Here is a 115343-nt window from a genome sequence, read left to right as displayed (position 1 = left end):
GGGGTGGGCGTGAAGTCGGTGCCCGCCGGGGCGATGTCGTACGCGCCGGGCAACGCCCCCAGCGCGTGGTCGAACTTCTCCGGGGTGTCGGTGTGCAGGGTCAGCAGCGGCTGCCCCTCCGTGACCGTGTCACCGGGCCTGGCGTGCAGTTCGACGCCGGCGCCCGCCTGCACCGCGTCCTCCTTGCGGGCCCGGCCCGCGCCGAGGCGCCAGGCGGCGACGCCGATGTCGTAGGCGTCCATCCGGGTCAGCACGCCGGTGGACGGCGCCGTGACCACGTGCTGCTCGCGGGCGACCGGGAGCGGGGCGTCCGGGTCGCCGCCCTGGGCGGAGATCATCCGGCGCCAGACGTCCATCGCGGAGCCGTCGGCGAGGGCCTTCTCCGGGTCGGCGTCCTTGAGCCCGGCGGCGTCCAGCATTTCGCGCGCCAGGGCCAGGGTCAGATCGACGACGTCCCTCGGACCGCCGCCCGCCAGCACCTCGACGGACTCGCGCACTTCCAGGGCATTGCCCGCGGTCAGCCCCAGCGGGGTCGCCATGTCGGTGAGCAGCGCGACCGTCCGCACCCCGCTGTCGGTGCCGAGCGCGACCATGGTGGAGGCCAGTTCGCGGGCGTCCTCGATGGTCTTCATGAAGGCGCCGGAGCCGACCTTGACGTCCAGCACGAGCGCGCCGGTGCCCTCGGCGATCTTCTTGGACATGATCGAGCTGGCGATCAGCGGGATGGCCTCGACGGTACCGGTGACGTCGCGCAGCGCGTACAGCTTCTTGTCGGCGGGGGCGAGCCCGTCACCGGCGGCGCAGATCACCGCGCCGGTGGTGTCCAGGACGTGTCGCATCTCCTCGTTGGAGAGGGTCGCGCGCCAGCCGGGGATGGACTCCAGCTTGTCGAGCGTGCCGCCGGTGTGGCCGAGGCCCCGGCCGCTGAGCTGCGGCACGGCGGCGCCGCACGCGGCGACCAGCGGGGCGAGCGGCAGGGTAATCTTGTCGCCGACGCCACCGGTGGAGTGCTTGTCGGTGGTGGGACGGGAGAGCGACGCGAAGTCCATGCGCTCGCCGGAGGCGATCATCGCGGCGGTCCAGCGGGCGATCTCGGCGCGGTTCATGCCGTTCAGCAGGATCGCCATGGCCAGCGCGGACATCTGCTCGTCGGCGACCTCGCCGCGGGTGTACGCGTCGATGACCCAGTCGATCTGCTCGGGGGTCAGCTCGCCTCGGTCCCGCTTGGTGCGGATGACGGAGATGGCGTCCATGTCCAGGGAGTCCTTCCGGCCGGTACGTATGTACACGCGTGCGTCACGCGAGAGTCCCCCATGACTCTACGCGCATAGAGGGTGGAGATGGGGGTGGCCCTCCCGACATGCGGGAGGGCCACGGTGGACGAGGTCCCGGAGAGTCCGGAGCCCCTACTTCAGATGGTCCGGGCCGAATGCCTGCGGCAGCATCTGGTCGAGCGTGCGCAGCCCGTCCGGGGTCTCCATGATCAGTTCCGGTCCGCCGAACTCGTACAGCAACTGCCTGCACCTGCCGCACGGCACCAGGATCTCGCCCGACCCGTCCACGCAGGTGAAGTGGGTGAGGCGGCCTCCCCCGGTGGCGTGGAGCTGGGAGACCAGGCCGCACTCGGCGCACAGGCCGATGCCGTACGAGGCGTTCTCGACGTTGCAGCCGGACACCGTGCGCCCGTCGTCGACCCGGGCCGCGGCGCCGACCGGGTAGTGCGAGTACGGGACGTACGCACGCGTCATGGCGCACCGTGCGGCGCTCCGCAGCGCCGCCCAGTCGACCTCCGCGGCGGCCGTCACTTGCCCTGGCCCTTCCGGTAGCGCATGCCGTCCGCCTTGGGCATCCGCAGCCGTTGGGCGGAGAGCGAGAGGACCAGCAGCGTGACGATGTACGGGGTGGCGCTCACGAACTCGGTGGGCACGCTGTCCGTGGCGAGGTACCAGACCAGCACCGCGGCCGCGATCACCGCGCTCACCGTGCCCTGGACGAAGCTCTTGCGGTAGAGCTTCCAGCCGGCGAGGAGGGCGAGGACGACCACCAGCAGCAGGAGCAGTGCGTGCACCGACTCGCCGCCGTTGCGCAGCTGGAGCGCGTCGGCGAAGCCGAACAGGCCGGCGCCCATGGCGAGCCCGCCGGGCCGCCAGTTGCCGAAGATCATCGCGGCGAGACCGATGTATCCGCGCCCGCCGGTCTGGCCCTCGTTGTAGATGTGCGAGGTGACCAGCGACAGGAAGGCGCCGCCGAGTCCGGCCATGCCGCCGGAGACGATCACCGCGATGTACTTGTACGTGTAGACGTTCACGCCGAGCGACTCGGCGGCGACCGGGTTCTCGCCGCAGGAGCGCAGCCGCAGCCCGAACGAGGTCTTCCACAGCACGAAGAACGTGAGGGCGAAGAGGATCACCGCGAGAATCGTCAGCAGCGACACATTGGTGACCAGTCCGCCGAGGATGCCGGCCACGTCGGAGACGAAGAACCAGTGGTGCTTCTCGATGGAGTGCAGCCCGTCGGAGAGGCCGGGGATCGTCACCGAGGTGATGTCGTCGGCCGGCGGGGACTGCTTCGGGCTGCCGCCCTTGGCCGCCGCCTCGCCGCTGTTGAACCAGAGCTTGGCGAAGTAGGTGGTGAAGCCGAGCGCCAGGATGTTGATCGCGATGCCGGAGATGATGTGGTCGACGCCGAAGGTGACGGTCGCGACGGCGTGCAGCAGTCCGCCGAGCATGCCGCCGACGACACCGGCCAGGACGCCGAGCCACGGGTTGGTCTGCCAGCCGGCCCAGGCGCCGAAGAAGGTGCCCAGGATCATCATGCCTTCGAGGCCGATGTTGACCACACCGGCCCGCTCGGCCCACAGGCCGCCGAGACCGGCGAGCCCGATCGGCACGGCCATCGCCAGCGCCGCGCCGATCTGTCCGGCCGAGGTGACGTCCTCGGCTCCGGTGATGGCACGTACGGCGGACAGCGCGAGCAGGGCGCCCGCGATGATCAGCAGTACGACGGGGAAGGAGAGGCGGGTGCGGCCGCCCTTGCCGCCGGAGACCTTGGGGGCCGGTGGGGTGGAAGTCGCCGTGGCGCTCACGCCGACACCTCCTGCTGGTCGTTGTTGCGGGCGGCGGCCTGGGCGGCGAGTTCCGCGCCGACCTTGCTCTGCTGGCGCTTGAGTCCGTAGCGGCGGACGACTTCGTAGGCGATGACGACGCACAGGACGATGACGCCCTGGATCACGCCGACGATCTCCTTGTCGTAGCCCTCGAATTCGAGCTTGCCGGTGCCGCGCTCCAGGAAGCCCCAGAGGAGCGCGCCGAGTGCGATGCCGACGGGGTGGTTGCGGCCGAGGAGGGCGATGGCGATGCCGGTGAAGCCGATGCCGACCGGGAAGTCGCCGCTGTACTCGTAGCTGTCGTTCAGGAGGGTCGGCATGCCGATCAGACCGGCGACGGCGCCGGAGATCAGCATCGAGGTGACGACCATCTTCTTGACGTCGACACCGCTGGCCTCGGCCGCGGAGCCGGACTGGCCGACGGTGCGCAGGTCGAAGCCGAACCGGGTGCGCGAGAGCGTGAACCAGTACAGGACGCCCGCGATCACGGCGACCACGAGGAAGCCCCACACGGGCGACGGGGTGGTCGGGAAGTCGAAGAAGTGCGCGGACTCCGGGAGCGGCTTGGTGGAGATCTTCGTGCCTGCCGCGTCGAGGTGACCGAGGCGGCCCTGCTGGAGCAGGTAGCCGATGATCGCCGTCGCGATGGAGTTCAGCATGATCGTCGCAACGACCTCGCTGACGCCCCGGGTGACCTTGAGGACACCGGCGATGCCGGCCCACATCGCACCGACGAGCATCGCGGTGACGATGATCAGCGGGATCTGGAGGATGCCCGGCAGGGTCAGCGCGCCACCGACCGCGGCGGCGAAGAAGGCGGCGAGGCGGTACTGGCCGTCGACGCCGATGTTGAAGAGGTTCATCCGGAAGCCGACGGCCACCGCGAGACCCGCGAGGTAGTACGTCGTCGCCTTGTTCAGGATGTAGACCTGGCTGTCCGACTTCAGGCCGTAGTCGAACATGATGCCGAAGGCGCTGAACGGCTCCTTGCCGGTGGCGGCCAGCACCAGCGCGGTCACCAGGAAGGCGACCACGATCGCGAGTACGGGGGCCGCGATCCCCAGGAGCAGCCGCTCCTTGTCGATCTTCTTCATCGGTCCTCTCCCCCGTCCCGGGGGTCGGTGTCGGTGCGTGCGCCGCCGTCCTCGGCAGCGGCTTCCTCGGACGCCGCCTCTCCGGACGCCGATCCCTCTCCGGCTGCGTCCTCGGACGCTTCGAGGTGGCCGGAGGCCGCGCCCGTCATCGCCGAGCCGAGTTCCTCCGGGGTGATGGCCGCCGGATCGGCGTCCGCGACCAGCCGGCCGCGGTACATCACCCGCAGGGTGTCGGAGAGTCCGATCAGCTCGTCGAGGTCGGCGGAGATCAGCAGCACCGCCAGCCCGTCGCGGCGCGCCTCGCGGATCTGGTCCCAGATCTGCGCCTGGGCGCCGACGTCCACGCCCCGGGTGGGGTGCGCGGCGATCAGCAGCTTCGGGTGGTGGCTCATCTCACGGCCGATGATCAGCTTCTGCTGGTTGCCGCCGGAGAGGGAGGCCGCGGTGACCTCGATGCCGGGGGTGCGGACGTCGTACTCGCGCACGATCCGCTCGGTGTCGGCACGGGCACCCTTGAGGTCGAGGAACACGCCCTTGCTGTTGGGGCTCTCGGTGACGTGGCCGAGGATGCGGTTCTCCCAGAGCGGGGCCTCCAGCAGCAGCCCGTGCCGGTGGCGGTCCTCGGGGATGACGCCCATGCCGTCCTCGCGGCGCTTGCGCGTCGGGGTGCGGGTGATGTCGACGCCGTCCAGGGTGAGGACGCCGTCGTCCGGGCTCCGCATGCCCATGATGGCGTCGACGAGTTCGGACTGGCCGTTGCCCTCGACGCCCGCGATGCCGAGGACCTCGCCCTTGTGGATGGTGAAGTCGATGCCGTCGAGCACCGAGCGCACCACACCGTCCGGGTCGGTCGCGCTCAGCCGCAGCCCCTCGACGGTCAGCATCGGGACGTCGGTGACCGTCGACTCACGCGTCTGGGGGGACGGCAGCTCGCTGCCGACCATCAGCTCGGCGAGCTGCTTCGTCGTGGTGTTCTTCGGGTCGGCGGTGCCCACCGTGGTGCCGCGCCGGATGACGGTGATCTCGTCGGCGACCGACAGCACCTCGCCCAGCTTGTGGGAGATGAAGATGACGGTCAGGCCCTCCGCCTTGAGCTCGCGCAGGTTGTCGAAGAGCGCGTCGACCTCCTGCGGCACCAGGACGGCGGTGGGCTCGTCGAGGATCAGGGTGCGGGCGCCGCGGTAGAGGACCTTGAGGATCTCCACGCGCTGTTGGTCGGCGACCCCGAGGTCCTCGACCATGGCGTCCGGGCGGACGCCGAGCCCGTAGGCGTCGGAGATCTCCTTGATCCGGGCGCGGGCCCGGTCGCCGATCCCGTACAGCTTCTCGGAGCCGAGGACGACGTTCTCCAGGACGGTCAGGTAGTCGGCGAGCATGAAGTGCTGGTGCACCATGCCGATACCGCGGTCGATGGCGTCGCCGGGGTTGTGGAACGAGACCGGCTCGCCGTCCACCGCGATGGTGCCCTCGTCCGGCTTCTGCATGCCGTACAGGATCTTCATCAGTGTGGACTTGCCGGCGCCGTTCTCGCCGACGAGGGCGTGGACGGTGCCGCGGCGCACGGTGATGTCGATGTCGTGGTTGGCCACGACTCCGGGGAACCGCTTGGTAATGCCGCGAAGCTCCACGGCATGAGGGCTGCTTGACGCGTTGATGGCGCACTCTCCTTGGCAGGAACGGAGGGCGGAGACGGTGGGGGGTGGGTTTCGTCTGACGGAGGCGGCGGGGGCGTGAAAAGGTACCGCGTCCGACGGGTGCTACGCGCGTAGCGCGATCGAATCGTTGGCCACCTGACAACAGGTGGCGGACCGTGTGCGCACGGCTACCCGATCCCGACCGGAAGCCCTACGCGCGCGGGGCCCGCGCGAACCGCCGAAGCGGCTCGCGCGGGCCCCGGTCCACGAAAGGATCAGAGCGTGGACTTGACGGTGATGCCGCCGTCGACGATCTTCTTCTTCGCCTCGTCGAGCTTGGCCTGGATGTCCTTGAGGTGGTCACCCGTGGTGGTCAGGCTCACGCCGTCCTTGGCCAGGGTGTACGTCTGGGTACCGGCCAGCGGCTTGTCGTCCTTGACCGACTTGATCAGGTCGTACACACCGCCGTCGACGTTCTTGACGACCGAGGTGAGGATGGTGTCCTTGTACTTCGCCAGGGACGGGTCGAGGGCCTGGTCGGAGTCGACGCCGATGGACCAGGCGCCCTTCTTGCCCGCGACGGCCTCGATCGAACCGGCACCCGAGCCGCCCGCGGCGGCGAAGATGACGTCCGCGCCCTTGTCGAGCATGCCCTTGGCGGCGGCGGAGCCCTTGTCGGGGCTGCCGAAGCCGGAGAGGTCCGAGCCGGTGGACAGGTACTGGATCTGCACCTTGGCCTTCGGGTTCGTCTCCATGACGCCCTGCTGGAAGCCCGCGGCGAACTTCTTGATCAGCGGAAGGTCCACACCGCCGATGAAGCCGACCTGGCCGTCCTTCGACTTCAGTGCGGCGGCGACACCGGCGAGGTAGGAGCCCTGCTCCTCGGTGAAGACGATGCTGTCGACGTTCTTCGCCTCGGCGACCGAGTCGACGAGGCCGAAGCTGACCTTCGGGTACTTGGCCGCGATCTTGGCGACCGCGTTCTGGTAGGCGAAGCCGACCGCGATGACCGGGTTGTAACCGCCCTCGGCGAGCGATTCGAGGCGCTGCTCGCGGTCCGCCGGGGTCTCACCGCTCTTGGCGGTGAGCTCCTTCGTCTCCGCGCCGAACTCCGACTTGGCCTTGTCCAGACCGCGCGCGGCGGAGTCGTTGAACGAGTTGTCGCCGCGGCCGCCCACGTCGTAGGCCATGCCGATCTTCATCTTGCCCTTGTCGGAGCCGGAGCTCTCGGTGGACGACTCACCGCACGCGGAGGCGGTGAGCGCGAGGGTCGCGGTGACAGCACACGCAGCGGCGATCTTGGATACCCGGCGCAAGGGAAGGCTCCTTCAAACCTGACCGAAGCGCCTCTTCCGGCGCTGGTTTCGCGGCGATCGTAACGCGCGTAGATGTCAGATAAAGCCCCGTACGGAAGCCGTTATCGGATCGTCGCGAACGGGGGGTGACGCATTCGGTCACGGATGGTTGCGATGCAGCAACGCGGAGGCAGTGAACAGCTCCACCGCCACCGAGATCGCCCGCTCGTCGACATCGAAATCACCGCGATGCAGGTCGAGTCGGGCGGTGTCCCCGGGCGTGCGGACGCCGAGCCGCGCCATGGACCCGGGGACGTGCTCCAGGTACCAGGAGAAGTCCTCGCCGCCGAGGCTCTGCTCGGTGCTCTCGATCGCGTCCGCGCCGCGGCGCGCGGTCATCGCCCCGGCGAGCAGATCGGTCACACCGGCGTCGTTCACGACCGGGGGGACGCCCCGGACGTAGTTGATCACCGTCTTGGCCCCGTACATCCCGGCGACCTCGTCGACCGCCGCGTGCACCAGGTCGGGCGCCTCGCGCCAGGCGGCCAGGTCCAGGCAGCGGACGGTGCCGGAGAGCTCGGCGTGCTGCGGGATCACGTTGCAGGCGTGCCCGACGTCCAGCCGCCCCCACGTGACGGCGAGCCCGGCCCGCGCGTCGACCCGGCGGGACAGCAGGGCGGGGACCTCGGTGGCGACCTTGGCGGCGGCGGTCACCAGGTCGGTGGTCAGGTGCGGGCGGGCGGTGTGCCCGCCGGGGCCGTCGAGACCGACCTCCAGCCGGTCGCAGGCGGAGGTGATCGCGCCGACCCGCAGCCCGATCCGGCCCACGTCCACCCTCGGGTCGCAGTGCACGCCGATGATCCGGCCGACGCCCTCCAGGGCCCCGGAGGTGATGGCGTCGGGCGCCCCGCCCGGCAGCACCTCCTCGGCCGGCTGGAAGATCAGGCGCACGGGGTTCGGCAGCAGCCCCTGCCGGTCCAGCTCGGCGAGCACGAGCCCGGCGCCGAGGACCGAGGTCGTGTGGACGTCGTGTCCGCAGGCGTGCGCCCGGTCGGCGACGGTGGAGCGGTACGCGACGCCCGCCTTGGTGTCCGGGATCGGCAGTGCGTCGATGTCCGCGCGCAGGGCGAGCATGGGAACGGTGGAGTCGTCCCGCGTGCCCACGTCACAGATGAGTCCGGTCCCGGTGGCGAGGACCTGCGGGCGCAGCCCGGCCCTCTCCAGCCGGGCTTTGATGGCCGCGGTGGTACGGAACTCCTGGTTGCCCAGCTCGGGATGCATGTGCAGATCGCGCCGGAAGGCGATCAGCTCGGCACGCAGGGCTTCGGGGAGGGTGCCGGGAAGGGCTTCGCCCTGGGTCGTCGGCTGGGCATCGGACGCGCGGGACATCAAGTGGCTCACCTGGCGAAGCGTACGTCTCTTCCCCCTTCAACTGCCCATGAAACAAGAAAACTTCAGCCACATAGACGAATAAATGACTGCGTCGCCGCGTGTGAGGCGACGGCGAGATGGGTAAACTCGCCCATTTCGATCTTCAGGGGTGCATGAGGTGCTGGACACGGAATCCTCGGTCTTCGTCAGCGCGGTCACTCCGTGGGAGATCGCGATCAAGCAGTCCCCCGGAAAGCTCGAAGGTCCCGAGGACCTGGCGGAACGCGTACGGGACAGCCAGTTCACCTCGCTCCCGATCACCGCGGGCCACTGCGTCCGGGCGGGCAGGCTGCCCGCTCATCACCGCGACCCGTTCGACCGGATACTGATCGCCCAGGCCCGGACCGAGGGCATGACCGTCCTCACCCGCGACAAGTGGATCCCCTGCCACGACGTTCGGGTCATGCCGGTCTGACGACCTGGGAGGCGGCAGGGGCGGGGGCGGGACGTCCACCGCCCGGCTGCCGCTGTCCGGGCTTCAGGCCTCCGTGACCGCCGTCGCGCGCCAGGGCGCGAGGCGCTGTACGTCGCGGGCGGTCTCGGTGACCCCGGAGAGGAAGCCCTGGGCGCGGGGGGAGGCCGTGTCGCGGAGCCATTCCGGAGCTATGTCGCAGACGGCGACCCTGACCTCCGTGCCGGTCAGGGCCAGCGGCAGGGTGTGGACGACCGTGGAGGGGAAGCTCAGCACGGTACGGCCGATGGGGCCGCGGCGGGCGATGAGTTCGAGCGGGAGGTCGGGGCGGACGATCTCCAGCCCGGTGGCGGCCTCCAGGGCGTGGAGCTTGGCGGTGGCCTCGCGACGGTGGGCGAAGTAGCGGGTGGCGTGGTGGGTGCGGGCGAGGGCGGCGACGGCCTCCAGGTAGCGGTCGTGGTCGACCACGCCGGTCTCGACGAGGGAGGTGCCGACCAGGTCCGCGCCCTTGGTGAGCCGCGGCGGCCCGAAGCGGGCGCGGGTCCAGGCGAAGGCGTTGAAGGTGACGGCGACACCGGGCGGGGCCTCGACCGGCATGGCCGTGAAGACCTCGACCGCGCGGTTCGCGGAGGGGGTGAAGCGGCTGCGGGCGCGGGCCGTGACCGGGGCCAGGACCAGTTCGCGCGGGCCCGTGCGGCCCCTGCGGTGCCAGCGCACCAGGCGTTCCCCGCGCGCCAGTTGGGCGACGAACTCCATGGTGGCGGTGCCGTCGTCGACCACGGTGAGGTGGCGGGCGCGGACCAGGGTCAGCAGGAGCTGGACGTAGCGGGAGAACGGATCGCCGATGACGATCCGGTCCGCGCCGCGCAGCAGTCCGGCCAGGGAACGCAGGGTCTTCAGGGGCGCGCTCGCGCCGCCGCGCGCCTCCTGCCAGCGGACGTGGATGCCCTCGTCGCGGGCCAGCTCCGCCATCCGGCGCAGCTGGCCGCGCGACATCGGGTCGACCGGGGGGAGGACGACGACCGTGACGTCGGTGAGGACGTGGTCGTCGCCTCCCTCTGCGTAGGCCCACTCCAGGACGTTCAGGAGCTGGACCGGGCTCTCGACGAAGGCGAGGTTCACCGGTCGGCCCGTCAGACCGCGACCGGCTCGGCGGCGGTCACCAGGTCGGCGGCCGGGGCGGCCTCGCTCTCGGCGACGACGCCCGCGACGCGGCGGAGCTTCTTCATGGGGCCGAGCTCGGACTCGTAGACCTTCTTGATGCCGTCGCCGAGCGATGCCTCGATGGTGCGGATGTCGCGGACGAGGCGGGTGAGGCCCTGCGGCTCGACGGAGGCCGCCTGGTCGGAGCCCCACATGGCGCGGTCCAGCGTGATGTGGCGCTCGACGAACGCGGCGCCGAGGGCGACGGCGGCGAGGGTGGTCTGGAGGCCGGTCTCGTGGCCGCTGTAGCCGATCGGGACGTTGGGGTACTCCTGCTGGAGGGTGTTGATGACCCGCAGGTTCAGCTCCTCCGCCTTGGCCGGGTACGTCGAAGTGGCGTGGCAGAGCAGGATGTTGTCCGAGCCGAGGACCTCGACCGCGTGGCGGATCTGCTTCGGGGTCGACATGCCGGTGGAGAGGATGACCGTGCGGCCGGTGGCCCGCAGGGCGCGCAGCAGTTCGTCGTCGGTGAGGGAGGCGGAGGCCACCTTGTGGGCGGGTACGTCGAACTTCTCCAGGAACGCGACGGCCTCGGTGTCCCACGGGGAGGCGAACCAGTCGATGCCGCGCCGGGCGCAGTGCTCGGAGACGGCCCGGTACTCGTCCTCGCCGAACTCGACGCGGTGGCGGTAGTCGATGTACGTCATCCGGCCCCAGGGGGTGTCGCGCTCGATGTCCCACGGGTCGCGCGGGGTGCAGATCTCCGGGGTGCGCTTCTGGAACTTGACGGCGTCGCAGCCGGCCTCGGCGGCCACGTCGATCAGGGCGAGGGCCTTGTCGAGGTCGCCGTTGTGGTTGATGCCGATCTCGCCGGTGATGTAGACGGGGCGGCCGGGGCCGGCGGTGCGGGTGCCGAGGGTGCGCAGGCGGGAGGTGCTCATGGGGTGTGTTCCTTCGCTTCGGGGGACGTCGCGTGGTGGATCGGGGTGGGGTGGGGTGTTCGGGGTGGGGTGGGGTGTTCGGGGTGGGGTGGGGTGTGACGGGACGGGTCGGGGGACCCGGGATCACTCGGTGGACTCGCTGGACTCGCTGGATTCAGGGGAATCGGTGGAGCCGGGGGAATCGGAGGAGTTGGTGGAACGGGTGGGGTGTGCGGGGGTGGTGAGGGTGGGGCCGAGCAGCCAGGCGGCGATCTCGCGGATCGCGCCGAAGCCGCCCGGCGTGGTCGTGACGGCACGCGCCGCGGCACGTACCGAGTCGTGGGCGCTCGCGACCGCGACCGGCCAGCCGGCGAGCGCGAAGCACGGCAGGTCGTTGACGTCGTTGCCCACGTAGAGGACACGGTCGGGAGCCACGGACCGTTCGTCGCACCACTGCTTGAGCGCGAGGTCCTTGCGGTCGATGCCGTGCAGGACCGGGATGCGGAGCTTGTGCGCGCGGGCGGCGACGACCGGGTTCTGTTCCGTGGACAGGATCAGCAGGGGCACTCCGGCCCTGCGCAGGGCGGCGATGCCGAGGCCGTCGCCGCGGTGGACGGCGACGATCTCGCGGCCGTCGGCGTCGATGAGGACCCGGTCGTCGGTCTGGGTGCCGTCGAAGTCGAGGACGACCGCGTCGATGTCGGCGAGCGTGGGCAGCGGCGACGGGTCGAGCAGCGGGGCGAGCGCGCGGGCGCGGGCCAGGTCGTGCGGGTCGTCGATCTCCAGGACGCGGGCGGCGTCGACGCGCACCAGGGCGGTGTTCCCGAAGAAACGGTGGCGGTGGGTGCGGAAGCCCTCGGCGGCCATGGCGTACGCGGTGCCGGTCTCCAGCAGGTCCTCGGGACGGTCCTGCCGCATCTGCCGGACGGACTTGTCGTGGTTGACGCCGTAGTTGTCCTCCTCGATCGCGCCGCCGTCGCGCCAGAGGAAGCCGTGGAAGGGGGCGACCGTGACGGCGGTGTCGGCACCGTCCCGGGCGACCGCGGCGGCCACGCCGTCGATGTCCTCCCGGGCGACGAACGGGCTGGTGCACTGGACCAGCAGGACCACGTCGACCGTCCGGTCGTGCATCGCCTCGTACGCGTCGAGGGCGTGCAGCACGGCGTCCTCGCTGCTGGACCGGTCGCCGGAGATGGCGGCGGGGCGCTGGACGAGGTGCAGCCGCTCCGGGCTGCCGGAGGTGTCGCCGGCCGCGCGGGCGGCGTCCGCGATGGCCGCGTCGTCGGTCGTCACCACGACGTCCGTGACCTCGCGGGAGGCCAGGCAGGCGCGCACCGCGCGGGCGATCAGGGGCACGCCGCCGACCTGGGCGAGGTTCTTGGCCGGGACGCCCTTGGAACCAACGCGGGCGGGGATCACGGCGAGCACGGTCGGGGTCGAGGTCATCTCTGCTCCTGAGGGGGTGGACACGGTGGGCTGCTCGACGGCCCCGGACCCGGCGGGCCCGGGGGCGGTGGTGCCGGGGGTCGCGCGCATCACAGCTCGCCCATCCGCCGGATGACGGGGGCGACCCGCTGGACGCCCTGCCGGTACGCGCCGCGCGCCGCCTCCCGTACCGCGTCGCGGACCGCGCCGCGCACCCGGCCGGTCTCGCGCGGGCGGTCGGCGCCCGGCAGCGGGTGGCCGTCGGGGGCCAGGTGGTGGCGGGCCAGGATGCCGGGGAGGTAGCCGGGTGCGGTGGCGGGTGTGTAGTACGGAACGAGGTCGGGCAGCCGGGAGGCGGCGAGCAGGGTCGCCACGCGGGCGCGGGCGGCGTCGTAGGCGGTGGCGTACGTGCCGTCGGCGGCGACGCCCTGGCCGGCCAGCCACGCGGCGGCGGGCTCCGGGCGGTGGCCGCCGTCCAGGTGGTCCCAGGAGGTGAGCAGGCCGGATCCGATGAAGTGGTGGTTGCCGAGGGCCTCGCGGACGCCGAGGTCGGTGAGGACCGCGGTCGGGACGCGCCGGTGCAGCGACTCCAGCGCGGCCGTCGAGGAGACCGTGACGAGCAGGTCGGCGCGGTCCAGGACCTCGCCCATGTGCCCGTACACCAGGCGGAAGTTGGGCGGCGGGCCGCCGGGGACGCGTTCCACGAGCCGCTGGTAGGGAAGTTCCTCGATGTGTGTGGTGTGCTCGCCGGGCTTGGAGCGCAGCTTCAGCAGCACCTCGCGGCCCGGGTGCAGCCGGGCGTGCTCGACGAGCCTGCGCAGCAGGTACGTGCGCTCGGCGCGGGTGGCCGGCACCGAGGGCTGGGCGGCGAAGACGACGGTGTCGCGGCCGTCCTGCGGCCGGTACGGCTCGCCGCCGAGGAACGGCAGGGCGGCCTCCGTGACGGCCGAGTCGTCGGCACCGACCCCCGCGTACACGGCACGGAACCGCTCGGCGTCGTGGCGGGAGTTGGCGAGGACGACGTCCGCGCCGTGCCGCAGCAGCAGCCCGTCGGCGAGCTTCTCGTAGACGACGCCGACGTATCCGGTGACGACGACCGGCCGGGCCGGCAGCCGGAGCGCGGCGAGGCCGTGCAGCATCGCCTGGACGCCTCCTCCGACGAGGGCCAGGACGACGACGTCGTACCGCTCCTCCCGCACCGTGCGCAGGAATTCGACGGCCGTCACCTCGCGCACCCGGTCGGGCCCGATGCCGACGTCGCCGACCTCGGCGAGCTGGCGCGGGGTCGGGGTGGCCCGGCCGCGCAGCAGCAGTCCGCTGATCTCGACGCGCTGCGCCGGACCGCCGGAGCCCTCGGTGAGGCGGCGCGCGGTGAGCGCGCCCCACTTCCACCGGGTGTCGGAGTCGGCGAGCACGGCTACCCGGAGGGCGGTCGTCTTATCGGTACGTGGGGGCACGCCCCAGAACTTAGGAAGGCATTTCGATTCGCGGCCCAACGCGATGGCAACAGCTGGTTAACAGCCCGACGACGATCGGCGAATCACCTGCACAAACACTCCGCACGGAACAGGCAATCGATCCGGTTCATCACTTCGACGCCCTTCGTTCACCTGCCGTCCTTTCCGGGGCCAAGGCAAATGACAGGCCCCCGCCTAACGTGTGACGCGTGGTTAAGCTCTCCGTCATCGTGCCGTTCTACAACGTGCGGGCATATGCCCCCGACACCCTGCGAAGTCTGCGGGCCAATGCCCGAAATGATTTCGAATTCATTCTCGTCGACGATTGCTCGACCGACGGGACCCTGGAGATCCTGCTGCGTGCCGAGCGCGAGATCCCGGGGGCCGTCGTGGTCGGACACGAGAAGAACGGGGGCCTGGCCACCGCACGCAATACCGGGATCGACGCGGCGCGCGGCGAGTACCTCACCTTCCTCGACGGCGACGACTGGGTGGTTCCCGGCCACTACGAACGGCTTCTGGCCGCCATCACGGAACTGGGCTGCGATTTCGTCCGTACGGACCATGTGCAGTTCACGGACCGGGTGCGCACCGTCCACCAGGTCCCGCACGGTCTGCGCGGCACGGTGCTGCGACCGCGCGACGTGATCCTGCCGTCGGACCGGTCGACGCCGGTGGACTACGCGTACGCCTGGGCCGGGGCCTACCACCGCCGGCTCGTCGAGTCGGGGCTGCTCCGCTTCCGGGACGGGCTGCGCACGGCCGAGGACCGGCCCTGGATCTGGCGGCTGCACCGCGAGGCGGAATCCTTCGCGGCGGTCGGCCTGCCGGGCGTCTTCTACCGGCGCGGGGTGGCGTCCTCGCTCACCCAGATCGGCGACATGCGGCAGCTCGATTTCATCCGGGCCTTCGACCAGGTCCTCGAAGAAACGGCACGGGATCCGGAGGCGGACCGGCTGCTGCCGAAGGCCGTACGCACCTATTGCGCGGTCATGGCGCACCACCTGGAATCCATCGAAAGGTTCGAACCAGCAGTGGCAAGGAAATTGCGCTCCATGAGTGCGGCTGCTCTCCGGCGCATGCCCCAGGACATTCTCGCCGACACGCTGAATTCCCTGGGCGACCGCCGCGCGGACCGGCTGCGCCGGGTGCGCCGCCGCCCCGTCTCCCGGGAGGTCGCGGCCTGATGTCCGGCACATACACCGCGCCGTCCGGCCGGTCGACCACGCAAATCTTCTCCGCGTGCACGCAGTACGCCGCCGCCACACTCGTCGCCGCCCTGCGCGCGGGACAATTCGGCCCGCGCGCCGAGCACCGGCGCATTCTCGTCGTCAGCGACACGTCTCCCGCGCCCGAACTGGGAACACCGCTGCATCACCGGCCCGGATTCGAGAAACTGGCGTCCGAATTCGACACGGTGCATTCCTGGAACGCGTTCATCCGGCCATTCCACCCGGCGGGTTGGTCGCCCCGCGAACAGGACGCCTCGCTGTGGGAACGGGCCGTGCGACGCGAGTGGAATCTCCGCGAGGACGAGCCGGTCGAGATCGCCTGCGAGTCCATCCAGGCCAACCCGGCCCAGGCCCTCGCGGTGATCTTCGGCGACAGCCCGGTGCACGTCTACGCCGACGGGTTGATGAGTTACGGCCCGACCCGCAACAAGCTCGACCAGGTGCTCGGCACCCGCATCCGGCGGCTGCTCCACCTCGACCTGGTGCCGGGCCTGCGCCCGCTGCTGCTCACCGAGTTCGGGGTCGAGTCCGAGGTCGTCCCGACGGATGTCTTCCTGAAGGTGCTGGGCGAGCTCACCGATGCGGCGGACGTCGACGTCCCGCGTCTTGCCGACGGCACCGACGGGCCTGCTCCGGCGCTGCTGCTCGGGCAGTACCTCTCCACGCTGGGCATCCTCACCGCCCAACAGGAGGAGGAGCTGCACGCCCGGATGCTGTGCGGCACCGTCGCCCTCGGCCACACCCGGATCGTCTTCAAGCCGCACCCCAGCGCACCCGCCCGGTGGGCGCGGTCGCTGGAGCAGGAGGCGGAGCGGCTCGGCGCCGAACTCACCGTCCTGGACACCCCGGCGCTCGCCGAGACGCTGTTCGCCACCCTGCGCCCGGCCCTGGTCGTCGGCTGCTTCTCCACCGCGCTGCTGACCGCCGCCTCGTTCTACGGCCTCCCGGTCGCCCGCGTCGGCACCGGCCCCCTGCTGGAACGGCTCGCCCCGTACCAGAACAGCAACCGCATCCCGCTGACGATCGTCGACGCGCTCCTACCCGACCTGGAGGACCGGTCCGCGGTCGCCGACTGGTCGATGCCGGACGCGGAAGAGGTCCGGGGCGAGCCGACCGGCCTGGTCGGCGCCGTCGGGTACGCGATGCAGCCGCAGATCCGGGCCGACCTGCGCCCGGTCGCCGAGCGCCATCTCGCCCGGCACCGGGACGACGTCCGGCGCTACTTCAAGCGGCGTCGGCTGACCGTGCTGGGGCTGCCCGGCGCCGTCCCCACGCAGCTCGCGTTCATCCCGCGCAACGCGACGGTCCGCCGGATCGCCCGCAGGGCCCGCACCCTGAAGCGCGCGGCGGCGGGCTGAGGACCACGCCGACGACGCCCCTCCCCCGCCCACGCGGCGTGGCGGTCCCATGACGGCGCCGGTACGGGAGAGGCGCAGCCGGACCCTCACCACCCGCAGTCGCCCTCCCGGGCGGGGGCGGCACCGAGACGTCCACGCGGACGGTGTGCCGGATTCCGCCCCGGCACGCCCCCGGCGAAGACCGCCGACCTGCACACGTCCCGCACCCGCGCCCCGGCCGCACCGCTCGGTGCACCTCGTCCCCGCGCCCGGCCGCACCACCCGGCGCGCCCCGGTCACCCCACTCGGCACGCCCCGCACCCGCGCCCCGGCCGCACCGCTCGGTGCACCTCGTCCCCGCGCCCGGCCGCACCACCCGGCGCGCCCCGGTCACCCCACTCGGCACGTCCCGCACCCGCGCCCCGGCCGCACCGCTCGGTGCGCCTTTGCCGGGGCCTGAGTGGTGGCAGGCCGGCACCACTGCACACACCCGGATTGGTCAGCCAGGGCGGCAAAGGGGCTCTCCAGGCTATGCGTAGGCCCTCACCAGGAGGGTTCCGACGCCCTGTCCTTCTGGCGGAGAGATGACCTCGACTTCGGTGTTCGAGTACCCCGAAGACGCCAGAAGGGCTGACCAATCCTCTGGACTGTAGTCCCACCTGGTTACCGCCCTTGCCTCTCTCAGAGTGCCTACCGGCTGAGTGCCGGCCGTTGGGGGCTTGTGGGAGAAGGCCAGTACGCCACCATGCGCAAGCCTCTTGCGGATCAGCGGGAGAAGCTGTTCAGGGTCCGCGAACCACACGGGTCCGAAGATGGACAGAACCACGTCGAAGAGGCTGTCTGTGCGGCTCAGGTACTCGGCCACCTCTGCCGTGTGGAAGGTGAGGCCGGGAAGGTGGCCCCATCGGGCTACTGCCTTCTTGTGCTGACTGGGGGCGATGTCCACTCCGGTGCAGATGGCCCCGAGCGTGGAGAGGTGCGCGAGATTGCAGCCCGTGCCGCAGCCCAGTTCCAGAACGGTCCGGCCCTGAAGCTCGCCGAGGATCGATTCATCGGGGCCGTGGTCGGGGTACTGCGTCCAGTTCAACCAGGTGTCGGCCCCGCAAGCGTTGGTCTCCCTCCGTGGTGTCCGTCCCTGGGCGTACCGCTCCCAGGCGTCAACGACCTCCATGCAGAGCCTCCCCTCATGACGGTAACTCCCCCCGGCCCCGAGGGGAGTTGCCGCAGTCAGTGCGGTGTCACTTCCCGCTGTTGGGGCTGTCCGTGCACCCGGCGTGGCACTGGGAGCACTCGGCCGCGTCCTTCATGGTCCACAGCTCCGGGTCGATCTCGAAGCCGGAGGTCTGGATGGCCTTGACCGTGTCCCGCAGGGCGAGGGGCTCCTGCGTGTCCTGTCCGGGCAGATGCGGAATGTGGTGGATGTAGTGTCCCGCGTACTGGTCGCAGAACTCTGTGTAGACGACCGAGTCGAGCACGAACGAGTGGACGCCCAAGTCCACGGCCTGAGAGGGCCCCATGCGGGTCTCGGGGCACTCGGCGGAGGTCACCAGGTAGGCGACGGCCTGACCGAAGATGCGTTCAGCCAGGTCACGCTCCATGGCGTGGTCCCGCATGATGAGTCGGACTTCCCGGTCCCACACCTGGGTGGGGACGCAGGTTCGGGGGTCTCGGACTTGTACGGCTGTTGCCATCAGTGGTTCCCTTCGCGTTGACGTGCTCGGGTGATGGAGCCCGCCCCGGCCACTCGAACGTGCCTGGGTGCTCGGGGCGGGGGTCTCAGAGGGCTGCGCGCCGACGCAGCGGCTCGGCCAGGGTCTGTGCCTGCTGGTGGCGGTGTCGGGCCGGGGCGACGAGTTGGATGCGTTCCCTGACGCCGACGGGACGTACGCAAACGGCGCAGGTCTGCCGGCTCAGGCCGGAATGGCGAACCAGGGTGAGCATGGGCCCGCGTTGCTCCTGGACGACACCGACCATGTGACTGGCGTTGTCGAAACACAGCCTTGCCAGGTTCCCACGATGCGTCCTGCTTCGATCCCGTTGCCATGCCGTCGCGCCTCCCGCAGCTCGTAACGGGAAAGATGATCCCCGAGTCACGAAGCGATACAGCAAGTTATTCACGTTGTTGAATAAATATCATCTACGGCAGTGATCGGCCCAGCCGGCCAGGCGCTCCCTGGCCGGCTCGCCAAAGAGCGCGTATTCCTCGTAGGTGGCGAAGCGGCCAATCAGGTCTTGTACGTCTCGACTGTCACGGAACACGATTGCACCCAGGTCCAGTTCAGCGGTTGCCAGGGTCTCGTCATAGACCGTGAATGTATTGAGGGCCCCGGAGGTGAAGTGAACCCCCATGGGGATGATCCCGAGCCTGATGTTCGGCTGGCGAGTGAAGGATGCTAGTCGGTCAATCTGCATGGCTAGCTCGTGAGGTGGAACGAGCGGATACCTGACGGCCTGTTCGGTCAGAATGAATGTGAACCGTTTGGAGCGGTCGAACAGAACCCTTTGCCGGTCGAGTTTCATGGCTACAGCCTTGGCCTGTTGCTCCGGTGGTGCCTGGGTTAGGCTGGCACGGACATATTCGGGAGTGGCCAGGAGCCCGGTAACCATGGAGAGAAGAAAATACCGGAACGTTGTGGACGACGCTTCCAGGCCGGCTAGCTGCAACTGCTTTTTGTCGAGCCCTTTCCTGCGAAGGGTCCTGCCGTCCTGCCATTCCGTCTGGGCAATCCTGGCCAGGGCCATGACCTCAGCCGCTATGGCGGGGGAAGCTTCAAGGCCCCGAAGGAGCTGTTCAACGTCCAGGAGTGACGGGCGAGACTTGTTGCCCTCAATCCGACTGATCTTGGATTGGGACATGTTGCAACGCGCAGCAAGCCGGACCCCTGAGAGTCCGGCTTGCTTGCGAAGGTGCTTGAGCATGGCCGCGAGTTCACGCCCCGACTGGTCCAGCTCGTCAGGCTCGATGGCCACCGTTGATGTACTCCCTGAACGCTACGGATTCTGCGAGGGCAATCCGCTGGTATTCGATGTACGGCGCCGGGTCGCCGTCGTACAGTTCCCGGCTGGTCTGGGTGCCGTCCTCCGCATAGTTCATGAGCACGACTTCCGACCGGTCGAAAAGCCAGAAGTCTTGAACCCCTTCAAGGGGGTTGGGTCTTTCGGTCACATCCAGGATGCGGATATCGTCTCCGACCCGTGAATGTACGTCGTAGTACATGAACTCAAACCGGAGATAGTCGGTCAGGGGTCGCGTGACGATGTGAACGCGTCCTTTGGACCTTCCTTCGACTCTGATCCGTTTCAGACCCTCTGTATAGCCGGAGGAGTAGTTCTCAGGGTCCAGCCGTTGCCCGTCCAGGAAGTCCCGGATATCTCCGTCCTCACTCGGCACCCTGTAGACGGGAAGGGTTTCGAGTCGCCACGCTTCCTGTTTGAAGCCCTGGACCTTGGCAGTCCAGTCCTCACCATCCAAGAGCACGGAATGCCTCCCTCAAAGTCTCTTCGGGGATCTCAACGATCCCTTCTCCATCCGGTGCGGTGAAAGCTTTGGAAATGTCCCCCTGGACCACGAACGAGCCGGACGCGGTGCGGTAGACGTTCGGGCAGTCGTCGTTGTTGCAGTTGCCGTTCCCGTTGCCGGTCAGTCGGGTCAGTTCCTCACGAGCCATGGCCACGAACCCCCTGCTGCGGGCCCCTTGAGGGCCGGTCGCCACGACAGTACGAGCGGGGCGGGTGTGCCGTCCATGCAGGAACGCGAATATGCGCGTCATTGCATAAAGACCGGTCCGGGAGTGCGAGTTGGACTGGTTGAGGTCATGCGCCGCAGGGGCGCCCCAGGGCTACCGAGGCTGTTCGCCATCCCCATGTGAAGAATCCGAACTTACTGAACCAACCGTCACGGTGATTGGCTGACGCTTCCGCCTGCTAAGGGCTGTCCCGTAATCCGTGGTGGACCGGTGCGCGGCGTCAGATCCGGTGCATCGCAAGGCGGAGGGGCGTCCGCATACTGGATGTATGCGGACGTTCCGACAACGCGGCGAGGTGCCGCAACTGTCGTCGTGCACCCGCCAGGGATTGCGGGACGGTCCTTAAAGGTGCCGACCAGGGCAGCGAACGGCGTGACCGATGCACCGGATCTGACGCCGCGCGCTGACCCACCAGGGATTACGGGACACCGCTCAGGCACTGGCCAGCGACAGCTTGACCGCGAAGCCGAGGAACAGCAGCCCCGCCGCCGAGGTGGCCCCCGCCGACAGCCGCCTGCGACGGCGGAACGCGGCGGACAGCCGGGTGCCGCCGAAAATCAGCATCGACAGGTAGAGGAAGCTGGCGATCTGCAACAGGGTGCCCAGCACCAGGAACGACAGCGCCGGATAGGCGTAGCCGGGGTCGACGAACTGCACGAAGAACGAGATCAGGAACAGGATCGCCTTCGGGTTGAAGAGACTGACCACCAACGCCCGCCGATAGGGCCGTTCCATCGCCCCGGCGGCCTCCGTACCGGCGCTCTCCTCGGCCAGCTCGGCCACCCGCCGGTGCCGCTCGCGCCACATGACCACCGCGGCCCGCAGCATGCCGATGGCCATCCAGGTCAGATAGCCCGCACCGGCGAACTTGACGACGCCGAACAGCACCGGCGTGGTCCGCAGCAACGACGAGGCACCGAGAGCGGACAGCGTCATCAGCACGGTGTCCCCGGTCCACACCCCGGCCGCGGCCACATACCCCGACCGCACCCCGCGCCGGGCGGCGACGGAGAGCACGTACAGCGAGTTCGGCCCCGGCAGCAGAACGATCAGCGCCAGACCGGCGAGGTAGGTCGGCAGGTCGGTGACACCCAGCATGGGACGGAGTGTCGCACGCGCGTAGGGCAGTTCGTCCAACGAGTCCACGGATCGGAAGCGGCGGACGGGGGTACCGGCACGCGGGTACCCGGCACGCGGTCCGAGGCGGGACGGCCTGTTGCGGTCGAAGGCGGCGTGGCCCGCGACGTGGACCGGTCCGACCGGCCCGACCGGCCCGCCTCAGAACGCGTCCGTCGGCACGTGCTTCCCCCACACCTGGCGCAGCGCGTCGCAGACCTCGCCGACCGTCGCCCGCGCCCCGAGCGCCTCCTTCATCGGGTACAGGACGTTGTCCGTGCCCTCGGCCGTCTTCCGCAGCGCGGCCAGGGCCGCGTCCACCGCGTCGTTGTCGCGTTCGGAACGGAGCCGCGCCAGGCGGGCCGCCTGCTCGGCCTCGATCGCCGGGTCGACGCGGAGCGGCTCGTACGGCTCCTCCTCGTCGAGCCGGAAGCGGTTGACGCCGACCACGACCCGCTCCGCGCTGTCCGTCTCCTGCGCGATCCGGTACGCGTTGCGCTCGATCTCGCTCTTCTGGAAGCCGCGCTCGATCGCGTGCACCGCACCGCCCAGGTCCTCGACCTTGGCCATCAGTTCCAGGGCGGCGGCCTCCACGTCGTCCGTCATCCGCTCCACGACGTACGAGCCCGCGAAGGGGTCGACGGTCGCGGTGACGTCCGTCTCGTGGGCCAGGACCTGCTGGGTGCGCAGCGCGAGGCGGGCGGACTTGTCGGTCGGCAGGGCGATCGCCTCGTCGAAGGAGTTGGTGTGCAGCGACTGCGTTCCGCCGAGCACCGCGGCCAGGCCCTGGACGGCCACCCGCACCAGGTTCACCTCGGGCTGCTGGGCGGTGAGCTGGACGCCCGCGGTCTGGGTGTGGAAGCGCAGCATCAGCGACTTGGGGTTCTCCGCGCCGAACTCCTCCTTCATCACCCGTGCCCAGATCCGGCGGGCGGCGCGGAACTTGGCGACCTCCTCCAGGAGCGTCGTGCGGGCGACGAAGAAGAAGGAGAGACGGGGCGCGAAGTCGTCCACGTCCATGCCGGCCGCGACGGCGGTGCGGACGTACTCGATGCCGTCGGCGAGGGTGAACGCGATCTCCTGCGCGGGCGAGGCGCCGGCCTCCGCCATGTGGTAGCCGGAGATCGAGATGGTGTTCCACTTCGGGATCTCGGCCCGGCAGTACTTGAAGATGTCGGCGATCAGCCGCAGCGACGGTCCCGGCGGGAAGATGTAGGTGCCGCGCGCGATGTACTCCTTGAGCACGTCGTTCTGGATCGTGCCGGTCAGCCGGTCCGCGGCGACGCCCTGCTCCTCCGCGACGAGCTGGTAGAGGAGCAGCAGCAGGGCGGCCGGGGCGTTGATGGTCATCGACGTGGAGACCGTGTCCAGCGCGATGCCGTCGAACAGGACCCGCATGTCGTCGACGGAGTCGATCGCCACCCCGACCTTGCCGACCTCGCCGGAGGCGATGGGTGCGTCGGAGTCGTGGCCCATCTGGGTGGGCAGGTCGAAGGCGACCGAGAGCCCCGTGGTCCCGTTGGCGATCAGCTGCTTGTACCGGGCGTTGGACTCGGTGGCCGTGCCGAAGCCCGCGTACTGCCGCATCGTCCACGGCCGACCGGTGTACATCGTCGGGTAGACACCGCGCGTGAACGGGTACGAGCCCGGCTCCCCCAGTTTCTCGGCGGGGTTCCATCCCTCAAGTGTGTCCGGCCCGTACACCGGCTCGATGGGCAGTCCCGACTCCGACTCGCGCGTCATCCGCTGTTCCTCCCGCTGTAGCTGCCTCACGAAGCCACCCGCGTGTGACGAGGGTGTCCGCGACGGACTGTGGCGGCGGCCACGGGACCCGGGGAAGGGGCGGGTGCTGGGACCTTGCTCACAGCACCCGTCGGCCCCCTGTCGCCGCACCCCCTGGGAGGAGTCCAATGACGGGGGCCGGTTCCCGCGGCCGTTCCTCCATCATGCGCGGGCTTTGGCAACCGGGCAGAGCGGGAGACCGTCCCAGGGGACACCGGAGCAACCCGGACAGGCAGGGGGCCGAGATGATACGCAGCACCACCACGGGCGCGTCTCCGGGCGGGACGCCGCCCGGCGCACGGGGCGGTCCGCGCGGCGGCAGGACGCGGGCCAGGAACCGGGGCAGGACCCGGAGCTGGGCGGGAACCACGGCCGCGGCGACGCTCGCCGTCGTCGCCGTGACCGCCGCGACCACCGGCTGCGAGCCGCGGACCACCGCGGGCGCGCCGACCCCACCGCCGCCACCGCGGGCCACGGCGAGCGGCGACGCCGAGCCCGTCACCCGGCAGTCGCCGTCACCGACCCACGCGCCGCCGTCGCCCTCCCCGACGGACACCGCGACGTCCACGCCGGAACCGGAACCGCCGAAGCCGGAGCCCGACCCGCAGGGCACGGTGCTCATGGCCGACGGCTCGGAGGGGAAGCAGGTCCGCGAACTCCAGGCCCGGCTGCGCCAGATCGGCCACTTCGACCGCTCCCCCACCGGCTACTACGGAAGCGTCACGGCCGCCGCCGTCCGGTCCTTCCAGGGCAAGCGCGGGCTGGTCACCACGGGCCGGACGGACACGGTCACCTGGCAGCGGCTGCTCGGCATGACGCACGCGCCGACCGCCGCCGAACTGCGCCCGCCGACCACACTGCCCGTCGCCAAGCCGGACAAGCGCTGCATGACGGGGCGGGTGCTCTGCATCAGCAAGAACAGCCGGTCGCTGTCCTGGATGGTCGACGGACGGGTCGTCTCGACGATGGACGTCCGCTTCGGCTCCCAGTACACGCCGACCCGCGAGGGCACCTTCTCGGTGTTCTGGAAGTCCCGGCACCACGTGTCGACGATCTACCACACGGCCATGCCGTACGCGATGTTCTTCAGCGGCGGCCAGGCGGTGCACTACTCGGCGGACTTCGCGGCCCGCGGCTACGACGGCGCCTCGCACGGCTGCGTCAACGTCCGGGACGAGGGGAAGATCGCCTCGCTGTTCGCCCAGGTGAAGACCGGCGACAAGGTCGTCGTCCACTGACCGCCGACCCCGGTCGGCCGACCGGCGAAGCCGGCCGGGAAAGAGATGGCGCGGGCGGGACAGGGGGAACGTGTCCCGCCCGCGCCGATGCGCTGAGCCGTAGGTACGGGGGGAACCCCGGCTCGGAGCGCAGCCGATGACCAGTCGGCTCATTCCGTACTGCGTCACGGGGTCGAAAAACGTCACACCGCCTCGCACCGGACGTTCTCGAAGCCTGCCGGACGGTGCTCACCTCGAGAGCCGACACGACCCCCGCGCGCCGGTTCCGGCGCACCGGATGGTGCGGAGGCGGAGCTGCCGCCCCCTCTCGGCAACGCCGGAAACACGCACGCTCGGCAACGCCGGAAACACGCACGCCGGACCCGCTCAACGACGCCGGAAACACGCATGCCGGAACCTCTCGGCGACACCGGAAGCGTGCACACCGAGACCTTTCGGCAACGCCGAGAACGCGCATGCCGGCCCTCTCGGCAACGCCGGAAACGCACGTGCCGGGGCGCGGCCGTCCGATCGGACGCCATCCGCCGGACTCTCAGCCGAAGGAGCGTGCGACGGCCGCCTCGTCCGCTGCGGGCGACACGGTAGGAACCACCGCGGCCGGGGTGGCGGCGACCCGGATCGTCCTGCCCGCACCGGTCCGCCGGTCGCCGCCCTCGTCCGTGTCGTCGTCCTGCTCGGCACCGCTGCCACCGTTGCCGTTGTTCCCGGCGGCACTTCTGCCGTCGCCGATGTTCCCGGCGAGGCTGTTGCCGTTGCCCTTGCCCTTGCCCTTGTTGCCGTTGCCGTTGCTCCCGGCGGCGCCGTCGCTTTCGTCCGAGCCGTTCTGGCCACCCTGCCCGTTCTGCCCGCCCTGAGCGTTCTGCCCACCCTGCCCGTTCTGGCCGTTCTCACCGCTCTCGCCCCGGCCGATCAGACGGTCGCAGAACCGCTGCAGATTGCGGGCCCCCTTCGCGAGCCCTTCGAGGTAGCGCCTGCGGTCGTCGTCCAGGTCGCCGTTGCGGTAGTCGCGGCACGCCTTGAGCGCCTGGGCGTACCAGTCGCCGGACATGCCGCTCCCGGGAATGGTCGGGTGAACGGACGAGGGGCCGTGCTCGGTGCCGTTCGTGGAACCGTTCGGTGCGTCGCCGGGGTTCCGTCCGGTGGCGCGCCCGTGGTTCTCCCCCTTGCCGCTCCGGCCGGGGGCCCGGCCGTCGGCGGGGTCGGGCGGACCGGTCGGGCCCGCGGGAGGCGTCGAACCGGGCGAGCCGGACGGCCCCACCGCAGGGGTCTCGCCGGTGACCCCCTCCGCGCCGAGCTCCTCGGGGGACGCGTGGGCCGAGACGGAACTCGCCGGTGCGGGTCCGCCCCCGCCGAACGCCCCGGGGAACATGCCGGTGCCCGCGGCCACCGCCACCCCGCCGAACGCGCAGCCCGCGAGGGAGGCGGCCAGACCGAACCGGACGGGACGGCTCCAGCGCGGGGGCCGGATACCGACGCGACCCGTGCCGGCGGCGCCGCCGACGGGGCGGATGCGCACGGGGTCGAGCACCTCGGCCGGTATCGGCCCGCCCTCCTCACCGGCGGGCCCGTCTGCCTCCCCGGCCGTCGTGGGGACGCCCGCGCGGGCGGCGGCGCGGAACGCGGCCACGGCCGCGGTCTCGCCGGGCAGCGCGTCGGTGACCGGGCGGGCGTCACGGGCGAGCGCGTCCAGCGCCGCCGCGAGGGCCTCCGCCTCCGTACAGGGGTGACCACCGAGGGGAGCGACCGGCTCGCCGCGGAGCAGTTTCTCCGCCGCGTCCTTGTCAAGCCATTCGTACCGCTCGTCGGCCATCACATGTCCTTCTGCGTCCATGGACGCGAATGCGTCACACCGGCCGGCGCCGCCAGACCGTGGTGCGCGGAGCGCTGTGCGGGAAGGGCGTCGAGCTCCGCCGGCCGGCCCGCCGCGCCCGGTTCTGCCGGTTCGCCCGCCGTGTCACGGGCCGCCGCCTCGCTTCCGGCCGCCCCCTCCGACCGCTGCCGACCTTCCTGTCCCGCTGTGTCGTCCTCCCCTGCCGGACCGTTCGCACCGTTCGCGTGCAGCAGCTCGGCGAGCCGCTTCAGCCCCCGGTGCGCCGCGGTGCGCACCGCGCCCGGCCGCTTGCCCAGTGTCTGCGCCGCGCTCTTGGCGTCCAGGCCGACGACCACGCGCAGCACCACGGCCTCGGCCTGGTCCTGCGGCAGTTGCGCGATGAGCGACATGGTGTCGCCGGTGGCCAGGGCCTCCATCGCCTCGTCGGCGGTGTCGGAAGCGGCCGGCCGCTCCGAGAGCTCCGACTCGTCGCCGCCGGTCGCGGGGCGCCTGCCGCGCATCCGCAGATGGTCCAGGGCACGGTTGCGGGCTATGCGCGCCGTCCAGCCGCGAAACCGGTCGGCGTCGCCGCTGAACCGGTCCAGGTCGCGCGCTATCTGCAGCCACGCCTCCGACGTCACGTCCTCGGAGTCCGGTTCCCCCACGAGTGTCCGTACGTAACCGAGCAGCCGCGGCTGCACAGCGCGGTACACAGTGCGGAAGGCATCCTCGTCCCCGCGCTGCGCCGCGAGCACCGCGGCAGTGAGCTCCGCGTCGTCCCCCAGCACTCCCTCAACCTGCCCTGCTGTCTTGAATAGCAGCTGGTCATCACTGCCGCGCCACCCTGCGCGACTCAGCACGCTACGTCCTCACGCATGGGTACGTCCACGACTTGTACAACCCGCAACATTCTTCGGACACGGTGCGGTGTGACAGATATCGCGACGGTGGCGCTGAAAGGAGTACGGGGTCGTCCTACGTCCCCGTGGAAGACGACCGGGGCCTCTCCTGTGGGGGGTGGCGGCCCCGGTCGTCCTCATTCCCCCTGCGCCTTTGACCAGGCAGTACCCCCAGGCGCGGGAGCCTGTCACAACCACTCCGCAGCCAACGCGCCCAAGCCTTCGTCCGGTCTCCCCGGGCCAATGGCCGCGCCGTACCGTGCGCGGTCACGGAGAGCCGGGGCACCGCGTCGCGCACATCCGGCGCATCGGCGCGCACCACGCGGAAAGGCCGGAGCGCTTCCGCCTTCGCTCCGGTGACGTCGTCCTGGCACGACGCGGAGAGCCGGCACGCCCCGACCCCGTCGGCCCCGGCGGCAGGCGCGCCCGGCGGACGCGCCGCCCGGATCAGAACTGGGCGGGGAACGGGTGCGCGCCGAGTGCGGCCCGTTCCCGCTGCATCCGGGTCAGAGAGGATCGCGAACACCGCCGCCACGATGTCGAGCGCGTCGTTGATCATCACCAGACCTGCCGTGCCGTGCCGCGCGGACCGGCCGGGGTGCGGGCAACCGGCCGCACGGATCCGCCCGGCCGCGCCGACCGCCCGTCGCGGGTGCTCCTCGCCCCTCCGCGCCCCTCCCTGTCAGACCGTCGCGTCGATCCGCGCGGCCAGCGCCCGGAACTGGTCCCAGCTCAGTGCCGGACGGCCCGGATTCCACAGCTTCTGGGCCGTCGCCCGCAGCGGCATCCGGATGCCCGCGGCCACCTGCTCCGGGGTCTGCGCCTGCGGGAGGTCTCCCCAGACGGCGAACCGGCCGCCGAGGATCTGGCCGGAATAGCGCGCCGGGACCTCCCGCGTGCCGCGCAGCACGAGCGGGTTCCACTGCTCGTAGATCCGCTTGCCCGTGGGGTAGACGAAATTATTGGGCTGGCCGAGCACGTAGTAGAGGAACTCGTCGTTGAGGTTCACGACCTTGCGTCCCTCGTCCAGGTACTCCTCCGGCGGCCGGGCGCCGTACTCCTTGCCTGTCCAGTACTCGACCTCGATGTCCTTGTCGGCGTGGACGACCCCGCCGCGGAAGAAGCCGTCGTTCCACGCCTTGGGCTGCTTGCCGTGCGGGCGCACCACCGCCGCGCGGTCGTTCAGCCAGCCGGTGGCGAGGTCCTTGATGCCCGCCCGCGGCCCGTACTTCCGCTGGGCGGCGCTCTGCAGCTGTGGGTACGAGGCGGCCGGGTCCCGCGCCATCAGCGCGAGGTACTCGTCGGCACCGAGGTGCCAGTACCGGCCGCCGAACAGTTCGGTGAACTCGCCGAGGAGTTCGTCGACGAGCTTCGCCGCGCCCGGGTCGGAGATGTCGAGGGAGCCGGGCGAGCGCACCCCGGACGCGTTGCGCAGCTGGAGGTCGGGGTGGGCCTTCAGGACCGCGCCGAGGTGGCCGGGCGAGTCGATCTCGGGGACGACCTCGATGTGCAGCCGGTTCGCGAGCGCGAGGATGCGCCGCACCTCGGCCTTGGTCAGATGCTGCGGCGACACCACCTCGGGGTGGGTGTCGGACTCGATGCGGAACGCCTGGTCGTCGGAGAAGTGCAGGCCGAGCTGGTTGAGCTTGAGGTCGGCCATCTCACGCAGCCGGTCCTCGATCCAGGCGACGGAGTAGTACTTGCGCGCGATGTCGAGGTTGAGCCCGCGCTGCGGCCGGTCGGGGCGGTCGCGCACCTCGCCCTCGGGCATCGTGCCGTCGGCGCGCACCGACTGCTTCAGGGTGCGGGTCCCGTAGAAGACACCGGCCCGGTCGGGTGCGCTGATCGTGACCCGCCCGTCGTGGACCGCGAGGGTGTACGACTCGCGCGTGCCCTTGCCCGGGGTGAGGGCCAGTTCCACGTCGCCCGGCCGGGCCGGGACGTCGCCCCGGTAGTGGATCTTCAGTTCCTGGGCGAGCAGCCGGCCCTCGTCCGCCGGTGCCCCGCCGCCCCCGGCGACGACGACCCCGGCGTCCGGGCCGGGCCGCCAGCCGGGGCCACGTGCGGCGGTGTGCTCGCGCACGGCGGGGATGGTGCGGGGCGGGACGGAGAGCGGGTAGCTCCGGGTCGGCGAGGGCGGGACGGGGGAGCCGGTGGGGGTGCGCGCCCCCGTCTGTCCCGCGAGTCCACCGCCGGAACCTTCCGGCCAGACGACGACGGCGATCGTCGTGGCGGCCGCCGCGGTGAGGACCGCGCCGGTCACGAGGGCGCCGCGTGAGGGCGACATCGGTAAGAAACCTCCGGAATGTGAGGGAAAGATGTGGGGGAAGAGGGACGAAGCGGGGGAACGGTACGGGGCGAACGGCCGGGGTGCGTATCGGCGACGCCGTGGGGGCGGCCCGACGACGGGCGGAAGTCGACGGGGGAAACGCCCGGCGATCTCCTTGGAATACGGCGCATGAGGCGTTTGGATACACCCCAACGGTCCATCAGGCGTTTCGAAACTCTCCCCTCCGGGTGAAGTTCGCACATCCGACGTACGACTGTTGCCCGGCCTCGCTAGCTTTGAGGCCCATTCGTCTCGCCCTTCACCCTGTTTCCGCCTGGTCTCATCCTTCCCACCGACTCCAGGTTCACAGAATCCGTTGATCCGAGGAGCACCACGCTGTCCAGGTCCAGCGAGTCCCCCGCCGGCCTCCCGAAGCGACCGCGGCAACCGGCCACCCGGACGGCCCTGCCCGTCCAGCACACGGAATCGGCACCGAGCCGCTCCCCGGGTCTCGACCGCTTCAACGCCGCACCGTCCACCCGGGTCGAGACCGCCCTGCTGACGTGCTGCGGGAGCCGCCGCTGGGCGCAGCGGCTGACCGCCCACCGCCCGTATCCGAATCTCGACGCCCTGCTGGCCGCCGCCGACGAGGCGGGGTACGACCTGCCCCCGGCGGATCTCGCCGAGGCGCTCGCCGCCGAGGTCTCCCCCGGTCTCCACGACGGCGCGCCGCACTCCGCCCATCTGGCGCTGCGGGCCGCCCATGCCGCGTACGAGAGCCGCTTCGGTCATGTCTTCGTCATGTGCCTGGACACGTTCGAACCCGCCGAGCGGCCGGACCAGGTGCTGGCCGGGATCCGGGCGAGGCTGGGTCACGATCCCGATCAGGAGCGGGTGGTCACGGCGGACGAGATGCGGCGACTCGCCCGCGGTCGCATCATCGGGCTGATATCGGCTTCGTAACGGAACGCCCCGTCGCCCCGGCCACCATGCGGCCGGGGCGGACCGTGGTGGTATGGAGCGCGGGCGACCATCCGGCAGACGGCTCCGAGAGGGCCCGTTCTAGCCCGTCCGTGGCTGTTTGATTGCCACTTTGATCACACCAGAGGCCCCCACGCGAACAAACCGACAATGCGTCGCTACGATGGCCGGGGCCGGTGGACCGTACCCGGCCGGGTCAGACCGACAGTCAAGCCGGCCGACCCCAATCCCCGCTCCCGGAGGGTTCTTCCGTGCCGGCTGGAACGCTGTACCGCGGCCGGGAAGGCATGTGGTCCTGGGTGGCTCATCGAGTCACCGGTGTCCTCATCTTCTTCTTCCTGTTCGTACACGTCCTGGACACCGCTCTCGTCCGTGTGTCCCCCGAGGCGTACGACGATGTCGTGGCCACGTACAAGACGCCGATCGTCGCGCTGCTCGAATACGGCCTGGTGGCCGCCATTCTCTTCCACGCGCTCAACGGTCTGCGCATCGTCGCCGTGGACTTCTGGGCCAAGGGCCCGCGCTACCAGAAGCAGATGCTCTGGTCCGTCGTGGGCATCTGGATCGTGCTGATGGTCGGGGCGCTGTACCCCGTCCTCGGTCACGCCGTACGCGACGTCTTCGGGAGCTGAGGCCCATGTCCACCGAGTCCTCCGCCGCGATCGGCTCCGTCGAGGGCGTTCAGCCTGTGCGCCTGTACGACGCAGACAACCCGGCCCCGGTCATCGAGCCGCCGCGCAAGCGCACCGGCAAGACCCCCAAGGGTTCGCGCACCAATTTCGAGATGTACGCCTGGCTCTTCATGCGCCTGTCGGGCATCGTCCTGGTCGTCCTGGTCCTGGGCCACCTGCTGATCCAGCTGGTGCTGGACGGCGGCGTCTCCAAGATCGGCTTCGCCTTCGTGGCGGGCCGCTGGGCCTCGCCGTTCTGGCAGCTCTGGGACCTCGGGATGCTGTGGCTGGCCATGCTGCACGGCGCCAACGGCCTCCGTACGGTCATCAACGACTACGCCGAGCGGGAGAACACCCGCTTCTGGCTGAAGATGCTGCTGTACACCGCCACGGTGTTCACCGTCCTGCTGGGCACGCTGGTGATCTTCACCTTCGACCCGAACATCCGCTAGGCGCCGGGCCAGAGGGACCAGAGGAAATCATGCAGATCCACAAGTACGACACCGTCATCGTCGGCGCCGGCGGCGCCGGTATGCGCGCGGCCATCGAGTCCACCAAGCGCAGCCGTACCGCCGTGCTCACGAAGCTCTACCCGACCCGCTCCCACACGGGCGCCGCGCAGGGCGGCATGGCCGCCGCGCTCGCCAACGTGGAGGAGGACAACTGGGAGTGGCACACCTTCGACACGATCAAGGGCGGCGACTACCTGGTCGACCAGGACGCCGCCGAGATCCTGGCGAAGGAGGCCATCGACGCCGTCCTCGACCTGGAGAAGATGGGCCTGCCGTTCAACCGGACGCCCGAGGGCCGCATCGACCAGCGCCGTTTCGGCGGTCACACCCGCAGCCACGGCGAGGCCCCGGTCCGCCGGTCCTGCTACGCCTCGGACCGCACCGGCCACATGATCCTCCAGACGCTGTACCAGAACTGCGTCAAGGAGGGTGTGGAGTTCTTCAACGAGTTCTACGTCCTGGACCTGCTGCTCCAGGACGTCGACGGCGTCAAGAAGTCCGCGGGCGTCGTCGCGTACGAGCTGGCGACCGGCGAGATCCACGTCTTCCAGGCGAAGGCGATCATCTTCGCGTCCGGCGGCACCGGCAAGTTCTTCAAGGTGACGTCGAACGCGCACACCCTGACCGGTGACGGCCAGGCCGCCGCCTGGCGCCGCGGGCTGCCGCTGGAGGACATGGAGTTCTTCCAGTTCCACCCGACGGGCATCTGGCGCATGGGCATCCTGCTGACGGAGGGCGCCCGCGGTGAGGGCGGCATTCTCCGCAACAAGGACGGCGAGCGCTTCATGGAGAAGTACGCGCCGGTCATGAAGGACCTCGCGTCCCGTGACGTCGTGTCCCGCTCCATCTACACGGAGATCCGTGAGGGCCGCGGCTGCGGTCCCGAGGGCGACCACGTCTACCTCGACCTCACCCACCTGCCGCCGGAGCAGCTGGACGCCAAGCTCCCGGACATCACCGAGTTCGCGCGCACGTACCTCGGCATCGAGCCCTACACGGACCCGATCCCGATCCAGCCGACCGCGCACTACGCCATGGGCGGCATCCCGACCAACGTCGAGGGCGAGGTGCTGGCCGACAACACCACCGTCGTCCCGGGCCTGTACGCCGCCGGCGAGGTCGCCTGTGTCTCCGTGCACGGCGCCAACCGCCTGGGCACCAACTCGCTGCTCGACATCAACGTCTTCGGACGCCGCGCCGGCATCGGCGCCGCCGAGTACTCCGCGAAGAGCGACTTCGTCGAGCTTCCGGAGAACCCGGCGCAGATGGTCGAGGAGCAGATCGAGCGGCTGCGCAACTCGACGGGCACCGAGCGGGTCGCGACGATCCGCCAGGAGCTCCAGGAGTGCATGGACGCCAACGTGATGGTGTTCCGCACCGAGCAGACCATCAAGACGGCCGTCGACAAGATCGCCGAGCTGCGCAGGCGCTACCTCGACGTGTCGATCCAGGACAAGGGCAAGCGGTTCAACACCGACCTCCTGGAGGCCGTCGAGCTGGGCAACCTGCTCGACCTGGCCGAGGTGATGGCGACCTCCGCGCTGGCCCGCAAGGAGTCGCGCGGCGGTCACTACCGCGAGGACTACCCGAACCGCGACGACGTCAACTTCATGCGCCACACCATGGCGTACCGCGAGGTCGCCGACGACGGCACCGAGTCGATCCGGCTCGACTACAAGCCGGTCGTCCAGACCCGCTACCAGCCGATGGAGCGTAAGTACTGATGGCAACCCCGACTCTGGACAAGGTCGAGGCGCAGTCCGCCGCCTCGCCGTACATCACGGCGACCTTCCGGATCCGCCGCTTCAACCCCGAGGTCTCCGACGAGGTCCAGTGGCAGGACTTCCAGATCTCGATCGACCCGAAGGAGCGTGTGCTCGACGCGCTCCACAAGATCAAGTGGGACATCGACGGAACCCTGACGTTCCGCCGCTCCTGCGCGCACGGCATCTGCGGCTCCGACGCGATGCGGATCAACGGCAAGAACAGGCTCGCCTGCAAGACGCTGATCAAGGACATCAACCCGGAGAAGCCGATCACGATCGAGGCCATCAAGGGCCTCACGGTCCTCAAGGACCTCGTGGTCGACATGGAGCCGTTCTTCCAGGCGTACCGCGATGTCATGCCCTTCCTCATCACCAAGGGGAACGAGCCGACCCGCGAGCGCCTGCAGTCCGCCGAGGACCGCGAGCGCTTCGACGACACCACCAAGTGCATCCTGTGCGCCGCGTGCACGTCCTCGTGCCCGGTGTTCTGGAACGACGGCCAGTACTTCGGCCCGGCGGCGATCGTCAACGCGCACCGCTTCATCTTCGACTCGCGCGACGAGGGCGGCGAGCAGCGCCTGGAGATCCTCAACGACCGTGACGGCGTGTGGCGTTGCCGCACCACGTTCAACTGCACGGACGCCTGCCCGCGTGGCATCGAGGTCACCAAGGCGATCCAGGAGGTCAAGCGGGCGCTGATCACGCGCCGCTTCTGACCGCCGCCGAAGGCCCGGTGACATCCGACGGCCCCGTTCCCGCGCACACGCGCCGGGAACGGGGCCGTTCGCCGTTCCGGACCGCCCGTGAGATTCCGGCGCCGCTCCGGGATTCCCGGTCGCCGAGGTCGTCGAGCAGGCGGCGCTGCCACGAACGCGCCCTTTGGACGAGGCGGCGCGACCGCGGCCGGTCCGGGAGGCAACCGGGCAGCCAGGCGACCGGGCAACCGAGCCATCGAGCGACCGGGCAACCGGGCAACCGGGCAACCGGGCAACCGGGCAACCGGGCAACCGGGCAACCGGGCAACCGGGAGTGTCGTACCCGCCTGCCACCATGCGTCCGTGGACGACAACACTTTCTGGGCCCTGATCGAGGACTCCCGGCAGCAGAGCGGCAATCCCGACGAGCGTCTGGAGGCGCTGCGCGAGCAACTGGCCCGGCGGGCGCCGACGGAAATCGTCGCGTTCCAGGCGTGCCTGCACAGGGTGCGACAGCCGGTCGACACCTGGGACATGTGGTGCGCGGCCGAGCTGATCCTCGATGGGCGCTGCTCCGACGACGGCTTCTGGTACTTCCAGTTCTGGGTGATCGGCCTCGGCCGCGCGGCGTTCGACAGGGCCGCGGCGGAACCCGATTCCCTGGCGGACGTGCCGGAGATCCGCCGACTGGCCGGGCGGCGGATGGACGACTGGCGGGATGACGAATGGCCCGATGCGGAGTCCCTGGACTACGTCGCGGGCGAGGCCTTCGACCTGGCGACCGGGGAGGAGGACGGTTTCGAGGGCGCGTTGGAGGCCGCGGGTCTCGATCTGCCCTGCAGCCCCGAGCCGGACGACGCGGAGTGGGACGTGACGGACGCGGGTGAAGTGGCCCGTCGGCTCCCCCGTCTGAGCCGTATGTTTCCGCCCGCCCCTCGATCCGGCGGGGTGTCCGGACGCCCGTGACGGTACCGCTTGCTGCACGGGTCCGGTCCGGACGGTACGGTCGTGCGGGACTGACACCGGTTTGCCGCTTCCGGCGCGACAGGGCCCGGGGCACAGGCTTGATCGAGAGCGGGGAACGTTGAGCGATTCGCATCCGCACGGGGACGACGCGTACAAGTGGGGTCCTCCCCAGCAGCCCGGCGGGCCGACGGCCGGTCCTGGCACCCCGGGGCAGGGAGCGGCCGGTGCGGGCGCTCCCGGCTACGGCTACCCGCAGCCCGGCCCCGCCCACGACTACCCGCCGGGGGCCATGGCCCCGTCCTCCGCGCCGGGCCACGGCCACCCGCAGCAGCCGGGTATGCCGCCCATCGGTGCCCCGATGCTGACGCTCGGCGACATCACGGTCATGAACGACCAGATCGTGACGCCCGTCGGCCCGATGCCCCTCAAGGGCGCGGTGTGGACGGCGACGGACCTGTCGCACACCGAGGAGCGGATCCCGACGGTCGCCATCGTGCTGGCGATCGTCTTCGCGCTGCTCTGCCTGGTCGGTCTGCTCTTCCTCCTGATGAAGGAGAAGAGGACGACCGGCTTCATCCAGGTTTCGGTGACCAGCGGCGGCAGGCACCACTCGACGATGATCCCGGCGAACGGTCCGGAGACCTTCCCCTGGGTGATGGCCCAGCTCAACTCGGCGCGTGCGATGAGCGCCTGACGGCCCACCGGAGGACATTCCTGCCACACACCACGCCTCCGACTCCGGCTCCGGCTCCGGCCGAAGGACGCGGGGCCGGGCCGGTGGCACGTCGATGTCGAACTGTCGCTGCGCGGCCGTTGGCTGCTCAGGCCCGTCGCCGTGTTCGCGCTGCTGCTCGCGGCCGTACCGCTGCGGCACGGTTTCCCGACGTCGGTGGAGAAGGCGGCCCGGCAGTGGAACGACATCATTGGCAACCTTCCGGCCCTTGTTCCGGCCGCGTTCCGCGCGGAGTTGGCCGACCATGTCGCCGGGGGCCGCAGGGCCCGAATCCCGTTCCGTCGGCTGCGGCCGAGGAAGCGAAGGGGTGAGGGACACCCGGTCGTCGGCGGGGTCGGTGTCCTGAGCCGCGCTGCCCACCCATAGCGTGCCCCGCCCTCACGCGGGCGGCGGCAGCCGCCCCATACCGGCACACCCCTCACTTGAACATGTTCAAAAATGCCCCTACAGTCGCCACAACAGCTTTTGAACGCGTTCAAAGGAGGGTGGGGCATGGACCTCACTGTGGTCGCGTATGTCATCTATCTGCTGATCAGCGTGGCGCTCACCGTCTGGGTCGCACGCACGCTCAGCCGCAACGGCAGGGTGTTCCTCGCCGGTGTCCTGCACGGGAACGAGAAGCTCGCCGATGCCGTCAACCACCTGCTGGTGGTCGGTTTCTACCTGGTCAATCTGGGCTTCGTCACGCTCTACCTGAGGAACGGCGAGGCGGTGGGCGACACCCGCGGGCTCTTCGAGGCGCTGTCCGTGAAGCTCGGCGTGGTCCTGCTCGTCCTCGGCGTGCTGCACCTCGGAAACGTCTACGTGCTCAACAAGATCCGCCGTCGCGGCCTGATGGAGCGCGAGCAGACCCCGCCGGTGCCGCCGCAGGGCTGGACCGGTCCGGGCGGCGGCCCGTGGGCGGCCCCGGCCGCCCCCAAGGTCTGAGCCGGCGTGGCACCCGGACCGGGCGGGCCGCACCCGCCCGTGCGACACCTCACCGTGCTGTACGACGCGCGCTGCCCGCTCTGCCTCCACCTGCGCCGGTGGCTGGAGCGGCAGCGCCGGCTCGTCCCGCTCTCCTTCGTCCCGGCGGCCTCCGAGGAGGCGCGCAGCCGCTTCCCCGGACTCGACCACGCGGGAACGCTCGACGAGATCACGGTCGTCGGCGACCGGGGCCAGGTCTACCGGGGGACGTCGGCCTGGATCGTCTGCCTCTGGGCGCTGGCCGAGTACCGGCCCACGGCCCATCGGCTGAGCACTCCGGCGGGCCGCCCGCTCGCCCGCGCGACGGTGCTCGCCGCGGCGAAGTACCGCTCGCTGACCGCGAAACCGTGCGGTGCCGGGGACGGTGCCTGCGCGGTCCCCGGACCGGAGGGCTGACCGGGGCGGATACGCTCGGGGCTGTGGCGAAGGAAGCGAAGGACGTGAAGGAAACCAGGGCACCCGGGGACAGGGAGACCAAGGCCCCCAAGAGCGAACAGACCCGCACGCTCATCCTCGAAACCGCTCTCCGCCTCTTCCAGGAGCGCGGCTACGACAAGACGACGATGCGGGCCATCGCCCAGGAAGCCGGTGTCTCCGTCGGGAACGCCTACTACTACTTCACGAACAAGGAACACCTCGTCCAGGGCTTCTACGACCGGCTCGCCGCCGAACACGAAGCCGCGGTGCGGCCGGTCCTGGACGGCGACAAGGACCTCGCGGCACGCGTCCGCGGGGTCCTGCTCACCTGGCTGGACGTGGCGGAGCCGTACCACCGCTTCGCTTCCCAGTTCTTCAAGAACGCCGCCGACCCGGAGAGCCCGCTGAGTCCCTTCTCGGAGGATTCGGTCGCGGCCCGCGAGGCGGCGATCTCCATCCACCGGCGCTGCCTCGCCGGGTCCGACACCAAGTCCGACCCCGAACTCGCCGAGCTGCTCCCGCAGTTGATGTGGTTGATGCAGATGGGCCTGGTGCTGTACTGGGTGTACGACCGGACGGAGCACACCGAGCGGAGCCGCCGCCTCGTCGAGCGCGCGGCCCCGATCTGCGCCCGCGCGATCGCGCTCTCCCGGTTCCGGGCGCTGCGACCGCTGGTGCGGCAGATCCACGAGGTCCTTGTGGAGTTCCTGCCCGGCGCCGCGCGGCGCTCGGCCTGATCCGCCCCCGGCGTCCGGCGTCCGTACCGCCGGCACAGGTCACGGGGAGGCACACGTCGCGGGCCCCGGCCACACCGTCGCGGGCGCCGCGAACGGCACCCGCACGACGGGTCAGATCCGGCGCAGCTCCCACAGCCGCCAGAGGCCGGAACCGTCCGAGAGGTACTGCGAGCCGGAGACGTCCTCCCTGCTGAGGACGTAGTCCTTCTTCTGCCACAGCGGCACCAGCGGCACGTCCTCGCCGACCAGCGCCTGGAGTTCCTTGTAGTCCGCCGTGGTGCGACTGCGGTCGCTGTACCGCAGCGCGGCCGCGATCAGGGCGTCCATCTTCTTGCTGGAGTAGCCGTTGTGGAGGCTGTTGTCGCTGCCGACGAGCGGCTGGCTGAAGGTGTCGGGGTCCTGGTAGTCGGGGAGCCAGCTGAGGGTGTAGGCGTCGTACTCGCCGGCCGCGAACCCCTTCAGGAACGTCTGCCAGTCGACCTCCTTGGCAGTGACCTTGAACAGCCCGTCCGCCTCCAGCTGGCGCCGCAGCTCCTTGGTCTCCCGGTCGTAGACGTCGTCACCGTCGCCGTAGGCGAAGTTGATCGGCAGCGGGATCTCGACCCCCGCCTCTTCCATCAGCTTCTTGGCACGCTCCGGGTCGGGCGTGGGGTAGGCGTCGAAGAACGGCGTGCTGTGCCCGATGATCCCCTGCGGGATCAGCGAGTAGAGCGGCTCGACGGTGCCGCGGTAGATGCTGGTCGCCAGCGGCCCGCGGTCGATGAGCGACGCGATGGCCTGCCGGACCTTCTTGTTGGCGAGCGGTGCGCCCTGGCGGACGTTGAAGACGAGGCTGCGGATCTCGGCGGTGTCCACCGAGGAGACGTGCAGCTCGGGGTCGCCCGGGTTCAGAGAGGCCAGCGCGTCCGGCGGCAGCTGACGGTGCGACACCTCGATCTCGCCGGCCTTCCAGGCCGCCAGGAGGTCTTCCGACTCCTTGTAGTAGTGCACGGTGACCGGGACGCCGGTCTTCGTCAGCGCACCCTTGTAGTGGGGGTTCGGGACCAATTCGGCGATGCTCTTCGCCCGGTACGTCTTCAGGATGTACGGGCCCGAGCCGTCCACCGTGTTCCCGGTCCGGAGCTTGTTCGCCGGGTACTCCTCGGGGTCGACGATCGCCCCGGCGCCCGTGGCGAGCTTCTGCGGGAAGGTCGCGTCACGCGCGGAGAGGTTGAACGTGATGGTGCGGTCCTCGGTCACCACGTTCTTGAGGCTCGGGAAGAGCACCCACGGACCGACATCCGTCTTGATCCTGATCATGCGCTCGATGGAGTACTTGACATCCTCGGCGGTGATCTTACGGCCGTTGGAGAAGTGCAGGTCGTCCCGGAGCTTGCACTGATACGTCTGGAGCTTCTGGCCGATGAACTCGCAGCTCTCGGCGGCATCGGGGACGGGGACGGTCGCACCGGACTTGAAGGTCAGCAGGGACTGGTAGATGTTGCCGTACATCGCCCAGGAACCGGCGTCGTACGCACCCGCAGGATCGAGCGAGGTCACCTCGTCCGTGGTGCCGACCGTGATCGGGCCGCCCTCCGCCTCATCGGACGGGAGCAGCTGCCAGGCGCCGACTCCCGCGACGATCAGAACAGCAACAATCGCAAGAATCCGTACCCGGATCGACTGCATGGACGTGCTCTCCCTTACCAGCCCCACCTCGGTGCCGCGCTCAGTTCCGCACATCACCGCATGCTCGCGATCAGCCAATCACACGATTTTCACATCGGGAAGACCAAAACTGGGACTCATAGCCTTTTGTTCGGCACTTGAAACCTTGGGTGGTTCCGTAGGGTCTGTAACAGGACAACAACAGAGTGTCAGGCCTGCCGGGAGGCGAGTTCCACGACGGTGATGTCGGAGGGTGCGCCCACTCGTACCGGCGGTCCCCAGGCTCCGGCGCCGCGCGAGACGTACAGCTGGGTGTCGCCGTACCGGTCGAGCCCCGCGACCGTGGGATTGGCGAGTCCGGCGACGAGGCTGCCGGGCCACAGCTGACCGCCGTGGGTGTGGCCGGAGAGCTGGAGGTCCACGCCCCACGCGACGGCGTCGTCGATGACGACGGGCTGGTGGGCGAGGAGGACGGAGGCGCGCCCGGCGTCCCGGTCGCCGAGCGCGGCGGCGAAGTCGGGCCCCTGCCCCTCGGTCTCCCCCGCGATGTCGTTGACTCCGGCCAGGTCGAATCCGTCGATCTCGACCCGGGCGTTCTCCAGTGGGTGGAGCCCGAGTTCCCGCACGTGGTCGATCCAGGGGGCGGCGCCGGAGTAGTACTCGTGGTTTCCGGTGACGAAGAAGCTGCCCCGACGGGCGTCCAGTCGGGCGAGCGGCTCCGCGGCCGGGCCGAGGTCGTCGACGGTGCCGTCCACCAGGTCGCCCACGACGGCGACCAGGTCCGGCCGGGTCCGGTTGATCGTGTCGACGATCCGCTGGGTGTGGGCACGGCCGAGGATCGGCCCGAGGTGGATGTCGCTGACGACCGCGATGCGGAAGCCGTGGGCGGAGCGCGGCAGTTTGGCGAGCGGGACGGTGACGCGCTTGACCCGCGGTCCGCGCAGCACTCCGTACGTGCCGTACCCGACCGTGCCGAGCCCGGCGACGGCGGCGGCGCCCCCGACGGCCCGCGCGACGAACAGCCGCCGGCTGGGCCCGGGGGTGGCGGCCTCCCCGGCCGGGCGCGACGGCGCGGAAGGCTCCGCAGCCTGGGGCCGGACGGCTGAGGGCTCGACGGCCGGGGCGGCGGTGCCGGCCACGAGAGTGGCGGGGAGCCGTGCCTCACTGCCGGTGCCGGTGCCGGTGCCGGTGTTCGTGTTCGTGTTCGTGTTCGTGTTCGTGTTCGTGACACTGTCCGTGACGGTGCCGGTGTCCGTAACGCTGTCCGCCGCGCCGCCCGCCCGGCGCGCGAGCGCCCGCCGCAGCAGCGGCCGCACCAACTCCCCCACCAGCAGGGCGAGCGTCAGATACAGCACCGCGGCCAGCCACAGATAGCCCGGCCAGGCGAGTGCCTGCTGGAGCGGGAACGGCGCCCCGACGCGTCCGGAGACCAGGGCTCCGACGCTCAGCAGCGGCAGCAGGTACGCGGCCACCGTGCCGGCTCTCCGCAGCACACTGCCCTCGGCCGTGGTGTCGCCGACGAGTCGACACCAGAGATATCGGTGCACACCGACCAGCAGCGCCAGTACCAGGACCACCACCAGCACGAGACCGGCCACCGCCATCCGCTTCTCTCCCGCCGCTCGTCTTCTCGCCCGGTCCGCTACCCGCGCTCGCGGCGCAGGGCCCTGACTCCTCGGAACCCGATCACCCCTATGGCCGTCCCCAGGAGAAAGGACGTGATGGCGAGCAGCAGATGCACCCAGAAGTACGCAGTCGGGTCACCCGCGTCGTCGAAGGCGAGTCCGCTGCCGTCCTTCCACAAGTTCTTGACGAAGGTGATCCAGATGAACCAGCTCCACACCCCGAAAGCGAGCAGGAACCAGGAGACGGGACGGCTGAGCTTCATGGACCCAGTATCGTCACCGCGCTCCGGGCCGGTCGTCCGGGGTGGGGCGCCGCGCTCCGACGGAATCGCCCGGGGTGGGCCGTACCGGCGTCGCCGACGGCGGGTCAGGCCGACCACGCCCACTTTCATATCGTCACCCTGTACGTTTCCGCTCGTGCCTGCACTGAAAAAGATCGCGCTCACGATCACCTCAGCCGCTCTGCTGTCCTCCTTCGCTCTCACCCCGGCGATGGCAGCGGACGACAAGGACGGACCCGGCAAGCAGCCGAAGCCGCCCGCGGGCATGTCCCGGATCGGCGGCGAGCTGCTGGGCCGGGAGGGGACGCAGGTCAAGCTGGGGGCCGGTGCCCCGGTTCTGCCCAAGGACCTCACGGGCAGGTCGTGGATCGTCGCCGACGCGGAGAACGGCGAGGTGCTCGCCACGCACAACGCCCACTGGCGGCTGCCGCCCGCCTCCACCCTGAAGATGCTCTTCGCGGACACCGTGCTGCCCAAGCTCCAGCCGAAGACCCGGACGTACACGGTCCGGGAGGAGGACCTCGCCGAGATCGGCGAGGGCAGCAGCCTGGTCGGCGTCAAGGAGAAGCTCACCTACACGGTCCACGACCTGTGGCTCGGGGTGTTCCTGCGCTCGGGCAACGACGCGGTGCACGTGCTGTCCGCGATGTACGGCGGCGTGCCCAAGACGGTCGCCGACATGCAGGCGCACGCCGAGGAGTTGCAGGCGCTCGACACGAGGGTGGTGTCGCCCGACGGGTACGACGCCCCCGAGCAGGTCTCCAGCGCCTACGACCTGACGCTGTTCGCCCGCAGCGGTCTCCAGAAGGCGGACTTCCGGGAGTACTGCTCGACGGCCGAGGCGGATTTCCCCGGCGAGGTGAAGAAGAACGGGGAGCGCGAGAGCTTCGCCATCCAGAACACCAACCGGCTCCTCACGGGTGCGGACGGCGTCGCCCCGTACAAGGGCGTCGCGGGCGTCAAGAACGGCTACACCACCCACGCGGGCAACACCTTCACCGGGGTTGCCGAACGCGACGGCAAGGTGCTGCTCGTCACCGTGATGAACCCCTCGTCCGAGAAGCAGCACGCGGTCTACGACGAGGCCGCCAGGCTGCTCGACTGGGGATTCGCCGCGAGCGGCAAGGTGACCCCGGTCGGCGAGCTGGTGCCCCCGAGGTCCGCCGACACCGGTGCGGAGACCGACGCCGGCAGCGGGTCCGGGAAGGGCCCCGCGGCGAACGGGAAGGGCGCCTCCCATGCCGCCTCGGCCACCGCGTCCGGCGGCGGCAGCGGTGCCGGGGTGGCACTGGGAATCGCCGCGGGCGTCCTGGTGCTGGTGGGCGGCGGGGCGTTCCTGATCAACCGGCGCTGGCCGCTGCCGGACCTGGTGCGCCGTCGTTCCCGTCCCTGACGGCCGGGGCATCGTCGCGCCGGACATCCTTGTTGCTCGGCGTCGCCGTCCAGGCGGCGCAGAACAGCAGCAGCTTCGCCGTGAAGTTGAGCCAGAGCAGCAGGGCCACCGGCACCCCGAAGGCGCCGTACATGCTCTTCGAGGCGACTCCCCTCATGTAGCTGCCGAGCAGCAGCTTGAGCAGTTCGAAGCCGATCGCGCCGATCACGCCGGCGACCAGGAGCCTGCGGCGCGGCGGCTCGACGCCGGGCAGCAGTGTCAACAGGTAGAGCAGCAGCAGGAAGTCGGCGAGGGCCGCCACCATCAGGGCGGCCACCCGGAGCACCACACCGCCCGCGCCCCGGTCCGGGATGTCCAGCAGACCGGCGGTCCAGCCGACGGCGACGGAGCCGGCCGAGGAGACGGCGAGCGTCGCGAGGGCCGCCCCGCCCAGGCCCAGCAGCAGCCCCGCGTCCTTGAGCTTGCGGATGACGGGGTTGCCCGTGTCCACGTCGTCGATGCCCCAGACGGCGCGCAGGCAGCCCCGCAGCGAGCCGATCCAGCCGATGCCGGTGAACAGCAGCACCGCACCGGCGACCCCTCCGACCGTCCCGGCATGGTCCACCAGGTTCTCGATGCCGAGTTGGTCGGAGATGCCCGGCACCTGCTCGGCGAGCGTGGTCTCGATCCGGTGGAGCCGGCTCTCGGAGAGCAGTGAGGCGCCGATCGCCGCGCCGACCGCGATCAGCGGGAACAGCGCGAGGAAGCTGATGAACGTGATCGCGGCGGCGAGCCTGCTCCAGTGCACCCGCTCCAGGGTCTCGTAGGAGCGCCATGTGTGAGTCGTCATCAGCCGCGAGACGATCGGCCCGATGACGGGGAGGTTCTTGAGCCAGTCCATGTCGTACGACTACCCCTCCGGTGCCGGATAACCGGCGCCACACCATCCCCACACCTCCTGAAACATCACCAATCACCCATACTGGTGAGCACAGCAACAAATCCCCCAAATGGGTTTTCTCTGGCGATACGGTCACCAGCATGTCCGTCGACACGGTGTCCCTGACCGGCTGGGGCCGTACCGCCCCGACGACCGCCCTGCGTTTCCGCCCCCGCAGCTACGCGGAGGCGGTGGCGACGGTCCGTGGCTGCGGGCCGCGCGGCTCCATCGCCCGGGGGCTCGGCCGGGCCCCCGGCGACGCGGCGCAGAACGGGGGCGGCTCGGTCATCGACATGACCGCGCTGGACCGGATCCGCACCGTCGACGCCGAGGCCGGCGTGGTGGTCTGCGACGCGGGGGTGAGCCTGCACCGGCTGATGGAGGTCCTGCTGCCGCTCGGCTGGTTCGTCCCCGTCACACCGGCCACCCGCCGGATCACCGTGGGCGGTGCGATCGGCTCCGACGTGCACGGCCCGAACCATCACGTCGCCGGTGCCTTCTCCCGGCACGTGCGGGAGCTGGAACTGCTGACGGCCGACGGGGAGATCCGCGCGGTCCGGCCCGGCACCGATCTCTTCGACGCGACCGCGGGCGGCCTCGGCCTGACCGGGGTGATCCTCTCCGCCGCGCTCCGGCTGCACCCCGTCAGCAGTGCGTGGATGTCGATCGACACCGAACGGGCCGTCGACCTCGACGACCTGCTCGCCAGGCTCGCCTCCGGGGACCACCGCTACCACTACTCGACGGCCTGGATCGACCTGCTGGCCCGGGGCCGGTCGACGGGGCGTGCCGTACTCACCCGGGGGGAGCACGTACCCCGCTACGCGGTCCCGGCGCACGCCCGGTGCACACCGCTCGATTTCCGCCCGGTCCCGCGGTCCGCCGCTCCGGCCCTCGTGCCGTCGGGGCCGCTCGGCCGCGCCTCGGTGGCCCTCCTCAACGAGGTCCGGTACCGCAGGGCCCCCGACTACCGCGTCAACGAACTCCAGCGATTGTCCGCGTTCTTCCATCCCCTGGACGGGCTGCCGCACCGGAACCGGCTGCACGGCCGCGCCGGTTTCGTGCGCTATCAGTTCGTCGTCGGCCACGGCCAGGAGGAAGCACTGCGCCGGATCGTGCGACGGATCTCCCACCGGCGCTGTGCCTCGCCGCTCGCCGCACTGAAGCGGTTCGGGACCGGCGATCCGGGCTGGCTCTCGTTCCCGGTGCCGGGGTGGACGCTCGCCCTCGACCTGCCCGCCGCGCTGCCGGGCCTGGGCCGGTTCCTGGACTCGCTGGACGAGGAGGTGGCGGAGGCGGGCGGCCGGGTGTGCCTGGCGAAGGACTCCCGGCTGCGGCCGGAGATGCTCGCCCACATGTATCCGCGGCTCGACGCGTTCCGGGCGCTGCGCGCCGAGTTGGACCCGTCCGGGGCATTCCGCTCGGATCTGTCGCGCCGCCTGTCGCTCTGACCGCACCCCCGGCCACCACCCCCGCCACGCCTGTCGCCCCATGCCCCATGCCCCATGCCCCATGCCCCATGCCCCACAAGGAGTGTTCCCGTGAAGGACGCGTTCGGTGCCCCGCAGTCCCTGCTCGTGCTCGGCGGTACGTCGAGGATCGCGCTCGCCACCGCGCGTCGGCTGGTCGCCGGACGGACTCGCACGGTCCGGCTGGCCGGGCGCCCCTCGCCGGCCCTCGAATCGGCCGCCGCCGAACTGCGGGCGTGCGGCGCCGATGTCGACACCGTCGACTTCGACGCCCTCGATCCGGCGTCGCACGAGACGGCCCTCGGCAAGGTCTTCGCCGAGGGCGACATCGACGTGGTCCTCCTCGCCTTCGGTGTCACGGGCGACCAGGGGCGGGACGAGGAGGAACCGCTCCGCGCGGTCCGGGTCGCCCAGACCAACTACACGGGGGCCGTTTCCGCCGGTCTTGTGTGCGCCGGAGCACTCCAGGCGCAGGGGCACGGCTCGTTGGTGGTGCTGTCCTCGGTGGCCGGCGAACGCGCCCGCCGCGAGGACTTCATCTACGGGTCCAGCAAGGCGGGCCTGGACACGTTCGCCCAGGGCCTGGGCGAGGCGCTGCACGGCACCGGGGTCCACGTGATGGTCGTGCGGCCCGGCGTCGTACGGCCGGATGCCGTACGGTCCGGTGCCGCAGGGCCGGGAACGGCACCCGCTCCGGCGGCGGCCCTGCCCGTGCGCACCCCGGCCACGGTGTCACGGCTCACGACCGCGCGGCTCACCGCGTCACGGCTCGCCGCGGCACCGCTGGAGGCACCGGCTCTCGTGACGACACCGGACGAGGTGGCCGCGGCGATCGTGGCCGGGCTGCGGCGGCGTTCGGGGACGGTGTGGGTGCCCGGACCGCTCCGGGTGGTGATGTCGGCCCTGCGTCACGTCCCGCGCCCGCTGTTCCGGCGCCTGCCGGTCTGAATAGTCCGGACGGTCCGGACGGTCCGGACGGTCCGGACGGTCCGGACGGCGGCTGTCCGCCCCGCCCGGAGGGACACGACCGGTTTCCGGAGTGCCGGACTCAGGAGTACGGGATTCGGAGGCGCCGGATGCAGGGGTACCGGATTCAGAGGTACCGAATTCGGGAGTGCCGGGTTCAGGGGCGGAGAGAGGGCTCGTCCACGGCGGAACCGCCCTGCGCGGGCACGGCGGGCGCGCCGCCGCCCCCGCCGAACGGGAACTCGTTGATCTTGCGCCAGACACTGTCCGTGCCCTGCTCGTAGAGCGCGAAGGAACCGCAGGTCCAGGCGGCCTCGTAGTCGGCGAGCTCCTCGTACGCCCGGTCCATCGCCTGCTCGGCGATGTCGTGCGCCACGGTCACGTGCGGGTGGTACGGGAACTGGAGCTCGCGCACCAGCGGCCCGGAGGCATCCCTGACCCGCTTCTGGAGCCATGAGCAGGCCGCGGCGCCCTCGACCACCTGCACGAAGACGACCGGGGACAGCGGCCGGAAGGTGCCCGTGCCGGCCAGTCGCATCGGGAAGGGCCGACCGGCCGTCGCGATCCGGGCCAGATGGGCCTCGATCGCGGGCAGGTCGGCCGCCTCCGCCGCGGTCGGCGGGAGAAGGGTGACGTGGGTGGGAATGCCGTACGCGGCAGGATCCCCGAAGCTCGCGCGTCGCTCCTGGAGCAGACTGCCGTAGGGCTCCGGGACCGCGATCGAAACGCCGAGCGTTACGGTCCCCACGTCGTTCTCCTCATTACTCGAAAGTTGATGGTCCTCGATGATGGATGGTCCCTTTTCGGCCACCCACCCCATGGATGTCCCATCGCCAGTGTGACGCCTGGGACAGCCGGACCGCCAGGGTCCTTGGACTCAGTGCTTCGCGGGCAGAAAGCCCATCCGGTCGTATGTCCGAGCCAGCGTCTCGGCCGCGACGGCACGGGCCTTCTCGGCCCCCTTCGCCAGGATCGAGTCCAGTGTCTCCGGGTCGTCCAGGTATTCCTGGGTGCGGGTACGGAAGGGCGTGACGAAATCGACCATGACCTCGGCGAGATCGGTCTTGAGCGCACCGTAGCCCTTGCCGTCGTACTTCTGCTCCAGTTCCGCGATACCGGTGCCGGTCAGCGTGGAGTAGATGGTGAGGAGGTTGCTGACGCCGGGCTTCTCGGCCCGGTCGAAGCGGATGACGGTGTCGGTGTCGGTGACCGCGCTCTTCACCTTCTTGGCGGTGGCCTTCGGCTCGTCCAGGAGGTTGATCAGACCCTTCGGGGTGGCCGCCGACTTGCTCATCTTCGACGACGGGTCCTGGAGGTCGTAGATCTTCGCCGTCTCCTTGAGGATGTACGGGTCCGGCACGGTGAACGTGTGGCCGTAGGTGCCGTTGAACCGCTCGGCGAGGTCACGGGTCAGCTCCAGGTGCTGCCGCTGGTCCTCGCCCACCGGGACCTGGTCGGCCTGGTACAGCAGGATGTCGGCGACCATCAGCATCGGGTACGTGAAGAGGCCGACGGTGGTGCGGTCCGCGCCCTGCTTGGCGGACTTGTCCTTGAACTGCGTCATGCGGGACGCCTCGCCGAAGCCGGCCAGGCAGTTCATGACCCAGCCGAGCTGGGCGTGCTCGGGGACGTGGCTCTGGACGAACAGCGTGCAGCGCTCCGGGTCGAGACCGGCGGCGAGGAGCTGGGCGACGGCGAGCCGGGTGTTCGCGCGCAGCTCCGCGGGGTCCTGCGGGACGGTGATCGCGTGCAGGTCCACGACCATGTAGAAGGCGTCGTGTGATTCCTGCAGCGCCACCCACTGGCGGACCGCGCCGAGGTAGTTGCCGAGGTGGAACGAGCCTGCGGTGGGCTGGATTCCGGAGAGCACGCGGGGGCGTTCAGAGGCCATGGGGCCCATTGTCTCAGGTGCGGAACCGATCTCCGGCAGCCGGTGGCGATGCCATGACACCCCCGTACGCGAACCGTCACGAATGAGACGCGAAACATGACCGGGCCGGGGCCGGGACGGGGGTGGGGGCGGGGGTGGGCCGGGCCGCGGATGTGACGGGGGCGGGGCCGACCGGGGCCGGACCGGCGACGCCCCGAGCCGATCGGACGGCCCGCCGTGAGGACTCGCGCGGGCCGCCCCGCAAGGAATCCGTGCGGGCAACGCCGTGAGGGCCGTGCGGCCCGCCACCAGGGCCCCCGCGGGCACGCCGTGAATCACAGGTTTCCTCGCCGGGGTTGTGACCGACGATACAAAGTGGGCACTACCCTCCGCCCACGCCGCACGACGATCGGAGATCCCGTGTCGACCACGGAAAACGCCATCGCCTCCGCCGAGGCCCACAGCGCGCACAACTACCACCCGCTGCCCGTCGTCGTCGCCTCGGCGGACGGAGCCTGGATGACCGATGTCGAGGGCCGGCGTTACCTCGACATGCTCGCCGGGTACTCGGCACTCAATTTCGGTCACGGCAACCGGCGTCTGCTCGACGCGGCGAGGGCTCAGCTGGAGCGGGTGACCCTGACCTCGCGTGCCTTCTACCACGACCGCTTCGCCGACTTCTGTACGCAGCTCGCGGAGCTGTGCGGCATGGAGACGGTGCTGCCGATGAACACCGGGGCGGAGGCGGTGGAGACGGCGGTGAAGACGGCCCGCAAGTGGGGGTACCGGGTGAAGGGCGTCCCCGACGGCATGGCCAAGATCATCGTCGCCGCGAACAACTTCCATGGCCGGACGACGACGATCGTCAGCTTCTCCACGGACCCGGAGGCCCGGGAGGACTTCGGTCCGTACACCCCCGGCTTCGAGATCGTGCCGTACGGCGACCTCACCGCACTCGCGGAGGCGATGACCGAGAACACCGTGGCGGTGCTGCTGGAGCCGATCCAGGGCGAGGCCGGGGTGCTGGTGCCGCCACCGGGGTACCTGCCCGGGGTGCGCGAGCTGACCCGTGAGCGGAACGTGCTGTTCATCGCGGACGAGATCCAGTCGGGCCTGGGCCGGACCGGGAAGACCTTCGCCTGCGAGCACGAGGGGGTCGTACCGGACATGTACGTGCTCGGCAAAGCGCTGGGCGGGGGCGTGGTGCCGGTGTCGGCGGTGGTCTCCTCGCAGGCCGTGCTCGGTGTGTACCGGCCCGGCGAACACGGCTCGACGTTCGGCGGGAACCCGCTCGCCTGCGCGGTCGCGCTGGAAGTCATGGCGATGCTCCGCACCGGCGAGTTCCAGCAGCGGGCGGCCGAGCTGGGCGACCACCTCCACCAGGAGCTGAACCTGCTGGTGAGCACGGACGCGGTGGAGGAGGTCCGGGGACGCGGGCTGTGGGCGGGCGTCGACATCGCCCCGCGCCACGGCACCGGCCGGGAGATCTCCGAGAAGTTGATGGAACGCGGGGTGCTGGTCAAGGACACCCACGGCTCGACGATCCGGATCGCTCCCCCGCTGATCATCAGCAAGGAGGATCTCGACTGGGGGCTGGAGCAGATCCGCGACGTCCTGCGCGGCTGAGCCACGGCGCGGTCCGGGGGCCGGGGCCCGGGGCACCCCCGGACCCCGGCGCTCCTCGGCATCCCTCGGCACCGGCCCGTCTTATTGCACATATATTGCAACTGCCATCATGATGCAGAGGGGCGAGGAGCGGTGCCGTGAGCGGACCAGTGGTGCTGGGGATCGAGTCGTCGTGCGACGAGACCGGTGCGGGGATCGTGCAGGACGGAAAGCTCCTCGCGCACGTGGTGGCGTCGAGCATGGACGAACACGCACGGTTCGGTGGCGTGGTGCCCGAGATCGCCGCCCGCGCCCACCTGCATGCCTTCATTCCAGTCGTCCGCCAGGCCCTCGACCGGGCAGGACTCCGGGCGAGCCGGCTCGACGCGGTCTCCGTCACCACGGGGCCCGGCCTGTCGGGCGCGCTGCAGGTGGGCCTGGCCGGCGCGAAGAGCCTGGCGTACGCGGCGGGCGTGCCGCTGTACGGGGTGCATCACCTGGCCGGACATGTCGCCGCCGACACCCTGGAGCACGGTCCGCTGCCCGAGCCGTGCGTGGTGCTGATCGTCTCCGGCGGCCACACCTCACTGCTCCTCGTACGCGACCTGGCGCGCGAACCGATCCTGCACCTCGGTGACACCCTCGACGACGCGGCCGGCGAATGCTTCGACAAGGTGGCCCGGATCCTCGGCCTGCCGTACCCGGGCGGGCCCGCCATCGACCGGGCCGCACGCGAGGGGAACCCGCGTGCGGTGGACTTTCCCCGACCGCTGTCACGCCCCGGCGACGCCCCCTACGCCTTCTCCTTCTCCGGTCTCAAGACGGCTGCGGCCCGCTGGGTCGAGCAGCACCGCCTGCGCGGCGAGGAGCCGTCGGTGGCCGACGGGGCCGCGGCATTGCAGGAGGCCGTCGCGGACGTACTGACCCGCAAGGCGCTCGCGGCCTGCCGCGCCCACGAGGTGAGGACGCTGATCGTGGTCGGTGGCGTTGCCGCGAACTCGCGGGTCCGCGGCCTCGCGGAGCAGCGCTGTGCCGCCGCCGGGATCGAACTGCGCGTACCGCCGATGACCCTCTGCACCGACAACGGCGCCATGATCGCGGCCGTCGGCGAACTGCTCGTACGCTCCGGGGCCGAGCCCGCGCCGCTGAACGTGTCCATCGACCCGTCCGCCCCGCTCGAATACGCCTCCCTGACCCCGCTCCCCGCACGCCTGGCGGGAGTCGCCTGACGGCCCCGTCAGAGGGATCCTGACGTCCCCGTCAGAGGGATCCTGACGTCCCCGTCAGAGGATGACGTGGGGCAGGAAGCGGGCGTACTCGTCCGTCACCGGCCCCTCCGACTCGCGGATGCCGAGTCCGGCCGCCTCGTCCTCGACCACCCACGCCCCCAGCACCACCCGGTTGCCGTCGAAGTCCGGCAGCGGGGCAAGTTCCTGGTAGCAGCACGGCTCGTCCCGCAGCACCGCGGGACTCCCCGGTCCGTGGACAGAAACCCCGGCCCCTTCCCTGCCCAGCAGCGGCTTGGAGACGTATCCGGCCGCGGCACCCGCGCCCGTACCCGGCTCGCGCTCCGCGAGTTCGCGCGGACCGTCCAGGTAGGAGGCGAGCAGGTTCGGGTGGCCGGGGTACAGCTCCCAGAGGATCGCCAGCAGAGCCTTGTTGGAGAGCAGCATCTTCCAGGCGGGCTCGATCCAGCAGGTGGTGCCGCTGCCACCGCCGTTGTCGAGGGTGTCCAGCACGTGCGGCCCGAACCGGTCGGTGGCCAGCCATTCCCACGGATAGAGCTTGAAGCAGCTGCGGATGAAGCGGAGCCGGTCGTCCACGAACCGGCCGGTCAGCCGGTCCCAGCCGATCTGCTCGACGGACAGCGCCTCGGTGTCGAGGCCCGCCTGCTCGGCGGTCTCACGCAGGTAGGCGACCGTCATCAGGTCCTCACCGATCTCGTCGCCCTCGGAATGGGCGAAGTGCACCGGCCCGGCCGGCACCAGCGATCCCTGCCGTCGCCACGCCTCCACGAGCCGTTCGTGCAGCGAGTTCCACTGGTCGGCGTCCGGGAAGCAGTCCTCCATCCAGAACCACTGGGCGCTCGCGGCCTCCACCAGTGATGTGGGGGTGTCCGCGTTGTACTCCAGCAGCTTGGCCGGCCCGGTCCCGTCGTAACACAGGTCGAACCTGCCGTAGAGCGAGGGGAGTTCGTCACGACGATGCCAGGACTCGGTGATCAGTCCGGCCAGCCGCGCGTCGGTGACACCGAGTTCGACGAAACGTTCCCGCTCCACGATGTGCGCGGCGGCGGCAAGGCACATCGTGTGCAGTTCCTCCACGACCTCCTCCAGCGCCTCGACTTCGGGCAGCGAGAAGACGTAGTAGGCGCTCTCGTCCCAGTACGGCCGCAGCGACCCGTCGGGGTGGCGGGTCAGCGGGTAGACGACCCCCTGCCCCTCGACGGTCTGCTGCCAGCCGGGACGCGGCTGGATGGTGCGGCGCTCCACGACGGCTCAGCCGCCGCCGGTGCCCGAGCAGCCGAAGCCGCCGCGGTCGACGGCGGACTTGTTGAAGCTGCCGCCCTCCACCTTGCCGTTCTTGCTGCTGCCGCCGTAGTAGTACGAGCCGCTGCCGCCACTCTTCTTGCACTCGTAGCTGGGCAGCTTCTCCCGGGTGAGCGGGTCCACGCACCGCTTGTCCGGTTCCGAACCGCAGGAGGTGATCATCGCCGCGAGCACCCCCATGCCGCCGAGCACCACGGTGCTCGACCTCAACTTGCGTATGGCCATGTTTCCGTCTCCCCCGTCGCATGAATCAAGCCACTACGGCCGTGCGTTCAGGCTAGAACGCGACCGTCCGCGACGGGAAGCGGGGTGCGAGTCGCCCACAGCGAACCCGCGCTCCGGGCGTGCGCGGGAGCATGCGGGAAAGGTTTTCGAGACCGACGGAGCCCATCGGAGCTTTGGGTGCGGCCCGCAAGTCACACCGACCGGCGCGAGGCCACCTCACCCGAAACCAACAAAGACGGGAAGCCCGTTGACCGGCGCCTCTGGAGAGAGGGTGCTTCTCCGGAGGCTCCGACCAACGAGTCCGGGCGTTGAATCCGCCAGATGTACCGCCTCGGTGTCACTGTTCGGCAGTGAGGGCCCAGCGAACTGTCGAAGGGGCAGTTATCCGCACAGTGCCCTCGCTGCGCGCTCTCTTCAGATGGACTTCGTTGTAGGTGCTGCTGACTTCCTCATCGACGCACTCCAACGGAAACGAAAGCCCCACGGGGTCGACGGCAACGTTGAGCGTTCCCTTTCCTTGACAATTGACCTGGATGGCCAGCATTCCGGCACCGATTTTCTTGGTCAGAGGAAGTTCGGCATTTCCGTCCCTGGATGCGACGGACAACAGAACCTGCCCATCATTGACAGGCTCGGGTGCCCTGGAAACCGTCTCACCCTCGATGTGCTCGGCCCGGTCACCGGTCTGCGTGGGGCTGGACTGCGCGGACCGTGAGACGGGCGGCCCGGCCGGCGGGCGCTTCCCCTCTCCACTGCATCCGGTCAGCACCAGCGCAGCCACGACAGCCACGACGAAGCCGGAGGAAACACGGGCAGGAACCGGAACGATCAACTCTCCCACAGATACCAGCCCACCTTCATGGGCGTGTAGCTCGTAATGGTCTTCACCGCCGAGGTCTTGCAGTTGCTGTAGACCTTGTAGCTCGTGCCGGTGTTCTTCAGTCGGTATACGCCGTACTTGGCGTTCGTCGTCTTCTTCGGAGGCGTGTCCACCGAGATGGAGTTACCCATCTTCGCGGTCAACTTGGCACTCAGGTTGACCTCATACTTGGCCTCGATCTTCGCGATCATCGTGTCAATGCTGGTCGACAGACCGGCTGTGACACTGACTCCCACTTCACCAGTGACCTCGGAGGTGAATGTCGAACGCGCAGTACGCGATGTGCCGTTGTAGTTGGCATTGGCCGGTCCCACACCCTTGTGGTATTTGGCGCCTTTGGATTCGGGGGTGTAGATGGCCTGCGTCGGACCGCAGTACTCCCCGTTCGTCGTGTCCCCCGGTTTGGTCGACGGAACAGTCTCCTCCGGATCAGGTCCGGGATCCGCGGCGTCGACCAGGTCGCTCTCTTCCGGCTCTGCCGGTGGAGCCGTGTTCACCGACTCCGGGGCATCGGCCGAAACGCCCGATGTCGGCCGCGCATACGCGGGCGCCGTCGCAATCCCTGCAAGTACAGCGAGCGCAATGACAGAACCCGCTGTTCCCCGTTTGATGATGCCCACGAGGCACCTTCCCCCAGTCGTCCCTCATTGGAACGGTGCGACCTCAGTAAGTCATGCATTTGATCAAAAGCAAAGGGTCACCGGAAGGAACTGATCGCAACTTGAGATTGGAGGCTTTCGCTCCGCATCAAAGACCCGCTCAACTGGGTAAGTTGGTTCGTCGAACCATGTGGCCACCACTCGGTCGCGCTTGAGTCGATCGGCCCCGCGCTCGGCCGCATGGGACCATCCCCGCACGCGCGGGGAGCAGCTTCCGGACAACCTGGCGCATTCCCCAACGCGGGGACCATCCCCGCACGCGCGGGGAGCAGTCGCCGTGCGAAGGTCATCAAGTCCCTGCCGCGGGACCATCCCCGCACGCGCGGGGAGCAGCTTCCGGACAACCTGGCGCATTCCCCAACGCGGGGACCATCCCCGCACGCGCGGGGAGCAGCTCCTTCTCCATCGCGGTGAAGTACTCCTGCAGGGACCATCCCCGCACGCGCGGGGAGCAGACCGCGACCGCCGCTCACGCATCACCTGAAGCGGGACCATCCCCGCACGCGCGGGGAGCAGCGAGGCCCGCCGGCGGCTGGCCCGCTCGGTGTTGGACCATCCCCGCACGCGCGGGGAGCAGGCTACGTGACCTGCGGGTTCAGATGGAGGAGCGGGCGTTTTTACTTACTTCCTCGAACTGCGACATACGCGACACAACCATCCTCATGCGCCATAGCCCCCACCCAGCCCACGCCAGGACGACGAGTCACGCCGCCCCGAACTCTCCGGCCCTGACGCCGGACACGAAGGATGCGAACGCGGCGGCCGATGCGCACAGCACCGGTCCGTGCGGGTCCTTGGAGTCACGGACGGGGACCACGCCGCGCGAGGCGACGAGATTGACGGCGACCTCGACGCAGTCACCGCCGTTGGAGCTGTACGAGGACGTGAACCAGCGGGGGGATTCGGTCGTCACGGGGAGCCCTTTCGTAACTGGTTGATCAAGGCCACGGATTCCGCCTGGGACAGCGCCTCGGCCTGCAACTGATGGTAGGCCGTCAACAAGGGGACCACGGAGGCCATTTCCCGCTCCACATAGCCCTGCGCCTGTGACTCGGCGTACGCGACGACGGACCTGTCGGCGAGCGTGAGCAGGTTGACCGGGAGGTTGAAGGGACGACGTGCCCCTATCCCGAAGGGTGACACCTGAATCAGCCAGTTGGGGAGGGCCGCGACCTCGACCAGCCACTGGAGCTGGGCCGCCATGACCTCCGGGCCGCCGACGGCATGGTGGAGGCAACTCTCGTCCATCACCACCAGCACCATGGGGGGCCGAGAACGCGTCAGTGCCGCCTGCCGCCCGGCCAGGAACGCGACGCGCTCATCGGCCTGTTCGGGCGCGATGGAGCCGCGCCACACATCGCCGTCCGCCAACGCCCGTGCGTACTCGGGTGTCTGAAGCAGCCCTGGAATGATCCCGAGCTGGAACAAGCGGATCTCCACCGCCCGGCTCTCGTACCCGACGTACTCCGGGAAGCCCTCCAGCAGCACGCCGTGCCGCATCTCGCGCCACTCGCGCTCGAACGACTCGGCGGTCCCGGAAACGCCGAAGGCGATATCGATCTTGCGCGAGAAGGGAAGGGTCGGCGGTTTACGAGCAGTTTCCACTGCCGAAATATGCTGACTGGAGTACTCCACCTCCTCGGCCAATTCCTCCTGGCTCCAGCCGCGTTCCTCCCTCAGCCTGCGCACACGGGCCCCATAGGCCGCTTCCGGGCTCGACTCCGGGTTCAACTCCCTGCGGTTGACCATGCGGTGATCCTCCCCTTCCTTCTGTTCCGGCTAGTTGAAGGGAACCGGGCTCCGGGCCACGCTGGGCTGCCACTGGTAGTGAAGCCACTACGGAGAGGAGTGGCCCGTGCGTACGGAGAACGGCCCCCCGAACGGACAGGAACCCCCACACACCCCGGCCCCCGGCACGCTCATGGTGGACTTATCACAGGATCGGGTCGGTGAATTCCGCGGTGAATGGTGCGGCCAGTGGTCCCTGCGCCCGGTCGGCGGTGGCGTCGAATGGACGGTCCGCCCCGAGGACGTACGGGCGGCCGACCCGATACGGCGCCTGCGTGCAGAACTCGCCCGCGCCAACGCGCGCAGCCGGGGTGAGCTGCTGTGACGGGAGTTTCCCCGCCGATATTCACGCGGGCGACGGCCGAATGATCGCCCATGTCGGCCGAGTTCCCGAAGCAGTGCCCCGGCGCACGCCCGGGTGACTACGGGGCCGGGCCGAACGGCTCGGACACGGTCCGGTCCCGCGCGCCGGAGGCCCGTGAATTCCCCCGCACGTGTGACAGCCCAAGTCCCGCCCCGCGCCCGACGCACCCGCCGAGTCGTCCGTCAGAGGCGCCGAGTCGTCCGTCAGAGGCGCCGAGAACGAGCACCGAGAGCGAGCGCCGGGCACCGGGTGCCGACCCCTCGCACAGCACTCCACCGAACCCGCCCACTCATGAACGAGGAACTGCCCCATGCCACTGCTTGCCCCGTACGTCGCGTCGCGCACGCATGAACTCCCGGCACGCCTAGCAGAGTTGACGGTCGAATTCGCACCGGGCGGCCCCCGGCTCGCATACCGCCGACCGCGCCCGACGGACCGGGACCATCACGGAAACCTCTGGCTGCGCATGCACGAGTCCACGGGCGGCCGAATCCAGTACGACTGCATGCACAGCGACCGCCAACGCGCCTGCATGGAGCACATGCTGTGCCAGATCTGTGGCGGCCCAGCCGACCGGAACGCGGACGGCTGGTTGTTCATCGACTGGCGACGACCGGACTCGCCCCCGACCTGGCCCGAACGCTCCATCACCTCCATGCCGCCCCTGTGCGCCGAGCACGCACAGACGTCGGTCCGGCAGTGCCCCTTCCTGCGGCGGAACGAACACGTCGTGCTCCGCGTGCGAAAGCCCCGACTCCACGGGGTGTCGGGGACCCTCTACCAACTTGCCGGCGACGGCTGGCACACGTCCGACAACGACGTGCTCTCGGCCTATGCCAAGCCCCGCCTCCCCGGCATGCTCGCCTCCCGCCTCCACCGCGAGCTACGCGGCGTCACCGTCGTCGAGCTCCCTCAGCCGCCCCGCCCCGCCCTGCCCCATAGCCGCATCACATAGCCGCATCACGCGGTTCCTCAGCGGCCTGGACTGTGGCCGGGTGCCGCTCACGCCCGCTGCGGTCGGTCGATTGGTCCGGCGCGGCCTTACCGAGTTCAGCAGTGTGCTCGCCGGAAGAGCCAGGGCCACCCGGTCTCCGTTCCCGTGGAGACCTCCAACAGGAATTGGCGACATGTCCATCCCTGATGGCCAGATGGCCCGTCTCCACACCACGGGTGTGGCCCGCGAATTCGATATGTCGGGCAGCAGTTCCAACAAGCACTATGATCTGGGCGGCTCGGACTCGAACTACGACCCGTTGCCGGAGCCGAGCGGGCCCGGGCCTGCGGGAGGCCGCACAGACCCCGGCCGCGAGCAGCAGGAAGCGCGGTAGGAAGCCGACCAATGAACAATTCCGGCACCTTCTCCGCCGACGGGCGGCCCAAGCATCGTCGACGGCTGCTGGTCGTCATCACGCTGGCGTTCGTCACCTGCGCCACCGTTCTGGTCGGCACGTTCGCCTGGATCGTTGACGATGTGGATTCGGACCTGCTGGACCGGGAGATGACCTGCTGTTGGGAAGAGGGAGCAACCCCGGTCTGGATGAGTGGGCAGATGGGTGTCCGCATCCCGGAGGCGGCGTCGGATCGGCGTGCGGGCTACAAAGTGGGTGAGCGCCACGACACGGGACTGCTGTCCTTCGTCCTGCCCAGCGAGGAGGCGGAGGCGTACACGGGCCGACTTCTCCCGGAGGGCACCAGGATGATCGGGAACTTCCGTCCGAAGCAGAAGGACTACCGGCCCGCCGCGGCCTTCTCCCATCTCGGGCTGGCGGAACCCGAGACGCTCGTGCGGGGACTGCGGCAGGTCAGCTTGTACCCCGATGACCTCGACTCTCCCGAGGGCAAACACCTCCGGCGTTGCGTCGACCTGTTCGCGCACGAGTTCCGGCCCGGTACCACTCGGATCTACGTCCGGTCGACCATCGAGCCGGCCGTGACGCCACCTCCCGCGAGCCCCGGTCCGTAGAACGAGCCCCGGTCCGTAGGAGTACGGCATGCCCTCCGCCGCCTGCCACCGTTCCTGGAACGAGCTTGTTCGTCGCGCTCACGGCCCGGCCCGGCGGGCCCGACGTCCCCGCACAGGGTGCAGCCGTCCCTCACCGGCCCCGCGCACCCGGCCCGATGCAGCCGTCCCTCACCGGCCCCGGAGCACCCGGCCCCGGCCCCGGCCCCGAGGGCACCCGGCCCGGCCGCCTCACGCGAGAACGCGGACCAGCGCGTCCAGCGCGCCCGCCCAGGCGCTGTCCGTCGGTGTCCCGTAGCCGATGACCAGGGCGTCGCGCCCCGGTTCGGCGTCCGGGTGCCGGAAGCGGGACAGCCCCTCCACCGCGAGCCCCTGCCACGCCGCCGCGCGCAGCGCGGACGCCTCGCCGCCCTCCGGGAGTTCGAGCACGGCGTGCAGGCCGGCCGCGATGCCGCTGACCCGGATGGACGGCGCCCGCTGGGCCAGTACGGCGACGAGTTCGTCTCGGCGTCGGCGGTAGCGCAGCCGCATCGCGCGCACATGGCGGTCGTACGCGCCCGACTCGATGAATTCCGCGAGCGTCAACTGTTCCAGCGCGCTCGACGACCAGTCGCTGAATCCTTTCGCGTCGGTCATCTCCCTCATCAGGCTCTCCGGCAGCACCATCCACCCCAGCCGCAGCCCCGGTGCCAGGGACTTGCTCGTCGTCCCCAGGTGCACGACGCGTTCCGGGTCGAGGCCCTGAAGGGCTCCGACCGGCTGCCTGTCGTACCGGAACTCTCCGTCGTAGTCGTCCTCCAGGATCAGCCCGCCGGTGGCGCGCGCCCAGTCGACCACCGCGGCCCGGCGGTCGGGGTGCAGCGGCGTGCCCGTGGGGAACTGGTGCGCGGGCGTCAGCAGGACGGCTCCGGCGCCGCGCAGTGCGGCCAGTTCCCCGGTCCTGGCCCCGTCCCCGTCCACCGTCAGGCACGGCATGTGCAGCCCGGCGTCCGCGAGCAGCCGCCAGTGGACGTCCAGCCCGTACGACTCGACGGCGACCTCCCGTATTCGGCGCTTCCGCAGCACCGACCCCAACAGTTTCAGGGCCTGGACGAAGCCCGCGCAGACCACGATCCGTTCCGGGTCCGCGTACACGCCACGGGCGCGGGCCAGGTACCCGGCGAGCGCGGTGCGCAGTTCGACGCGTCCACGCGGGTCCCCGTAGCCGAAGGCGTCGTTGGGTGCGACGGTCAGGGCGCGCCGGGTCGCCTTGAGCCATTCGGCGCGTGGGAAGGAGGAGAGGTCTGGCGTTCCGGGCATCAGATTGTGGGCGGACCTGGCACGGACCGGCCGGACCGGGGGCACTCGGGGGGCCGGCCGACGTGGCTCGGCCCGTTGGGCCACTCGGGTACCCGATCCCTGCCGGGCGGTGAGCCAGCCCTCGGCGACCAGTTCCGCGTAGGCGTCGGCGACGGTGTTCCGGGCGATGCCGAGGTCGGCGGCCAGGTTGCGGGAGGACGGCAGCCTGGTGCCGGGGGCCAGCCTGCCCGTCCGCACTGCGTCGCGCAGGGCGTCCATGAGCCCGGCCCGCAGCCCCGCCGCGCCCGTCGTCTCCAGATGAAGGTCGGCCCCGAAAGTGGCCCAGGAATTCGTCATGAAAATGGACCATACCCTTGCGCCAACTTCCCGTAGCGTCGTTCCCATGACGACCAACGCACACAGCCACGCCACTTCCGAACTCAACCCCGAGCACACCCCGCGCATGCAGTGGGCCGAGCTCGCCCCGGACGTCTACAAGGCCATGGTCCGGCTGGACGCGGCCTCCCGCAGGGGGCTCGACCCGGTCATCGGTGAGCTGGTGAAGATCCGCGCCTCGCAGCTCAACCACTGTGCCTTCTGCCTGGACATGCACACCAAGGACGCGCTCGCGGCGGGCGAGTCCGTCCAGCGGATCATCCAGCTGGGCGCGTGGGAGGAGTCGCGGCACTTCTACACGCCGAAGGAGATCGCGGCCATCGAGCTGACCGAGGCGATCACGGTGCTGACCGACGGATTCGTGCCGGACGAGGTGTGGGAGAACGCCGCCAAGCACTTCGACGAGACCGAACTGGCCCACCTCGTCGCCGCGATCACGACGATCAACGCCTGGAACCGGTTCTCCGTGACCACCCGCATGGCCCCGGGGCACTACACGCCGGGCGACCTCAAGCACTGACCGGGCGCCGACGCCGCCCCGCCCGGCCCGCCGCCCCACTCGACCCGCGGCCCCGCTCCGCCCGCGCGCACTCCGCCGCCGCGCCTACTTATCCGCCCCGCCCCCGCGCGCCGACGCTCGCGGCGGATCACCCTGGGAGTTCCACGATGACCGCATCCGTCCTCCGGTCCCTGCACCTCGACCGCCCGCCCGGCGCACCGCTGGTTCTCCCGGGCCCGTGGGACGCGGCGAGTGCCCGCGTCTTCGTCGAGGCGGGCTTCCCGGCGCTCGCCACGCCGAGCGCCGGGATCGCGGCCTCGCTGGGCTATGAGGACGGGGCGACTCCCACGGGCGAGATGTTCGCGGCCGTGGCGAGGATCGTACGGGCCGTCCCGGCCGAGGTGCCCGTCTCGGCGGACGTCGAGGCCGGGTACGGCCTGGCGGCCGGGGAACTGGTGGAACGCCTCCTGGAGGCCGGTGCCGTCGGCTGCAACCTGGAGGACTCGGTCGACGGCGTCCTCGTCGCTGCCGAGCGTCAGGCGGACCGGCTGGCGGAGGTGCGGGCGGTCGCCGGGGACCGGCTCTTCGTCAACGCCCGCGTCGACACGTACGTCCACGGCACCCCCGGGCAGACGGAGGCGGACCGGGAGGCGGAGACGGTGCGCCGGGCCCTGCTGTACGTGGAGGCGGGGGCCGACTGCGTCTATCCGATCATGGCCCCTCCCGAGGCCCTGCCCCGGCTGGCCGCAGCCGTTCCCGGTCCGCTCAACGCCCTGGCCCGGCCCGACGGTCCGTCGCCGCACCGGCTCGGGGAGCTGGGCGCCACCCGGATCACGTTCGGCCCCGGGCTGCAACGCCGCGCCATGGCGGCCGTGCGCGGTTTCGCCGACGAACTCCGGAAGGGCTGACGGGTCCGTCCGGGCCGCGGGAACGGGGGACCTGCGGCCCGGACGGACCGACGCCATGCCCCACACGGACGACCGGAACGACGCGGGTGGGAACGTCACCGCCCCCGGCAGCGCGCACGCGTGCTGCCGGGGGCGGTGAGTGTCTTTCCGCGCACGAGGCCCGTGGTCCGTGGTCGTGGGCCGTGGGCCGTGACCTTGGTCCGTGGGCGGTGGACACGCGTGGACCGAACCGAACCGAACCGAACCGGGCCGCGCCGGGCCGCGCCGGGCCGTACGGAGGAAGGCGTACGGCCCGGGTACGGATTCGGCCGGGAACCGGTCGGAACCGGTCGGAACCTCAGATCAGACCGAGCTCACGAACCGCGTCGCGCTCCTCGGTGAGCTCCTTCACCGAGGCGTCGATGCGCTTGCGGGAGAACTCGTTGATGTCCAGGCCCTGGACGATCTCGTACGTACCGTTCTTCGTGGTGACCGGGAAGGACGAGATGATGCCCTCGGGCACACCGTAGGAGCCGTCCGACGGGATACCCATGGAGGTCCAGTCGCCCTCGGCGGTGCCGTTGACCCAGGTGTGGACGTGGTCGATGGCGGCGTTGGCGGCGGAGGCCGCGGAGGACGCGCCACGGGCCTCGATGATCGCGGCGCCGCGCTTGGCGACGGTCGGGATGAAGGTGTCGGCCAGCCACGCCTCGTCGTTGACGGCCTCGGCGGCGTTCTTGCCGGCGATCTCCGCGTGGAAGATGTCCGGGTACTGGGTCGCCGAGTGGTTGCCCCAGATCGTCAGCTTCTTGATGTCGGAGACCGCGGCACCGGTCTTGGCGGCCAGCTGCGAGATCGCGCGGTTGTGGTCGAGGCGGGTCATCGCGGTGAAGCGCTCGGCCGGTACATCCGGGGCGGCGGCCTGCGCGATGAGCGCGTTGGTGTTGGCCGGGTTGCCGACGACGAGGACCTTGATGTCGTCCGCGGCGTTGTCGTTGATGGCCTTGCCCTGCGGCTTGAAGATGCCGCCGTTGGCGGAGAGCAGGTCGCCGCGCTCCATGCCCTTCGTACGCGGGCGGGCGCCCACCAGCAGAGCGACGTTGGCGCCGTCGAACGCCTTGTTGGCGTCGTCGGTGATCTCGATGCCGCGCAGCAGCGGGAAGGCGCAGTCGTCGAGCTCCATCGCGGTGCCCTCGGCGGCCTTCAGGCCCTGCGGGATCTCCAGGAGACGCAGGTTGACCGGCACGTCCGGGCCGAGCAGGTGGCCGGAGGCGATGCGGAAGAGCAGAGCGTAGCCGATCTGGCCGGCTGCGCCGGTCACGGTGACATTCACGGGAGTGCGGGTCATGGCGATCTCCGTTAGACAGCTGGCGGTTGGGGGTTCCTGGCCCCTGGAGCTGGACATCCCTGAATCTTGATGTGAAGAGATATCCGGCGTTCAGGCTATCCGACCCGGAACGCCCTGGCGGCTCGGCCCCCTGTGGCACCGCGCACAAGGCGTCACACTCTGCTCACCCGGCCGTATCCGCTCACTCGGAGGAGGTACCCGGGCCCGGGGCTGTGGACACGGCGCGCGCACCCGTTCACTCCGCTGGGCACGGGCTCGTTCCACCGATGTTGCTCAGCCATCACACCGTGGCGGAATGGTCACTTCCGTGCCACAGGCGACAGGGCCCTCTTGAACGCGTCCCCACCGTCCGTGAGGCTGAGATCAGGACAGGGGCAAGGATGCTCAAGTCGCCACAATCCGGAACGGCAACATTCCGGTGGCCCCTTCCGTCCGCAGGTGTCCGTCCCGCTCGGGGGAGGGGACGGGCACCGTTGCCGGACGACGTCGTACGGGCGGGCGGGCGGGCGGCCTCAGCGGATCGTGAAGTGGACCGCGTCCTCCAGGAACGGGATGTCCAGCCACGGCTTGGGCTGCGCCACCAGCGCCAGCATCACGATGAGGAAGCCGAGCAGCCCGTACGTCACCAGGTCGGTGAAGCGGGACCGGACCGCGAGCATGCCGACCGACGGGACCACGAGCCGCAGCACCGCACCGCCGAGGAGCGCCGCACCGATCAGGATCGTGCCGACCCGGAACGCCTCGGCGAACGGGTCGGTGGCCACGATCAGCAGCCCGATCCCGGCCGTGCAGAGCACCGCGAGCAACGGCCACTGCCGGGCCGGGGCGGGCGCGTCTCCGGACGCCGCCCGGCCGCCGCCCTCGGGACGCGCGGTGTCCCGGGTGAACGACGGGAACCTCCGCGAGCGGCGTGCCGCGCCGCGCTCGCCGGCCCCCGCGACGTCCGCCGATGCCTCGTCCGCCGCGGCATCGCCCTCCCGGGCAGGGACCTTCGCATCGCCGCTCACGGAATCATCGGACGGGGAACCGCCGGACGTGGAACCGCTCGTTACGGAACCGCCGGACGGGGAAGCGCCGTTCTCCCGGCGCATGCTCGTTCCGTCGGCGGCACCGTCGTCGTTCCCGGCCCCGCTGACAGTCCCGTCGTTCCCGGCCCCGTCAACGGCCCCCCCGTCCGCGGACTCATCGACGGTTCCTTCGTTCGCGGTCCCGTCGTTCGCGGTCCCGTCGGTGGAGCCCGGGCCGGACGCGTCCGCGGTCTGCTTCGCGGTCGTGTCCGGCTGCTTCACGGCGGCGTCGGGCTGCCCGCCCTCCGCGGCGGACGGCGCCGGAGACGTCCGGTCCGCCTCGGTGGCCGGGTCGGCCGGGCTCGTACCAGCACCCATGGGGTTCCTTCCGGATCGGGTCGGCCGGCTCAGGCGGTGGCTGCGGCGCGCTCGGCCGCCTCGACCACGTTGACGAGCAGCTGGGCGCGGGTCATCGGACCGACACCGCCCGGGTTCGGGGAGACCCAGGCGGCGACCTCGGCCACGCCCGGGTGGACGTCCCCGACAATCTTGCCGTTCTCGTCCCGGCTGACGCCGACGTCGAGCACGGCCGCACCCGGCTTCACGTCCTCGGGCTTGACGATGTGCGGCACCCCGGCGGCGGCGACGATGATGTCGGCCTGCTTGAGGTGCGCGGAGAGGTCACGCGTGCCGGTGTGGCACTGGGTCACGGTGGCGTTCTCCGTCCTGCGGGTCAGCAGCAACGGCATCGGACGGCCGATGGTGACACCGCGGCCCACGACCACGACGTGCGCCCCGTTGATCTCCACACCGTGGTGGCGGAGCAGCTGGACGACGCCCTGCGGGGTGCACGGCAACGGACCGGTCTCGTTGAGCACGAGCCTGCCGAGGTTCGTCGGGTGGAGGCCGTCGGCGTCCTTGGCCGGGTCCATCAGTTCCAGCACGCGGTTGGTGTCGATCCCCTTGGGCAGGGGCAGCTGCACGATGTAACCCGTGCACTCGGGGTCGGCGTTGAGCTCCCGTACGACCTCCTCGATCTCCTCCTGGGTGGCGGTGTCGGGGAGTTCGCGCTGGATGGAGCCGATGCCGACCTGCGCGCAGTCACGGTGCTTGCCGTTCACGTACCAACGGCTGCCCGGGTCGTCCCCGACCAGCAGGGTTCCCAGGCCAGGGTTGATGCCCCGTTCCTTGAGGGCCGCCACGCGGACGGTGAGATCGGACTTGATCGCGGCTGCGGTGGCCTTGCCATCGAGAATCTGGGCAGTCATGTCCCCATACTCGCGGATGACCCCGCCCGCATACCAATTCCCGGTGACCGAGAGAGGGCGAGATGTCTCGCTTGGGCAACATCCACCCATCGTGACTGGACAAACTTACATTCTGCTTATAACGATTATGGCCGCAGTGCCGCAGTAGCACCGGGGGGCGGACCGCTGACCTTTCTCTTTCCTCCGTGCGGCCGCTTCGTCCCCAAATGCACGTTGGAGGAACAGCCCAGATGAGTTTCGGCGACCCGAACAACCCGTACGGCCAGCAGCCCGGCCAGCCGCCGCAGGGTGGCCAGCCGCCGCAGGGCGAGCCTGGTTACGGCTACCCGCAGCAGCCGCCGCAGGGGCAGCCCGGTTACGGCTACCCGCAGCAGCCGCCGCAGGGCCAGCCCGGCTACGGCTACCCGCAGCAGGCCCCCGGCACGCTCCAGGCGAACAACGGCTACATCAACGTCCCGGTGCTGGGCACGGTCCAGGTCGCCTCGATGGGCCGACGCCTCGGCGCCCGCTGCATCGACGGGGCAGCCATCTTCGTCGTCTACCTCATCTTCAGCGCGATAGGTGTGGCCGGCGCGATGGGCGTTGCCGACAGCGCCGATGACTGCGGCTCCTCCTTGGACCCGGGCTACCAGTCCTGCATGAACGACGTGGGCAGCGGCTTCTTCGTCACCATGCTCGGCATGATGGCCCTGCTCGGTCTGATCACCCTGCTCTACGAGTGGCTGATGATCTCGCTGGTCGGCGCGACGCTGGGCAAGATGGCGCTCGGCCTGAAGGTCGTCAAGGAGAACACCGGCATGAACCCGGGCCTCGGTGCCGGATTCATCCGCTGGATCATCCCGATCGTCGGCGCGTTCCTCTGCTACATCGGGGCCGTCCTCGTCTACCTGTCGCCGTTCTTCGACAACTCCGGCAAGCTGCAGGGCTGGCACGACCGTGCGGCCGGCACCCTGGTGATCAAGAAGTAGTGACGTGGGGGCGTGCTCGGCACGCCGCCCGCGCGCACCACGCGAAGGGCCGGAACTCAACACGTGAGTTCCGGCCCTTCGCGCTGCGGGGACCCGCCGGGATCAGCTGCGGGGGCGCGCCGGGATCAGTGGAAGAAGTGGCGCGTGCCGGTGAAGTACATCGTCACGCCCGCCTTCTGCGCGGCCTCGACGACCAGCTCGTCACGGACCGAACCGCCCGGCTGGGCCACGGCCCTGATACCGGCCGCGGTCAGGATCTCCAGCCCGTCCGGGAACGGGAAGAACGCGTCGGAGGCGGCGTAGGCGCCCCGCGCCCGCTCCTCGCCCGCCCGCTCGACGGCGAGCTTCGCGGAGTCGACGCGGTTGACCTGGCCCATGCCGACACCGACCGAGGCACCGTCCTTGGCAAGCAGGATCGCGTTGGACTTGACCGCGCGGCACGCCTTCCACGCGAAGGCGAGCTCCTTCAGCTCGTCGTCGGAGAGCGCCTCACCGGTGGCCAGGGTCCAGTTGGCCGGGTCGTCGCCCTCGGCCTGGAGGCGGTCGGTCACCTGGAGCAGCGCACCGCCGTCGATCGGCTTGACCTCGACCGGGGCGGTCGGGGCGTCGGGGCAGCGCAGCACGCGGATGTTCTTCTTGCGGGCCAGCACCTCGACCGCACCGTCCTCGTACGCCGGGGCGACGATGACCTCGGTGAAGATCTCCGCGACCTGCTCGGCCATGGCGACGGTCACCGGGCGGTTGACGGCGATGACTCCGCCGAAGGCCGACAGCGGGTCGCAGGCGTGCGCCTTGCGGTGCGCCTCGGCGACGTCGTCGGCGATCGCGATGCCGCAGGGGTTGGCGTGCTTGATGATCGCGACGCACGGCTCGGCGTGGTCGTACGCGGCCCGGCGCGCGGCGTCGGTGTCCGTGTAGTTGTTGTACGACATCTCCTTGCCGTGCAACTGCTCCGCCTCGGCCAGGCCACCCGTCCCGGAGGTGTACAGGGCGGCGGGCTGGTGCGGGTTCTCGCCGTACCGCAGGACGTTCTCGCGCTCGTACGTCGCACCGAAGAAGTCCGGGAAGCCGGAGTCGTCGGCGGCGGCGTAGTCCTCGGCGAACCAGGACGCCACGGCCACGTCGTAGGCGGCGGTGTGCTGGAACGCCTCGGCGGCGAGCCGCTTGCGGGCCGCCAGGTCGAAGCCGCCGGCCTGCACCGCGGCGAGAACGTCGACGTACCGTTCGGGGCTGGTGACGACGGCCACGGACGGGTGGTTCTTGGCGGCGGCACGGACCATGGACGGGCCACCGATGTCGATCTGCTCCACGCACTCGTCGGCGGACGCGCCGGAGGCGACGGTCTTCTTGAACGGGTAGAGGTTCACGACCACCAGGTCGAACGGCTCCACGCCCAGTTCGGCGAGCTGCTCGCGGTGGGCGTCCAGGCGCAGGTCGGCAAGGATGCCGGCGTGGACGCGCGGGTGCAGGGTCTTGACGCGGCCGTCGAGGCACTCGGGGAAGCCGGTGAGCTCCTCGACCTTGGTGACCGGCACCCCGGCGGCGGCGATCCTCCCGGCGGTGGAGCCGGTGGAGACGAGCTCGACACCCGCCTCGTGCAGACCGCGGGCGAGGTCTTCCAGCCCCGACTTGTCGTAGACACTGACCAGGGCGCGACGGATGGGCTTATTCACCGACATGACCGAGATGAACCTTTCGTCCCTCAATGCGATAGCCGCCGCGGGCGAGCCGCCGCACGGCCTCGACGAGCAGCTTGCGCTCGACTTCCTTGATGCGTTCATGGAGGGCGGCTTCGCCCTCCGGCGTGTCCGCCTCGGTCACCTCGACCACGCCCTGCGCGATGATCGGACCGGTGTCGACCCCATCGTCGACGAAGTGGACGGTGCACCCGGTGACCTTCACGCCGTACGCGAGCGCGTCACGCACCCCGTGAGCACCGGGAAAACTGGGGAGCAGGGCGGGGTGGGTGTTGATGAACCGGCCGCCGAAGCGGGCGAGGAACTCCTTGCCCACGATCTTCATGAAACCCGCCGACACGACGAGGTCCGGGCGGTGCTCGGCCGTCGCGGCGGCCAGCGCCGCGTCCCACTCCTCGCGCGTGGCATGGTCCTTGACCCGGCACACGAAGGTCGGAAGCCCGGCGCGTTCCGCCCGGTCCAGGCCGACGATGCCGTCGCGGTCGGCACCGACCGCGACAACCCGCGCACCGAAGCCCTCGGGATCCTCAGCGATGGCGTCGAGCAGGGCTTGGAGGTTCGTGCCTGAGCCGGAGACCAGCACGACCAGGCGGGCCGGGGCGGCGGAGGGGGGCGGGGAGGCCACGGTTGGGCCCTTTCTCGCGTGATGAAGCAAGCAACGCTGAATTTGTATGGTCGTACGAATGAAATGATTCCCCCGATACGGGGAACTCTACGAACGAGCCGACCGTCAGCAACGATACCGGCACCGTGGCACGCCCCCTCGGGACGGGGGGACGGGGGACGAGGACCGGGGCCGGGGCCGGGGAGCCGAGCCGGACACCGCGGGCCGGGACGCCCCGCTCGCGCCATGGCCCCGAACCCACCCGCCGGGCGCGGGGCCGGTACCGGACGCACGTCGTGCCCGCACCACACCGCGTACCCGCCGCACATCTGCCGCGTACCCGCCGCACATCCAGCGCGCATCACCCCATTCCGACCTGCCGGGTCCATGGCCCGGCAGGTCGGTTCCGGCGGCGGTCCGGTCGCGGTTCGGGGCGTTGTCCGGCTCACTGTCCGGCTCGCTGTCCGGCTCGCTGTCCGGTCGAGGGGAGCAGGGCGGAGCTCGGCAAAGAGGTCCGGCCGCCCGGTGCAGCCGCTCCCCGCTTTCGGCCCCTCCCGGCCGGGAGGTAGCGTCAGGGGACAGGGAACCGTCCGCAGGGCGGAAATGACGAGATGGGGAAGACGTTCACCACATGACGGACCGACGCCGCCGCACCGCCTTCCGCCACCCGCTGCCGCCGCTGCATCCGTTGCCCGAGCCGGCTTCGCCGTTGCTGCGGGAGCACCGGCCCTCGACGGGCTCCTCGCCCTCTTCTTCGTCTTCTTCGTCTCCTTCCCCCTCCTCGGACTCCACGGGATCGTCCACGTCCGGTGCATCGTCCACGTCCGGTGCGTCGGGGGCTTCCGGCCCCACGCAGGACAATCCGTTCGCCGCACCACCCGAGAACCGACCCGACCGGCCGTGGCAGCCCCGCCACCCCTCGAACACCGGCAACGACCGGGGGGACGGGGGCCGGGGCGACAACGACGGTTCCGCCGAGGGCGATTCCTCCGGCGACCGACCGGCCTGGGGCAGCCAGTGGAGCAACCGGCAGCCGGGCCGCCAGAGCGGCGGCTTCGGCGGTCGTCCCGGGAACCAGGGCGGGTCGAACGGCCAGGGCGGCCCCGAGGGGCGCCCCGGCGGGCTGCGCTGGGACCCGACCGACCCGGCCCAGCGCCGCGCGCGTTACGCGCTGCTCTGCGGCATGTGGGCGTTCTTCTTCGCGCTCTTCGACTTTCCGGAGATCGCTCTGCTGCTCGGCGCGCTCGCCGTGTACTGGTCGGTCAGCGCGCTCCGGGCGAAGCCGAAGGATGCGTCCGCGCCGGGTGGTTCCACCGCCGCGGCCGGGACGTCCGGCCCCACGGCTACGACCGGCACGCCGACCACCGGAACGCTTCAGGGCTCCGGTTCCGGTCATGTCCCGGCGCCCGGATCCGCCCCCGGCACCCCCGGCGCCCCCGCCCTGAGATACGGCAGGCAGCAGACCACCGCCGCGGTCAGCGGTCTGGTGACGGCGTTGCTCGCGCTCTCGATCGTCGCGACGACGTTCACGGTGCAACTGGTCTACCGCGACTACTACACCTGCGTGAACGACGCGCTGACCAAGTCCGGCCAACTGGCCTGCAACGATCTGCTGCCGAAGCCGCTGGAGCCCTTCTTCGGCGTCAAGGACTGAGCCGAGGTCCGGATCGAGTACTGAGCCGAGGCCCGGGGCGAGGACCGATCGGCCGGCCTGCACGGTCCGCTTCCTCAGGGCTTCTCCGACGGCCCGGTGTCCCACGTGCGCCGGGCCGTCCGTTCGTGCCAGGGGTCGGTCGGCAGGAAGTCGTACGGTTCGGAGCCGTCCTCCTCGTCCGCGTCCCGTCCGAGGACGAGTACGCGGCCCCGGGGCGCCGGCGGTCCCCCGGGCACCCGCGCGGCCCGCGCCTTCGAGGGTGCCGGGGCCGTCGACGGCACGGCGGCGTCCGGGGACGGCTGATCGGCCGTGGCCGCTGCCGCCGGGTCCGCGCCCTCGGCCTTCCGTGCCGAACCCCGCAGTCGCCAGAACCGCATCAGCAGCGCGCCGGGGACGCCGAGCACCAGCGTCCAGCCCATGGCCGCCGCCCCCGTCAGCCACCACACCGGGCCGAACTCCGCGAGCGCGCGGGTGCCGAGCGGCCCACCGGCGGCTGCGGCCAGTACCGCCGTGCCGAGCCCGCAGCCCAGGGCTCCGAGCCCGGCCGTCAGCGCGGTCGCCCCCGCGCCCCATGCCTGGTCCCGCCCGGCGCGGACGGGAGTCGCCCTCCGTGCCGTGAACCAGGCGATGGTCAGCCCGGCCGTCACCGGAACCGCCATGGACGCCCAGTTCGGCGCCGTGCCCGTACCGTGGTCGGGCACCGCGGCGAGCAGGGGGAAGACCGGCCGCGCCGGATGCCCCGTGAACGCGAGCGGGGTGACCGCGGACGCCGAGCCGAGCGCGAAACCCGGACCGAGTCCGTACGCGGCGCCCCACACCGCCGCGTTCGGCACCAGGATCAGCGCGAGCAGCAGCACCGGAACCCGGCCCGTCCAGTCGCCGGAGAGCTCCACGAACGACTGCTGGACGGACTGCGCATGCCACACCAGTGACACCGCGACCAGGAACGCGCCGCCGCCCAGCAGGGCCGCCACCCCGGCCGCGCCCGCCCCGCACACCGTCGCAGCGCGTTCCCGGAACCGGGAACGCGCCAACGCCTCGTGCACCCGCACCGGCGCCCAGGACGGCGGCGGACCGATCGGGCGACCGCAGGCCGTCCACGTCCCGGCCGCCGCGGCACCCGCCACCAGCACGGCCGAGGGGTAGATCAACGTCAGCACCCGCACGGACGGCGAACCGCTCGACACATACAGCGCGACAACCGACCCGACCACCAGATAGCCGCCCGTGACCAGGGCGAACGCCGCCACCGCCGAAGGCCCCGCGCGTCCCTCGTCGGACTCCAGGGAGTCCCGGGCCGCCCGGTGCACCAGCCATACCGGCACCACGGCGAGCAGCAGCGGGACGAGGCCGACGGGGGCCGGGGCCCCGGAAAGCGTGTCGGTCCTGATCAGCTCGGCCCCATGGGCCAGCAGCCAGATTCCCGCCGCCGCACGGAGGGCTCCGGCGGGTCCGTCATCGGGTGTGGGGGAACTGATCCACACCACCACGACGACCATGGTGAGTGCGCCCAGTCCCAGACCGGCCGCAAGCACCCCACGCAGCAGGGCGAGGGCCAGGACGGCAGGACGTCCGTGCGTCGCGGAGCCGTCCGCCGCCCGCCCCTCACCTCGCCCGGCGGCCGGCTCCGCCACCTGTTCCGCCGACAACGATGGGCTGTCCCCGGTCGCTTGAGTCACGCCATCATGCTGCCAACGACACGCGCTTATTCCGTGTAACGGGCGAACGGCCGCTGTGTCGCTCAATATACGTTTATGTACTTTTTCGCTCGGCGCAGGTCCGCGGAGGCTCTGCCATGACGCAGAGGTCGACTGACCCGGCCGCCATCCCTCCGCTGTTCCGTCCGGCGTTCCTCGCGCCGGTCCCCGTCGAAGCCACCGGGAGCTCCGCCATGGCCCCCACCGACCCCGGTGCCACCCCCGTACCGCCCGGCGCATCCGCCACCCCTGCCGTCTCCCTCACTTCCCCCGCCTCGCCCACTCCCCCCGCCTCGCCCGCCCCATCCGCCTCATCTGCCTCTGCTGTCTCAGCCGACGCGCCCGTCCGCACGGGCCCCGGGACGGACCGGGCGGCAGTGGCGGCAGAGGAGACGGGGGCGGCGGAACGGGGGGCGGCAGCAGATGCCTTCGATGCCCTCTACGCACGCTGCGCACAGGCACTCTTCCGCCAGACTTTCCTGCTCACCGGGCGCCGGAGCCTCTCCCAGGAGGCCGTCGAGCGGGCCTTCGCACTGGCCTGGGAGCGCTGGCCCGAGGTGGCGGTGGACAGGGACCCGGTCGGCTGGGTGCGGGCGGCCGCGTACGAGTACGCGCTGTCGCCGTGGCACCGGCTGCGCCGCGCGCACCGCGGGTTCGACCCACCGCCCGCGGAGCCCGACGCACGGGCGCTGCTCGACGCGCTGCTCGCGCTGCCTCCGTCGTACCGTCGCACGCTGCTGCTCCACGACGGTGTCGGTCTGGATCTGCCGGAGACCGCGGCGGAGACGGAGGCCACCACCCCGGCGACGGCGAGCAGGCTGGCGAACGCACGGACGGCGGTCGCCGAGCGGCTGCCCGAACCGGCGGAACCGCAGTCCCCCGCCGAGCGGTCCGCCCTCCTGCGGCAGCGGATCGGTGCCCTCGTGCGGGAGCGGCCCGAGCCGGCGGACCCGCTACCGGCCCCGGAAGCGGTGCGCAGCGGCAGCGAACGCCGGGCCCGGCAGTGGACCAGGGCCGTCTTCTGTTTCCTGGCGCTGCTGATCGGTCTGACACTGCTCACGCTGGCGACGGCTCCGGTCCGGGACGCCCCCACGGGGTCGCCCGCCCACCCGGTCGAGGGGGTGCCGCCGCACAGCGGTCCGCAGAAGCTGACCCCGCAGGACCTGAGGCTGCAAAGGACACTGGGCGACGCACTCGTCCGAGGGCCGGCCCGGCTGGTTCCCCACGTCGGCTGATCCCGCCCCCGCCCCTCCGGCCGGGACGGCTCTCCCGGGCGGGCGGGCGGCGGGACGGGAAACGGCGCGGGCCCGTACCCCTGATCGGGTACGGGCCCGCGCCGTCTGTGCGGTGACGCGGCCTGCGGTACTGCCGCGCCGCGCCGGGGAGCGAAGATCAGGCGCTGAGGATCTCGCGCGCCAGCTTGGCGGTCTCGGTCGGCGTCTTGCCGACCTTGACGCCGGCGGCCTCAAGGGCCTCCTTCTTCGCCTGGGCGGTGCCGGAGGAGCCGGAGACGATGGCGCCGGCGTGGCCCATGGTCTTGCCCTCGGGGGCGGTGAAGCCCGCGACGTAGCCGACGACCGGCTTGGTGACGTTGGCCTTGATGAAGTCGGCCGCACGCTCCTCGGCGTCGCCGCCGATCTCGCCGATCATCACGATCAGGTCGGTCTCGGGGTCGGCCTCGAACGCCGCAAGGGCGTCGATGTGCGTCGTACCGATGACCGGGTCGCCACCGATGCCGACGGCGGAGGAGAAGCCGATGTCACGGAGCTCGTACATCATCTGGTAGGTCAGGGTGCCGGACTTGGACACCAGACCGATGCGGCCGGGCTTGGTGATGTCGCCCGGGATGATGCCGGCGTTGGACTGACCGGGGGTGATCAGACCGGGGCAGTTCGGGCCGATGATCCGGGTCTTGTTGCCCTTCGAGCTCGCGTACGCCCAGAAGGCGGCGGAGTCGTGGACGGCGATGCCCTCGGTGATCACGACGGCGAGGGGGATCTCGGCGTCGATCGCCTCGACGACGGCGGCCTTGGCGAAGGCCGGCGGCACGAAGAGGACGGATACGTTCGCGCCGGTCTTCTCCATCGCCTCGGCGACGGTCCCGAACACGGGCACCTCGGTGCCGTCGAAGTCGACGGACGTGCCGGCCTTGCGCGGGTTCACGCCACCGACGATGTTGGTGCCGTCACCGAGCATGAGCTTGGTGTGCTTCATGCCGGTGGCACCGGTCATCCCCTGGACGATGACCTTGCTGTCCTTGGTGAGGAAGATAGCCATGGTGTTGGAGTCCCTCGTCCCTTACTTCGCAGCCGCGGCGAGCTCGGCGGCCTTGTCGGCCGCGCCGTCCATGGTGTCCACGCGCTGAACGAGCGGGTGGTTGGCGTCGGAGAGGATCTTGCGACCCAGCTCCGCGTTGTTGCCGTCGAGGCGCACGACCAGCGGCTTGTTGACGTCCTCGCCCTTGGACTTGAGCAGCGCGAGCGCCTGGACGATGCCGTTGGCGACCTCGTCGCAGGCGGTGATGCCACCGAAGACGTTGACGAAGACGGACTTGACGTCCGGGTCGCCGAGGATGATCTCCAGGCCGTTCGCCATGACCTCGGCGGAGGCACCGCCACCGATGTCGAGGAAGTTGGCGGGCTTCACGTTGCCGTGGTTCTCACCGGCGTACGCGACGACGTCCAGGGTCGACATGACCAGACCGGCGCCGTTGCCGATGATGCCGACCTCGCCGTCGAGCTTGACGTAGTTGAGGTTCTTGGCCTTGGCGGCGGCCTCCAGCGGGTTGGCCGCGGCCTTGTCCTCCAGCGCCTCGTGCTCGGGCTGGCGGAAGTCGGCGTTCTCGTCGAGGGAGACCTTGCCGTCGAGCGCCAGGATGTCACCGGAGGCGACCTTGGCGAGCGGGTTGACCTCGACGAGGAGCGCGTCCTCGGCGACGAAGGTCTTCCACAGGGTCACCAGGACCTCGGCGACCTTCTCGGCGACCTCGGCCGGGAACTTCGCCTGGGCGACGATCTCGCGGGCCTTCTCGATGGTGACGCCGGTGTTGGAGTCGACCGGGACCTTCGCGAGGGCCTCGGGGGTCTTCTCCGCGACCTCCTCGATGTCCATGCCGCCCTGCACCGAGGCCATCGCCAGGAAGGTGCGGTTGGTGCGGTCGAGGAGGTACGAGACGTAGTACTCGTCGACGATCTCGGGTGCGGTCTCGGCGATCATCACCTTGTGGACCGTGTGGCCCTTGATGTCCATGCCGAGGATGTCGGTCGCGCGGGCGACCGCCTCGTCGGGGGTGGCAGCCAGCTTGACGCCACCGGCCTTGCCGCGGCCGCCGACCTTCACCTGCGCCTTGACGACCGACTTGCCGCCCAGCCTCTCGGTCGCCTCGCGGGCTGCCTCAGGCGTGTCGATGACTTCACCGGCCAGCACCGGTACACCGTGCTTGGCGAAGAGGTCCCTCGCCTGGTACTCGAACAGGTCCACGCGCGTCCGTCCCTAATCAAATGGTCTCGCGGTTCGATTTCTGCGTGGGCGTGCCGCGAGGGGCAATGGCGACTGCTCGGTCACGAGGGAGGCGCACAGGGTGACCCGATGTACGCGGCATGTCCATCTCGCAGGTTATCCCCGCGCCCGGCATGACCCTAAATCGCAGATCACACCTGAGCGGTGATTACGGTCACAGACCCTGCGGGTGGGCAGGGCCCGACGGACGCGGCGACCGGGCCCGGCGGACGGGCCCGCCGGGGTCGACCGCGACGGTCGCGGCCTCGTCCACGATGCCGTCACCGGGCCGTCTCCCTGTCGGGCACGGGGATCGGTCTCTTCTCGATCGCCGCCGCCATCACCTCCGGGAAGAGGTCCGGGGTGCAGGCGAATGCCGGTGCCCCCAGGGCTCCGAGGGCGGCCGCGTGATCGCGGTCGTAGGCGGGGGCGCCCTCGTCGGAGAGTGCGAGCAGCGCCACGAACTGCACGCCGGCGGCCTTCATGGCGGCGACCCGTTTCAGCATCTCGTCGCGTATCCCGCCCTCGTAGAGGTCGCTGATGAGCACGACGACGGTGTCGGCGGGCCGGGTGATCCTGGACTGGCAATGAGCCAGCGCGCGGTTGATGTCCGTACCGCCGCCGAGCCGGGTGCCGAACAGCACGTCGACCGGGTCGTCGATCTGGTCGGTGAGGTCGACGACGGCCGTGTCGAACACGACGAGCCTGGTCCGCAGGGTGCGCATGGAGGCGAGCACCGCGCCGAAGACGGAGGCGTGGACGACGGAGGCGGCCATCGACCCCGACTGGTCGATGCAGAGGATGACGTCCTTCTTCACGGACCGCGCCGCCCGCCCGTAGCCGATGAGCCGTTCGGGGACGACGGTGCCGTGCTCGGGGAGATAGTTCCCGAGGTTGGCCCGGATGGTGCGGTTCCAGTCGATGTCGTGATGGCGGGGACGCTCGGTCCGCGCCGAGCGGTCCAGTGCACCGGTGAGCGTCGTCCGGGTGCGGGCGGCCAGCCGCTTCTCCAGATCGTCGACGACCTTGCGCACGACGGCCCGGGCGGTCTCCTTCGTCGTCTCGGGCATGGCCTTGTTGAGCGAGAGGAGCGTTCCGACGAGGTGGACGTCCGCCTCGACGGCCTCCAGCATCTCCGGTTCGAGGAGCAAGGTGGACAGACCGAGCCGGTCGATGGCGTCACGCTGCATGACCTGGACGACGGTGCTGGGGAAGTACGTACGGATGTCGCCGAGCCAGCGGGCCACGGAGGGGGCGGAGGCACCGAGCCCTGCCGAGCGCCTGCTCCCGGCCCGGCCGCCCGGCCCGGCTCCGCCGCCGTACAGCGCGGTCAGTGCGGCGTCCATGGCTGCGTCGCGCCCGGCGAGGGTGCGGCCGGTGCCCTCCTCGCCGTCTCCGCCCAGGACCAGCCGCCACCGCCGCAGCCGCTCGTTGTCCAGCGCCCCGGCCGACGGTCCGGACCGCGCCGAGCCACCCGCCGGTGCACTCGTCGAGCCGATCGTCGGGGTGTTCGCCGTGTCGGCCTCTGTGACGTCCGCCGGGCCGATCGCCGGGCCGATCGTCCCGGCGTTCACCGTGTCGTCGGCCGCACTGGCGTACGGATCGTGGGCGGGGCGGGGTGCGGTGCCTGCCGTGTTCGTTGTCATGCCGTCGCCCTCCATGGTTCCTCCGTCGCCTCGACGGCTTCCTTCGCAGTGGCTTCCTTCCCGGCGGCTTCTGTGCTGTCGGCACTCTCGGCGCTCTCGGTGCCTGCGAGGGCCGGACCGAGCAGGAGACGCAGCACCGGCAGCACCGCGTCGGCCCGTGCCGCGTCGAGTCCGGGGCCGAATCCGCGGGCCGTCGCCCCGACGCCGGTGATGTCGGCCGTCGTGCCGCCCGCGGCCGGGCCCCGTCGTGCGAGTTCGCCGAGGGTGCGCCGGACGCCCGCGTCGTACGCCGAGAACGTACGACGCAGCAGGGGGAGTACGTCGGCGAAGGCATCGGCCGGAACGGCGGTGAGCCAGGCGTCGACCAGGCCCAGCAGCCGCTCGTCGTGGACGAGGAGCAGCCCGCCGCCCGCCCCGCCGACGAACCCCTCGATCCAGGCCGCGGCGTCCGCGGTGGGTGTGCCGGGCGAGAGGGCCAGGCCCATCAGGCGTGCCGCTCCGTCCTCCGCGATGCGTCCCTCGTCGAGCAGGAGCCGGGCCGCGCGGCCCCTGATGACGCCCGCGACGGTGTCCCGGGCGGCGAGCCTGTGCAGTACGGCGACCCAGCGCTCGCGCAGGCCGCCGCTCCCGCCGGCGGGTGTGGCGGCGGCCCCGCGGAGCAGCGCGAGCGCGGCATGGACCCCGTCCACCCTTCGGCGCATCTCGGCGGCGCCGTCGGCGTCGAGTCCGGTGCATGCGGGCGGCAGGCCGACGCATACCCGCTCCACGAGCCCGGCGGCCACCTCGCCGAGCGCCGCGGTGTCCGTGGACCGCACGTCGCCGTAGCGCAGGGCGCGGGCCAGCGCGGGCAGGGCATCGGCGAGGCGGCCGACATCGGCGTCGAGCGCGGCGCGGTCGGCGAGGGTCCGCATCACCACGGGCAGCGCGTCGGTGAGTTCCGCGAGCAGGCAGTGCTCGGCGAGGGCCGTGATCTCGGCGAGGGAGTCCGCCGAGGCCGCCTGCGCCTCGGCCTTGGCGCTCGCCGCGGAGAGCACGGTGGTGCCCCAGGTCCCGGCCTCGGCGACGCGCACGTACAGCTCGGGTTCCCAGCACAGCCGCCAGCTCTCGCGGAAGGTGCCGGTGCTCGACCTGCCGGTGGCGGGTTCGCCCCAGCCGACGGCAAGGACCCGCAGCCGGTGGAGCAGGCGGCTGCGCGCGGCGTCGATGTCCTTGCGCAGGTCGAGATCCAGCTCCCGCTCCGCTTCCTCGGGTTTGAGCCGGAGGGTGCGCTGCTGCCGGGCGAGGTCGCGTTGCAGCGGTACGGCGGGGGCGGTGTCGGGTACGTCGCCGAGTGTCTCGCCGATGATCAGCCGGTCCCGTACGAGGGCGAGCGGGACGTCGGAGCCCTCGCACATCACGGCCCGGATCGCGTCCGTCGTCTCGCTCAGCCCGGGGAGCGGGCGGCCGCGCATCGCCGCGAGCGCCCCGGCGAGCCGGACGGCCTCGATGACGTGGGCGGACGACACGAACCGGTCCTCGTCACGAAGGAGTCCGGCGACCGTGGTCATCCACCGCTCGATCGGACGGTCCACGGCATCGAAGAGGTGCCCGTACCAGCCGGGCGAGTCGATGCCCGCCCCGTACCCGCTGCGCCGGGCGAGCCGACGGTACGACCAGGGCACCCAGGTCAGCTCGGTCCGGACCCTGGGCAGCCCCTTGAGCAACGCCCGGTCCGCGGCGAGCGTGGTCCTCGTGGCGAGCGCGGGGACGTGCCAGGCGCCGCAGACGACCGCGACGCCGTCGCCGAACTCCTTGCCCGCCTTGCGCAGTTGCAGGCGCATGTACGCCTCGCGGATGGTGTCACGGGGGTGTTCGCCGTCCCCGTACACCTCGCGCAGGGCCGTCATCGCCTCGGCGAGCGCGGCGAAGGGCGCGCCCGGGTCGACGCCGTCGCCGCCGCGGGCGCGGTGTTCGACGACGTCCTCCCACCAACGTTCGGGGTCGTCGTAGCCCGCCGTCTCGGCGAGGACCGCCACCGGGTCGACCGGGGTGCGCGCGGCTCCGCCGTCCGCGCCCGGCTCGTCCGCCGCCCGGTCCGGCCGTGTGTTCCCGTCGGTGTCCGGTGCGGTGTCCCTTTCCTCCGCGCGTGCCATGGCCAGGGAGTTCGCCGCGGGCAGGTCGATGAAGCGGACCGGTACGCCGTGCGCCAGCGCCCAGCGGATCGCCACCCATTCGGGGGAGAACGCGGCCATGGGCCAGAACGCCGCCCGGCCCGGTTCGTCCACGGCATGGGCGAGCAGCGCGACCGGCGGTCGCATCCGTTCGTCGGCGGCCAGCGGAAGCAGCGCGTCCCCCTCCGGCGGCCCCTCGACGAGCACGGCCGGCGGGCGGGCGGCGTCCAGGGCGGCGCGGACGGCGCGGGCAGAACCCGGGCCGTGGTGGCGCACCCCCAGCAGGAGCGGCCCGCCGGAGCCGACGGTCCCGGCAGTGCCGGTGGCTGCGGTGATACCGGTGGCCCGGGTCATGCGGACACCTCGCGGCAGGCGCGGTAGAAGTCCTTCCACCCGTCCCGCTCCCGCACCACGGTCTCCAGGTACTCCTGCCACGCCACCCGGTCGGCCGCCGGGTCGCGGACGACCGCGCCGAGGATGCCCGCCGCGACGTCGTCGGGGCGCAGCACCCCGTCGCCGAAGTGTGCTGCCAGGGCCAGACCGTTGGTGACGACGGAGATCGCCTCGGCCGTGGACAGCGTCCCGGAGGGGGACTTGAGCTTGGTGCGGCCGTCGGCGGTGGCCCCGTCGCGCAGTTCGCGGAAGACGGTGACGACGCGCCGGATCTCGGCGAGTGCGTCGGGCTCGACCGGCAGGTCGAGGGAGCGCCCGATCTGATCGACTCGGCGGGACACGATGTCGACCTCCGCCTCGGGTGTGGCCGGCAGCGGCAGCACCACCGTGTTGAACCGGCGGCGCAGGGCGCTGGACAGCTCGTTGACGCCGCGGTCGCGGTCGTTGGCCGTGGCGATGACGTTGAAACCGCGGACCGCCTGGACCTCCTGGCCCAGTTCGGGAACGGGAAGAGTCTTCTCCGACAGGATCGTGATGAGCGAGTCCTGCACGTCGGCGGGGATGCGGGTGAGCTCCTCGATGCGCGCGGTCATGCCCTCGGACATGGCGCGCATCAGCGGGCTCGGCACCAGCGCTTCCCTGCTCGGGCCGTGCGCGAGGAGCTGGGCGTAGTTCCATCCGTAGCGGACGGCCTCCTCCGGGGTGCCCGCCGTGCCTTGGACGAGCAGCGTCGAATCACCGCTGACGGCGGCCGCGAGGTGCTCGGACACCCAGGTCTTGGCCGTGCCGGGAACGCCGAGGAGCAGCAGGGCCCGGTCGGTGGCGAGGGTGGTCACGGCGACCTCGACGAGACGACGCGGCCCGACGTACTTGGGCGTGATCACCGTGCCGTCCGGCAGGGTGCCGCCGAGCAGATAGGTGGCGACGGCCCACGGGGACAGCCGCCAACGCGCGGGCCGCGGACGGTCGTCGGCCGCCGCGAGGGCCTTCAGCTCGTGTGCGAAGGCGTCCTCGGCGTGCGGCCGCAGGGCCTGCGTTCCGACGGTGGCGGTGGTTTCGGGCACGGACATGGATCCCCCTCCAGATCGAACGACCTGATGTGGTTTCCACCGTGCACCACGCCACTGACAATCGGTCCCGGGCACGGGCCGCAACCGTTCGGCACGGGGCGCGGGGCGGCCGGCCATCGGGCGGGGACGACGACGCGGGCGCCCTTCGCGGGCCGCCCCTCCCCCTCGGTCGCCCTGCTCACCTCACGCACGGCGCATCGCAGGGGGCAGGCCCGGCTTGTGTCCGTGAGGACGGAACAGCAGGTCGGACGCATTGTCAGTGGGCCGCTCTACCGTCGTTCCCATGCTGCTATCTCACGGGGGAGAGTCCTCGTCCACGGCCGCCGCGGTGGTGCGCTGGACGAGGGATCAGGTGCTTGCGCTGGCTCCTGACGAGGCATCGCGCAGGGCCGGGAGCACGCTCGGTGCGTCCGGTTCGTGGTCGGGTGGCGGGTGTGACGGTTCGGGCGCGGTGTGGGGGCTGTGCGGGGGCGGCGGGAGCACGCCGTACCGGACGGTGGTCGACACCACCGGCCCCGCGTACACGTGCAGTTGTCCCAGTCGGAAGTCTCCGTGCAAGCACGCACTGGGCCTGCTGCTGGTCCGGGCGTCGGACGAGTCCGCCCTGCCTGCGGGCGAGGTCCCGGACTGGGCCGACGAGTGGCTGACGAGCCGTCGCGGCGGGGCGGAGGAAAGGAAGAGGGAGGGCGAGACGAAGGGCGGGAGCGAGAACGAGGGGGGCGCGGCGGGTGGCGTCCCGGCCTCGGGTCCGGCCGATCCGGAGGCTGCTCGTCGGCGGGCCGAACGGCGGGCGGAACGGATCACCGGGGGTGCGCTGGAGCTGGAGCAGCGGCTGGCGGACCTGCTGCGCGGCGGCCTGGCGACGGCCGATCAGCCGGGGTACGGGATGTGGGAGGAGACGGCTGCGCGCATGGTCGATGCCCAGGCTCCCGGGCTGGCGGGCCGGGTGAGGGAGTTGGGTGCCGTACCGGCGTCCGGTCCGGGCTGGCCGGTGCGGCTGCTGGAGGAGTGCGCGCTGCTGCACCTGCTGGACAGCGCGTGGCTGGGGATCGGCCGCCTTCCGGAGCCGCTGGCGGCGACGGTCCGGACCCGGGTGGGGCTGACCACCCCGGCCGAGGGCCCACCGGTCCGCGACCACTGGCTGGTCCTCGCCCAGTACGACACCCCGGACGGCAGGATCGTCACGCGCCGCATCTGGTTGCACGGCAGGAGGTCGGGTCGCACCGCGCTGTTGCTCTCCTTCGGGGCGGCCGGCCGGGCGCCGGGGCAGGCGCTGCCGGTGGGCGCCACGATCGACGCGGAGATCACCCCGTATCCCGGCGCCGGTCGGTTGCGGGCCGAGCTGGGGCAGCGGTTCGGCTCTCCGTCCCCGGCCGGAACGCCGCCTCCGGGCGGCACGACGACGGACGCGGTCAACGCCTACGGCGCCGCCCTGCGGCGCGATCCATGGCTGGACGCCTGGCCGGTGACCCTGTGCGACGTCATACCGGTGCCGTCCGGGGACGGCTGGCAACTTGTCGACGCGGCAGGCGATACCGCCCTGCCGCTGGCCCCGGCGGCGACGGCCCGGCCCGGACTGTGGAGGCTCCTCGCACTCTCCGGCGGCTCCCCGGTGACCGTCTTCGGCGAATGCGGACACCGCGGCTTCGATCCGCTGGCCGCCTGGGCCGCGGACGCGGACACGGTGCCCGAGACCGTGCCACTGATCTGACGCCCGGCTGATCCGACTCCCCGCTGATCCGACTCCCCGCTGATCCGACACCCCACCGAATCCGACGCCCTGCTGATCCGACGCCCTACGCGAAGTCTCGGAGGGACCTCATGCCTCGCAGCACCACGCCGCCGTCCTGGGAGGAGCTCGTCACGACCGCGCTTCTCGGTACCGACCGTCGCCCGCCGGAACAGGGCGGCGGACCGGCCGAGCTGCTCGACGCCGCGGCGCTGCACACCGTGCGGCGGAGAGCGGGGCTGCTGCCCGCGCCCGCCGCAGCCCGCCCCGCGCCCGCGCCGGTCGACCCCCGGCCACCGCTGCCCCCGGCCGCGCGGCGCAGGCTGGCCCAGCTGCTCGCGGACCGGTCGGCACCGGGTGGCTCGGGCGGCCGACGCGGGGCGGCCCCCGATCTCACGGAGCTGATCCCGCAGTGGCTGGCCATCGCCAACCGGTGCGGCTTCCGCGCGCCCGCCACTCTGCTCCCGCAACTGCTGGACGCGGCCAGGTCCCGTACCGATCTGCGCCCGCAGACGCTCGCCTTCGCCGGGCCGCGCGGCTTGTGGCTGGCCGGTCTCAACCCCGAGTGGACGTTCGCGCTGCGCGCTTCGTCCGGTGGCTCGCCGCTGCCCGACGTCACGGACCGGGACGCGGTCGCCCGGCTGTGGGAGGAGGGGCTGTTCGCCGAACGCGTCGCCCTGCTCGCGGGGGTACGGGCGCACGACCCGGCCGGGGCGCTCGCACTGCTGGCCACCACCTGGGCCACCGAGCGGGCCGAGGACCGGCTGATGTTCCTCGACTCCCTGCGCACCGGGCTGTCCGCGGTGGACGAGCCGTTCCTGGAACGGTCGTTGGCCGACCGCAGCCGCAATGTCCGTTCCACTGCCGCCGAGTTGCTGTCCGCCCTGCCCCGGTCGGCGTTCGCCGGGCGGATGGCCGCCCGCGCGATGTCCTGCGTGAGCCCGGACATCACGGGCGACGAGGCCATCATCGCCGTGGAGGCCCCGCACGAGTGCGACGCCGCGATGGAGCGCGACGGCGTCGTGGCGGCAGCACCGCCCGGGCGGGGCGAACGATCCTGGTGGTTGGGGCAGTTGGTGGAGGCCGCCCCGCTGCCCACCTGGCCTGCCCGGTTCGGCGGGCGCTCCGCGCGGGAGATCGTCGACCTGCCGGTGGCCGACGGCTGGGCCGACGAACTGCACACGGCGTGGTGCAGGGCCGCGGTGCGGCAACGGGACCCGGAGTGGGCCCGCGCGTTGCTCGGCGCCCCGTCCGTCCCTCCGTCGAACGGCCCCGGTACGGCGTCGCTCGCCGAGAGATCGAAACTCCTCGCCGTGCTCCCGGCGGCCGAACGAGGCGACTGGGTGGCCGACTTCATCGCCGCACACGGTCTGTCCGAGGCATTCCAGTTGCTCGGTGTCTGCCCGACGCCCTGGGCGGAGCCGCTCGGCCGGTCGGTCGTCGACGCCCTGGACATCGCCCGGGACGCCGGCAGCTATCCCTGGAGTTTCAGCGGTGTGATGGGTCTCGCCGAACGCTGCCTGAACCCGGCCGAGGCGGATCGCCTCGACGTGCTCACCACTCCCCAGGACGAACCGGAGGATGCTTCACCGGGCGCGAACGGATACTGGTCGGAGGCGTTCCAACGGCTGGTCTCCACGCTTCGGCTGCGCGCGGCGATGGAGTCGGAGCTGATGCCGGGGCGGGCCCCCGCACCGCTCCCGACCGACGGGAACGGTGAAACCGGCCGCTGAAGTCGCAGGGCCCGATGCCGACCGGCGGGCACGGTACCGGCCGGCGGGCACGGTACCGGCCGGCGGGCACGGTACCGGCCGGCGGGCACGGTACCGGCCGGCGGGCACGGTACCGGCCGGCGGGCACGACGGTCGCCCGATCCCCCACCGCCCCGTCGAAAGGCGCGGCGGGCCACCGGGAACGTGCGGCCGACCGGTCCGACCGGGGACCGGTCCCACCGGGCCGGCCCGGTGCTTCGCGTCGGCGGTCAGGCTTCCGCAGGGTGTCGGACGTTGGCGTTGACCCAGTCGACGATGGAGGCCGTCGTCGCCCCCGGGGTGAAAATCTCCGCGACGCCCCGGTCCTTCAACGGTGCGATGTCCGCCTCCGGGATGATGCCGCCACCGAAGACCTTGATGTCCTCCGCCTCCCGTTCCTTCAGCAGTTCGATCACCTTGGCGAAGAGCGTGTTGTGCGCACCGGAGAGGATCGAGAGGCCGATCGCGTCGGCGTCCTCCTGGATCGCGGTGTCCACGATCTGTTCGGGCGTCTGATGGAGTCCCGTGTAGATGACCTCCATACCGGCATCCCGCAGCGCCCTCGCGATCACCTTGGCCCCGCGGTCATGGCCGTCCAGGCCCGGCTTGGCCACCACCACACGGATCGGACCGGTCACACCCATCTCTGCCTCCACATGCGTCTCCCGTGCCTGAAGGGCCGGGGATGTGAACGAACGTTATCTACAGCATCCCGCAACCCGTCGTTTCGCGGTGTGCGGGGAGGGGGAAATCACACGTGGGACATGTTCACCGGCTGCCGTTCCCGCACGGCACGGCGCGCGTGCCGTGCGAATCCGGTCGCCGGGAGAGCCACTGCGAGGTCGCCGTACCACCGCGCCGCCAGCCGCGCGGCACGGTGGTACGGCCCACCGGCCACGAAACCCGGGCGCGTTCCGAGCCGCGTTCCCGAGGCTTCCCGGGCCGCCGGTCCGGCCGTCGAATCCGAACCGGCCGCCGGGCCCGGGCCGCCGAACCAGGAGGTCGGCCATGAAACCGTTGCCGTTCCTTCCCCCGCTGCCGCCATGGCCGCACCCGAGCCTCACCCCGCCGTCGTCCGCGCTGCTCAAGGCCACCGCCCTCGAACTCGCGATCCTCGCCGGGCACGTTCTGCTGTACCCCACCGGCATCGCCGGGGAACGACGGCCCGCGCCGAGGCCGGCCGATCCGGCCTGCACCGCCGCGACCTGCGAGCCCCGGCCCTCCGGACCGCACCCGCACCCGCCCCCCGCCGAAACAACCACCGCCGCCCTGCCCGCCGCCTCCTCCGATGCCGCCGCCCCGTCCGGCACCGTCGCATCCGCGACCCGTTCCTCGCCCGCCGGGGCGCCCTCCCCCGCCGTCACGGGTGGGGGCGGGGATGGCGGGGATGGCGAGCGGCTGCCCGTCGTCCTCCTGCACGGCTTCATCGACAACCGCTCGGTCTTCGTGCTGCTGCGCCGCTCCCTGGCCCGGCACGGCTGGCGCCACCTTGAGTCCCTGAACTACTCGCCGCTCACCTGCGACGTCCGTACGGCGGCCGAACTGCTCGGACGCCACATCGAGGAGATCTGCGCCCGTACCGGACACCGGGAGGTCGACATCGTCGGTCACAGCCTCGGTGGCCTGATCGCCCGCTACTACGTGCAGCGACTGGGCGGTGACCAGCGGGTGCGCACGCTGGTCACCCTCGGCACGCCGCACGGCGGCACCGCCGTCGCCCCGCCCGCGAGCGCTCACCCGATCGTGCGCCAGATGCGTACGGACTCCGCACCGATCGAGGAGCTGCGCCGTGCGGCACCGGGCTGCCGCACCCGCTTCGTGAGCTTCTGGAGCGAACTCGACCGGGTGATCGTCCCGGCGGAGGCGGCCTGCGTCGACCATCCGGACCTCGACGCGCTGAACATCCGCGTCACCGGCATCGGCCACCTCGCGCTCCCCGTGCATCCCACCGTCACCGCTGCCGTCCGCCAGGTGCTGGAATCCCGCGGCTCGGCGGTCGAGGCCCCCGACCCGGCAACGGGCGACGACGCCGCAGGAGCGGCACCGGCGGCCCGATCCCCCAGGCCACGCCCCTCGGCCCCGGCCTGATCGTCCCGGCCCGCAGCACCGCCCCGGCCCGCCGCATCGCGTCCCCGCGCCGCCACAACCGCGTCCGCCCCGGCGCGGCCGTCCGTGCCCCCACCCCCTTCGCGATGCCGCGCGGCGGCACTCGCCGCCACATGCACCGCCCGCCCCCACACACACGCCAGCCTCGGGGCACCACGACTCGGGGCACCACAAATAGAACGCGTTTCGAACATAAGGCCAAGGCTGTGTGTGCAGCCCGTCGAAAGACGGCCGATTGCCCGTTTCCTGAGCCGTCCACGCCCGCCGAAGATTGTCCGCGCCGCATACCGCCGGGTACAGTCGCGGCCACTGCTCCCCCTCTGGGAACCGTGCACCGGCCCCCAGATCACAGGTCCTGCTGCCGAGGCGAGAGAGAAGTTGGTGAACGACCAGCACCCCCACGCCGGGTATGCCGGGTACGGTAGTCAGGCCACCGGCAGCTTCACCACCGATCCGCTCTTCGGTTCCCTCCCCGGCCACCACGGCGACGGGCACGACCACGGCCACGGCGCCGAGTACGACAGCGGCCACGGCAACGGGTACGACGCGGGCCATGTCGCCGGTCCGTCCGGTCCGACGGGATCGGGATACGACGGCCACTACGACTCCACCCAGTGGGACACGGGTGCGCACCCGACCGCTTCGTACGACTCCTACGCCCCGTACGACGCGGCACAGCCGCTGTACGCCGCGGGTCCGACGTACGACACGACGGCCACATGGACGCCCGTCTCCGGGTACGACACCACCGAGACCGCGGTCCATGGCTTCGCCGACCTCTCGTCGCAGTCCGGCGCGCCGGACGCCACGGGGCAGTGGGACACGTCGGGCCAGTGGGACACCAGTGGCTGGTACGAGACCGGCCAGTGGGCGACGACCCGGACGGCCGCGTACAGCGCCGGCGCCTACGACACCGGCGCGTACGACGCCACCGCCTGGAACACCGGCGCCGCACCCGAGCCGGAGCACGAGCAGCCCGCCGCGCACAGCACACAGGTGCTGCCCCAGGTACCGACGGCCGCGGAGCACCCGGCCGCGGACGACTCCGGGGCGGCCCACGGGGTTCCGGACCATGACTCCGCCTACGCGGCTCCCGGTACGAGCGCCGGTGCCGCCACCGGCACGGACGACAGCGACGACGACGCCGTGGATCCGACCGCCGAGACGATCGGCATGGTGGTCGGCCCCCGCCGTTCGCCCGACCGCCCGGCCACTCGTGGCGGCGGCACCGGCGGCCGGAGCCGGAGGCGCTCCCCCGCGAAGCGTTCCGCGCTGCTCACTGTCGCCGTTCCCTCCGCCTGCGTGATGAGCGTGGCCGGTATCGCCGCGGCCTCCGTCAGCGGCCTGGGCGGCGAGGACAAGAAGGACGACAACACCACCACGATGGCGGCCGCCGACCCCGGCTCCGTCAAGCCGGTCGCCGCCAACAACAAGCTGGACACCCAGCTCGCCAACCTCAGCGCCGACGCGGAGAACTTCCTCGACCGCGCCAGCCGCACCCAGGAACGCATCGACCTGAGGGAGCGGCAGGCCGCCGAGAAGAAGAAGCGCATGGAGGAGGCCGCCCGCAAGGAGGCGCTGCGCCCCAAGTTCGTCATGCCTGTCGCGCAGCACGGTCTCAGCGCATACTTCGGCCAGGCGGGCGTCAACTGGATGTCCGTGCACACGGGCATCGACTTCCCCGTCTCGTACGGCACCCCCGTGATGGCGGCGACCGACGGCACGGTGCGCACCCAGTGGAACAGCGCCTACGGGAACATGGCCATCGTCACCATGGCCGACGGGACCGAGACCTGGTACTGCCACCTCAGCACCACCAAGATCCGCTCGGGCCCGGTCAAGGCCGGCGACGTCATCGCGTACTCCGGGAACTCCGGGAACTCGACCGGCCCGCACCTGCACTTCGAGGTGCGGCCCGGCGGCGGCTCGGCCATCAACCCGCTGCCCTGGCTCCGCGGCCACGACGTCAACCCGACCTGATCCGGAAGGGTCCCGCCGGCTCACGGAGCCCGGCAGGCCCTTCCGGTCGCGCCGTCAGAGCTTTTCGACGGGGGCGTACCGCAGCAGCAGCTTCTTCGGGCGCTCGTCCCCGAAATCGACCGTCGCCTTCGCCTGGTCGCCGACGCCCTCGACCGCCGTCACCGTGCCGAGGCCGAACTGGTCGTGCGTGACCCGATCCCCGACGGCCAGCGTGATCGTCGGCTTGTCCGAGGTCCGCCGGGTCGCGAAGCCCGAGGGGCCGGAGCGCGCACGCGACGCGGACAGCGACGAGGTGATCCCCGACGTCGGTCCGGCCGGGGCTGCCATCGGCCCCTTCCGCTTCCACTCCAGGTGCTGGTCCGGGATCTCCTCCAGGAACCGCGACGGCGGGTTGTACGAGGGCTGGCCCCACGCGCTGCGCATCGCCGCCCGGGTCAGGTAGAGCCGCTCGCGGGCCCGGGTGATGCCGACGTAGGCGAGACGCCGCTCCTCCTCCAACTCCTTGGTCTGGCCCAGCGCCCGCATGTGCGGGAAGACGCCGTCCTCCATGCCGGTGAGGAAGACCACCGGGAATTCGAGGCCCTTCGCGGTGTGCAGGGTCATCAGCGTGATGACGCCGGAGCCGTCCTCGTCCTCGTCGGGGATCTGGTCGGAGTCGGCGACGAGCGCGACCCGCTCCAGGAACTCGGCGAGCGTGCCCGCGCCCTCCTCGCCCGCCTCGCCCCGCTCCTGCTCGAATTCGAGGGCGACGGCGGCGAGTTCCTGGAGGTTCTCGATGCGCGTCTCGTCCTGCGGGTCGGTGGACGCCTGGAGTTCGGCGAGGTAGCCCGTACGCTCCAGGACCGCTTCCAGGACCACCGCCGGGCCCGCGCCGGACTCGACGATCGTGCGCAGCTCCTCCATCAGCGTGTTGAACCGTTTGACGGCGTTGGCCGACCTGGCCGCCATGCCGTACGCCTCGTCGACCCGGCGCAGGGCCTGCGGGAAGGTGATCTTCTCGCGCAGGGACAGGGCGTCGATCATCGCCTCGGCACGCTCGCCGATGCCGCGCTTGGGCACGTTGAGGATGCGGCGCAGCGGGACGGTGTCCTCGGGGTTGGCGAGGACCCGGAGGTAGGCAAGGACGTCCCGGACCTCCTTGCGCTCGTAGAAGCGCACGCCGCCGACGACCTTGTAGGGCAGGCCGACGCGGATGAAGATCTCCTCGAAGACACGGGACTGGGCGTTGGTGCGGTAGAAGATCGCGACGTCGCCGGCCCTGGCGTCGCCCGCGTCGGTGAGACGGTCGATCTCGTCGGCGACGAACTGCGCCTCGTCGTGCTCGGTGTCGGCGACGTAGCCGGTGATCCTGGCTCCCGTACCGGCATTCGTCCAGAGGTTCTTGGGGCGGCGGCTCTCATTGCGCTCGATGACCGCGTTGGCGGCGGACAGGATGGTCTGCGTGGAGCGGTAGTTCTGCTCCAGCAGGATCGTCGTCGCGTCCGGGTAGTCCTCCTCGAACTGGAGGATGTTGCGGATCGTGGCGCCGCGGAAGGCATAGATCGACTGGTCCGCGTCACCGACGACGCACAGCTCGGCGGGGGCGTCGCCCTCCCCGCCGACCGGGCCGACCAGTTCGCGCACGAGGGTGTACTGGGCGTGGTTGGTGTCCTGGTACTCGTCGACCAGGACGTGCCGGAAGCGGCGGCGGTAGTGCTCGGCGACGTCCGGGAACGCCTGGAGCAGGTGGACCGTCGTCATGATGATGTCGTCGAAGTCCAGCGCGTTGGCCTCGCGCAGCCGTGCCTGGTACATCGCGTACGCCTGGGCCAGGGTCTTCTCGAAGCCGTCCGCTGCCTGTCCGGCGAAGGTCTCCTCGTCGATCAGCTCGTTCTTCAGGCTGGAGACCTTGGCGGTGAAGGACTTCGGCGGGAAGCGCTTCGGGTCGAGGTCGAGATCGCGGCAGACCAGGGCCATCAGCCGCTTGGAATCGGCGGCGTCGTAGATCGAGAACGACGAGGTGAAGCCGAGCTTCTTCGACTCGCGGCGCAGGATGCGCACACAGGCGCTGTGGAACGTCATGACCCACATCGCGTTGGCGCGGGGGCCGACGAGCTGCTCGACGCGCTCCTTCATCTCGCCCGCTGCCTTGTTGGTGAAGGTGATCGCCAGGATCTGACCGGGGTGCACCCCGCGCGTGGCCAGGAGGTGGGCGATGCGGTGGGTCAGCACCCGGGTCTTGCCGGAGCCCGCCCCGGCGACGATGAGCAGTGGCGAGCCCGCGTGGACCACGGCGGCACGCTGCTCGGTGTTCAGCCCGTCGAGGAGCGCCGCGGGGTCGACGACGGGGCGGTCCGCGCCATCGCGGTAGTACGCGTCCCTGGGCGGCGGCCCGTCGAACACGCCCGCGAAGAGGTCCTCCGGCACCACCTCGGGTGCGGGGTCCTCGGGGGGCGGCGGGGGCTCCTCCTCCGAGTTCTGGAGGCCGGCCAGGAAGCTGTCGTCAAAGAGGCTGCTCATCGCTTGCCGAGTCTAAGCGCTGTCCCGTGATCCCTGGCGGGCGTGCGACAACAACTACGGCTCCTCGCGGCGTTGTCGGAACCTCCGCATACATCCAGTATGCGGAGGTTCCTCCGCCTTGCGATGCACCGTATCCGACGCCGCGCGCCGATCCACCACGGATTACGGGACAACTCTTGGGCTGCCGCGCCGACACGCGACGGCCGCATGACGAACCGCGCACCGGTCCTGCGCGCGGCCACGACCGGGCCGCCCGTTCCGGCCCCGTCGCCCGGCTCCCCGCGGCGCCTCCGCCCCCCGTCCCTCGGCTCCCTGCTCCCGGCTCCCGGTGCCGCCGTCACCACCCCGCCGCCGTCACCGTCCTGCCGTCGACCTGCTGTCATGCCGCCACCGCCCCGCCGCCGGGCGTCCGCCACCGCCCCGCCCGCCGGGCGTCCGCCACCGCACCCCCCTCCGCAGGACCTCCGCCGTCGCCCCTCCGTCGCCCGGTCACGAAGACGTATCGGTCATATCGAACATCAACCTTCACAGCAGCACCTCGCGTTGGCTAGCGTGCTCGACCGGGCGGCCCGTCCCCCCTTGAGGCGAACCACGCCGAGCGGGTGCCCGCGCCGAATCCGGCCCCGTTCCACGGGCCGGAGCCGGGACCCACAGCAACACCGGGGTCAACCGGTCCCCTCCCCCACAGGGACCGCAGGACGGCCGAGTGCCGTGAACGGCACTTGCGCTCCGTCCGCCCCTCCCGGTCACCGAAGACCGGCGACGACCGACCCGGCAGGCGGTCCACGGAAGGAGATGCCGATCTTGGCATCACACCGCAAACCGCGTCCCCGGACGCGTACCACCGCACCGGCCGTGGGGCTCACGACGGCGGCACTGGCGTCGGTGACCCTGCTCTCCACGCAGAACGCCGCAGCGGCCCCGGGCCCGAAGCCCGGCATCGAGGAGGTCCGCAAGAAGGTCGACGACCTCTACCGGCAGGCGGGCACGGCCACCCAGAAGTACAACCGGGCGAAGGAGGCATCGGACGCCCAGCGCGCGAAGGTCGACGCCCTGCTGAAGGACGCGGCGAAGCGCGCCGACCGGCTCAACGAGGCCCGCACGACCCTCGGCGCCTACGCCGCCGCGCAGTACCGCACCGGGACCGTCGCGCCCAACGCCACCTTCTTCCTCGCCGACGACCCGCAGGCGTACTTCGACCAGCGTCATCTGATGGAACGGCTGACCAGCCGGCAGGAGCAGGCGATATCGGAGTTCCGCACGCAGCAGGCCAGTGCGTCGAAGAAGCGCGCGGAGGCGGTGCGGGGCCTGGAGACGCTGACCGAGTCGCAGAACACGCTGCGCGCGAGCAAGGACGACGTCCGCAAGAAGCTGGGCGAGGCGCGCACGCTGCTGTCGCAGCTGACCGCCGAGGAGAAGGCGCGGCTCGACGCGCTGGAGCGGAAGAAGGAGCAGGAGGCCGAGCGCCGGGCGAAGGAGCTGGCGCAACGGCAGGCCGCGGCGGAGGCGGAGGCCCGGCACGCGGAGCAGAATTCCGGCAGCGGGACGGATACCGGCACTGGCACCGGGACCGGCTCGGGTACGGGAACCGACACCGGGACCGGCTCGGGCAGCAGCACCACCGCCGAGGCGGAGAAGGCTCTCGCCTTCGCGAGGGCCCAGATCGGCAAGCCGTACGTCTGGGGCGCGACCGGCCCGTCCTCCTACGACTGCTCCGGGCTCACCCAGGCCGCGTGGAGGGCGGCGGGGGTCGACCTGCCTCGCACCACCTGGGACCAGGTGAAGACGGGCACCCGGGTCGCCACGGAGAACCTGCGCCCAGGTGACCTGGTGTTCTTCTACGACGACATCAGCCACGTCGGCATCTACAAGGGCGACGGGATGATGATCCACGCCCCCAAGCCGGGGGCGAACGTCCGCGAGGAGTCGATCTACTACATGCCGATCTACGGCAGCGTCCGCCCGGCGTGATCCGCCCCGGTCCGGGTCCGGGGCTTCCCGGACCCAGACCGGTTCCTCACGTCCTCACGCCCCCGGGCGGCCGGACCCGGTTCGGCCCCGGAGCGTGGCGATGAAACGCCTCGGCCCCGGAGCGTGGCGATGGAGCTGCCTCAGACCCAGAGCGTGGCGATGAAGATGTTGGCGAGGGTCAGCCCGCCCACCGCCGCGAAGGCCCCCTTGTCGACCTTCTCCTCGTCACGCTTGATGTAGACGAGCGCCAGGACGACGACCAGGACCAGCAGCTTGACCCCGATCTTGATGTTGTTCACCTGGCCGCCGTCGGCCTCCCTCAGACCGACCAGCGCGACGCCGGTGACCAGCATCGTCAGGGCACCGTGCAGCATCGCCGGGACGAACCTGGCCGTGCCCGCGCCCATCGCCTTCATCTGGGTCAGGAAACCGCCCAGCAGCGAGGCGATACCGATGATGTGCAGGGCGACGAAGACATGAATGAGTACGTCCATGGGGCGCAGCCTAGCTCCGCCCATATCACCCCCCGACAGCCAGGTGCGCCTTACGACCTGGGGGCAGGAGGGAGCGGTCTCCCCAGGTCGTTGGTCAACGTGACCCGGCCCTGAAGCTTCACTCATGTATGCACCAATTGCCTGACTCTGGTGCAATTTTCCGATCGATTGACGGCAGCGGCACGTCAAATTCGGGCAATGAGCGTCATTACGACTCTTTCCCGTGCCCTGGGATTAGCGTCCCTGACCAGGTGGCCGGACGCACCGCCGCTCCGCTTCCGGACGGCACCGGCCAGCCCCGCCGAGAACTCCGGCGGCGGACCGCTCCCCCGTTGGCGGTCCGCCGCCGGGCCTCGGGCGGGCCCGTCGGTAGTCCCCGACGGGCAGTCGCCAGGAAGGACCCACGCCCCCGTGGCAGCGCATCGGAAACCCAGGCAGCGCCCGTACACCGGCACTGCCGCCCGCACCGCGGCCGCCCTCGCCATCACCGGGGCCGCCACCGCTGCCGCCCTCCCGGGCTCCGCGCACGCCGACCCCCGGCGCACCCCGGCCCAGGTCGAGGCCGAGGTCGACCGGCTCTACCACGATGCCGAGGTCGCCACCGAGCGGTACAACGGCGCGAAGGAGCGGGCGGCGGCCGCCGCCGAAGCCGTCGACAACCTGCGCGACGAGGCCGCCCGCCGGACCGAACGCCTCAACGCCGCACGTGACTCCCTGGGCACCTTCGCCGCCGCGCAGTACCGCAGCGGCGGGCTGAGCCCGACCGTGCAGCTCGCGTTCTCCTCCGACCCCGACCAGTACCTGGAGCGCGCGTCGTTCGTGGACCGGATCGGCGACCGTCGGGCCGTCGAGGTCGACGCGGTCGAACGGCAGGTCGCCCGAATCGCCCAACTGCGGGCGGAGTCCGGGAAGAAGCTGGCGGCCCTGGCGGCACGCCAGGCCGAGCTGAAGAAGCACAAGGCGTCGATCACCGCCAAGCTGGCCGAGGCACGGCGCCTCCTCGCCACCCTGACCCCGGCCGAGCGCACCGCCTACGCGGACGCGGACGCGGGGCCCGCCGGGTCCCGTGCCGACCGCGACATGCCCCGCGGGTCCGTGCAGGCACCGAGCGCCCGCGCCGCCGCGGCCGTCGCCTTCGCGTACGGGGCGCTCGGCAAGCCGTACGTCTGGGGCGCGACCGGTCCGTCCTCCTACGACTGCTCCGGGCTCACCCAGGCCGCGTGGCGCTCCGCCGGTGTCTCGCTGCCCCGCACCACGTACACCCAGATCAACGCGGGCCACCGCGTCCCGCGCTCCGAACTGGCCCCGGGCGACCTGGTGTTCTTCTTCTCCGGCATCAGCCATGTCGGGCTGTACATCGGGAACGGCCAGATGATCCACGCCCCGCGTCCGGGTGCGCCGGTCAGGATCGCGCCGATCGACCAGATGCCCTTCGCCGGGGCGACCCGGGTGGCATAGGCTCCGACCCGATCACGCTCCGGACCGGCCCCGGGTCGGTCCGGGTATCGGACGCGACCGGCGCCGGATCCGCCCGCCGCCGGACCAATCGGCCTGAGGAAACCCGTACATGACCATGGACCTCGAAGTCCAGACCCATGCCCGTACGCTCGCGCTGCGCTCGCCCGACCACCTCCGGATCGGGCCCTTCACCGTGCGGTACAACCCGAACTGGTCGATCAAGTACGCCAATTACGCGATACCCGACCGGGACGCCGAACCGACGGCGGCGGATCTCGACGCCCTGGTCGAGGCGTTCCGCGCGCACGAGCGGCTGCCCCGGCTGGAGTTCCTGCCCGGCTGGGCGCCCGCGGTCGAACCGGCCCTGCTCGCCGCCGGTTTCACGGTGGAGAGCCGCACCCCGATCATGGCCTGCGCCCCCGGTGGCCTGCTGCCGCCGAAGCCGGTGGACGGCCTGGCGGTCGCCGAACCGGCGACCGACGCGGAGTTCGACGCCGCCGCGCTGGTCCAGCACCACGGGTACGGCGGGACCGGGGAGCCCGAGGGCGGCGAGGCCGCCTGGCTGCGCGAGGCGGCCTCGGGCGGCGGTGTCGCCGCCCTCGCGGCGCTCGACGGCACACCGGCGGGCGCGGGCGGCTGCTCGCTCCCGGTCGACGGCATCAGCGAACTGGCCGGACTCGCCGTCGCCGCTGCCTTCCGCCGCCGCGGCATCGGCGCCGCGCTCTCCGCCCACCTGACCGCGACCGCCTTCGCACGCGGCTGCCGGGTGGTGTGGCTGGAGCCCGGCGACGCGGACGTGGAGCGGATCTACGCGGGCATCGGCTATCGCCGGGTCGGCGAGAAGGTGAACATCTCGCTCGCCGACGGCGAGGCGGACTGACGGGCTCGCGCGGACGGACGGACCACCGACGGACAGCCCCGCACGGACAGGGGTGCGGGACGGGCCGACGGCGCAGCGCGGGCGGGTTCAGACCAGCCGTCGGGCCGTCGCCCAGCGGGTCAGCTCGTGCCGGTTCGACAGCTGGAGCTTGCGGAGCACCGCCGAGACGTGCGACTCGACGGTCTTCACCGAGATGAACAGCTGCTTGGCGATCTCCTTGTACGCATAGCCGCGGGCGATCAGCCGCAACACCTCGCGCTCACGCTGGGTCAGCCGGTCCAGGTCCTCGTCGACCGGGGGCGCGTCCGTGGAGGCGAACGCGTCGAGAACGAAGCCGGCCAGCCGGGGCGAGAACACCGCGTCGCCGTCCTGGACCCGGAAGACCGAGTCGACGAGGTCGGTACCGGTGATGGTCTTGGTGACGTAGCCGCGGGCGCCGCCGCGGATGACCCCGATGACGTCCTCGGCGGCGTCCGAGACGGACAGCGCCAGGAACCGCACCGGATTGTCGACTGCGCCCATCAGCGGGGCGCAGCGGCGCAGCACCTCGACACCACCGCCGCCCGGGAGGTGGACGTCGAGGAGGACGACCTCGGGGCGGGTCGCCGTGATGACGGTGACCGCCTGGTCGACGTCGGCGGCCTCGCCGACCACCTCGACGCCCGTCTCCTCGGTGCGGCCGATCTCGGCCTGGACACCGGTGCGGAACATCCGGTGGTCGTCGACGAGCACGACCCGTACCCGGCGCTCCGGGCCCCCGGCCGCCTCAGTGGTCTCCGTCATCGCTCGCCCTCTCCATCTCCAGCTCGACTTCCGTGCCCCCGCCGGGCACCGAACGCAGCCGCGCCGTACCGCCGTTGCGCTGCATCCGGCCGATGATTGATTCTCGTACGCCCATTCTGTCCCCTGGTACGGAGTCCAGATCGAACCCCGGCCCCCGGTCGCGGACCGAGACGAAGACCGTCCGGCCCTCGACCTCGGCGTACACCTGAACGGCGCCGCCCTCGCCACCGTACTTGGCGGCGTTGACCATCGCCTCGCGCGCTGCCTGCATCTGTGCGGCCAGCTTCTCGTCCAGCGGGCAGTCGCCGACGACGACGACCTCCAGCGGGACACCGTGCTTGTCCTCGACCTCGGCGGCGGCGCGCTTGACCGCCTCGGCGAGGGTCTCGGGCTCGTCGTCCACGTCCTTGCCGGTGCCCTCGGGGTTGTAGAGCCAGTTGCGCAGTTCGCGTTCCTGGGCGCGGGCCAGGCGGCGGACCTCCCCCGCGTCCTCCGCGTTGCGCTGGATCAGGGTGAGGGTGTGCAGCACCGAGTCGTGGACGTGGGCGGCTACCTCGGCACGCTCCTGGGCCCGGATGCGCATGGTGCGTTCCTCGGAGAGGTCCTGGGTCATGCGCACGAGGTACGGGCCGGCGAGCAGCGCGATGCCGGTGAGGACCGCGATCGCGGCGGTGAGGACGTTGCCGAGCTGGGCGGCGGAACCGCGCACCACCATGAAGACGGCGAGTCCCAGGCCGACCAGGGCGACCCCGGCCAGGGCCCGGGCCAGGTGCAGGACCCGGCGGCGGTTTCCGACCTCCATCCAGCGGGCGCGCCGGGCGTTGTCGGCCTGCCGCCACACCAGGACGGAACCGGCGCCGATCAGCAGCACGGGCCAGATGTAGCGATCGGCCTCGCTGCCCATGTCGACGTTGCCGACGAAGATCATCGCGCCGATGAACAGCGCGATGAGGGCGAAGACCTGGCCCTTGTCGGGTTTGCGGAGCCGCCGACTGCCGTCCGGGGCGGTCTCGAACAGGGAGCGCGGCGCCTCCACGCCGCCGACGCCGAGGGGGACGACGATCCAGAACACGGCGTAGAGCAGCGCGCCGAGGCCGTCGGCGAAGAACAGGCCGACGAAGACGAACCGCACCCAGACGACGGGCAGGCCGAGGTGGCCGGCGAGACCGCGTGCGACGCCGCCCAGCAGCCGTCCGTCGGCGCTGCGGTACAGCTTGCGCGACGGCGGCTCCTCCGGCTCGGTTCGGGGGGAGCTCGGGGCCCGGGGGGTGGCGGCTTGCATGCCCCGATGGTCACATGCCCGGACCGGCGGCGGCATCAGGGTCCTCCCCGGACTCCACCCTGAGAGACAGGCGGGAGCCCTCCCGGCGGACTCCGGGAGCGGACGGGCGGGGCGGCCCCCAGGGGACCGTCGGGGCAATATCAGGGAACGGCCAGGGTAGGCGCCTGTCCCGGACGGGAGTCCGGCCCGTCACCATGGACCCATGACCGTTCCCCAGGACGCCTCCCCCGGTGTCGCGCCACCCCCCGAACCGAGGCCGCAGCTGCGGCGCACCCCGCGCCAGAAGGTCGTGGCCGGGGTGTGCGGCGGGCTCGGCCGGTACTGCGACGTCGATCCGGTGATCTTCCGGATCGTGCTCGGTGTGCTGTCCGTCACCGGTGGCGTCGGGCTGATCTTCTACGGCTTCGCCTGGCTGCTGGTCCCGCTGGACGGGGAGGAGGAGAACGAGGCGCGCAGGCTGCTGTCCGGTCGTGTCGAGGGGGCATCCCTGATCGCCGTGCTGCTCGCGCTGATCGGCTGCGGGCTGTTCCTCTCGATGCTGAACAACGGCGGCACGCTGGCGTTCTCCGCGATGCTGTCGCTCGCGGTGGTCGGCTTCGCCGTCTGGACGCAGAACCGCAGGGCCGCACCGCAGGATCCGCTGCACCCGGCGACCGCGCAGGCGGTGGCGGACGCCCCGCCCGAGGTGAAGGCTCCGCCGTCGCCGGGCAGTCCCTCGTGGTGGCGGGGCCCGATCGTCAAGGACGGCACGACGGGGCCGGTGGCGCACGGGTATCTGTGGGGTCCGGCCGACGCGCCGCACGGCGTACGGTCGCCGCGCCCCCTCGGGGCGACCGCGCAGGCACCGTTCCGCACGCCCGGACAGGAACCCGGCACCCGCGGACCGGCCTCCATCGGGGGTCTGGTGTTCCTGCTGGCGCTGATCGCGGGCGGTCTGGGCACGGGCCTGACCTGGGAATCCCAGCCGCTCGGCACGAGCCTGCAGTTCGGCCTTGCCGGTGCGCTCGCGGTGTTCGGGCTGGGGATGCTGGTCAGTTCGTTCCTCGGCCGGACCGGGTTCGGCACGGTGATGCTGGCGATGATCACGGCGGTGCTGCTGGCGGGCTCGTCCGCGCTGCCGAAGGACATCACCACGCAGTGGGTGCGCGAGAGCTGGCGGCCCGCCTCGGCGGCGGCGGTCCGGCCGTACTACGGGCTGAGCTCCGGGGACGCGCGGCTGGACCTCACCGAGGTCACCGTCCCGGCGGGCGACACCGTCGCGACACGGGTGAAGGTGTCGGCGGGCCGGGTGACCGTCGTGGTGCCGAAGTCGGTGACCGTGAAGGTCGACGCGCGGGCGGGGCTCGGCGACATCTCGCTGCCGGTGAGCCGGCCCGGGGGCGAATCCTCCCGGCAGCCGCCGACCGATGTGGACATCGCCCCGGCGCAGAACGAACATCGCACCTTGCCTCCGGCCCCGGGCAGCAAGCCCGCCGGCACGGTGGAACTCACTCTCGAAGTCGGTCTCGGACAGGTGGAGGTCACCCGTGCTGCGTCATGAGATCCGTCCGGGCCGCGCGGTGGCGGGCGTGGTCATGCTCGCCCTGGCAGGGGGATACGCGGCGGACGCGGCGGGGGTCTGGGACGCCCCCTGGATCTTCTTCTTCCCGCTGTTCCTCGGTGGCCTCTGGCTCGCCGTCACCGTGACCTGGGTGAGCTACATGATCCGTCGCCGCCGCGACGCGCGGAGGGCGTCCGCGGAGAAGGACGCGGCCCCGCCGAGCAGCAGCGGCAGCCAGGCCATGAGATAGACGAGGTCGTTGCCCAGGTAGTAGGGCGTGGTCTGCCAGCTCATGGTCAGCCACAGGCTCAACGAGATCAGCGCCCCGCCGAGCGCGGCGAGCCGCCCCCACAGCCCGATGAGGGTGCCGACGCCGACGAGCAGTTCGCCCACGGCGATGGCGTACCCGAAGCCGACGGGGGCCTTCAGCGCGAGGTCGACGAGCGCGGGGATCGCGGACGAGTCGCGGATCGCGTGCATCGTCGCGCCGATGGAGCCGTCGCCGCTCGCACGGAGGAAGGAGCTGTCCGTCAGCTTGTCGAGCCCGGCGTAGAGGAAGGTGGCGCCGAGGAAGATCCGCAGGGGCAGCAGGGCGTGCCGCCGCGCCAGTTCCCGGATCCCCAGCGGCTCGCCGAGACCCCGCCCGCCCATGCCGACGCGTACGTTCATACCGTTCCCCACACCCGTGACGCCGCGCACGTTCGTGCCGTAACCCCGCATGGTGACTGCCCCGCCTTCCGTAGACCCGTCACCAGACGATACGTAGCCGGGCGGCGCGCCGCTCACCCGGTGGGCCGTCCGGCCGGGGGCCGTCCGCGGATCGCGGGCCGGAGGGTCAGTCCGTGACCTCGATCTCCACCCGGTTCGTCTCCACCCCGGCGGCGGTCACGACCTGGACTTCCACCCGGCCCGGTTCCACGTCCACCGGTACCGGCACGGTGAGCACACCGTCCGTCGGGTTGGCGAAGCCGCCGCTGACCGGGACGAGCGGCACATGCACATGGACCCGGCCGATCCGGACGACCAGGCCGGCCAGCCGGTCGGGGGCCCCGGCACCGGGCGGCACGAATCCGGCGCCGCGGATCTCGATGTCGTCACCGGTACGGATCGGCGCGTCCAGGTCCCCGGCCTCCCGGGCCCGGACCACGGACAGCACCACCGGACGCCCGCCCTCCGCGTACTTCCCGGCGAAGTACGCGGCCGCCGAGACGGTGACCAGCAACGCCAGCCCCCACGGCAGGTCGGGCAGCTGCTCGGGCCTGCGGGCCAGCCGGACCGCGGCGAACAGCGCGGCGACGGTGCTCACCAGCACGTACTGCACGTCCGTGAAGCTGCCCCGCCCGGAGTCGTCGGTGAGCAGGTCGGCGGCGCGCGGCCGGTCGGCGCGCAGCTTCTGGATCCGCCCGGCCAGGGTCCGTACGGTCACCACCCGGCGCACGACCACGGCGACGGCGCACACCAGCGCCAGTACCGTCACCACCCCGGCGCCCCGGGCCAGATCCAGCCCCTCGATCAGCGCGTCGCGCTCGGCGTGGTCGGAGGCCCCGGCCAGTTGGAGCGCCAGCACGAGCACGGAGAACACGGCGAGCAGCACCCAGGAGGCGGCGACCGCCCGGGAGGTGGAGAGCCGGTTGTCCTCCCCAATCACCGGGGCGAACAGTCCGCCGCGGGCGCGGTGGACGTGGGCGGCGCCGGTCAGCAGGGCCGCGGTGACGAGTCCGGCGACGAGACCGGCCGTACGGGCGTTGGTCCAGCCCGCGCCGATGGCGGTGGCGGCCTCGGCGACGACCAGCACGGCCACGCCCGCCCACACCGTGATCAGGGTCCGCCGCCACACCCGGTACAGCCAGGCGTCACCGGCCTCCCGGCCCCGCTCGGCGACGTCCCGGGCCGACTGGGTCAGCTCGTCGGACACCCATTGGCGGGTCGCGGAGACGGACCGCGCGACGCCGGGCGGCAGGCCCTGCCCCGCAGCGAATTCGTCCCGTTTGGTCAGAAAGGCGGCCACCGCACGCCGATGGCCTTCGCGCGCCCCGTGCGGGCAACCGCCGCACGTGCAGCCGCCGCTGTGCGTGCCGCTCGCCCTCGCCTCGTCCAACGCCACGGAGAACGCCGCCCTTTCCTGCCCCGGTTCTGCCAACTCAGCTGTGATTGCAGCGAATTGTGCCGCACGTCGGGGCTCCGGGCCGCATCGGCCCGATCCGATGCCGCGCATCGGCTGAATGCACGAGCGATCCGGCCACCGAAATGGTCAGCGGAGGACGGTATGGGCACTATGTATGGCAGGTGTGTTCGACACTTGGGACGTCCGCGGCCGACGTGGCCGCTGCCGCCGCCCTCGGGCGGCCCGGACGGTCACGGCGTACGGCTGATCCGGCGCCACAGCGGCTGATAGCTGATCCACGCGACCAGGTCGCTGCCGAGCCGCTCACGGGTGGCGACGGCGTCCCGGTGCTCGATCGGCACCGGTTTCCCGGCGGCCCGGGCCACCAGTTGGACCTGGCAGGAACGCTCCAGCGAGATGAACCACCAGGCCGCCGCGTCCACCGAGTCGCCCACGGTCAGCAGCCCGTGGTTGCGCAGCACGATCGCCTTGCGACCGCCGAGCGCGGTCGCGATCCGACGCCCTTCCTCCTCGTCGACCACGACCCCGGTGTACGCGTCGTACAGCGCGTGGTCCTCGTAGAAGGCGCAGGATTCCTGGGTGATCGGTGCGACGAGTTCGCCGAGCGCGGCCAGTGCCCTGCCGTGCACCGAGTGGGTGTGCGCGACGGCGACGACGTCCGGTCGGGCCCGGTGCACCTGTGCGTGGACGGCGAAGGCCGCCTGGTTGACGTGCTGCCGACCCTCGACGACCTGTCCGTTCCCGTTGACCAGAATCAGCTCGTCCGCCGTGATTCCCTCGAAGGGGGCGCCGAAGGGGTTGACCCAGAAGCAGTCGGCGAACTCCGGGTCGCGTGCGGTGAGATGACCGGAGACGCCGTCCTCGTAGCCGAACTCCCCGAAGAGTCTGAGCGCCCCGGCCAGCCGCTCCTTGAGGTACGCGCGTTCCTCCCCCACCGATGCGTGCACGGGTGGCATGGCGAAGTGGAGCTGGTCCGCGGGTACGGGCGTGGGCTCGGGCATGACGGCTCCTCCGGCTCCCGGGACATAGGGGGGAGGAAGCTACCGCCGGTCGCCGCAAGTGGCCAGAGGCGGAAAGGGGTCGGTCCGGTGAAGGACCGACCCCGGACGGCCGCTACCGACCGCGGCTGTAGATTCCGGTGAGGTCCGCCTCGATCAGGAACGGAACGTCCAGCTTCAGCTCGTTGTGGTAGATGCCCGTCGGGGTGTACGCCTGTCGAGCGGGATCGAGCTCATACACGTACACGATCGGCATGCCGTCGGCATCCGATTCCACCCGCCAGAAGTGGACCACACCGGCTGCGGCATACTTGCGCGGTTTGACGTCACGGTCCCGGTCCTGGGAGTCGGGTGACACCGCCTCGACCACCAGGACGACGTCCTCGGGCGCGTACCAGGTCTGGTCGGCACCGGTGTCCGCCTCTGCCCGGTACACCAGCATGTCGGGCTCGGGTCGGTTCCTCCTGTCGATCCTGATGCTCATTTCCCGGTCGACGTCCAGATCGTCCGGGAGATGTGCGAGCAGGGCCTGCTCCAGCAACCACATCGTGCGGGTGTGGAACTTCCGCTGCGGACTCGTGAAGACGAGACTCCCGTCGATCAGCTCGGTGTGGGGCGGGAGGCCCGGAATCCGGTCGAGGTCGTCCGCTGTCCACCCGCCCTCGGGCGGGACGGGCCACCGGTACCGCTGCTGCTCAAGCTTGGGCTCGGCTGCGGCGCTCATGATTGCTCCCATGGGGCAGAGTCTCGTCTCCTCAGCCAGCGTACCCAGCGCGAACGCCGATGCCGCCACCCAAACGAATGAGCGACGGCATCGGCATTGCCCCTGCTGGGAGGGTCACTCCCACTCGATGGTCCCCGGCGGCTTGCTCGTCACGTCGAGCACGACGCGGTTGACGTCGGCCACCTCGTTGGTGATGCGGGTCGAGATCCTGGCGAGGGTCTCGTACGGCAGGCGCGACCAGTCGGCGGTCATGGCGTCCTCGGAGGAGACCGGGCGCAGCACGATCGGGTGGCCGTAGGTGCGGCCGTCGCCCTGGACGCCGACCGAGCGGACGTCGGCGAGCAGGACCACCGGGCACTGCCAGATGTCGCGGTCCAGGCCGGCCGCGGTCAGCTCCTCGCGGGCGATGGCGTCGGCCTCGCGGAGCAGGTCGAGCCGCTCCTTGGTGACCTCGCCGACGATCCGGATGCCGAGGCCGGGGCCGGGGAAGGGCTGGCGCTGGACGATCTCGTCGGGCAGGCCGAGCTCCTGGCCGACCATCCGGACCTCGTCCTTGAACAGCTTGCGCAGCGGCTCGACGAGCTGGAACTCGATGTCGTCGGGGAGACCGCCGACGTTGTGGTGGGACTTGATGTTGGCGGTGCCGGTACCGCCGCCGGACTCGACGACGTCCGGGTAGAGGGTCCCCTGGACGAGGAACGCGACGTCCTCGCCGTCGGCGGCGCCCTCGGCGACGATCTCGGCCTGGGCCTGCTCGAAGACCCGGATGAACTCGCGGCCGATGATCTTCCGCTTCTGCTCGGGGTCGGAGACCCCGGCCAGCGCGTTCAGGAAGCGCTCGGAGGCGTCGACGACCTTCAGCTGCACGCCGGTGGCGGCCACGAAGTCCTTCTCGACCTGCTCGGTCTCGCCCTTGCGCATCAGGCCGTGGTCGACGTACACGCAGGTCAGCTGCGATCCGATGGCCTTCTGGACCAGGGCGGCGGCCACCGCCGAGTCCACTCCGCCGGACAGGCCGCAGATGGCGCGCTTGGCGCCGACCTGCTCGCGGACCAGGGCGACCTGCTCCTCGACCACGTTGCTCGTGGTCCAGTTCGGCTCGATGCCGGCGCCGCGGTAGAGGAAGTGCTCCAGGACCTGCTGGCCGTGCGTGGAGTGCATGACCTCGGGGTGGTACTGGACGCCGTAGAGCTTCTTCTCGTCGTTCTCGAAGGCGGCGACCGGGACGACGTCCGTGGACGCGGTGACGGTGAAGCCCTCGGGAGCGGCGGAGCAGGCGTCGCCGTGCGACATCCAGACCGACTGCTCGGCGGGGGTGCCCTCGAAGAGCGTGGAACCGCTCTTGGAGACGGTGAGCGGGGTGCGGCCGTACTCGCGGGCACCGTTGTCGTCGACGGTGCCGCCGAGCGCCGTCGCCATCAGCTGGAAGCCGTAACACATACCGAAGACCGGGACCCCGGCCTCGAAGATCGCACGGTCGAGGGAGGGCGCGCCCTCCGCGTACACCGACGAGGGGCCGCCGGAGAGGATGATCGCCCGCGGGTTCTTGGCCAGCATCTCGGCCACCGGCATGGTGGACGGGACGATCTCGCTGTAGACCCGGGCCTCACGGACGCGTCGGGCGATGAGCTGGGCGTACTGCGCGCCGAAGTCGACAACGAGGACCACGTCGGTGGTGCTGTCGGGGGCGGCGGGGGGTGCTGCTGGCACGGGGCGGCCTTCCGGCGATGAAAAGGGGGTCGGTTTTGTCGATTCTACCGGGGTCGCGGAGTCGGCGGTCGTGCCGTCCGTACGGGCGGGACCGTACGGACGGCACGCACCGGGGGCGGGCGGCGGCGGGCGGTGATACCGGTGTCTCAGCATCCGGGCGCCGGGTGGGGCCGTTCCGGGCTTCCGGGCATACTGGACTCATGCGTCAGCACACGACCTTCGTCTTTACCTATGGCATCCGGCCCGCCGGCTGCCATGGTCGTGCTGCTTGATCGACTGACAAGCAACGTTCCAGGCGCCCCGGGCCGAAAGGCCCGGGGCGTTTCGGCGTTCCGGGACCGATCGCCTCCCGGGGCCCTCACCCACGAGGAGTCCGCACGATGACCAGCACCGCACCCACAGCCGTGACCGACGCGACCGCCCCCGCCGAAGCCTCCGCGGCCGGGGAGACCGGCGCCCGTACCGAGAAGGCAGCCGCGCTGATCACCGACGCGCGGTCCCGCATCGACGCGCTCGACGACCGGATCATCGGGCTCGTGCAGGAACGGATGGCCGTCTCGGCGGTCATCCAGGAGGCCCGGATCACGTCCGGCGGCCGCCGGATCAACCTCTCCCGCGAGATGGAGATCCTCGGCCAGTACCGGGACGCGCTCGGCAAGCCCGGCACGGCCCTCGCCATGACGCTGCTGGAGCTGTGCCGCGGACGGGCCTGACGTCCCCGGCGGCCGGGGGGCGCGGGCGTATCCCAGTTCGGGCCCGCTCTCACCCGTACGGCGCGTGACCGGGTCCGCGACGGCTTCGTTGGTCCCGGTGTCCGTGCCAGCCAGGGGCGGCTTTGGAAGGAAACCACGCGTGGCTCCGCCGGAGCGTGAGGCGTACGCAGGTACGCCGTGGGACCACGCCCCGGCGTGCGTGACCGGACGGCAGGGGACAGCAGTCCGGTCACCCCATACGGCCGGCTTCGGGGACGCCCGGAGCCGGCCGTGTCCGGTTCGGCGGGACGAGCGCGCGGCGCGGCCCGTACGCCACCGGCCCGGGAACGCCGCGCGCCACGTCACCGCCCCGACTCCGGGGCGCGGCCGGCCTCCCCCGTCGTGGGAGGAGCCGAAGGACCTCCGCCACCGGGCACCGGGCCCGCGCCCGCACCGCTTCCGTGACGCCTGTCGCCACCGCGCCACCGCGCCACCGTCGTGTCCGGCGGCGGAGTGAGTGGCGTCACACAAGGGTTTTGTGATGCGTCGGACAACCATTGCGGCGCATCGGAGGTCAACCATGCGGATCGGCCGGATCACGCCCGGTGAGGGCGTGCCGTCCGTGTGCACCGCTGCCGGACGGTCGGCGCGGGAACACCGGACGCCCCGGCGGCCGCGGACGCGGAGGGGCTGCGCTCGGAGGGGGGTGCAGCCCCTTCTGCCGTCACGGCGACCGGGTCCCGGACGGCGCCCGGGACACACTTCGCAACGGCGTCGCCGCAGGCCGGCGGTCACGTCCGGCACGGCGGGAACCGCCGTCACGGCGACCGCCCCCGGTCGCTGCCGTCACGACGACGCGTCCGTCGTCGCGGTCACGGTGTCCTCTTCGGCGGGACCGCCGGTATGCCGAGGAACGGCAGCTTCAGCGCGCCGAAGGCGTCCTCGGGCACCGCGGGGGACCGTGGCGCGACGGCAGCCGGCCGCCGGTACGGCTCGCCCTGCGCCGGTCGCCGGTCCTCCTCGCCCTTGTTGGGCCAGAAGGACATCGCGCGTTCCGCCTGTGCGGTGATGGTGAGCGAGGGATTGACGCCGAGGTTCGCGGAGACCGCGGAGCCGTCGACCACCGAGATGCCGGGGTGCCCGTAGAGGCGGTGGTACGGGTCGATGACCCCGTCCTCGGCGCTCGCCCCGATCGGGCAGCCGCCGAGGAAGTGCGCGGTGAGCGGGGTGCCCATCAGCTCGCCGACGTTCGAGCCGGCGAAGCCGTTGATCTCCTCGGCCAGCAGCGTGGCGCTGCGCGTCGCCTCCTCGATCTGCGTCGGGTTCGGCGCCCCGTGGCCCTGCCGGGCGGTGAGCAGGCCCTTGCCGATGCCGCCCGGCTTGCGGTACGTGGTCAGGGAGTTGTCCAGCGACTGCATGACGAGCCCGATGATGGTCCGCTCCGACCAGCGCCGGTTGGAGAGCGAACGCAGCGCGAGGGTGGGGTGTCTGGCCACGTTGCCGAGCCAGCCCAGCACCCGGCGGCCGCCGTAGGGCACCTGGAGTATGGAGAGCGCGCCCATCGCGTTGGAGCCCTTGCCGTAGCGGACCGGTTCGATGTGGGTGTTCTCGTCGGGGTGGACCGAGGAGGTGATCGCGACGCCCCGGGTGAAGTCGGCCCGTGCGGTGCCGTGTTTCTCGCGGTAGCGCCGGTCGGTGGTCTGCGAGCCCACCAGCGCCTCGGAGTTGGTGCGGGTCAGCGCGCCGAGCCGGTCCGAGAGGCGGGGCAGCAGCCCGCGGTCCCTCATGGTGTGCAGCAGGCTCTGGGTCCCGTACGTGCCCGCCGCGACGACCACCTCGCGGGCGCGCAGCCGGGTGGGCCTCGCCTTTCTGCGGCGGTCGGTGGGGACGGTGACGACGCGGTAGCCGCCCTCCGGATGGTCCGTGATCGCGACGACCGAGGTCATCGGGTGGATGACGGCCCCGGCCCGCTCGGCGAGGTGGAGGTAGTTCTCGTTGAGGGTGTTCTTCGCCCCGTGGCGGCAGCCGGTCATGCATTCGCCGCACTCGGTGCAGGCCCGGCGGGCGGGGCCGGCGCCGCCGAAGTACGGGTCGGCGACCGTGCCGCCCGGCTCGGCGCGCGCCGAGCCGTCGGCGTCCTCGCCGTCGCCGAAGAAGACACCGACCGGGGCGAGGTGGAAGGTGTCGCCGACGCCCATGGCCTGCGCGGCAGCCTTGAGGTGGACGTCGGAGGGGGTCGTCGTCGGGTTGAGCCGGACCCCGAGCATCCGCTTGGCCTGGTCGTAGTACGGCTTCAGCTCGTCCTGCCAGTCGGTGATGGACGCCCACTGCCGGTCCTCGAAGAACTGCGCCGGGGGCACGTACAGGGTGTTGGCGTAGTTCAGCGAGCCGCCGCCGACGCCCGCGCCGGCCAGCACCATCACGTTGCCGAGCAGGTGCACGCGCTGGATGCCGTACAGCCCGAGGGCGGGGGCCCACAGGTAGTTCCGCAGGTCCCAGGAGTTCTTGGGGAGGGTGCCTGCGGTGAAGCGCCGGCCGGCCTCCAGGACGCCGACGCGGTATCCCTTCTCGGTCAGCCGGAGCGCCGACACCGCGCCACCGAAGCCCGAGCCCACGACCAGGACGTCGTAGTCGTACGCGGCGTCGTCGGCGGCGGTCTCCGGGGCGGCGGACCGCTTCCGGTCAGGACTGTCCTGGGGCATGGCTCTCCTCGGTGCGGTACCAGAAAGCTGGTGGGTGCGTTCCGTCAGCGCAGACGGAACGCCTTCATCGCCTTCAGGCTGCGGGTCATGAACGCGGCGTACTTCGCGTCGTCCATGCCGAAGGACGGGGCGAGCGGGATCAGCCGCTGCTGGGCGACGGTCTGCGCCTCGGTGTACTTGAGGATGCCCTCGGAGCCGTGCCGTCGGCCGAGGCCGGAGTCCTTCATGCCGCCCATCGGGGACTGCACGCTGCCGTACGCGGGCGCGTAGCCCTCGTTGATGTTGACCGTGCCGGTCCGCAGCCGGGCGGCGACCCGGTGGCCCCGACCGGAGTCCTTGGTCCAGACGCTCGAATTCAGGCCGTACGGGGTCGCGTTGGCCAGTGCGACGACCTCGTCCTCGTCACGGAAGCGGTAGACGGAGACGACCGGGCCGAAGGTCTCCTCGGTGCAGACGGCCATCGGCGCCTCGACGCCGTCGAGGATGGTCGGCTCGTAGAACAGCGGGCCGATGTCGGGCCGGGCGACACCGCCCGCGACGACCTCGGCGCCCTTCTCGACGGCCTCCGCGACGTGCCGGGTGACGGTCTCCAGCTGGCGTTCGCCGACCAGGGAGCCCATGTCGGCTCCGTAGGCCAGGGAGCTGCCGAGCCGCATGGCCCTGGTGCGGGCGGCGAAGCGGGCGACGAAGTCGTCGGCGACCGACTCGTGCACGTACAGCCGCTCGATGGAGATGCAGAGCTGCCCGGCCGAGGAGAAGCAGGCGCGGACGGCGCCCGCGGCGGCCTTCTCCACGTCGGCGTCCTCCAGCACCAGCATGGCGTTCTTCCCGCCGAGTTCCAGCGAGACCCCGACCAGCCGGGCCGCCGCGCCCTGCGCGACCTCGCGGCCGGTGCGGGTGGAGCCGGTGAACGAGACGTAGTCGGCGTGCTTGACGACCTCGGGGCCGACGACCGGCCCGTCGCCGAGCACCACCTGGAAGACCTCGGCGGGCAGTCCGGCCTCGATCAGCAGGTCCCGGGCCCACAGCGCGGTCAGCGCGGTCTCCGTGTCGGGCTTCATCACGACGGCGTTGCCGGAGACGAAGGCGGGCAGCGCGTCGCCGACGGACAGCTCGAACGGGTAGTTCCACGGGGCGATCTGGCCGATGACGCCCCGCGGCTGGCGCAGTTCGGTGACCTTGGTGAGGGTCGGCACCACCCCGGTGTGCCGCTTCGGCCGCAGATACGCGCCGGCCCGGCGCCCGTAGTGGCGGGCGGCGACGGCGACGGCCTGCACCTCCTCGTGGGCGTGCAGCCGGGCCTTGCCGGTCTCCAGCTGGATGAGGTCGAGGACCTCTGCCTGACGGCTGAGCACCAGGTCGTGGAAGCGGAGCAGAACGGCCGCCCTGGCGCGGACGGGGGTCGCGGCCCAGGCGGGCTGGGCGGCTCGGGCACGTTCGAAGGCGGTCGCCACGTCCTCGGGCGTGGACTCGGGCAGATCGGCCAGCTTCTCCCCGGTGAAGGGGGTGTGGTTGGCGGTGCGGCCGGAGCCGATCACGCCCCGTGTCAGCTGGGCGACCACTTCGGGAGTCACCACGTCGGCGGCGGTGCGCACGCCCGCCGGGGCGGTGGCCACGGGGTTGGTGCCGACCGGGGCTGCGGAGGTGGGCGCGGGGGCCTGCGAGTCCGTCATGAGGGCGAGAGTACGTCCAGCCGCCCACTTTGGGTACCCGCGGGTAACAGGTTTTCACACCACCCACGAACTAGCCAGTGATCACTGGCAACAAAGCCCCTGATCAGGGCCCCTGCGGTCACCGGACCGAAGCGGAACCGCCCGGTCGGAAGCATCCGTCCCCGACCGGGCAGGGGCCGGACGCCTTCGTTCCGGGTACTTGCCCGGTTCCGCTCAGTCGGAGTCCCCGGGGGCCCGCCAGCCGCGCAGGATCGTGTCGAACTGCGTCCGGGTGGTCTCCCAGTCCTCCGCCGGCCCGCTCATGTACAACGCGTACTCGGGGCCGCCGGTCTCCCCGAAGTACATCTGGTCGATCGCGCGGCGCGGGCCCGGGTGGTCCTTGGTCTCGGTCCAGGTGAACTCCCAGAGCGAACCCGGCCGGTCCCGGTAGGTGTTGGAGTGCAGGGTGTTGCGCGCGTACTCGGGAAGCCGCCCGGCGAGCTGCTGCTCCAGGTTGAGCATGTGCATGTACGAGTTCTCGAAGTCGGGCGTCGGATCGATGCCGATCCGGATGTAGTGCACGCCGTTGTCCGGGGTGTAGTCGACCTGGTTTCCGTCCGCCCGGCGCTCCCAGCCGTCCGGCACGGTCAGGCTGAAGCCCTCGGGGTCGTCCACCCGGTGCCAGCCGTCGGGGATCTCCTTCGCCCCCTTCGTCTCCTGCGACGACGGCGTATCGGGCTTCACCGGACGCGCGGCCGGCGTCTCGACGGGCGTCTCGGACACATGGGTTCCGGTACCGCCCCGGCCGGCGGTGTCATCGCCACGCTCCCGGTACAGCATCGCCGCGGCCACGACGCCCCCTCCGATCACCGCCGCGGCGACGACGACCAGCACCGCCGTGCGCCAGCGGCCCCGGCGGCGCCGGGTGACCTGGGGCGGCACCGGTCCGGCGGCCGCACCGGCCGCGTTCCCCGCTGCGGCCGCGACCGCGACTTCGGTGGGGTCTTCGGGCGGCGGGGAGGCGACGGCGCCGGGGGCGTCGTCCGGGCCGAGAGTGCGCAGCATCTCGTCGGAGACGCGCTGCGTCGGCACGAACGCCTGGGCCGCCTGGGGCGCACGGCCCTCCATGGCGTCCAGCAGCATCCGTTCCGCCTCGGCGGCCGTGGGCCGGTCCTCGGGCTCCTTGCGGAGCAGCGCGGTGATCACGGGGGCGAGCGGGCCCGCGCGCTCGGGCGGCGGCGGCTCCTCGGTGACGACGGCCTGCATGGTGGAGATCGGGGATGTGCGGCGGAATGGCGAACGGCCCTCGACGGCGGTGTAGAGCGTGGCGCCGAGGGACCACAGGTCGGAAGCCGGCCCGGGGTCGCCGCCGCGTACCCGCTCGGGTGCCAAGTAGTCGATGGAGCCGACGAGTTCACCGGTCCTGGTGATGGTCGAATCGCCCTCGATCGCCGCGATCCCGAAATCGGTGAGCAGCACCTGGCCGTCGGCGGCGAGCAGGACGTTGCCGGGCTTCACGTCCCGGTGCAGGACCCCCGCGCCGTGCGCCGCGCGCAGCGCGCTCAGCACGTGGAGGCCGATCCTGGCCGCCTCGCGCGGCGCGATCTCGCCGACCTCCTTGGCCGCGTCGGCGAGCGAGGGCCCGTCGACGTACTGCATGACGATCCAGGGCCGGTTGTCGTACTCGATCACGTCGTGGACGGTGACCACGCCCGGGTGGGTGATCCGGGCTGCCGCGCGGGCCTCCTTCTGCGTGCGGGCGTGCAGCACGACCCGGTCGGCCTCGGCGACGTACTGTCCGGCCGTCAACTCCTTGACCGCGACGGTGCGATGCAGCACCTCGTCGTGTGCGCGCCAGACCTTGCCCATGCCGCCGCGCCCGAGAACCTCACCGAGCCGGTACCTTCCGGCCAGCACAAGTCCCGTGTCCGTGCCCTGTGATCGATCCACGTATCCCCGCCCCGTTCCCTCGAAGGAAAGATTACGGAGGGGCGCTCGGCCGCGGAACCTCGCATCCCCGTGGATACCGCACTGTGATGCTTGTCGCTCCGCCACCGGAACGCCGAGCAGAGAAACGGTTCAGCGCGTCATGCGGTAGGAAGCGACGGCTTGTTGGTAGATGTCCGAAACCTCATCGCGCCGGGACTCGGGGCCGATGACCTGGATGACGTGGTAGCGGCCGTCGATGATCAGGGCGAGATTCCGGGCGTACACCTCACGACCGGCGTCGTCCTGCCAGGTGAACTGGCCCTCGGCCATGGCCTGTCGGCCGACGTCGATCCGCCGCAGACCGCTCGAACCCGACCAGCTGGAGTCGCGGAACTGCTGCAACTCCCGTTCCTTGTCGGCCTGGTACGCGAGCGGGTCGGCACCGGCGGTCTTGACGGTGTCGCGTCCGGGCACGATCAGCAGGCTGAAGCCGTCGGCGCCGTAACGGATCTGGCGGTCCGCGTTGGCGGGGGTGCGCTGCCAGTCCTTGAGCACGGCGACCTCGAAGCCCTCCGGGTCCTTGCGCAGGGTGTATCCGGCGGCGACGGCCACGGCGGAGCGGGTGGTCTGCGGCTGCTGGGCCCCGGACGGCGGTACGGACGGCTGCTCGCCGGAGGTGTCGCCGGTGCCGGACCGGGGCTCGCCGGAGGCCGGTGCCCCGCGGCCCGAGGTGTCGGGGTCGCCGCCCTCCCGGGGCATGAACAGCACGGCGTATCCGATGGCGGCGGCCAGGGCCAGCAGGATCAGCACCAGGAGCAGCCGGCCGAGCCGTCCGGGCGAACGGCCCTCGTGCTGCGGGGAGCCGGGCGGCGGGGTGCGCAGCGCCTTGGGGACCTTGGGCTCGCGCGGCGCCCTGGACGGCTTCGGCGGCCGGGGGGCCTTCTCCGGCCGGGGGGCTCGCTCCTGAACGGGACGGTCGCGCCGGTCCGGCTGCTCGCCCGTGCTCCGGTGACGGCCGTGGACCGCACCCCGGCCGAAGAGACCGCGGCGCCTGCGGACCAGTTCGCCCCGGCGCCGCACGATGGGGAGCCGGGCGGCGTCGTCGGCCGGCAGCGGCACGACGTCCAGCCCGGCCTCGGGTTCGGGTGCCGACCGCACGAGGGAACGCAGCCAGCCGCTCAGCTCCTCGACGTCCGGCCGGTCGGTGGGGTCCTGGCGCAGCAGCGATTCGACGACGGGGCGCAGCGGCCCGCATTCCTCGGCGAAGGCGGGCGGCTCACCGCACACCATCTGGACCAGTTCGGCGGCGTTCTCCTCGGGGTAGGGGGCGTGGCCCTGGACGGCGCGGTAGAGCAGCGCGCCGAGCGCCCAGAGGTCGGTGGCGGGGCCGATCGGCGGGGCCAGCCGCCAGTTCTCGTGTACGGGCCCGCCCTGTTCGGGCGCCCAGCGCTCGGTGACCGCACCGACGAGGGCGATCCGGGCCTGCCGGGCGCGCTCGGCGGCGAGCGGGGTGGCGGGGCCGCGGTACGGAGCGTCCGGGAGGCCGCTCGCGACGAGTTCGCCCCAGCCGCCCGCCCCGCCGCCCCGCTCCGGCCGGTGGGCCCCGAGAGCCGGAAGGGCGTCGTGGAACGGGGTGTCCCCGCCGAAGCCGTCGGAGCCACCGGCGGGGACGGGGCGCCCGGTTTCCGGGCCGTCGTCCCAGGTCCCGGTGAGGTACACCCGCCGACCGGGGGTTGACGGGCCGGGGGGCGTCCGGCCGTCCCCGTCCCCGTCGCGCTCGTGGGCGTCGTCGTGGGCACGGTCATCGCGCTCGTCGGCGCGGTTGTCGGCGTCGTCGTGCGGGACGGCGGCGGACGCGGCCCTCGGGTACGGGGCGGCGGCGGACGGGCCCCCGGTGTACAGGTCCTCGTCCGACACGTCCTCGTCGTCGCCGTCCCACGGGTCGGCCGACTGCGGACGAACGCCGCCGAGCGCGAGCGGTCCACCGTTCTCCGGACCCGCGGAACGCTGAACGGGCAACGGGGCGGTGTCGTCCGCGCCGGGGCCGGGCGCCGGGCGGACGTGGCTCATCGGCGACGGGACCGCCTCCAGTTCGCTCGCCGCGCCGGTCCGGGCGCCGCCGTGCGCGGCCTCCTCGCGGATCCCCTCCTCGCGGGTCCCGTTCTCCTGTGCGCCGTCCTCGTGGGCGCCGTATCCGTCGTCGTACAGATCGGCGTCGTCGTACCCGCCGTCGTGCACACCGGTGCCGTACGCACCGGTCCCGTCGTACACATCGGCATCGTCGTATCCGTCGTCGAGCACATCGGCGTCGTACGCGCCGGTCCCGTCGTGGGCGTCGCCGTCGTATCTGCCGTCGGCAGACACGTCGTGGGCTTCACCCCGTGTCGCCCCCTTGTCGACGGCCGCCTTCTCGACGGCCGCCTTCTCGATGGCCACCTTCCCGTCGGCCGCCGGGCCGCGCACGGCCGGCACCTCCGGCGGGAGGAGCGGCGGGGGCGGTGCGTACGGCCCCATCACGTCCGGTCCGCCCGTCGGGCCGACGGCCCCGTACTCGTACTCGCCCTCGGCCTCACCGCTTCCCGGCGGGCCGCCGTATCCGAGCTCGTCCTCGTCGTCGGGCCGGGGCGTGGGCACGTAGCCGCAGAGCGCCTCCTCGGCCGCCCCGGCCGCCAGGCCGGTCAGCACCACACGCCCGTCGTCGCAGACCAGCACCGTGCGGGCGGTGATGTTCCGGTGGGTCCAGCCGTGGGCGTGCAGCACCCGCAGCGCGGCCAGCACGTCGGAACCGATCTCGGCGGCCCGGAAGGGGTTGAGCGGGCCCTCCGCGAGCAGGTCCGCGAGCGGCCGGGCGGCGATGAACTCGCTGACGATCCAGAGCGATCCGGCCTCGGCGAACACGTCGAAGACCTGGTCGAGCCGGGGGTGGTCGGGCACCTGGGCCGCCGCCTGCGCCGCCTCGACGGCACGTCGCACCGCCGGGTCCGCGGGGCGGCGGACCGCTCGCCCCGTGACCTGCCGGACCGAGGGCACCGGGCCGTCGGCGTCGAGCACCTCGGCGTCCACCACCTCGGGCAGCGGAACCTGACGGACCAGTACCTCCTGGCCGCTGTAGGTGTCGAACGCCCGGCTCTCGACGAGTTCGTACGCGTCGGACGGAGGCAACGGCAGGCGGTAGCGGTCGGCGAGCACCCGACCCGCGTAGTCGTCCACGACGCCTCCCCAGAGCGCGCTGTCCCCCCGGTCACGAGGACCGCTCGCATACATCAATCGCGGTCGCTCGCCGTACAATTGACCGACCGTTCCGGTCCCGTGCGGTCTTCAGGCTCTCACGATACGTGGCAAGTGGCAGCGGTGTGCGGGGGTCTGCCCATCCCGCGCTCCTGCGCCCCTCGCGTCAGTCGGTGGGGGCGAAGGTGTCGAACGCGGTCTTGCGCAGGGTCCGGCACTCCTCGCCGTCCCAGTCCTTCGCCGGGCAGCTGATCATGATCGCGTAGCCGTGCTTGGCGTCGACCTTGAAGCCCCGGTTCAGGACGCGGACCCGCTGTCCCTGCTGGGTGCGCTCGAACTGCCAGTCGGCGACCGTCGGGTAGCCGTTGTACTGGACGTTCTTCACGCCCAGGTGGTGGTAGCCGTTGCTGGTGGCCGCGACGCCGGCCTTCGCGGCGTTCCACGCGGCGGCGGCGTCGCCGCCGGGCGAATCGGTGTAGTCGACCTGGACGCGCGGGAAGCCGCCGTCGGCGTTGTAGATGGCGCCGGACTTCTTTCCGGCCTCGCGGTCGAACGTGAAGGCCCCGGGCATCGCCATCGTGAAGTGGTACTGCTTGTTCGCGACGGACGTGTAGCCGTCGGGCAGCGCCTCACCCGACTTGTCGCCCTTCGGGGCGTCGTCCTTTCCCTGCTCCGTGTCCTGGCCCTTTTCCTGGCCGCCGGCCCCGTCCTCGGCCCTGCCCCCGGTGCCGCTGTCGGGCTCCGGGGAGCTCCCGGTCGTCGAGGCCCCGGCCGAGGCGGACGTATCGCCCTTCCCGCTGCCCTTCGCACCCTTGTCGTCGTCCCCGCCGAGGGTGAGGGCGAGGACCGTGGCGACGACGGCGAGGACGACCACGGCCGCGATGATCGCCAGGGTCCGGCGCGGCACCACGTCCGTGAGGGACGCACGCGGCGGAGCGGGGACGGCCGACGACGGGGCGGGGCGCGCGGGCGGGGCGGCGGCAGTGGTGGCCGCGCCCCGGGCCGCCGTCGCCGGGGGCCGGACCGGCTTCGGGGCGGCCGCGGGACGGCCGGCCGGGGC

The 115343-nt window shown here is 71.4% G+C and carries 99 protein-coding genes, 1 pseudogene and 1 CRISPR repeat array (1 of these 101 running past the window's edge); of the genes and pseudogenes, 39 read left to right on the top strand and 61 right to left on the bottom strand.

Features of this window, described 5'->3' with window-relative positions:
- The 7 genes from ACFC79_RS00500 to ACFC79_RS00470 all read right to left on the bottom strand — a co-directional run.
- Positions 1–1253, bottom strand: the 5' portion of a protein-coding gene (locus ACFC79_RS00500; RefSeq protein WP_376233234.1) for a thymidine phosphorylase. Its footprint begins 25 nt before the window's first position; the window shows 1253 of its 1278 coding nt (coding positions 1–1253); its start codon is at positions 1251–1253; its stop codon lies off the left edge, out of view.
- A 153-nt stretch (positions 1254–1406) separates the two neighbouring features.
- Positions 1407–1805, bottom strand: coding sequence for a cytidine deaminase (locus tag ACFC79_RS00495; RefSeq protein WP_376233231.1), 399 nt, complete (start codon positions 1803–1805; stop codon positions 1407–1409).
- The gene (locus ACFC79_RS00490) at positions 1802–3085 is read right to left on the bottom strand and encodes an ABC transporter permease (RefSeq protein ID WP_376233228.1); all 1284 of its coding nucleotides are present in this window, start codon (positions 3083–3085) and stop codon (positions 1802–1804) included. The genes ACFC79_RS00495 and ACFC79_RS00490 overlap by 4 nt, the downstream gene beginning before the upstream one ends.
- Positions 3082–4200 carry an ABC transporter permease gene (locus ACFC79_RS00485; RefSeq protein ID WP_376233225.1) on the bottom strand — a complete coding sequence of 373 codons (1119 nt, stop codon included), beginning with the start codon at positions 4198–4200 and terminating at the stop codon, positions 3082–3084. Before ACFC79_RS00485 ends, ACFC79_RS00490 begins: the two co-directional genes overlap by 4 nt.
- On the bottom strand, positions 4197–5828 hold the full coding sequence (locus ACFC79_RS00480) for an ABC transporter ATP-binding protein (protein ID WP_376233222.1): 1632 nt from the start codon (positions 5826–5828) through the stop codon (positions 4197–4199). The genes ACFC79_RS00485 and ACFC79_RS00480 overlap by 4 nt, the downstream gene beginning before the upstream one ends.
- A 281-nt stretch (positions 5829–6109) precedes the next feature.
- A complete protein-coding gene (locus ACFC79_RS00475) occupies positions 6110–7150 on the bottom strand; it encodes a BMP family protein (RefSeq protein ID WP_376233220.1) in 1041 nt (346 codons plus the stop codon).
- Positions 7151–7288: 138 nt separating this feature from the next.
- The gene (locus ACFC79_RS00470; protein ID WP_376234843.1) at positions 7289–8518 is read right to left on the bottom strand and encodes an amidohydrolase; all 1230 of its coding nucleotides are present in this window, start codon (positions 8516–8518) and stop codon (positions 7289–7291) included.
- A 160-nt stretch (positions 8519–8678) separates the two neighbouring features.
- On the opposite strand from ACFC79_RS00470, the gene ACFC79_RS00465 reads away from it, so the two are divergent.
- Positions 8679–8975 (top strand): type II toxin-antitoxin system VapC family toxin, encoded by a 297-nt coding sequence (locus tag ACFC79_RS00465; protein ID WP_376233218.1) that lies wholly within the window; start codon positions 8679–8681, stop codon positions 8973–8975.
- 63 nt (positions 8976–9038) lie between these two features.
- Here ACFC79_RS00465 and ACFC79_RS00460 read toward each other — a convergent pair whose 3' ends face one another.
- The 4 genes from ACFC79_RS00460 to ACFC79_RS00445 all read right to left on the bottom strand — a co-directional run bounded on the left by ACFC79_RS00460 (position 9039) and on the right by ACFC79_RS00445 (position 13917).
- Positions 9039–10094, bottom strand: coding sequence for a hypothetical protein (locus ACFC79_RS00460; protein WP_376233217.1), 1056 nt, complete (start codon positions 10092–10094; stop codon positions 9039–9041).
- Between the two features lie 11 nt (positions 10095–10105).
- Positions 10106–11056 (bottom strand): N-acetylneuraminate synthase family protein, encoded by a 951-nt coding sequence (locus ACFC79_RS00455; RefSeq protein ID WP_376233215.1) that lies wholly within the window; start codon positions 11054–11056, stop codon positions 10106–10108.
- Positions 11057–11179: 123 nt separating this feature from the next.
- Positions 11180–12481 (bottom strand): cytidylyltransferase domain-containing protein, encoded by a 1302-nt coding sequence (locus ACFC79_RS00450; RefSeq protein ID WP_376233213.1) that lies wholly within the window; start codon positions 12479–12481, stop codon positions 11180–11182.
- Positions 12482–12570: 89 nt separating this feature from the next.
- On the bottom strand, positions 12571–13917 hold the full coding sequence (locus tag ACFC79_RS00445) for a DUF6716 putative glycosyltransferase (protein WP_376233211.1): 1347 nt from the start codon (positions 13915–13917) through the stop codon (positions 12571–12573).
- Between the two features lie 209 nt (positions 13918–14126).
- On the opposite strand from ACFC79_RS00445, the gene ACFC79_RS00440 reads away from it, so the two are divergent.
- Positions 14127–15104, top strand: a complete 978-nt coding sequence (locus tag ACFC79_RS00440; RefSeq protein WP_376233209.1) for a glycosyltransferase family 2 protein — start codon at positions 14127–14129, stop codon at positions 15102–15104.
- A complete protein-coding gene (locus tag ACFC79_RS00435) occupies positions 15104–16507 on the top strand; it encodes a polysialyltransferase family glycosyltransferase (RefSeq protein ID WP_376233207.1) in 1404 nt (467 codons plus the stop codon). Before ACFC79_RS00440 ends, ACFC79_RS00435 begins: the two co-directional genes overlap by 1 nt.
- A gap of 508 nt (positions 16508–17015) precedes the next feature.
- Here ACFC79_RS00435 and ACFC79_RS00430 read toward each other — a convergent pair.
- The 8 genes from ACFC79_RS00430 to ACFC79_RS00395 all read right to left on the bottom strand — a co-directional run bounded on the left by ACFC79_RS00430 (position 17016) and on the right by ACFC79_RS00395 (position 23091).
- Positions 17016–17657 (bottom strand): class I SAM-dependent methyltransferase, encoded by a 642-nt coding sequence (locus ACFC79_RS00430; protein WP_376233205.1) that lies wholly within the window; start codon positions 17655–17657, stop codon positions 17016–17018.
- A 67-nt stretch (positions 17658–17724) separates the two neighbouring features.
- Positions 17725–18177, bottom strand: a complete 453-nt coding sequence (locus ACFC79_RS00425) for a glycine-rich domain-containing protein (protein WP_376233202.1) — start codon at positions 18175–18177, stop codon at positions 17725–17727.
- Positions 18178–18262: 85 nt separating this feature from the next.
- A complete protein-coding gene (locus ACFC79_RS00420; RefSeq protein WP_376233200.1) occupies positions 18263–18427 on the bottom strand; it encodes a hypothetical protein in 165 nt (54 codons plus the stop codon).
- A gap of 192 nt (positions 18428–18619) precedes the next feature.
- On the bottom strand, positions 18620–19456 hold the full coding sequence (locus ACFC79_RS00415) for a Scr1 family TA system antitoxin-like transcriptional regulator (RefSeq protein WP_376233197.1): 837 nt from the start codon (positions 19454–19456) through the stop codon (positions 18620–18622).
- A complete protein-coding gene (locus ACFC79_RS00410; RefSeq protein WP_376233194.1) occupies positions 19440–19964 on the bottom strand; it encodes a DUF6879 family protein in 525 nt (174 codons plus the stop codon). Before ACFC79_RS00410 ends, ACFC79_RS00415 begins: the two co-directional genes overlap by 17 nt.
- Entirely contained in the window at positions 19948–20154 is a 207-nt protein-coding gene (locus tag ACFC79_RS00405; RefSeq protein ID WP_376233192.1) for a hypothetical protein, read from the bottom strand. Before ACFC79_RS00405 ends, ACFC79_RS00410 begins: the two co-directional genes overlap by 17 nt.
- A gap of 510 nt (positions 20155–20664) precedes the next feature.
- On the bottom strand, positions 20665–21330 hold the full coding sequence (gene leuE, locus ACFC79_RS00400; protein ID WP_376233190.1) for a leucine efflux protein LeuE: 666 nt from the start codon (positions 21328–21330) through the stop codon (positions 20665–20667).
- 180 nt (positions 21331–21510) lie between these two features.
- Positions 21511–23091 (bottom strand): methylmalonyl-CoA mutase, encoded by a 1581-nt coding sequence (locus tag ACFC79_RS00395; RefSeq protein ID WP_376233189.1) that lies wholly within the window; start codon positions 23089–23091, stop codon positions 21511–21513.
- 284 nt (positions 23092–23375) lie between these two features.
- Between ACFC79_RS00395 and ACFC79_RS00390 the strand changes: the two genes are divergently transcribed.
- The gene (locus ACFC79_RS00390; protein ID WP_376233188.1) at positions 23376–24368 is read left to right on the top strand and encodes a L,D-transpeptidase family protein; all 993 of its coding nucleotides are present in this window, start codon (positions 23376–23378) and stop codon (positions 24366–24368) included.
- A gap of 532 nt (positions 24369–24900) precedes the next feature.
- Here the strand turns inward: ACFC79_RS00390 and ACFC79_RS00385 are convergent.
- The 3 genes from ACFC79_RS00385 to ACFC79_RS00375 all read right to left on the bottom strand — a co-directional run bounded on the left by ACFC79_RS00385 (position 24901) and on the right by ACFC79_RS00375 (position 29364).
- Entirely contained in the window at positions 24901–26199 is a 1299-nt protein-coding gene (locus ACFC79_RS00385; RefSeq protein WP_376233185.1) for a hypothetical protein, read from the bottom strand.
- Positions 26178–26966 carry an RNA polymerase sigma factor gene (locus tag ACFC79_RS00380; RefSeq protein WP_376233183.1) on the bottom strand — a complete coding sequence of 263 codons (789 nt, stop codon included), beginning with the start codon at positions 26964–26966 and terminating at the stop codon, positions 26178–26180. The genes ACFC79_RS00385 and ACFC79_RS00380 overlap by 22 nt, the downstream gene beginning before the upstream one ends.
- 793 nt (positions 26967–27759) lie before the next feature.
- Positions 27760–29364 (bottom strand): glycoside hydrolase family 20 protein, encoded by a 1605-nt coding sequence (locus tag ACFC79_RS00375; protein ID WP_376233180.1) that lies wholly within the window; start codon positions 29362–29364, stop codon positions 27760–27762.
- Between the two features lie 447 nt (positions 29365–29811).
- Here ACFC79_RS00375 and ACFC79_RS00370 point away from each other — a divergent pair, with 447 nt between their 5' ends.
- From ACFC79_RS00370 to ACFC79_RS00320, 11 genes are all read left to right on the top strand, one after another.
- Positions 29812–30309 carry a 2-oxo-4-hydroxy-4-carboxy-5-ureidoimidazoline decarboxylase gene (locus tag ACFC79_RS00370; RefSeq protein ID WP_376234842.1) on the top strand — a complete coding sequence of 166 codons (498 nt, stop codon included), beginning with the start codon at positions 29812–29814 and terminating at the stop codon, positions 30307–30309.
- Positions 30310–30578: 269 nt separating this feature from the next.
- Complete coding sequence (sdhC, locus tag ACFC79_RS00365) at positions 30579–30959, top strand: succinate dehydrogenase, cytochrome b556 subunit (protein ID WP_365243526.1); 381 nt, start codon at positions 30579–30581, stop codon at positions 30957–30959.
- Between the two features lie 5 nt (positions 30960–30964).
- A complete protein-coding gene (locus tag ACFC79_RS00360; RefSeq protein ID WP_376233177.1) occupies positions 30965–31450 on the top strand; it encodes a succinate dehydrogenase hydrophobic membrane anchor subunit in 486 nt (161 codons plus the stop codon).
- A 29-nt stretch (positions 31451–31479) separates the two neighbouring features.
- Complete coding sequence (gene sdhA, locus ACFC79_RS00355; RefSeq protein WP_376233174.1) at positions 31480–33234, top strand: succinate dehydrogenase flavoprotein subunit; 1755 nt, start codon at positions 31480–31482, stop codon at positions 33232–33234.
- Positions 33234–33992, top strand: coding sequence for a succinate dehydrogenase iron-sulfur subunit (locus ACFC79_RS00350; RefSeq protein WP_376233171.1), 759 nt, complete (start codon positions 33234–33236; stop codon positions 33990–33992). Before sdhA ends, ACFC79_RS00350 begins: the two co-directional genes overlap by 1 nt.
- A 342-nt stretch (positions 33993–34334) precedes the next feature.
- On the top strand, positions 34335–34937 hold the full coding sequence (locus ACFC79_RS00345; protein WP_376233168.1) for a DUF4240 domain-containing protein: 603 nt from the start codon (positions 34335–34337) through the stop codon (positions 34935–34937).
- A 118-nt stretch (positions 34938–35055) separates the two neighbouring features.
- Positions 35056–35631 carry a hypothetical protein gene (locus ACFC79_RS00340; protein WP_376233167.1) on the top strand — a complete coding sequence of 192 codons (576 nt, stop codon included), beginning with the start codon at positions 35056–35058 and terminating at the stop codon, positions 35629–35631.
- A 141-nt stretch (positions 35632–35772) separates the two neighbouring features.
- Positions 35773–36036 (top strand): hypothetical protein, encoded by a 264-nt coding sequence (locus ACFC79_RS00335; RefSeq protein WP_376233164.1) that lies wholly within the window; start codon positions 35773–35775, stop codon positions 36034–36036.
- 126 nt (positions 36037–36162) lie between these two features.
- A complete protein-coding gene (locus ACFC79_RS00330) occupies positions 36163–36597 on the top strand; it encodes a hypothetical protein (RefSeq protein WP_376233162.1) in 435 nt (144 codons plus the stop codon).
- A 6-nt stretch (positions 36598–36603) separates the two neighbouring features.
- Positions 36604–37032, top strand: coding sequence for a thiol-disulfide oxidoreductase DCC family protein (locus tag ACFC79_RS00325; protein WP_376233159.1), 429 nt, complete (start codon positions 36604–36606; stop codon positions 37030–37032).
- A gap of 23 nt (positions 37033–37055) precedes the next feature.
- A complete protein-coding gene (locus ACFC79_RS00320; RefSeq protein WP_376233157.1) occupies positions 37056–37790 on the top strand; it encodes a TetR family transcriptional regulator in 735 nt (244 codons plus the stop codon).
- A 111-nt stretch (positions 37791–37901) separates the two neighbouring features.
- On the opposite strand, the gene ACFC79_RS00315 is transcribed toward ACFC79_RS00320, so the two are convergent.
- The 3 genes from ACFC79_RS00315 to ACFC79_RS00305 form a co-directional block, all read right to left on the bottom strand.
- Positions 37902–39458, bottom strand: coding sequence for an ABC transporter substrate-binding protein (locus tag ACFC79_RS00315; RefSeq protein WP_376234840.1), 1557 nt, complete (start codon positions 39456–39458; stop codon positions 37902–37904).
- Between the two features lie 188 nt (positions 39459–39646).
- Positions 39647–41041, bottom strand: a complete 1395-nt coding sequence (locus tag ACFC79_RS00310) for a metallophosphoesterase (RefSeq protein WP_376233154.1) — start codon at positions 41039–41041, stop codon at positions 39647–39649.
- Between the two features lie 38 nt (positions 41042–41079).
- Entirely contained in the window at positions 41080–41325 is a 246-nt protein-coding gene (locus ACFC79_RS00305) for an SCO4848 family membrane protein (protein WP_376233152.1), read from the bottom strand.
- Positions 41326–41479: 154 nt separating this feature from the next.
- Here ACFC79_RS00305 and ACFC79_RS00300 point away from each other — a divergent pair, with 154 nt between their 5' ends.
- Complete coding sequence (locus tag ACFC79_RS00300; protein WP_376233150.1) at positions 41480–42736, top strand: D-alanyl-D-alanine carboxypeptidase family protein; 1257 nt, start codon at positions 41480–41482, stop codon at positions 42734–42736.
- On the opposite strand, the gene ACFC79_RS00295 is transcribed toward ACFC79_RS00300, so the two are convergent.
- Positions 42684–43616, bottom strand: coding sequence for a YihY/virulence factor BrkB family protein (locus tag ACFC79_RS00295; protein ID WP_376233148.1), 933 nt, complete (start codon positions 43614–43616; stop codon positions 42684–42686). The genes ACFC79_RS00300 and ACFC79_RS00295 overlap by 53 nt on opposite strands.
- Before the next feature lie 140 nt (positions 43617–43756).
- Here ACFC79_RS00295 and ACFC79_RS00290 point away from each other — a divergent pair, with 140 nt between their 5' ends.
- Positions 43757–45106 (top strand): FAD-binding protein, encoded by a 1350-nt coding sequence (locus ACFC79_RS00290; RefSeq protein ID WP_376233146.1) that lies wholly within the window; start codon positions 43757–43759, stop codon positions 45104–45106.
- A gap of 90 nt (positions 45107–45196) precedes the next feature.
- Positions 45197–46072: an SDR family NAD(P)-dependent oxidoreductase gene (locus ACFC79_RS00285; protein ID WP_376233143.1), complete on the top strand. Its 876-nt coding sequence runs from the start codon at positions 45197–45199 to the stop codon at positions 46070–46072.
- 175 nt (positions 46073–46247) lie between these two features.
- Here the strand turns inward: ACFC79_RS00285 and ACFC79_RS00280 are convergent, their stop codons facing one another.
- Positions 46248–46838: a 2'-5' RNA ligase family protein gene (locus ACFC79_RS00280; RefSeq protein WP_376233140.1), complete on the bottom strand. Its 591-nt coding sequence runs from the start codon at positions 46836–46838 to the stop codon at positions 46248–46250.
- 129 nt (positions 46839–46967) lie between these two features.
- Positions 46968–47981 carry a tryptophan--tRNA ligase gene (gene trpS / locus ACFC79_RS00275; RefSeq protein ID WP_376233138.1) on the bottom strand — a complete coding sequence of 338 codons (1014 nt, stop codon included), beginning with the start codon at positions 47979–47981 and terminating at the stop codon, positions 46968–46970.
- 399 nt (positions 47982–48380) lie between these two features.
- On the opposite strand from trpS, the gene rocD reads away from it, so the two are divergent.
- On the top strand, positions 48381–49586 hold the full coding sequence (rocD, locus tag ACFC79_RS00270; protein ID WP_376233136.1) for an ornithine--oxo-acid transaminase: 1206 nt from the start codon (positions 48381–48383) through the stop codon (positions 49584–49586).
- 149 nt (positions 49587–49735) lie between these two features.
- Positions 49736–50794, top strand: coding sequence for a tRNA (adenosine(37)-N6)-threonylcarbamoyltransferase complex transferase subunit TsaD (tsaD, locus tag ACFC79_RS00265; protein ID WP_376234837.1), 1059 nt, complete (start codon positions 49736–49738; stop codon positions 50792–50794).
- Positions 50795–50848: 54 nt separating this feature from the next.
- On the opposite strand, the gene ACFC79_RS00260 is transcribed toward tsaD, so the two are convergent.
- The 6 genes from ACFC79_RS00260 to ACFC79_RS00235 form a co-directional block, all read right to left on the bottom strand.
- Positions 50849–52057 (bottom strand): glutathionylspermidine synthase family protein, encoded by a 1209-nt coding sequence (locus ACFC79_RS00260; protein WP_376233133.1) that lies wholly within the window; start codon positions 52055–52057, stop codon positions 50849–50851.
- Between the two features lie 6 nt (positions 52058–52063).
- A complete protein-coding gene (locus tag ACFC79_RS00255) occupies positions 52064–52339 on the bottom strand; it encodes a hypothetical protein (protein ID WP_376233131.1) in 276 nt (91 codons plus the stop codon).
- A gap of 337 nt (positions 52340–52676) precedes the next feature.
- Entirely contained in the window at positions 52677–53180 is a 504-nt protein-coding gene (locus ACFC79_RS00250) for a hypothetical protein (RefSeq protein WP_376233129.1), read from the bottom strand.
- Entirely contained in the window at positions 53168–53839 is a 672-nt protein-coding gene (locus ACFC79_RS00245; protein ID WP_376233126.1) for a hypothetical protein, read from the bottom strand. Before ACFC79_RS00245 ends, ACFC79_RS00250 begins: the two co-directional genes overlap by 13 nt.
- A 221-nt stretch (positions 53840–54060) precedes the next feature.
- A CRISPR array of direct repeats spans positions 54061–54455; the repeat unit is 29 nt; unit sequence GGGACCATCCCCGCACGCGCGGGGAGCAG.
- A 126-nt stretch (positions 54456–54581) separates the two neighbouring features.
- On the bottom strand, positions 54582–54791 hold the full coding sequence (locus ACFC79_RS00240) for a DUF397 domain-containing protein (RefSeq protein WP_376233124.1): 210 nt from the start codon (positions 54789–54791) through the stop codon (positions 54582–54584).
- The gene (locus tag ACFC79_RS00235; RefSeq protein ID WP_376233122.1) at positions 54788–55627 is read right to left on the bottom strand and encodes a Scr1 family TA system antitoxin-like transcriptional regulator; all 840 of its coding nucleotides are present in this window, start codon (positions 55625–55627) and stop codon (positions 54788–54790) included. The genes ACFC79_RS00240 and ACFC79_RS00235 overlap by 4 nt, the downstream gene beginning before the upstream one ends.
- Positions 55628–55733: 106 nt before the next feature.
- On the opposite strand from ACFC79_RS00235, the gene ACFC79_RS00230 reads away from it, so the two are divergent.
- The 4 genes from ACFC79_RS00230 to ACFC79_RS00215 all read left to right on the top strand — a co-directional run bounded on the left by ACFC79_RS00230 (position 55734) and on the right by ACFC79_RS00215 (position 57993).
- Positions 55734–55991, top strand: coding sequence for a hypothetical protein (locus ACFC79_RS00230; RefSeq protein WP_376233120.1), 258 nt, complete (start codon positions 55734–55736; stop codon positions 55989–55991).
- Positions 55992–56340: 349 nt separating this feature from the next.
- Complete coding sequence (locus tag ACFC79_RS00225; RefSeq protein WP_376233118.1) at positions 56341–56985, top strand: hypothetical protein; 645 nt, start codon at positions 56341–56343, stop codon at positions 56983–56985.
- 172 nt (positions 56986–57157) lie between these two features.
- The gene (locus ACFC79_RS00220; protein WP_376233117.1) at positions 57158–57358 is read left to right on the top strand and encodes a hypothetical protein; all 201 of its coding nucleotides are present in this window, start codon (positions 57158–57160) and stop codon (positions 57356–57358) included.
- Between the two features lie 11 nt (positions 57359–57369).
- The gene (locus ACFC79_RS00215) at positions 57370–57993 is read left to right on the top strand and encodes a hypothetical protein (RefSeq protein WP_376233115.1); all 624 of its coding nucleotides are present in this window, start codon (positions 57370–57372) and stop codon (positions 57991–57993) included.
- A 228-nt stretch (positions 57994–58221) separates the two neighbouring features.
- Here the strand turns inward: ACFC79_RS00215 and ACFC79_RS00210 are convergent, their stop codons facing one another.
- A complete protein-coding gene (locus tag ACFC79_RS00210) occupies positions 58222–59625 on the bottom strand; it encodes a PLP-dependent aminotransferase family protein (RefSeq protein ID WP_376233113.1) in 1404 nt (467 codons plus the stop codon).
- A gap of 46 nt (positions 59626–59671) precedes the next feature.
- Here ACFC79_RS00210 and ACFC79_RS00205 point away from each other — a divergent pair, with 46 nt between their 5' ends.
- Both ACFC79_RS00205 and ACFC79_RS00200 read left to right on the top strand, forming a co-directional pair.
- Positions 59672–60184, top strand: a complete 513-nt coding sequence (locus tag ACFC79_RS00205; RefSeq protein ID WP_376233111.1) for a carboxymuconolactone decarboxylase family protein — start codon at positions 59672–59674, stop codon at positions 60182–60184.
- A 146-nt stretch (positions 60185–60330) separates the two neighbouring features.
- Positions 60331–61071 (top strand): isocitrate lyase/phosphoenolpyruvate mutase family protein, encoded by a 741-nt coding sequence (locus tag ACFC79_RS00200; RefSeq protein ID WP_376233109.1) that lies wholly within the window; start codon positions 60331–60333, stop codon positions 61069–61071.
- A gap of 337 nt (positions 61072–61408) precedes the next feature.
- Here ACFC79_RS00200 and ACFC79_RS00195 read toward each other — a convergent pair whose 3' ends face one another.
- From ACFC79_RS00195 to ACFC79_RS00185, 3 genes are all read right to left on the bottom strand, one after another.
- Positions 61409–62398 (bottom strand): malate dehydrogenase, encoded by a 990-nt coding sequence (locus tag ACFC79_RS00195; protein ID WP_376233108.1) that lies wholly within the window; start codon positions 62396–62398, stop codon positions 61409–61411.
- A 512-nt stretch (positions 62399–62910) separates the two neighbouring features.
- Positions 62911–63783 carry a DUF3017 domain-containing protein gene (locus tag ACFC79_RS00190; RefSeq protein ID WP_376233105.1) on the bottom strand — a complete coding sequence of 291 codons (873 nt, stop codon included), beginning with the start codon at positions 63781–63783 and terminating at the stop codon, positions 62911–62913.
- Between the two features lie 29 nt (positions 63784–63812).
- Complete coding sequence (locus tag ACFC79_RS00185; protein WP_376233102.1) at positions 63813–64673, bottom strand: bifunctional methylenetetrahydrofolate dehydrogenase/methenyltetrahydrofolate cyclohydrolase; 861 nt, start codon at positions 64671–64673, stop codon at positions 63813–63815.
- A 230-nt stretch (positions 64674–64903) separates the two neighbouring features.
- Between ACFC79_RS00185 and ACFC79_RS00180 the strand changes: the two genes are divergently transcribed.
- Positions 64904–65641, top strand: coding sequence for an RDD family protein (locus ACFC79_RS00180; protein ID WP_376233100.1), 738 nt, complete (start codon positions 64904–64906; stop codon positions 65639–65641).
- Between the two features lie 125 nt (positions 65642–65766).
- On the opposite strand, the gene purH is transcribed toward ACFC79_RS00180, so the two are convergent.
- Positions 65767–67320 (bottom strand): bifunctional phosphoribosylaminoimidazolecarboxamide formyltransferase/IMP cyclohydrolase, encoded by a 1554-nt coding sequence (purH, locus tag ACFC79_RS00175; RefSeq protein WP_376233097.1) that lies wholly within the window; start codon positions 67318–67320, stop codon positions 65767–65769.
- The gene (gene purN / locus ACFC79_RS00170) at positions 67307–67963 is read right to left on the bottom strand and encodes a phosphoribosylglycinamide formyltransferase (RefSeq protein WP_376233095.1); all 657 of its coding nucleotides are present in this window, start codon (positions 67961–67963) and stop codon (positions 67307–67309) included. The genes purH and purN overlap by 14 nt, the downstream gene beginning before the upstream one ends.
- Before the next feature lie 610 nt (positions 67964–68573).
- On the opposite strand from purN, the gene ACFC79_RS00165 reads away from it, so the two are divergent.
- Positions 68574–69596 carry a hypothetical protein gene (locus ACFC79_RS00165; protein WP_376233092.1) on the top strand — a complete coding sequence of 341 codons (1023 nt, stop codon included), beginning with the start codon at positions 68574–68576 and terminating at the stop codon, positions 69594–69596.
- A gap of 74 nt (positions 69597–69670) precedes the next feature.
- On the opposite strand, the gene ACFC79_RS00160 is transcribed toward ACFC79_RS00165, so the two are convergent.
- On the bottom strand, positions 69671–71275 hold the full coding sequence (locus tag ACFC79_RS00160; RefSeq protein WP_376233089.1) for a DUF6350 family protein: 1605 nt from the start codon (positions 71273–71275) through the stop codon (positions 69671–69673).
- Between the two features lie 395 nt (positions 71276–71670).
- Between ACFC79_RS00160 and ACFC79_RS00155 the strand changes: the two genes are divergently transcribed.
- Complete coding sequence (locus tag ACFC79_RS00155; protein WP_376233086.1) at positions 71671–72528, top strand: sigma factor-like helix-turn-helix DNA-binding protein; 858 nt, start codon at positions 71671–71673, stop codon at positions 72526–72528.
- A gap of 157 nt (positions 72529–72685) precedes the next feature.
- Here the strand turns inward: ACFC79_RS00155 and sucD are convergent, their stop codons facing one another.
- The 5 genes from sucD to ACFC79_RS00130 all read right to left on the bottom strand — a co-directional run bounded on the left by sucD (position 72686) and on the right by ACFC79_RS00130 (position 80050).
- A complete protein-coding gene (sucD, locus tag ACFC79_RS00150; RefSeq protein ID WP_376233083.1) occupies positions 72686–73570 on the bottom strand; it encodes a succinate--CoA ligase subunit alpha in 885 nt (294 codons plus the stop codon).
- A gap of 21 nt (positions 73571–73591) precedes the next feature.
- A complete protein-coding gene (sucC, locus tag ACFC79_RS00145; RefSeq protein WP_376233080.1) occupies positions 73592–74773 on the bottom strand; it encodes an ADP-forming succinate--CoA ligase subunit beta in 1182 nt (393 codons plus the stop codon).
- Positions 74774–75072: 299 nt separating this feature from the next.
- A complete protein-coding gene (locus tag ACFC79_RS00140; RefSeq protein ID WP_376233077.1) occupies positions 75073–76437 on the bottom strand; it encodes a VWA domain-containing protein in 1365 nt (454 codons plus the stop codon).
- Positions 76434–78941, bottom strand: coding sequence for a DUF5682 family protein (locus tag ACFC79_RS00135; RefSeq protein ID WP_376233075.1), 2508 nt, complete (start codon positions 78939–78941; stop codon positions 76434–76436). Before ACFC79_RS00135 ends, ACFC79_RS00140 begins: the two co-directional genes overlap by 4 nt.
- On the bottom strand, positions 78938–80050 hold the full coding sequence (locus ACFC79_RS00130) for an AAA family ATPase (RefSeq protein ID WP_376233073.1): 1113 nt from the start codon (positions 80048–80050) through the stop codon (positions 78938–78940). Before ACFC79_RS00130 ends, ACFC79_RS00135 begins: the two co-directional genes overlap by 4 nt.
- Before the next feature lie 283 nt (positions 80051–80333).
- Between ACFC79_RS00130 and ACFC79_RS00125 the strand changes: the two genes are divergently transcribed.
- A complete protein-coding gene (locus ACFC79_RS00125; RefSeq protein WP_376233070.1) occupies positions 80334–81761 on the top strand; it encodes an SWIM zinc finger family protein in 1428 nt (475 codons plus the stop codon).
- A gap of 110 nt (positions 81762–81871) precedes the next feature.
- Complete coding sequence (locus tag ACFC79_RS00120; RefSeq protein ID WP_376233068.1) at positions 81872–83512, top strand: DUF5691 domain-containing protein; 1641 nt, start codon at positions 81872–81874, stop codon at positions 83510–83512.
- 248 nt (positions 83513–83760) lie between these two features.
- Here the strand turns inward: ACFC79_RS00120 and ACFC79_RS00115 are convergent, their stop codons facing one another.
- Positions 83761–84174, bottom strand: coding sequence for a cobalamin B12-binding domain-containing protein (locus tag ACFC79_RS00115; protein ID WP_376233065.1), 414 nt, complete (start codon positions 84172–84174; stop codon positions 83761–83763).
- Positions 84175–84538: 364 nt separating this feature from the next.
- On the opposite strand from ACFC79_RS00115, the gene ACFC79_RS00110 reads away from it, so the two are divergent.
- Complete coding sequence (locus tag ACFC79_RS00110; protein ID WP_376233062.1) at positions 84539–85618, top strand: esterase/lipase family protein; 1080 nt, start codon at positions 84539–84541, stop codon at positions 85616–85618.
- 399 nt (positions 85619–86017) lie between these two features.
- Positions 86018–87616: a M23 family metallopeptidase gene (locus ACFC79_RS00105; protein WP_376233059.1), complete on the top strand. Its 1599-nt coding sequence runs from the start codon at positions 86018–86020 to the stop codon at positions 87614–87616.
- Between the two features lie 54 nt (positions 87617–87670).
- Here the strand turns inward: ACFC79_RS00105 and pcrA are convergent, their stop codons facing one another.
- Complete coding sequence (pcrA, locus tag ACFC79_RS00100) at positions 87671–90115, bottom strand: DNA helicase PcrA (RefSeq protein ID WP_376233057.1); 2445 nt, start codon at positions 90113–90115, stop codon at positions 87671–87673.
- A 795-nt stretch (positions 90116–90910) separates the two neighbouring features.
- Between pcrA and ACFC79_RS00095 the strand changes: the two genes are divergently transcribed.
- Positions 90911–92086 (top strand): NlpC/P60 family protein, encoded by a 1176-nt coding sequence (locus ACFC79_RS00095; RefSeq protein ID WP_376233054.1) that lies wholly within the window; start codon positions 90911–90913, stop codon positions 92084–92086.
- 140 nt (positions 92087–92226) lie between these two features.
- Here the strand turns inward: ACFC79_RS00095 and ACFC79_RS00090 are convergent, their stop codons facing one another.
- A complete protein-coding gene (locus ACFC79_RS00090; RefSeq protein ID WP_376233051.1) occupies positions 92227–92580 on the bottom strand; it encodes a hypothetical protein in 354 nt (117 codons plus the stop codon).
- 411 nt (positions 92581–92991) lie between these two features.
- On the opposite strand from ACFC79_RS00090, the gene ACFC79_RS00085 reads away from it, so the two are divergent.
- The gene (locus ACFC79_RS00085) at positions 92992–94038 is read left to right on the top strand and encodes an NlpC/P60 family protein (protein WP_376233048.1); all 1047 of its coding nucleotides are present in this window, start codon (positions 92992–92994) and stop codon (positions 94036–94038) included.
- A 109-nt stretch (positions 94039–94147) separates the two neighbouring features.
- The gene (locus ACFC79_RS00080; RefSeq protein WP_376233045.1) at positions 94148–94918 is read left to right on the top strand and encodes a GNAT family N-acetyltransferase; all 771 of its coding nucleotides are present in this window, start codon (positions 94148–94150) and stop codon (positions 94916–94918) included.
- Positions 94919–95005: 87 nt separating this feature from the next.
- Here ACFC79_RS00080 and ACFC79_RS00075 read toward each other — a convergent pair whose 3' ends face one another.
- A complete protein-coding gene (locus tag ACFC79_RS00075) occupies positions 95006–95701 on the bottom strand; it encodes a LuxR C-terminal-related transcriptional regulator (protein WP_376233044.1) in 696 nt (231 codons plus the stop codon).
- The gene (locus tag ACFC79_RS00070) at positions 95685–96983 is read right to left on the bottom strand and encodes a PspC domain-containing protein (RefSeq protein ID WP_376233041.1); all 1299 of its coding nucleotides are present in this window, start codon (positions 96981–96983) and stop codon (positions 95685–95687) included. Before ACFC79_RS00070 ends, ACFC79_RS00075 begins: the two co-directional genes overlap by 17 nt.
- 202 nt (positions 96984–97185) lie before the next feature.
- Here ACFC79_RS00070 and ACFC79_RS00065 point away from each other — a divergent pair, with 202 nt between their 5' ends.
- Entirely contained in the window at positions 97186–98523 is a 1338-nt protein-coding gene (locus tag ACFC79_RS00065) for a PspC domain-containing protein (protein ID WP_376233038.1), read from the top strand.
- Entirely contained in the window at positions 98510–98773 is a 264-nt protein-coding gene (locus ACFC79_RS00060; RefSeq protein WP_376233035.1) for a hypothetical protein, read from the top strand. Before ACFC79_RS00065 ends, ACFC79_RS00060 begins: the two co-directional genes overlap by 14 nt.
- On the opposite strand, the gene ACFC79_RS00055 is transcribed toward ACFC79_RS00060, so the two are convergent.
- The 5 genes from ACFC79_RS00055 to guaA all read right to left on the bottom strand — a co-directional run bounded on the left by ACFC79_RS00055 (position 98680) and on the right by guaA (position 104080).
- Complete coding sequence (locus ACFC79_RS00055; RefSeq protein ID WP_376233033.1) at positions 98680–99192, bottom strand: DoxX family protein; 513 nt, start codon at positions 99190–99192, stop codon at positions 98680–98682. The two genes, ACFC79_RS00060 and ACFC79_RS00055, sit on opposite strands and share 94 nt — an antisense overlap.
- Before the next feature lie 166 nt (positions 99193–99358).
- A complete protein-coding gene (locus ACFC79_RS00050; RefSeq protein ID WP_376234834.1) occupies positions 99359–100627 on the bottom strand; it encodes a hypothetical protein in 1269 nt (422 codons plus the stop codon).
- Between the two features lie 251 nt (positions 100628–100878).
- On the bottom strand, positions 100879–101649 hold the full coding sequence (locus tag ACFC79_RS00045) for a class II aldolase/adducin family protein (RefSeq protein ID WP_376233031.1): 771 nt from the start codon (positions 101647–101649) through the stop codon (positions 100879–100881).
- A 112-nt stretch (positions 101650–101761) separates the two neighbouring features.
- Complete coding sequence (locus ACFC79_RS00040; RefSeq protein WP_376233029.1) at positions 101762–102370, bottom strand: Uma2 family endonuclease; 609 nt, start codon at positions 102368–102370, stop codon at positions 101762–101764.
- Positions 102371–102484: 114 nt separating this feature from the next.
- Positions 102485–104080, bottom strand: a complete 1596-nt coding sequence (gene guaA, locus ACFC79_RS00035; protein WP_376233026.1) for a glutamine-hydrolyzing GMP synthase — start codon at positions 104078–104080, stop codon at positions 102485–102487.
- Between the two features lie 380 nt (positions 104081–104460).
- On the opposite strand from guaA, the gene ACFC79_RS00030 reads away from it, so the two are divergent.
- Positions 104461–104793 carry a chorismate mutase gene (locus tag ACFC79_RS00030; protein WP_376233023.1) on the top strand — a complete coding sequence of 111 codons (333 nt, stop codon included), beginning with the start codon at positions 104461–104463 and terminating at the stop codon, positions 104791–104793.
- An 851-nt stretch (positions 104794–105644) separates the two neighbouring features.
- Here the strand turns inward: ACFC79_RS00030 and ACFC79_RS00025 are convergent.
- The 5 genes and pseudogenes from ACFC79_RS00025 to ACFC79_RS00005 all read right to left on the bottom strand — a co-directional run.
- On the bottom strand, positions 105645–107474 hold the full coding sequence (locus tag ACFC79_RS00025) for a GMC family oxidoreductase N-terminal domain-containing protein (RefSeq protein ID WP_376233020.1): 1830 nt from the start codon (positions 107472–107474) through the stop codon (positions 105645–105647).
- Between the two features lie 44 nt (positions 107475–107518).
- A complete protein-coding gene (locus tag ACFC79_RS00020) occupies positions 107519–109147 on the bottom strand; it encodes a succinic semialdehyde dehydrogenase (RefSeq protein WP_376233017.1) in 1629 nt (542 codons plus the stop codon).
- A 213-nt stretch (positions 109148–109360) separates the two neighbouring features.
- Positions 109361–111076 carry a serine/threonine-protein kinase gene (locus tag ACFC79_RS00015; RefSeq protein ID WP_376233015.1) on the bottom strand — a complete coding sequence of 572 codons (1716 nt, stop codon included), beginning with the start codon at positions 111074–111076 and terminating at the stop codon, positions 109361–109363.
- A 129-nt stretch (positions 111077–111205) separates the two neighbouring features.
- Positions 111206–114265, bottom strand: coding sequence for a protein kinase (locus ACFC79_RS00010; protein ID WP_376233012.1), 3060 nt, complete (start codon positions 114263–114265; stop codon positions 111206–111208).
- A 184-nt stretch (positions 114266–114449) separates the two neighbouring features.
- Positions 114450–115343 (bottom strand): annotated as a pseudogene (locus ACFC79_RS00005) (serine/threonine protein kinase); the annotation flags it as partial.

It is taken from the genome of Streptomyces sp. NPDC056061, from assembly GCF_042266885.1.
Classification (GTDB): domain Bacteria; phylum Actinomycetota; class Actinomycetes; order Streptomycetales; family Streptomycetaceae; genus Streptomyces.
Note: the sequence above shows the minus strand (reverse complement) of the source record. Positions and strands in the feature narration are given on the sequence as shown.

What these genes read in the sequence shown, in the direction of transcription:
- ACFC79_RS00095 (WP_376233054.1), top strand. Translation starts at nt 90,911, where the DNA reads ATGCCGATCTTGGCATCACACCGCAAACCGCGTCCCCGGACGCGTACC.
- ACFC79_RS00115 (WP_376233065.1), bottom strand. Translation starts at nt 84,174, where the DNA reads ATGGGTGTGACCGGTCCGATCCGTGTGGTGGTGGCCAAGCCGGGCCTG.
- pcrA (WP_376233057.1), bottom strand. Translation starts at nt 90,115, where the DNA reads ATGAGCAGCCTCTTTGACGACAGCTTCCTGGCCGGCCTCCAGAACTCG.
- ACFC79_RS00395 (WP_376233189.1), bottom strand. Translation starts at nt 23,091, where the DNA reads ATGACGCGCGAGTCGGAGTCGGGACTGCCCATCGAGCCGGTGTACGGG.
- ACFC79_RS00390 (WP_376233188.1), top strand. Translation starts at nt 23,376, where the DNA reads ATGATACGCAGCACCACCACGGGCGCGTCTCCGGGCGGGACGCCGCCC.
- sdhA (WP_376233174.1), top strand. Translation starts at nt 31,480, where the DNA reads ATGCAGATCCACAAGTACGACACCGTCATCGTCGGCGCCGGCGGCGCC.
- ACFC79_RS00130 (WP_376233073.1), bottom strand. Translation starts at nt 80,050, where the DNA reads ATGTCCGTGCCCGAAACCACCGCCACCGTCGGAACGCAGGCCCTGCGG.
- ACFC79_RS00045 (WP_376233031.1), bottom strand. Translation starts at nt 101,649, where the DNA reads ATGCCCGAGCCCACGCCCGTACCCGCGGACCAGCTCCACTTCGCCATG.
- ACFC79_RS00310 (WP_376233154.1), bottom strand. Translation starts at nt 41,041, where the DNA reads ATGGCGGTGGCCGGTCTCGTGCTGGTGGTGGTCCTGGTACTGGCGCTG.
- ACFC79_RS00405 (WP_376233192.1), bottom strand. Translation starts at nt 20,154, where the DNA reads ATGGCTCGTGAGGAACTGACCCGACTGACCGGCAACGGGAACGGCAAC.
- ACFC79_RS00070 (WP_376233041.1), bottom strand. Translation starts at nt 96,983, where the DNA reads ATGCAAGCCGCCACCCCCCGGGCCCCGAGCTCCCCCCGAACCGAGCCG.
- ACFC79_RS00225 (WP_376233118.1), top strand. Translation starts at nt 56,341, where the DNA reads ATGCCACTGCTTGCCCCGTACGTCGCGTCGCGCACGCATGAACTCCCG.
- ACFC79_RS00065 (WP_376233038.1), top strand. Translation starts at nt 97,186, where the DNA reads ATGACCGTTCCCCAGGACGCCTCCCCCGGTGTCGCGCCACCCCCCGAA.
- ACFC79_RS00125 (WP_376233070.1), top strand. Translation starts at nt 80,334, where the DNA reads ATGCTGCTATCTCACGGGGGAGAGTCCTCGTCCACGGCCGCCGCGGTG.
- ACFC79_RS00205 (WP_376233111.1), top strand. Translation starts at nt 59,672, where the DNA reads ATGACGACCAACGCACACAGCCACGCCACTTCCGAACTCAACCCCGAG.
- ACFC79_RS00450 (WP_376233213.1), bottom strand. Translation starts at nt 12,481, where the DNA reads ATGACCTCGACCCCGACCGTGCTCGCCGTGATCCCCGCCCGCGTTGGT.
- ACFC79_RS00425 (WP_376233202.1), bottom strand. Translation starts at nt 18,177, where the DNA reads ATGGCAACAGCCGTACAAGTCCGAGACCCCCGAACCTGCGTCCCCACC.
- ACFC79_RS00025 (WP_376233020.1), bottom strand. Translation starts at nt 107,474, where the DNA reads ATGCCCCAGGACAGTCCTGACCGGAAGCGGTCCGCCGCCCCGGAGACC.
- ACFC79_RS00215 (WP_376233115.1), top strand. Translation starts at nt 57,370, where the DNA reads ATGAACAATTCCGGCACCTTCTCCGCCGACGGGCGGCCCAAGCATCGT.
- ACFC79_RS00210 (WP_376233113.1), bottom strand. Translation starts at nt 59,625, where the DNA reads ATGACGAATTCCTGGGCCACTTTCGGGGCCGACCTTCATCTGGAGACG.
- ACFC79_RS00195 (WP_376233108.1), bottom strand. Translation starts at nt 62,398, where the DNA reads ATGACCCGCACTCCCGTGAATGTCACCGTGACCGGCGCAGCCGGCCAG.
- ACFC79_RS00165 (WP_376233092.1), top strand. Translation starts at nt 68,574, where the DNA reads ATGACGGACCGACGCCGCCGCACCGCCTTCCGCCACCCGCTGCCGCCG.
- trpS (WP_376233138.1), bottom strand. Translation starts at nt 47,981, where the DNA reads ATGGCCTCTGAACGCCCCCGCGTGCTCTCCGGAATCCAGCCCACCGCA.
- ACFC79_RS00295 (WP_376233148.1), bottom strand. Translation starts at nt 43,616, where the DNA reads ATGGACTGGCTCAAGAACCTCCCCGTCATCGGGCCGATCGTCTCGCGG.
- ACFC79_RS00255 (WP_376233131.1), bottom strand. Translation starts at nt 52,339, where the DNA reads ATGGCCATACGCAAGTTGAGGTCGAGCACCGTGGTGCTCGGCGGCATG.
- purH (WP_376233097.1), bottom strand. Translation starts at nt 67,320, where the DNA reads ATGTCGGTGAATAAGCCCATCCGTCGCGCCCTGGTCAGTGTCTACGAC.
- ACFC79_RS00190 (WP_376233105.1), bottom strand. Translation starts at nt 63,783, where the DNA reads ATGGGTGCTGGTACGAGCCCGGCCGACCCGGCCACCGAGGCGGACCGG.
- ACFC79_RS00420 (WP_376233200.1), bottom strand. Translation starts at nt 18,427, where the DNA reads ATGCTCACCCTGGTTCGCCATTCCGGCCTGAGCCGGCAGACCTGCGCC.
- ACFC79_RS00350 (WP_376233171.1), top strand. Translation starts at nt 33,234, where the DNA reads ATGGCAACCCCGACTCTGGACAAGGTCGAGGCGCAGTCCGCCGCCTCG.
- ACFC79_RS00360 (WP_376233177.1), top strand. Translation starts at nt 30,965, where the DNA reads ATGTCCACCGAGTCCTCCGCCGCGATCGGCTCCGTCGAGGGCGTTCAG.
- ACFC79_RS00305 (WP_376233152.1), bottom strand. Translation starts at nt 41,325, where the DNA reads ATGAAGCTCAGCCGTCCCGTCTCCTGGTTCCTGCTCGCTTTCGGGGTG.
- ACFC79_RS00135 (WP_376233075.1), bottom strand. Translation starts at nt 78,941, where the DNA reads ATGACCCGGGCCACCGGTATCACCGCAGCCACCGGCACTGCCGGGACC.
- ACFC79_RS00180 (WP_376233100.1), top strand. Translation starts at nt 64,904, where the DNA reads ATGAGTTTCGGCGACCCGAACAACCCGTACGGCCAGCAGCCCGGCCAG.
- ACFC79_RS00385 (WP_376233185.1), bottom strand. Translation starts at nt 26,199, where the DNA reads ATGGACGCAGAAGGACATGTGATGGCCGACGAGCGGTACGAATGGCTT.
- ACFC79_RS00120 (WP_376233068.1), top strand. Translation starts at nt 81,872, where the DNA reads ATGCCTCGCAGCACCACGCCGCCGTCCTGGGAGGAGCTCGTCACGACC.
- ACFC79_RS00455 (WP_376233215.1), bottom strand. Translation starts at nt 11,056, where the DNA reads ATGAGCACCTCCCGCCTGCGCACCCTCGGCACCCGCACCGCCGGCCCC.
- sucD (WP_376233083.1), bottom strand. Translation starts at nt 73,570, where the DNA reads ATGGCTATCTTCCTCACCAAGGACAGCAAGGTCATCGTCCAGGGGATG.
- ACFC79_RS00080 (WP_376233045.1), top strand. Translation starts at nt 94,148, where the DNA reads ATGACCATGGACCTCGAAGTCCAGACCCATGCCCGTACGCTCGCGCTG.
- leuE (WP_376233190.1), bottom strand. Translation starts at nt 21,330, where the DNA reads ATGCTGGGTGTCACCGACCTGCCGACCTACCTCGCCGGTCTGGCGCTG.
- ACFC79_RS00290 (WP_376233146.1), top strand. Translation starts at nt 43,757, where the DNA reads ATGTCCGTCGACACGGTGTCCCTGACCGGCTGGGGCCGTACCGCCCCG.
- ACFC79_RS00110 (WP_376233062.1), top strand. Translation starts at nt 84,539, where the DNA reads ATGAAACCGTTGCCGTTCCTTCCCCCGCTGCCGCCATGGCCGCACCCG.
- ACFC79_RS00030 (WP_376233023.1), top strand. Translation starts at nt 104,461, where the DNA reads ATGACCAGCACCGCACCCACAGCCGTGACCGACGCGACCGCCCCCGCC.
- ACFC79_RS00040 (WP_376233029.1), bottom strand. Translation starts at nt 102,370, where the DNA reads ATGAGCGCCGCAGCCGAGCCCAAGCTTGAGCAGCAGCGGTACCGGTGG.
- ACFC79_RS00485 (WP_376233225.1), bottom strand. Translation starts at nt 4,200, where the DNA reads ATGAAGAAGATCGACAAGGAGCGGCTGCTCCTGGGGATCGCGGCCCCC.
- ACFC79_RS00140 (WP_376233077.1), bottom strand. Translation starts at nt 76,437, where the DNA reads ATGACAACGAACACGGCAGGCACCGCACCCCGCCCCGCCCACGATCCG.
- ACFC79_RS00330 (WP_376233162.1), top strand. Translation starts at nt 36,163, where the DNA reads ATGGACCTCACTGTGGTCGCGTATGTCATCTATCTGCTGATCAGCGTG.
- ACFC79_RS00220 (WP_376233117.1), top strand. Translation starts at nt 57,158, where the DNA reads ATGTCCATCCCTGATGGCCAGATGGCCCGTCTCCACACCACGGGTGTG.
- ACFC79_RS00315 (WP_376234840.1), bottom strand. Translation starts at nt 39,458, where the DNA reads ATGCAGTCGATCCGGGTACGGATTCTTGCGATTGTTGCTGTTCTGATC.
- ACFC79_RS00470 (WP_376234843.1), bottom strand. Translation starts at nt 8,518, where the DNA reads ATGTCCCGCGCGTCCGATGCCCAGCCGACGACCCAGGGCGAAGCCCTT.
- ACFC79_RS00075 (WP_376233044.1), bottom strand. Translation starts at nt 95,701, where the DNA reads ATGACGGAGACCACTGAGGCGGCCGGGGGCCCGGAGCGCCGGGTACGG.
- ACFC79_RS00435 (WP_376233207.1), top strand. Translation starts at nt 15,104, where the DNA reads ATGTCCGGCACATACACCGCGCCGTCCGGCCGGTCGACCACGCAAATC.
- ACFC79_RS00200 (WP_376233109.1), top strand. Translation starts at nt 60,331, where the DNA reads ATGACCGCATCCGTCCTCCGGTCCCTGCACCTCGACCGCCCGCCCGGC.
- ACFC79_RS00055 (WP_376233033.1), bottom strand. Translation starts at nt 99,192, where the DNA reads ATGAACGTACGCGTCGGCATGGGCGGGCGGGGTCTCGGCGAGCCGCTG.
- ACFC79_RS00090 (WP_376233051.1), bottom strand. Translation starts at nt 92,580, where the DNA reads ATGGACGTACTCATTCATGTCTTCGTCGCCCTGCACATCATCGGTATC.
- ACFC79_RS00375 (WP_376233180.1), bottom strand. Translation starts at nt 29,364, where the DNA reads ATGTCGCCCTCACGCGGCGCCCTCGTGACCGGCGCGGTCCTCACCGCG.
- ACFC79_RS00430 (WP_376233205.1), bottom strand. Translation starts at nt 17,657, where the DNA reads ATGGAGGTCGTTGACGCCTGGGAGCGGTACGCCCAGGGACGGACACCA.
- ACFC79_RS00235 (WP_376233122.1), bottom strand. Translation starts at nt 55,627, where the DNA reads ATGGTCAACCGCAGGGAGTTGAACCCGGAGTCGAGCCCGGAAGCGGCC.
- ACFC79_RS00020 (WP_376233017.1), bottom strand. Translation starts at nt 109,147, where the DNA reads ATGACGGACTCGCAGGCCCCCGCGCCCACCTCCGCAGCCCCGGTCGGC.
- ACFC79_RS00185 (WP_376233102.1), bottom strand. Translation starts at nt 64,673, where the DNA reads ATGACTGCCCAGATTCTCGATGGCAAGGCCACCGCAGCCGCGATCAAG.